At 45.2% G+C, this 111,524-nt stretch carries 132 protein-coding genes, 1 pseudogene and 2 riboswitches (2 of these 135 only partly in view); of the genes and pseudogenes, 29 read left to right on the top strand and 104 right to left on the bottom strand.

Translation table 11 applies throughout. The features are described from left to right. From purK to NSQ39_RS04010, 13 genes are all read right to left on the bottom strand, one after another. Positions 1-1,101, bottom strand: partial view of a 5-(carboxyamino)imidazole ribonucleotide synthase gene (purK, locus tag NSQ39_RS04070; RefSeq protein ID WP_175075870.1) — the 5' portion only. It extends 42 nt beyond the left edge of the window; the window shows 1,101 of its 1,143 coding nt (coding positions 1-1,101); it begins with the start codon at positions 1,099-1,101; its stop codon lies off the left edge, out of view. Then, positions 1,094-1,582 carry a 5-(carboxyamino)imidazole ribonucleotide mutase gene (gene purE / locus NSQ39_RS04065; RefSeq protein ID WP_046130449.1) on the bottom strand — a complete coding sequence of 163 codons (489 nt, stop codon included), beginning with the start codon at positions 1,580-1,582 and terminating at the stop codon, positions 1,094-1,096. The genes purK and purE overlap by 8 nt, the downstream gene beginning before the upstream one ends. Before the next feature lie 134 nt (positions 1,583-1,716). Next, a riboswitch (purine riboswitch) is annotated at positions 1,717-1,818 on the bottom strand. Positions 1,819-1,896: 78 nt separating this feature from the next. Then, complete coding sequence (locus NSQ39_RS04060; RefSeq protein WP_046130450.1) at positions 1,897-2,094, bottom strand: NETI motif-containing protein; 198 nt, start codon at positions 2,092-2,094, stop codon at positions 1,897-1,899. Beyond that, entirely contained in the window at positions 2,094-2,615 is a 522-nt protein-coding gene (locus NSQ39_RS04055; protein ID WP_099047095.1) for a DUF2179 domain-containing protein, read from the bottom strand. The genes NSQ39_RS04060 and NSQ39_RS04055 overlap by 1 nt, the downstream gene beginning before the upstream one ends. Before the next feature lie 252 nt (positions 2,616-2,867). Further along, positions 2,868-3,038 carry a hypothetical protein gene (locus NSQ39_RS04050; protein ID WP_164918136.1) on the bottom strand — a complete coding sequence of 57 codons (171 nt, stop codon included), beginning with the start codon at positions 3,036-3,038 and terminating at the stop codon, positions 2,868-2,870. Between the two features lie 121 nt (positions 3,039-3,159). After that, the gene (locus tag NSQ39_RS04045; protein WP_046130452.1) at positions 3,160-3,933 is read right to left on the bottom strand and encodes a hypothetical protein; all 774 of its coding nucleotides are present in this window, start codon (positions 3,931-3,933) and stop codon (positions 3,160-3,162) included. A gap of 221 nt (positions 3,934-4,154) precedes the next feature. Next, a complete protein-coding gene (locus NSQ39_RS04040; protein ID WP_046130453.1) occupies positions 4,155-5,480 on the bottom strand; it encodes an NCS2 family permease in 1,326 nt (441 codons plus the stop codon). 127 nt (positions 5,481-5,607) lie between these two features. Further along, positions 5,608-5,709: riboswitch (purine riboswitch) on the bottom strand. A 188-nt stretch (positions 5,710-5,897) separates the two neighbouring features. Beyond that, complete coding sequence (gene guaA, locus NSQ39_RS04035) at positions 5,898-7,439, bottom strand: glutamine-hydrolyzing GMP synthase (RefSeq protein WP_046130455.1); 1,542 nt, start codon at positions 7,437-7,439, stop codon at positions 5,898-5,900. Between the two features lie 188 nt (positions 7,440-7,627). Next, positions 7,628-9,850 carry a DUF4129 domain-containing transglutaminase family protein gene (locus NSQ39_RS04030; RefSeq protein ID WP_373688016.1) on the bottom strand — a complete coding sequence of 741 codons (2,223 nt, stop codon included), beginning with the start codon at positions 9,848-9,850 and terminating at the stop codon, positions 7,628-7,630. Between the two features lies 1 nt (position 9,851). Then, entirely contained in the window at positions 9,852-11,063 is a 1,212-nt protein-coding gene (locus tag NSQ39_RS04025) for a DUF58 domain-containing protein (protein WP_175075868.1), read from the bottom strand. 7 nt (positions 11,064-11,070) lie between these two features. Next, entirely contained in the window at positions 11,071-12,024 is a 954-nt protein-coding gene (locus NSQ39_RS04020) for an AAA family ATPase (RefSeq protein WP_175075867.1), read from the bottom strand. 133 nt (positions 12,025-12,157) lie between these two features. Beyond that, complete coding sequence (locus tag NSQ39_RS04015; RefSeq protein ID WP_175075866.1) at positions 12,158-13,036, bottom strand: cation diffusion facilitator family transporter; 879 nt, start codon at positions 13,034-13,036, stop codon at positions 12,158-12,160. Between the two features lie 311 nt (positions 13,037-13,347). Further along, positions 13,348-14,352 (bottom strand): acyltransferase family protein, encoded by a 1,005-nt coding sequence (locus NSQ39_RS04010; RefSeq protein ID WP_175075865.1) that lies wholly within the window; start codon positions 14,350-14,352, stop codon positions 13,348-13,350. A 256-nt stretch (positions 14,353-14,608) separates the two neighbouring features. On the opposite strand from NSQ39_RS04010, the gene NSQ39_RS04005 reads away from it, so the two are divergent. Together NSQ39_RS04005 and NSQ39_RS04000 are read left to right on the top strand one after the other, a co-directional pair. Then, on the top strand, positions 14,609-16,150 hold the full coding sequence (locus tag NSQ39_RS04005; protein ID WP_341014271.1) for a multicopper oxidase family protein: 1,542 nt from the start codon (positions 14,609-14,611) through the stop codon (positions 16,148-16,150). 115 nt (positions 16,151-16,265) lie between these two features. Beyond that, positions 16,266-17,135, top strand: a complete 870-nt coding sequence (locus NSQ39_RS04000) for an AraC family transcriptional regulator (RefSeq protein WP_175075910.1) — start codon at positions 16,266-16,268, stop codon at positions 17,133-17,135. Between the two features lie 42 nt (positions 17,136-17,177). Here the strand turns inward: NSQ39_RS04000 and NSQ39_RS03995 are convergent, their stop codons facing one another. Beyond that, positions 17,178-17,822: an SDR family oxidoreductase gene (locus NSQ39_RS03995; RefSeq protein ID WP_175075863.1), complete on the bottom strand. Its 645-nt coding sequence runs from the start codon at positions 17,820-17,822 to the stop codon at positions 17,178-17,180. A 118-nt stretch (positions 17,823-17,940) separates the two neighbouring features. Continuing rightward, positions 17,941-18,489 (bottom strand): signal peptidase I, encoded by a 549-nt coding sequence (gene lepB, locus NSQ39_RS03990; protein WP_175075862.1) that lies wholly within the window; start codon positions 18,487-18,489, stop codon positions 17,941-17,943. A gap of 267 nt (positions 18,490-18,756) precedes the next feature. Here lepB and NSQ39_RS03985 point away from each other — a divergent pair, with 267 nt between their 5' ends. Together NSQ39_RS03985 and NSQ39_RS03980 are read left to right on the top strand one after the other, a co-directional pair. Further along, complete coding sequence (locus tag NSQ39_RS03985; RefSeq protein ID WP_175075909.1) at positions 18,757-18,978, top strand: hypothetical protein; 222 nt, start codon at positions 18,757-18,759, stop codon at positions 18,976-18,978. Between the two features lie 113 nt (positions 18,979-19,091). Next, positions 19,092-19,394: a hypothetical protein gene (locus tag NSQ39_RS03980; protein ID WP_046130465.1), complete on the top strand. Its 303-nt coding sequence runs from the start codon at positions 19,092-19,094 to the stop codon at positions 19,392-19,394. Positions 19,395-19,600: 206 nt separating this feature from the next. Here the strand turns inward: NSQ39_RS03980 and NSQ39_RS03975 are convergent, their stop codons facing one another. Together NSQ39_RS03975 and NSQ39_RS03970 are read right to left on the bottom strand one after the other, a co-directional pair. Further along, entirely contained in the window at positions 19,601-20,623 is a 1,023-nt protein-coding gene (locus tag NSQ39_RS03975) for a TolB family protein (RefSeq protein WP_065894190.1), read from the bottom strand. Between the two features lie 58 nt (positions 20,624-20,681). Further along, positions 20,682-21,062, bottom strand: coding sequence for an RlpA-like double-psi beta-barrel domain-containing protein (locus NSQ39_RS03970; RefSeq protein ID WP_046130467.1), 381 nt, complete (start codon positions 21,060-21,062; stop codon positions 20,682-20,684). Between the two features lie 203 nt (positions 21,063-21,265). Here NSQ39_RS03970 and NSQ39_RS03965 point away from each other — a divergent pair, with 203 nt between their 5' ends. Together NSQ39_RS03965 and NSQ39_RS03960 are read left to right on the top strand one after the other, a co-directional pair. Continuing rightward, on the top strand, positions 21,266-21,658 hold the full coding sequence (locus NSQ39_RS03965; RefSeq protein WP_175075861.1) for a hypothetical protein: 393 nt from the start codon (positions 21,266-21,268) through the stop codon (positions 21,656-21,658). Next, positions 21,655-22,224: a hypothetical protein gene (locus NSQ39_RS03960; protein ID WP_175075860.1), complete on the top strand. Its 570-nt coding sequence runs from the start codon at positions 21,655-21,657 to the stop codon at positions 22,222-22,224. The genes NSQ39_RS03965 and NSQ39_RS03960 overlap by 4 nt, the downstream gene beginning before the upstream one ends. Positions 22,225-22,264: 40 nt before the next feature. Here the strand turns inward: NSQ39_RS03960 and NSQ39_RS03955 are convergent, their stop codons facing one another. From NSQ39_RS03955 to NSQ39_RS03885, 15 genes are all read right to left on the bottom strand, one after another. Then, positions 22,265-22,438 carry a hypothetical protein gene (locus NSQ39_RS03955; RefSeq protein ID WP_157759322.1) on the bottom strand — a complete coding sequence of 58 codons (174 nt, stop codon included), beginning with the start codon at positions 22,436-22,438 and terminating at the stop codon, positions 22,265-22,267. Further along, entirely contained in the window at positions 22,435-23,118 is a 684-nt protein-coding gene (pgmB, locus tag NSQ39_RS03950) for a beta-phosphoglucomutase (RefSeq protein WP_046130469.1), read from the bottom strand. The genes NSQ39_RS03955 and pgmB overlap by 4 nt, the downstream gene beginning before the upstream one ends. Next, positions 23,115-24,815 carry a glycoside hydrolase family 13 protein gene (locus NSQ39_RS03945; RefSeq protein WP_046130470.1) on the bottom strand — a complete coding sequence of 567 codons (1,701 nt, stop codon included), beginning with the start codon at positions 24,813-24,815 and terminating at the stop codon, positions 23,115-23,117. The genes pgmB and NSQ39_RS03945 overlap by 4 nt, the downstream gene beginning before the upstream one ends. Further along, positions 24,757-27,093: a glycoside hydrolase family 65 protein gene (locus NSQ39_RS03940; RefSeq protein WP_046130471.1), complete on the bottom strand. Its 2,337-nt coding sequence runs from the start codon at positions 27,091-27,093 to the stop codon at positions 24,757-24,759. The genes NSQ39_RS03945 and NSQ39_RS03940 overlap by 59 nt, the downstream gene beginning before the upstream one ends. After that, positions 27,071-27,931: a DUF1189 domain-containing protein gene (locus NSQ39_RS03935; protein ID WP_046130472.1), complete on the bottom strand. Its 861-nt coding sequence runs from the start codon at positions 27,929-27,931 to the stop codon at positions 27,071-27,073. The genes NSQ39_RS03940 and NSQ39_RS03935 overlap by 23 nt, the downstream gene beginning before the upstream one ends. Positions 27,932-27,935: 4 nt before the next feature. Next, a complete protein-coding gene (locus NSQ39_RS03930; protein WP_046130473.1) occupies positions 27,936-28,787 on the bottom strand; it encodes a sugar ABC transporter permease in 852 nt (283 codons plus the stop codon). Then, entirely contained in the window at positions 28,788-30,095 is a 1,308-nt protein-coding gene (locus tag NSQ39_RS03925; protein WP_175075859.1) for a carbohydrate ABC transporter permease, read from the bottom strand. It abuts the gene before it with no gap. A 42-nt stretch (positions 30,096-30,137) separates the two neighbouring features. Then, a complete protein-coding gene (locus tag NSQ39_RS03920; protein WP_175075858.1) occupies positions 30,138-31,391 on the bottom strand; it encodes an extracellular solute-binding protein in 1,254 nt (417 codons plus the stop codon). A 92-nt stretch (positions 31,392-31,483) separates the two neighbouring features. Beyond that, on the bottom strand, positions 31,484-33,259 hold the full coding sequence (locus NSQ39_RS03915; protein ID WP_046130476.1) for a glycoside hydrolase family 13 protein: 1,776 nt from the start codon (positions 33,257-33,259) through the stop codon (positions 31,484-31,486). 115 nt (positions 33,260-33,374) lie between these two features. Next, positions 33,375-34,325 (bottom strand): LacI family DNA-binding transcriptional regulator, encoded by a 951-nt coding sequence (locus NSQ39_RS03910; RefSeq protein ID WP_046130477.1) that lies wholly within the window; start codon positions 34,323-34,325, stop codon positions 33,375-33,377. Positions 34,326-34,458: 133 nt separating this feature from the next. Continuing rightward, a complete protein-coding gene (gene amyS, locus NSQ39_RS03905; RefSeq protein ID WP_099047018.1) occupies positions 34,459-35,988 on the bottom strand; it encodes an alpha-amylase in 1,530 nt (509 codons plus the stop codon). A 139-nt stretch (positions 35,989-36,127) separates the two neighbouring features. Next, positions 36,128-37,510: a polysaccharide deacetylase family protein gene (locus NSQ39_RS03900; RefSeq protein ID WP_046130479.1), complete on the bottom strand. Its 1,383-nt coding sequence runs from the start codon at positions 37,508-37,510 to the stop codon at positions 36,128-36,130. Positions 37,511-37,569: 59 nt separating this feature from the next. Further along, on the bottom strand, positions 37,570-38,247 hold the full coding sequence (locus tag NSQ39_RS03895) for a DUF3298 and DUF4163 domain-containing protein (RefSeq protein ID WP_341014261.1): 678 nt from the start codon (positions 38,245-38,247) through the stop codon (positions 37,570-37,572). Positions 38,248-38,440: 193 nt separating this feature from the next. Continuing rightward, positions 38,441-38,944 (bottom strand): DUF2269 family protein, encoded by a 504-nt coding sequence (locus NSQ39_RS03890; protein WP_175075857.1) that lies wholly within the window; start codon positions 38,942-38,944, stop codon positions 38,441-38,443. Between the two features lie 85 nt (positions 38,945-39,029). Next, the gene (locus NSQ39_RS03885; RefSeq protein ID WP_175075856.1) at positions 39,030-39,995 is read right to left on the bottom strand and encodes a helix-turn-helix transcriptional regulator; all 966 of its coding nucleotides are present in this window, start codon (positions 39,993-39,995) and stop codon (positions 39,030-39,032) included. Between the two features lie 92 nt (positions 39,996-40,087). Here NSQ39_RS03885 and NSQ39_RS03880 point away from each other — a divergent pair, with 92 nt between their 5' ends. Beyond that, positions 40,088-40,510, top strand: coding sequence for a VOC family protein (locus tag NSQ39_RS03880; protein WP_046130482.1), 423 nt, complete (start codon positions 40,088-40,090; stop codon positions 40,508-40,510). Positions 40,511-40,556: 46 nt separating this feature from the next. Here NSQ39_RS03880 and NSQ39_RS03875 read toward each other — a convergent pair whose 3' ends face one another. Beyond that, entirely contained in the window at positions 40,557-41,396 is an 840-nt protein-coding gene (locus tag NSQ39_RS03875; protein ID WP_046130483.1) for a helix-turn-helix transcriptional regulator, read from the bottom strand. A 107-nt stretch (positions 41,397-41,503) separates the two neighbouring features. Between NSQ39_RS03875 and fabF the strand changes: the two genes are divergently transcribed. Further along, the gene (gene fabF, locus NSQ39_RS03870; protein ID WP_175075855.1) at positions 41,504-42,739 is read left to right on the top strand and encodes a beta-ketoacyl-ACP synthase II; all 1,236 of its coding nucleotides are present in this window, start codon (positions 41,504-41,506) and stop codon (positions 42,737-42,739) included. Positions 42,740-42,772: 33 nt separating this feature from the next. On the opposite strand, the gene NSQ39_RS03865 is transcribed toward fabF, so the two are convergent. After that, on the bottom strand, positions 42,773-43,405 hold the full coding sequence (locus NSQ39_RS03865) for a homoserine/threonine efflux transporter (RefSeq protein ID WP_046132005.1): 633 nt from the start codon (positions 43,403-43,405) through the stop codon (positions 42,773-42,775). Positions 43,406-43,555: 150 nt separating this feature from the next. Between NSQ39_RS03865 and NSQ39_RS03860 the strand changes: the two genes are divergently transcribed. After that, on the top strand, positions 43,556-44,383 hold the full coding sequence (locus NSQ39_RS03860; RefSeq protein WP_175075854.1) for a TrmB family transcriptional regulator: 828 nt from the start codon (positions 43,556-43,558) through the stop codon (positions 44,381-44,383). Between the two features lie 30 nt (positions 44,384-44,413). Here NSQ39_RS03860 and NSQ39_RS03855 read toward each other — a convergent pair whose 3' ends face one another. After that, positions 44,414-45,463, bottom strand: coding sequence for an LLM class flavin-dependent oxidoreductase (locus tag NSQ39_RS03855; RefSeq protein WP_046132007.1), 1,050 nt, complete (start codon positions 45,461-45,463; stop codon positions 44,414-44,416). A gap of 489 nt (positions 45,464-45,952) precedes the next feature. Between NSQ39_RS03855 and NSQ39_RS03850 the strand changes: the two genes are divergently transcribed. Next, positions 45,953-47,221 carry an MFS transporter gene (locus NSQ39_RS03850; protein WP_175075853.1) on the top strand — a complete coding sequence of 423 codons (1,269 nt, stop codon included), beginning with the start codon at positions 45,953-45,955 and terminating at the stop codon, positions 47,219-47,221. A 34-nt stretch (positions 47,222-47,255) separates the two neighbouring features. On the opposite strand, the gene NSQ39_RS03845 is transcribed toward NSQ39_RS03850, so the two are convergent. Continuing rightward, positions 47,256-48,710: a carboxylesterase/lipase family protein gene (locus tag NSQ39_RS03845; protein ID WP_175075852.1), complete on the bottom strand. Its 1,455-nt coding sequence runs from the start codon at positions 48,708-48,710 to the stop codon at positions 47,256-47,258. 131 nt (positions 48,711-48,841) lie between these two features. On the opposite strand from NSQ39_RS03845, the gene NSQ39_RS03840 reads away from it, so the two are divergent. Together NSQ39_RS03840 and NSQ39_RS03835 are read left to right on the top strand one after the other, a co-directional pair. Then, positions 48,842-49,606 (top strand): SDR family oxidoreductase, encoded by a 765-nt coding sequence (locus NSQ39_RS03840; protein ID WP_046132010.1) that lies wholly within the window; start codon positions 48,842-48,844, stop codon positions 49,604-49,606. 89 nt (positions 49,607-49,695) lie between these two features. Continuing rightward, entirely contained in the window at positions 49,696-50,055 is a 360-nt protein-coding gene (locus tag NSQ39_RS03835) for a DUF488 domain-containing protein (protein WP_046132011.1), read from the top strand. Positions 50,056-50,437: 382 nt separating this feature from the next. Here NSQ39_RS03835 and ppsA read toward each other — a convergent pair whose 3' ends face one another. Together ppsA and NSQ39_RS03825 are read right to left on the bottom strand one after the other, a co-directional pair. After that, entirely contained in the window at positions 50,438-53,062 is a 2,625-nt protein-coding gene (ppsA, locus tag NSQ39_RS03830; protein ID WP_175075851.1) for a phosphoenolpyruvate synthase, read from the bottom strand. 14 nt (positions 53,063-53,076) lie between these two features. Continuing rightward, positions 53,077-53,688, bottom strand: a complete 612-nt coding sequence (locus tag NSQ39_RS03825; protein WP_046132013.1) for a TetR/AcrR family transcriptional regulator — start codon at positions 53,686-53,688, stop codon at positions 53,077-53,079. Positions 53,689-54,108: 420 nt separating this feature from the next. Here NSQ39_RS03825 and NSQ39_RS03820 point away from each other — a divergent pair, with 420 nt between their 5' ends. Further along, entirely contained in the window at positions 54,109-54,771 is a 663-nt protein-coding gene (locus NSQ39_RS03820) for a hypothetical protein (protein ID WP_046132014.1), read from the top strand. Positions 54,772-54,877: 106 nt separating this feature from the next. Here NSQ39_RS03820 and NSQ39_RS03815 read toward each other — a convergent pair whose 3' ends face one another. Together NSQ39_RS03815 and NSQ39_RS03810 are read right to left on the bottom strand one after the other, a co-directional pair. Further along, complete coding sequence (locus NSQ39_RS03815) at positions 54,878-55,330, bottom strand: YfmQ family protein (RefSeq protein WP_046132015.1); 453 nt, start codon at positions 55,328-55,330, stop codon at positions 54,878-54,880. A gap of 109 nt (positions 55,331-55,439) precedes the next feature. Further along, entirely contained in the window at positions 55,440-55,901 is a 462-nt protein-coding gene (locus NSQ39_RS03810; RefSeq protein WP_046132137.1) for a GNAT family N-acetyltransferase, read from the bottom strand. Positions 55,902-56,185: 284 nt separating this feature from the next. On the opposite strand from NSQ39_RS03810, the gene NSQ39_RS03805 reads away from it, so the two are divergent. The 4 genes from NSQ39_RS03805 (at position 56,186) to NSQ39_RS03790 (ending at position 60,079) form a co-directional block, all read left to right on the top strand. Then, complete coding sequence (locus NSQ39_RS03805) at positions 56,186-57,055, top strand: DUF1796 family putative cysteine peptidase (RefSeq protein WP_175075850.1); 870 nt, start codon at positions 56,186-56,188, stop codon at positions 57,053-57,055. A 463-nt stretch (positions 57,056-57,518) separates the two neighbouring features. Further along, positions 57,519-58,916: an amino acid permease gene (locus NSQ39_RS03800; protein ID WP_175075849.1), complete on the top strand. Its 1,398-nt coding sequence runs from the start codon at positions 57,519-57,521 to the stop codon at positions 58,914-58,916. Positions 58,917-58,971: 55 nt separating this feature from the next. Beyond that, positions 58,972-59,343: a VOC family protein gene (locus NSQ39_RS03795; RefSeq protein WP_175075848.1), complete on the top strand. Its 372-nt coding sequence runs from the start codon at positions 58,972-58,974 to the stop codon at positions 59,341-59,343. 52 nt (positions 59,344-59,395) lie between these two features. Then, positions 59,396-60,079 carry an SOS response-associated peptidase gene (locus tag NSQ39_RS03790; protein ID WP_175075847.1) on the top strand — a complete coding sequence of 228 codons (684 nt, stop codon included), beginning with the start codon at positions 59,396-59,398 and terminating at the stop codon, positions 60,077-60,079. Positions 60,080-60,100: 21 nt separating this feature from the next. On the opposite strand, the gene NSQ39_RS03785 is transcribed toward NSQ39_RS03790, so the two are convergent. From NSQ39_RS03785 to NSQ39_RS03755, 7 genes are all read right to left on the bottom strand, one after another. Then, on the bottom strand, positions 60,101-60,919 hold the full coding sequence (locus tag NSQ39_RS03785; RefSeq protein ID WP_175075908.1) for a DUF421 domain-containing protein: 819 nt from the start codon (positions 60,917-60,919) through the stop codon (positions 60,101-60,103). Between the two features lie 76 nt (positions 60,920-60,995). Next, complete coding sequence (locus NSQ39_RS03780) at positions 60,996-61,202, bottom strand: DUF1657 domain-containing protein (protein WP_175075846.1); 207 nt, start codon at positions 61,200-61,202, stop codon at positions 60,996-60,998. A 15-nt stretch (positions 61,203-61,217) separates the two neighbouring features. Then, positions 61,218-61,568, bottom strand: coding sequence for a stage V sporulation protein AE (gene spoVAE, locus NSQ39_RS03775; protein ID WP_048354818.1), 351 nt, complete (start codon positions 61,566-61,568; stop codon positions 61,218-61,220). Next, positions 61,569-62,582 (bottom strand): stage V sporulation protein AD, encoded by a 1,014-nt coding sequence (gene spoVAD, locus NSQ39_RS03770; protein WP_175075845.1) that lies wholly within the window; start codon positions 62,580-62,582, stop codon positions 61,569-61,571. Further along, positions 62,582-63,061 (bottom strand): stage V sporulation protein AC, encoded by a 480-nt coding sequence (spoVAC, locus tag NSQ39_RS03765; RefSeq protein ID WP_048405811.1) that lies wholly within the window; start codon positions 63,059-63,061, stop codon positions 62,582-62,584. The genes spoVAD and spoVAC overlap by 1 nt, the downstream gene beginning before the upstream one ends. A 15-nt stretch (positions 63,062-63,076) precedes the next feature. Further along, positions 63,077-63,652: a YhcN/YlaJ family sporulation lipoprotein gene (locus NSQ39_RS03760; RefSeq protein ID WP_336885340.1), complete on the bottom strand. Its 576-nt coding sequence runs from the start codon at positions 63,650-63,652 to the stop codon at positions 63,077-63,079. Further along, a complete protein-coding gene (locus tag NSQ39_RS03755) occupies positions 63,597-63,803 on the bottom strand; it encodes a DUF1657 domain-containing protein (RefSeq protein ID WP_175075843.1) in 207 nt (68 codons plus the stop codon). Before NSQ39_RS03755 ends, NSQ39_RS03760 begins: the two co-directional genes overlap by 56 nt. Before the next feature lie 388 nt (positions 63,804-64,191). Here NSQ39_RS03755 and NSQ39_RS03750 point away from each other — a divergent pair, with 388 nt between their 5' ends. Then, entirely contained in the window at positions 64,192-64,344 is a 153-nt protein-coding gene (locus tag NSQ39_RS03750; RefSeq protein ID WP_011198291.1) for a hypothetical protein, read from the top strand. Between the two features lie 163 nt (positions 64,345-64,507). Beyond that, complete coding sequence (locus NSQ39_RS03745; protein ID WP_011198293.1) at positions 64,508-64,867, top strand: DUF4064 domain-containing protein; 360 nt, start codon at positions 64,508-64,510, stop codon at positions 64,865-64,867. Between the two features lie 28 nt (positions 64,868-64,895). Here the strand turns inward: NSQ39_RS03745 and NSQ39_RS03740 are convergent, their stop codons facing one another. Then, positions 64,896-65,114, bottom strand: a complete 219-nt coding sequence (locus NSQ39_RS03740) for a LexA family protein (protein ID WP_145681711.1) — start codon at positions 65,112-65,114, stop codon at positions 64,896-64,898. 226 nt (positions 65,115-65,340) lie between these two features. Between NSQ39_RS03740 and NSQ39_RS03735 the strand changes: the two genes are divergently transcribed. After that, positions 65,341-65,910, top strand: a complete 570-nt coding sequence (locus tag NSQ39_RS03735) for a hypothetical protein (protein WP_046129176.1) — start codon at positions 65,341-65,343, stop codon at positions 65,908-65,910. Positions 65,911-66,155: 245 nt separating this feature from the next. On the opposite strand, the gene NSQ39_RS03730 is transcribed toward NSQ39_RS03735, so the two are convergent. The 25 genes and pseudogenes from NSQ39_RS03730 to NSQ39_RS03610 all read right to left on the bottom strand — a co-directional run bounded on the left by NSQ39_RS03730 (position 66,156) and on the right by NSQ39_RS03610 (position 88,861). Then, on the bottom strand, positions 66,156-67,238 hold the full coding sequence (locus NSQ39_RS03730; RefSeq protein WP_341014241.1) for a peptidoglycan recognition protein family protein: 1,083 nt from the start codon (positions 67,236-67,238) through the stop codon (positions 66,156-66,158). Positions 67,239-67,289: 51 nt separating this feature from the next. Beyond that, positions 67,290-67,553: a phage holin gene (locus NSQ39_RS03725; protein ID WP_048356294.1), complete on the bottom strand. Its 264-nt coding sequence runs from the start codon at positions 67,551-67,553 to the stop codon at positions 67,290-67,292. A 32-nt stretch (positions 67,554-67,585) separates the two neighbouring features. Further along, positions 67,586-67,789, bottom strand: a pseudogene (locus tag NSQ39_RS03720) (hemolysin XhlA family protein); the annotation flags it as partial. A gap of 62 nt (positions 67,790-67,851) precedes the next feature. After that, complete coding sequence (locus tag NSQ39_RS03715) at positions 67,852-68,034, bottom strand: XkdX family protein (protein WP_048356293.1); 183 nt, start codon at positions 68,032-68,034, stop codon at positions 67,852-67,854. Next, positions 68,031-68,333: a hypothetical protein gene (locus NSQ39_RS03710; RefSeq protein WP_145614344.1), complete on the bottom strand. Its 303-nt coding sequence runs from the start codon at positions 68,331-68,333 to the stop codon at positions 68,031-68,033. The genes NSQ39_RS03715 and NSQ39_RS03710 overlap by 4 nt, the downstream gene beginning before the upstream one ends. A 14-nt stretch (positions 68,334-68,347) precedes the next feature. After that, a complete protein-coding gene (locus tag NSQ39_RS03705) occupies positions 68,348-69,691 on the bottom strand; it encodes a phage baseplate upper protein (protein WP_341014234.1) in 1,344 nt (447 codons plus the stop codon). Positions 69,692-69,703: 12 nt separating this feature from the next. Further along, positions 69,704-72,271 carry a peptidase G2 autoproteolytic cleavage domain-containing protein gene (locus tag NSQ39_RS03700; RefSeq protein ID WP_341014232.1) on the bottom strand — a complete coding sequence of 856 codons (2,568 nt, stop codon included), beginning with the start codon at positions 72,269-72,271 and terminating at the stop codon, positions 69,704-69,706. Between the two features lie 20 nt (positions 72,272-72,291). Continuing rightward, positions 72,292-74,169, bottom strand: a complete 1,878-nt coding sequence (locus NSQ39_RS03695; protein WP_341016864.1) for a prophage endopeptidase tail family protein — start codon at positions 74,167-74,169, stop codon at positions 72,292-72,294. 22 nt (positions 74,170-74,191) lie between these two features. Further along, positions 74,192-75,019: a phage tail domain-containing protein gene (locus NSQ39_RS03690; protein WP_268365887.1), complete on the bottom strand. Its 828-nt coding sequence runs from the start codon at positions 75,017-75,019 to the stop codon at positions 74,192-74,194. Next, entirely contained in the window at positions 75,016-79,335 is a 4,320-nt protein-coding gene (locus tag NSQ39_RS03685; protein ID WP_341014229.1) for a phage tail tape measure protein, read from the bottom strand. The genes NSQ39_RS03690 and NSQ39_RS03685 overlap by 4 nt, the downstream gene beginning before the upstream one ends. 203 nt (positions 79,336-79,538) lie before the next feature. Further along, positions 79,539-79,901 (bottom strand): phage tail assembly chaperone G, encoded by a 363-nt coding sequence (gene gpG, locus NSQ39_RS03680; RefSeq protein ID WP_043054118.1) that lies wholly within the window; start codon positions 79,899-79,901, stop codon positions 79,539-79,541. Beyond that, the gene (locus NSQ39_RS03675; protein WP_341014227.1) at positions 79,901-80,539 is read right to left on the bottom strand and encodes a major tail protein; all 639 of its coding nucleotides are present in this window, start codon (positions 80,537-80,539) and stop codon (positions 79,901-79,903) included. Before NSQ39_RS03675 ends, gpG begins: the two co-directional genes overlap by 1 nt. Then, positions 80,536-80,919 (bottom strand): hypothetical protein, encoded by a 384-nt coding sequence (locus tag NSQ39_RS03670; protein ID WP_340033089.1) that lies wholly within the window; start codon positions 80,917-80,919, stop codon positions 80,536-80,538. The genes NSQ39_RS03675 and NSQ39_RS03670 overlap by 4 nt, the downstream gene beginning before the upstream one ends. Further along, positions 80,916-81,329, bottom strand: a complete 414-nt coding sequence (locus NSQ39_RS03665; RefSeq protein WP_052500255.1) for an HK97-gp10 family putative phage morphogenesis protein — start codon at positions 81,327-81,329, stop codon at positions 80,916-80,918. Before NSQ39_RS03665 ends, NSQ39_RS03670 begins: the two co-directional genes overlap by 4 nt. Further along, on the bottom strand, positions 81,307-81,663 hold the full coding sequence (locus NSQ39_RS03660; RefSeq protein WP_268365896.1) for a phage head closure protein: 357 nt from the start codon (positions 81,661-81,663) through the stop codon (positions 81,307-81,309). Before NSQ39_RS03660 ends, NSQ39_RS03665 begins: the two co-directional genes overlap by 23 nt. Then, on the bottom strand, positions 81,626-81,916 hold the full coding sequence (locus NSQ39_RS03655) for a head-tail connector protein (RefSeq protein ID WP_254416466.1): 291 nt from the start codon (positions 81,914-81,916) through the stop codon (positions 81,626-81,628). The genes NSQ39_RS03660 and NSQ39_RS03655 overlap by 38 nt, the downstream gene beginning before the upstream one ends. Beyond that, the gene (locus tag NSQ39_RS03650; protein WP_341014223.1) at positions 81,894-83,198 is read right to left on the bottom strand and encodes a phage major capsid protein; all 1,305 of its coding nucleotides are present in this window, start codon (positions 83,196-83,198) and stop codon (positions 81,894-81,896) included. The genes NSQ39_RS03655 and NSQ39_RS03650 overlap by 23 nt, the downstream gene beginning before the upstream one ends. After that, entirely contained in the window at positions 83,195-83,785 is a 591-nt protein-coding gene (locus tag NSQ39_RS03645; protein ID WP_216898704.1) for an HK97 family phage prohead protease, read from the bottom strand. Before NSQ39_RS03645 ends, NSQ39_RS03650 begins: the two co-directional genes overlap by 4 nt. Further along, a complete protein-coding gene (locus NSQ39_RS03640; RefSeq protein WP_175075423.1) occupies positions 83,778-84,956 on the bottom strand; it encodes a phage portal protein in 1,179 nt (392 codons plus the stop codon). The genes NSQ39_RS03645 and NSQ39_RS03640 overlap by 8 nt, the downstream gene beginning before the upstream one ends. Before the next feature lie 12 nt (positions 84,957-84,968). Further along, positions 84,969-86,723 carry a terminase large subunit gene (locus NSQ39_RS03635; RefSeq protein WP_309245900.1) on the bottom strand — a complete coding sequence of 585 codons (1,755 nt, stop codon included), beginning with the start codon at positions 86,721-86,723 and terminating at the stop codon, positions 84,969-84,971. Continuing rightward, positions 86,720-87,124 (bottom strand): P27 family phage terminase small subunit, encoded by a 405-nt coding sequence (locus NSQ39_RS03630; RefSeq protein ID WP_341016860.1) that lies wholly within the window; start codon positions 87,122-87,124, stop codon positions 86,720-86,722. Before NSQ39_RS03630 ends, NSQ39_RS03635 begins: the two co-directional genes overlap by 4 nt. 77 nt (positions 87,125-87,201) lie before the next feature. Then, complete coding sequence (locus NSQ39_RS03625; protein WP_341014219.1) at positions 87,202-87,423, bottom strand: HNH endonuclease; 222 nt, start codon at positions 87,421-87,423, stop codon at positions 87,202-87,204. 146 nt (positions 87,424-87,569) lie between these two features. After that, complete coding sequence (locus tag NSQ39_RS03620; protein WP_341014217.1) at positions 87,570-87,776, bottom strand: hypothetical protein; 207 nt, start codon at positions 87,774-87,776, stop codon at positions 87,570-87,572. Positions 87,777-88,085: 309 nt separating this feature from the next. Then, entirely contained in the window at positions 88,086-88,313 is a 228-nt protein-coding gene (locus NSQ39_RS03615) for a hypothetical protein (protein WP_341014215.1), read from the bottom strand. A 65-nt stretch (positions 88,314-88,378) separates the two neighbouring features. Further along, positions 88,379-88,861 (bottom strand): hypothetical protein, encoded by a 483-nt coding sequence (locus NSQ39_RS03610; protein WP_341014213.1) that lies wholly within the window; start codon positions 88,859-88,861, stop codon positions 88,379-88,381. 322 nt (positions 88,862-89,183) lie between these two features. On the opposite strand from NSQ39_RS03610, the gene NSQ39_RS03605 reads away from it, so the two are divergent. Both NSQ39_RS03605 and NSQ39_RS03600 read left to right on the top strand, forming a co-directional pair. Beyond that, positions 89,184-89,366 (top strand): type II toxin-antitoxin system HicA family toxin, encoded by a 183-nt coding sequence (locus tag NSQ39_RS03605; RefSeq protein WP_043054107.1) that lies wholly within the window; start codon positions 89,184-89,186, stop codon positions 89,364-89,366. Between the two features lie 48 nt (positions 89,367-89,414). Beyond that, the gene (locus NSQ39_RS03600; RefSeq protein WP_341014211.1) at positions 89,415-89,831 is read left to right on the top strand and encodes a type II toxin-antitoxin system HicB family antitoxin; all 417 of its coding nucleotides are present in this window, start codon (positions 89,415-89,417) and stop codon (positions 89,829-89,831) included. A 331-nt stretch (positions 89,832-90,162) separates the two neighbouring features. On the opposite strand, the gene NSQ39_RS03595 is transcribed toward NSQ39_RS03600, so the two are convergent. The 14 genes from NSQ39_RS03595 to NSQ39_RS03535 all read right to left on the bottom strand — a co-directional run bounded on the left by NSQ39_RS03595 (position 90,163) and on the right by NSQ39_RS03535 (position 95,405). After that, complete coding sequence (locus tag NSQ39_RS03595) at positions 90,163-90,705, bottom strand: site-specific integrase (protein WP_043054103.1); 543 nt, start codon at positions 90,703-90,705, stop codon at positions 90,163-90,165. Next, the gene (locus NSQ39_RS03590; RefSeq protein WP_043054102.1) at positions 90,705-91,145 is read right to left on the bottom strand and encodes an ArpU family phage packaging/lysis transcriptional regulator; all 441 of its coding nucleotides are present in this window, start codon (positions 91,143-91,145) and stop codon (positions 90,705-90,707) included. Before NSQ39_RS03590 ends, NSQ39_RS03595 begins: the two co-directional genes overlap by 1 nt. A gap of 16 nt (positions 91,146-91,161) precedes the next feature. Beyond that, positions 91,162-91,290: a hypothetical protein gene (locus NSQ39_RS03585; protein ID WP_257419530.1), complete on the bottom strand. Its 129-nt coding sequence runs from the start codon at positions 91,288-91,290 to the stop codon at positions 91,162-91,164. A gap of 154 nt (positions 91,291-91,444) precedes the next feature. After that, on the bottom strand, positions 91,445-91,636 hold the full coding sequence (locus NSQ39_RS03580) for a hypothetical protein (protein WP_257983778.1): 192 nt from the start codon (positions 91,634-91,636) through the stop codon (positions 91,445-91,447). 53 nt (positions 91,637-91,689) lie between these two features. After that, the gene (locus NSQ39_RS03575) at positions 91,690-91,845 is read right to left on the bottom strand and encodes a hypothetical protein (protein WP_180949359.1); all 156 of its coding nucleotides are present in this window, start codon (positions 91,843-91,845) and stop codon (positions 91,690-91,692) included. Continuing rightward, on the bottom strand, positions 91,842-92,075 hold the full coding sequence (locus tag NSQ39_RS03570) for a hypothetical protein (RefSeq protein WP_017474645.1): 234 nt from the start codon (positions 92,073-92,075) through the stop codon (positions 91,842-91,844). Before NSQ39_RS03570 ends, NSQ39_RS03575 begins: the two co-directional genes overlap by 4 nt. 35 nt (positions 92,076-92,110) lie before the next feature. Continuing rightward, positions 92,111-92,311 (bottom strand): XtrA/YqaO family protein, encoded by a 201-nt coding sequence (locus NSQ39_RS03565; protein ID WP_017474644.1) that lies wholly within the window; start codon positions 92,309-92,311, stop codon positions 92,111-92,113. 70 nt (positions 92,312-92,381) lie between these two features. Further along, positions 92,382-92,531, bottom strand: coding sequence for a BH0509 family protein (locus tag NSQ39_RS03560; RefSeq protein ID WP_017474694.1), 150 nt, complete (start codon positions 92,529-92,531; stop codon positions 92,382-92,384). A gap of 104 nt (positions 92,532-92,635) precedes the next feature. Next, complete coding sequence (locus NSQ39_RS03555) at positions 92,636-93,184, bottom strand: hypothetical protein (RefSeq protein ID WP_017474695.1); 549 nt, start codon at positions 93,182-93,184, stop codon at positions 92,636-92,638. After that, positions 93,181-93,339, bottom strand: a complete 159-nt coding sequence (locus NSQ39_RS23035; protein ID WP_017474696.1) for a DUF6906 family protein — start codon at positions 93,337-93,339, stop codon at positions 93,181-93,183. The genes NSQ39_RS03555 and NSQ39_RS23035 overlap by 4 nt, the downstream gene beginning before the upstream one ends. Next, on the bottom strand, positions 93,336-93,494 hold the full coding sequence (locus NSQ39_RS03550; RefSeq protein ID WP_017474697.1) for a hypothetical protein: 159 nt from the start codon (positions 93,492-93,494) through the stop codon (positions 93,336-93,338). Before NSQ39_RS03550 ends, NSQ39_RS23035 begins: the two co-directional genes overlap by 4 nt. Before the next feature lie 13 nt (positions 93,495-93,507). Beyond that, entirely contained in the window at positions 93,508-94,341 is an 834-nt protein-coding gene (locus NSQ39_RS03545) for an ATP-binding protein (protein ID WP_043054100.1), read from the bottom strand. After that, positions 94,325-95,182 carry a conserved phage C-terminal domain-containing protein gene (locus tag NSQ39_RS03540; protein ID WP_043054099.1) on the bottom strand — a complete coding sequence of 286 codons (858 nt, stop codon included), beginning with the start codon at positions 95,180-95,182 and terminating at the stop codon, positions 94,325-94,327. Before NSQ39_RS03540 ends, NSQ39_RS03545 begins: the two co-directional genes overlap by 17 nt. Further along, positions 95,175-95,405, bottom strand: coding sequence for a hypothetical protein (locus tag NSQ39_RS03535; RefSeq protein WP_301207874.1), 231 nt, complete (start codon positions 95,403-95,405; stop codon positions 95,175-95,177). Before NSQ39_RS03535 ends, NSQ39_RS03540 begins: the two co-directional genes overlap by 8 nt. 58 nt (positions 95,406-95,463) lie before the next feature. Between NSQ39_RS03535 and NSQ39_RS03530 the strand changes: the two genes are divergently transcribed. Then, a complete protein-coding gene (locus NSQ39_RS03530) occupies positions 95,464-96,093 on the top strand; it encodes a hypothetical protein (protein ID WP_268372340.1) in 630 nt (209 codons plus the stop codon). A 128-nt stretch (positions 96,094-96,221) separates the two neighbouring features. Here the strand turns inward: NSQ39_RS03530 and NSQ39_RS03525 are convergent, their stop codons facing one another. The 3 genes from NSQ39_RS03525 to NSQ39_RS03515 are packed head-to-tail and all read right to left on the bottom strand — an operon-like array spanning position 96,222 to position 97,442. Further along, positions 96,222-96,467: a hypothetical protein gene (locus tag NSQ39_RS03525; protein WP_301207873.1), complete on the bottom strand. Its 246-nt coding sequence runs from the start codon at positions 96,465-96,467 to the stop codon at positions 96,222-96,224. Beyond that, a complete protein-coding gene (locus NSQ39_RS03520) occupies positions 96,454-96,720 on the bottom strand; it encodes a hypothetical protein (protein ID WP_145653541.1) in 267 nt (88 codons plus the stop codon). Before NSQ39_RS03520 ends, NSQ39_RS03525 begins: the two co-directional genes overlap by 14 nt. Before the next feature lie 17 nt (positions 96,721-96,737). Next, a complete protein-coding gene (locus tag NSQ39_RS03515; RefSeq protein ID WP_326290315.1) occupies positions 96,738-97,442 on the bottom strand; it encodes a Rha family transcriptional regulator in 705 nt (234 codons plus the stop codon). A 73-nt stretch (positions 97,443-97,515) separates the two neighbouring features. Here NSQ39_RS03515 and NSQ39_RS03510 point away from each other — a divergent pair, with 73 nt between their 5' ends. Next, positions 97,516-97,863 carry a hypothetical protein gene (locus NSQ39_RS03510; protein ID WP_341014192.1) on the top strand — a complete coding sequence of 116 codons (348 nt, stop codon included), beginning with the start codon at positions 97,516-97,518 and terminating at the stop codon, positions 97,861-97,863. Here NSQ39_RS03510 and NSQ39_RS03505 read toward each other — a convergent pair. Genes NSQ39_RS03505 through NSQ39_RS03495 form a run of 3 tightly spaced genes read right to left on the bottom strand, consistent with a single transcriptional unit; the run spans position 97,856 to position 98,744 of the window. After that, positions 97,856-98,248 (bottom strand): hypothetical protein, encoded by a 393-nt coding sequence (locus tag NSQ39_RS03505; protein WP_341014188.1) that lies wholly within the window; start codon positions 98,246-98,248, stop codon positions 97,856-97,858. The genes NSQ39_RS03510 and NSQ39_RS03505 overlap by 8 nt on opposite strands. Before the next feature lie 22 nt (positions 98,249-98,270). Beyond that, on the bottom strand, positions 98,271-98,462 hold the full coding sequence (locus tag NSQ39_RS03500) for a helix-turn-helix domain-containing protein (RefSeq protein WP_326290319.1): 192 nt from the start codon (positions 98,460-98,462) through the stop codon (positions 98,271-98,273). 33 nt (positions 98,463-98,495) lie between these two features. Next, positions 98,496-98,744: a helix-turn-helix domain-containing protein gene (locus NSQ39_RS03495; protein WP_043054093.1), complete on the bottom strand. Its 249-nt coding sequence runs from the start codon at positions 98,742-98,744 to the stop codon at positions 98,496-98,498. 163 nt (positions 98,745-98,907) lie between these two features. On the opposite strand from NSQ39_RS03495, the gene NSQ39_RS03490 reads away from it, so the two are divergent. Then, positions 98,908-99,540, top strand: a complete 633-nt coding sequence (locus NSQ39_RS03490; RefSeq protein WP_043054092.1) for a LexA family protein — start codon at positions 98,908-98,910, stop codon at positions 99,538-99,540. A 13-nt stretch (positions 99,541-99,553) separates the two neighbouring features. Then, positions 99,554-100,771 carry a site-specific integrase gene (locus NSQ39_RS03485; RefSeq protein WP_043054091.1) on the top strand — a complete coding sequence of 406 codons (1,218 nt, stop codon included), beginning with the start codon at positions 99,554-99,556 and terminating at the stop codon, positions 100,769-100,771. 81 nt (positions 100,772-100,852) lie between these two features. Here the strand turns inward: NSQ39_RS03485 and groL are convergent, their stop codons facing one another. Next, positions 100,853-102,484 (bottom strand): chaperonin GroEL, encoded by a 1,632-nt coding sequence (groL, locus tag NSQ39_RS03480; protein WP_175075838.1) that lies wholly within the window; start codon positions 102,482-102,484, stop codon positions 100,853-100,855. 45 nt (positions 102,485-102,529) lie between these two features. Next, entirely contained in the window at positions 102,530-102,814 is a 285-nt protein-coding gene (groES, locus tag NSQ39_RS03475) for a co-chaperone GroES (protein ID WP_003179248.1), read from the bottom strand. A gap of 224 nt (positions 102,815-103,038) precedes the next feature. Here groES and NSQ39_RS03470 point away from each other — a divergent pair, with 224 nt between their 5' ends. Together NSQ39_RS03470 and NSQ39_RS03465 are read left to right on the top strand one after the other, a co-directional pair. Next, positions 103,039-103,773 (top strand): CPBP family intramembrane glutamic endopeptidase, encoded by a 735-nt coding sequence (locus tag NSQ39_RS03470; protein ID WP_175075837.1) that lies wholly within the window; start codon positions 103,039-103,041, stop codon positions 103,771-103,773. Then, complete coding sequence (locus NSQ39_RS03465; RefSeq protein WP_046132142.1) at positions 103,773-103,952, top strand: YdiK family protein; 180 nt, start codon at positions 103,773-103,775, stop codon at positions 103,950-103,952. The genes NSQ39_RS03470 and NSQ39_RS03465 overlap by 1 nt, the downstream gene beginning before the upstream one ends. Positions 103,953-103,988: 36 nt before the next feature. Here NSQ39_RS03465 and tatC read toward each other — a convergent pair whose 3' ends face one another. Genes tatC through moaC form a run of 4 tightly spaced genes read right to left on the bottom strand, consistent with a single transcriptional unit; the run spans position 103,989 to position 106,114 of the window. Then, on the bottom strand, positions 103,989-104,753 hold the full coding sequence (gene tatC / locus NSQ39_RS03460; RefSeq protein WP_099047017.1) for a twin-arginine translocase subunit TatC: 765 nt from the start codon (positions 104,751-104,753) through the stop codon (positions 103,989-103,991). A gap of 6 nt (positions 104,754-104,759) precedes the next feature. Further along, complete coding sequence (locus tag NSQ39_RS03455) at positions 104,760-104,936, bottom strand: twin-arginine translocase TatA/TatE family subunit (RefSeq protein WP_046132027.1); 177 nt, start codon at positions 104,934-104,936, stop codon at positions 104,760-104,762. A 21-nt stretch (positions 104,937-104,957) separates the two neighbouring features. Further along, positions 104,958-105,605: a redox-sensing transcriptional repressor Rex gene (locus NSQ39_RS03450; protein WP_046132028.1), complete on the bottom strand. Its 648-nt coding sequence runs from the start codon at positions 105,603-105,605 to the stop codon at positions 104,958-104,960. Then, positions 105,602-106,114, bottom strand: coding sequence for a cyclic pyranopterin monophosphate synthase MoaC (gene moaC, locus NSQ39_RS03445; protein ID WP_046132144.1), 513 nt, complete (start codon positions 106,112-106,114; stop codon positions 105,602-105,604). The genes NSQ39_RS03450 and moaC overlap by 4 nt, the downstream gene beginning before the upstream one ends. 152 nt (positions 106,115-106,266) lie before the next feature. Between moaC and NSQ39_RS03440 the strand changes: the two genes are divergently transcribed. Beyond that, on the top strand, positions 106,267-108,195 hold the full coding sequence (locus NSQ39_RS03440) for an ABC-F family ATP-binding cassette domain-containing protein (RefSeq protein WP_046132029.1): 1,929 nt from the start codon (positions 106,267-106,269) through the stop codon (positions 108,193-108,195). Positions 108,196-108,429: 234 nt separating this feature from the next. Here the strand turns inward: NSQ39_RS03440 and tsaD are convergent, their stop codons facing one another. The 5 genes in view from tsaD to thiL are tightly spaced (at most 11 nt apart) and all read right to left on the bottom strand, a layout consistent with a single transcriptional unit that may run on beyond the window. After that, entirely contained in the window at positions 108,430-109,455 is a 1,026-nt protein-coding gene (gene tsaD / locus NSQ39_RS03435) for a tRNA (adenosine(37)-N6)-threonylcarbamoyltransferase complex transferase subunit TsaD (RefSeq protein ID WP_046132030.1), read from the bottom strand. Beyond that, on the bottom strand, positions 109,445-109,903 hold the full coding sequence (gene rimI, locus NSQ39_RS03430) for a ribosomal protein S18-alanine N-acetyltransferase (protein ID WP_175075836.1): 459 nt from the start codon (positions 109,901-109,903) through the stop codon (positions 109,445-109,447). The genes tsaD and rimI overlap by 11 nt, the downstream gene beginning before the upstream one ends. Before the next feature lie 11 nt (positions 109,904-109,914). Next, positions 109,915-110,607 carry a tRNA (adenosine(37)-N6)-threonylcarbamoyltransferase complex dimerization subunit type 1 TsaB gene (tsaB, locus tag NSQ39_RS03425; protein WP_175075835.1) on the bottom strand — a complete coding sequence of 231 codons (693 nt, stop codon included), beginning with the start codon at positions 110,605-110,607 and terminating at the stop codon, positions 109,915-109,917. Next, entirely contained in the window at positions 110,588-111,064 is a 477-nt protein-coding gene (gene tsaE, locus NSQ39_RS03420; RefSeq protein ID WP_046132032.1) for a tRNA (adenosine(37)-N6)-threonylcarbamoyltransferase complex ATPase subunit type 1 TsaE, read from the bottom strand. Before tsaE ends, tsaB begins: the two co-directional genes overlap by 20 nt. Before the next feature lie 7 nt (positions 111,065-111,071). Beyond that, on the bottom strand, positions 111,072-111,524 hold the final stretch of the coding sequence (gene thiL / locus NSQ39_RS03415; protein WP_046132033.1) for a thiamine-phosphate kinase. Its footprint extends 531 nt past the window's final position; 453 of the gene's 984 nt are visible here — the last part of the coding sequence; the start codon falls outside the window, past its right edge; its stop codon occupies positions 111,072-111,074.

Genomic DNA, 111,524 nt, shown 5'->3' with positions numbered 1-111,524 from the left:
CATCTGCTGAATCCAATGCTGATCAGGTTTTCTCATAAATGTAATATGCCCCATTTTGCGGCCGGGTTTTACTTCATGTTTTCCGTAAATATAAAGCTTCGCTTCTTTCAGCAGCCCAGGCTCTTCCTGAACCATGTACACTTCATCGCCGAGAAGATTCACCATCATTCCTTCTTTGAGAAGGTCTGTTTTGCCGAGCGGCAATCCGCAGACGGCGCGGATATGCTGTTCAAACTGGCTTGTTTCGCAAAGATCAAGCGTGTAATGGCCCGAGTTATGAGGGCGCGGCGCAAGTTCATTGACGAGCAGCCCGCCGTCTTCCGTAAGAAATAGCTCAACAGCCAGCGTTCCGACGAGCTGAAGCTTTTCGGCGAGCCGGACGGCGAGGTCAGCCGCTTTTTCCTGAATCGCCTCATCGGCTCTTGCCGGAACAATGCTTTGAAACAAAATGTTGTGTTTATGAATATTTTCAGCAGCCGGGAACACTGCGGTTTCACCGTTCACCGATCTCGTCACGATGACGGACAGCTCCATTTTAAAATGCACCCAGCTTTCCAAAATGCACGTTCCATGCTCTAGGAGCGCTGCTGCTTCTCCGATTTGGGCTTTTTCCTTGATCACATACTGCCCTTTTCCGTCGTATCCGCCGCGGCACGTCTTCAGCACCGCCGGAAGCCCGAGCTCTGACGCAGCCGCTTCAAGCTCTGTGCGGTCATGAATGATTCTGTACAGCGCAACCCTGCAGCCGGCTGATTCGATCGCTTTTTTCTCCGTCTCCCTGTTTTGGGTCAACAGCAAAAGCTCGCTTCCCTGCGGCAGGTAAGCATTCTCTTTTAGCCAGTTAAAGGCGTGATAGTCGATGTTTTCAAATTCATAGGTGATGACATCGCTCGCTTCCGCCAGCTTTTCGATCGCTTCTTGATCATTGTAGGCCGCTGTGATTTCAAGGTCCGCCACCTGTCCGCACGGCGAGGAAGGAACGGGATCAACGACCGCTATGCGATAGCCCATTTGCTTTGCGGCGACAGCCATCATTTTGCCGAGCTGGCCGCCTCCGATGATACCGATTGTCGCACCGGGAAAAATCGTTTGTTTATCCAAGCTGATCACTGCTTTCCAACACGGTTTGTCTGATCGTTTCCCTTCGTTCGCTCAAAACGCGGGCTATTTTTTCATCAAACGCGGAAAGGATTTGCGCCGCCAGCAGTCCCGCATTGACGGCTCCCGCTTTTCCGATCGCCACGGTAGCCACCGGAACGCCGCCAGGCATTTGGACGATTGATAAAAGCGAGTCAAGTCCGTTCAGCGCTTTTGACTGCACCGGAACGCCGATGACGGGCAGCGTCGTTTTGGACGCGACCATTCCCGGCAGATGGGCAGCGCCCCCCGCTCCGGCAATGATCACTTTCAAGCCCCTTTCCCGCGCCGTTTCGGCATAATCAAACATGAGATCAGGCGTCCGATGAGCGGAAACAACCTTTTTCTCAAATGGAATCTTTAATTCTTCTAGTATGCCGCAAGCATGCTTCATCGTTTCCCAATCTGATGTGCTTCCCATAATAACACCTGCAAGAGGCTGCATTTGATTGTCCCACCTTTAGCTGTAATTCATCGCAAACAAAAAGCCCGGCTTTGTATTGCATGTTAGGAAGCAACACAAACCGGGCATGGCGCGTTAATCGTCAGTCGTCCGCTTCTCGCGATTTCCATGTCAGTTTATTGTCCACTTTCCTGCATAGTCCGATGATTTACGGTCATCGGGTAGAGACTTATGGGCCATATTCCCAAGATTATATGAGGTCGTGTTTTCATGTCATGTTTATCTTAACAACGGACTTCCATAATGTCAACGACATTATCGAACAATACTATTTTTTATTGTTTTAATGTTCGGTTTTAGGTCAATTTCCCTTCAAATATAATTTTCCTTCCGCACGGAACAACCTGAATCGTTCCATTTTCCTCCGTTTCTTTAAACACAGGCTCCTCCATCCGGCGCACCGGCGTATATCCTTCTTCCTGCATGCGGCTCAACACGGCGTCGATCGTTTCGCCTTCAGCCACTTCAAAGCGTTTTTTCTTCGGCTTTGTCATTACTCTTTAATTCTCCTTTTCTTAACGGCTTTCACCCAGAAGCCGCCGTGGATCGTTTTCGGTTCGTAGGAAACGATAAAGGCTTTTGAGTCAATCGATTTGATCGTCTCGTACAATTGCAGTTCATACCTTCTCGGCGTCAAAATCTGCATCGCCGTTCTGTCGCCTTCAAGTCCGCCGACGACCCAGTGGGTGACGCCGTACCCTTTTTCGCGGAGCTGTTTCGGAAGGTCCAAATCAAGCTCCTTCGTAATCGCGTTTACCATAATATATCCGAGTGCAAGCTTTTCTTCGATTTTCGTCCCTACGATAATTCCGATTCCAAATCCAATCGCATAGGCGATCACGTTTTGGATTTGATTTAAATTATCTAAAACCAGCCCAAGTCCGACGACGTAGACCAGCATTTCGATCGTACCGATAAAAGCGGCCAAATACCGCTGACCTTTCAATGTCAGTATCATTCGAAGGGTTAAAAATGTTACATATATAATATTGATAACCAGAATAATGCCAACCATACTCACAGCGTGGATAAATGCCGTGTGAAGCAACTCCAATCCCTCCTTTAGATGCAGAAGCAATCATATTCTACTAGAGAAATTCCGCATATACAATCCTGTAATGTCCTTGCTTCACCGCAAAATTTTTCGACAATCTGACATCGCGTTCCAATTATGATCAGTTTACCCTTTTTAGAGAAGTTTCAAAGCTTGTGAAACAACAAAAAAAAGGCGTTTTGCAAAACGCCCTGGCCTGTGCCGTTATCATGCTTACGGCCGCTTTTTTGTATGATGTTCCGTTACTGAACGATGCACCTTTTCAAGATCAGTCAGCGTATATGCCGATAAATCGTTTGTATTGTCTATCCGTCCTGACTTCACGATCTGTCTGATGAGCCATTTCTTTTTTTCATAAATGGCTTTGCGGAGAAAATTGGCCATTGATTACTCCCCCCGATCCGAACTGACATGTGTTTTTATATTATACTTATTATTCTTATGAGTCAACTCGGATTTTATGATCAAAAAAGCCGGTTCTACATGTGAACCGGCTAAAGGCCCGTTACACCGGAACGAGCGAAGACAGCAAATAGCCGACCATGAACTTCCATGTCGCTCCGGCATATACCAATTCGGCCAACAGGACGGCAAAGACGAAATACATTAAATCCGCCCGCGCCCTGCCGCTTTTTTCATAAATGGACTGAATCATGATAAACGTTCCGAATACCATTCCCAAAAACATCAGGATCGACAGGATCACCGTCATCGTCGTGATGTTTAAAATCGCACAAACCATCCACAGAGCGGCAGGGATGATAAAAGGAACCAACAGCGAGCCGTACTTGGCCGCAGTTTCGGCAAAAGACAGCTTATTCTTCAGCCAAAACCTCGACGCCGCCCAAATCGCCGCGATGTTCCAGAACATAAAGATCATGCAGTAAAGGAAAACGACGAGAAACACTTCCATGAATGAGACCGACACGCCAAATCCAAGCACCCTGCCGCGGCCGGACAATAGCTGATAAAAGTTTCCGAGCGAAAAGAAAACGGCTAACAGCGTCATCGAAATAACGGAATACTTAAAATAAGACCGGTCGTTTTCTTCGGCCGCCTGTACAGGGGACTTTAACACATCGAGCATAAAGCTGAAATAACGGACTAAAGCGGCATTTACGCTTCGCAAAACCGTTTTGACTTTCTTCTGCGGTGTTCCGTCTGTTTCCTTTGCCGCCCTCGCGTTGCGCGAGCTTCTGGACATTCTCGATGCCGGCTGATCTATCTCAGGTTCATGATCTTCATCACGACTTTTTTCTTTATATTGTTCATCAATCATATAAGCAACTCCTATTCTTTGCCCAAAGCTAACGCTACTGATTTCTTTTATAAATTACCTAAGCCTTGCAAAACAGTCAAGCAAAACCACTATTTTAAAACAGATTTGGCGGTCATTATATATAACGCTGAACGAACGCGAAAAGTTTTGCACGGTTCGCCTAATTTCGAGATATACACAAAAAAGCCGATAACCCGCAAGAGTTATCGGCCGCGAAAAGCTTAATGATTCAAGAAAATAAAGTAAAGAATAAAGATCACAAACAAACAGTACATAATCGGATGTACTTCTTTCGCTTTTCCTTTAAAAATCATAGTGATCGGATAAAAGATAAAGCCGATCGCAATCCCGGTCGCGATGCTGTACGTCAGTGGCATGCAGATCATCGTTAAAAACGCGGGAACGGCGATTTCAAACTTGGTCCAGTCGATTTTGCCGAGAGGAGCGACCATCAAAACGCCGACAACGATCAATGCAGGAGCCGTCACATTTGATGTCACGACGGTAAGCAGCGGAGAGAAAAACATCGCAAACAAAAACAGAATTCCTGTTACGACAGCCGCAAAACCGGATCTTGCGCCTGCGGCAACACCCGCGCTTGATTCAACATAAGAAGTCGTCGTTGATGTTCCGAGGACGGCGCCGACAACGATGGAAGACGAATCGGCAAACAGCGCCCTGCCGGCTCTCGGCAGTTTGTTTTCCTTCATTAATCCCGCCTGCGTCGCCACTGCTACCAGCGTACCGGCGGTGTCAAAAAATCCGACAAACAAAAACGTTAAAATGACGATCAGCATATTCAAAGAAAAAATATCGTGCAAATGAATGATGGCTTGTCCAAACGTCGGTTCAAGGCTTGGAATTTTGTCGACAATCTTTGTCGGCGCATCGATCAAGCCGGTCAATATACCGGCCACGGCCGTGATCAGCATTCCGAAGAAGACGGCTCCGTTCACCCGGAGCACCATCAAAATGACGGTGACGATTATTCCGAAGATCGTCAGCAGCACAGGACCGCTGTGGATGTTTCCGAGAGACACGAGCGTGCTCGGATTCGCCACGATAATTTTCGAACCTTGAAGACCGACAAATGTAATGAAAAGGCCGATGCCGGCGCCGACTGCCAGTTTAAGCTCCGGCGGAATGGCATTGATGATTTTTTCCCTCAAGCCTGTTAATGATAGACCGACAAAAATAAGTCCTGAAATGAATACGCCCGATAAAGCCGTCTGCCAGGAAATCCCCATGTTCAAGACGACGGTGAAAGCAAAAAACGCATTCAGTCCCATTCCGGGAGCAATGGCAATCGGATATTTCGCGATGAGGCCCATCAAAATACAGCCGACGGCAGAAGCGATCGCAGTCGCTGTAAAGACTGAACCTTGATCTATTCTTAAATCTTTCGGAAAATCAGTGACTGAAGCGAGAGAAAGGGTAAGCGGGTTGACAAACAGAATGTAAGCCATTGACAAAAAGGTTGTCAGTCCGCCGATGATTTCTCTCCGATAATTTGTATCCAATTCGTCAAACTGAAAGAAACGCTTCAAAATGGTAACTCCTCTCGATTTTCTGTCGTTTTTATTGTTTCATAAACCTTTGCTTTTAAACAAAAAACGCCCCAATGATATGGGACGCTTGACTACGGCATATTTCATACTGAATGTTTTAAAAAATCAAATCAATATATACCAGCGTAGTCAAGCTATTTACGGTAGCTTGGTAGAAACTTATGGGCCATATTCCCATGATTATACGACAAGTTCTTTTTCAATTACTATGCTATTGTAACAATATCTTACCGTAAACACAATACAAAAAAGCGAACATTATGCAAAATAACGTCCCGCTATGTTCGTTTACTGTATGTTCCAATTCGGCCTCCGCGTTCTCCGGAAAGCTATCGAAATAAAACATTATCCCAACAATAAAAAGCCCCAAATCCGTTAAGATCCGGGGCATCTTTATTATTCCCATTCAATTGTGGCAGGCGGCTTAGAGGTAATATCGTACACCACTCTGTTGATGTGCTTCACTTCGTTGACGATCCGCGTCGAAATCTTTTCGAGGACATCCCACGGGATTCTTGCCCAGTCTGATGTCATGCCGTCGATAGAAGTGACGGCGCGAATGCCGATTGTGTAATCATATGTTCTCGCGTCTCCCATGACTCCGACGCTGCGGATATCAGGAAGGACGGTGAAGTATTGCCAAATGTCGCGGTCAAGGCCGGCTTTGGCGATTTCTTCGCGCAGGATCGCGTCTGATTCACGGACGATCTCCAGCTTTTCTTCCGTTACTTCTCCTAACACGCGAATTCCAAGGCCCGGGCCGGGGAACGGCTGGCGCCAAACGATCTCATCAGGAATGCCGAGCTCTGTGCCGAGCGCGCGAACTTCGTCTTTAAACAGCGTATTCAGCGGTTCGATCAGCTCAAACTGCATGTCTTCCGGCAGTCCGCCGACATTGTGGTGAGACTTGATCGTCTGCGCAGTCGCCGTTCCGCTCTCGATAATGTCGGTGTAAAGCGTTCCTTGTGCAAGGAAATCGATTCCTTTCAGCTTGTCCGCTTCATCGTCAAACACGTAGATAAACTCATTGCCGATGATTTTCCGTTTTTGTTCAGGATCTGAAACACCTTTCAGCTTGTTGAGGAAGCGGTCTTTTGCATCGACTTTGATGACGTTCATGTTAAAGCCTTCGCTGAACGTCTTCATGACGCCTTCTGCTTCACCTTTGCGGAGCAGGCCGTGATCGACGAAAATACATGTCAGCTGATCGCCGATCGCTTTATGGATCAGCACTGCGACGACAGAGGAATCGACCCCGCCGCTAAGCGCGCATAACACTTGTTTGTCGCCGACTGTTTCACGGATTTTTTGCATTTCGATTTCGATGAAGTTCTCCATTGACCATTCTCCGGCACACTCGCAAACCTCGAAAACGAAGTTTTTCAGCAGATCGTTTCCGTATTCGGAGTGGCGGACTTCCGGGTGGAACTGAACGCCGTACCATTTTTTGTCTTTTTTGCTCATCGCGGAATTCGGGCAATGATGGCTCGTCGCATCAACGGTGAAGCCTTCCGGAACTTCAACAACTAAATCACCATGACTCATCCAGACGACCTGTTCTTTCGGAAGATCTTTAAACAGATCAGGCTCGCCTTTAATGTGAATGTCCGCTTTTCCGTACTCACGCTGACTTGCCGCTTCCACTCTGCCGCCGAGGTAATGGGTCATCAGCTGCATGCCATAGCAAATTCCAAGAACCGGGATGTCCAGGTCAAAGATCTTTTCGTCACAGCGGAAAGATGCTTCGTCATATACGCTGTTCGGACCCCCGGACAAAATAATTCCCTTCGGATTCATTTCCCTGATTTCCTCCGCCGTCAAAGTGTGCGGATGCAGCTCGCTGTATACACCAAACTCACGTATGCGCCGAGTGATCAGCTGGTTGTACTGACTTCCAAAATCCAATACAAGAATCATTTCATTTACTAACTTCGTCATGGTGTCACCTCTTTATCAAATTGTCTTTTGCACAGAAAAAATGGCGGCAGACATACAGCAGTCCTGCCCCCATTCGCGGGACTAAGGCCCGGCTTTGTTTAAACGGCAGACGCCGGGCCTGCCAGCAAGAATATATAAGGGTTTTTAATATTCACTTATTCTAACAATAGGAAAGATAGCGGTCAAGACTATCTCCTTTTAATTAAATTTTCCCATAACTCAACTGATTCATGCCAAAGCTCCCTCGCATTTTCTTTCCGATAGAGAGCCCGTTCATACATCAGCGTCAACCGGGTCATGTCATCGGTTTTGTAACGTTCATCAACCTTTTCCGCAAATTCGCGGAGCGTCTGGCCCGCTTCTTTTTTCATGCCTTTTCGCTTCAGCTGGCGGAGCAGTTCGTCATAAGCCTTGAAGAAAACGGCGTCATCCCGCCGTTTTTTCAGCCTGAAAGCAATGACCAGCGGCAGCCATTTGGCACGGGTAAAGTAAAATGACGCCCCGGCGGCAACGATGATAAGCAGCACCGCTCCACCGCTGAGCGCACCTGCGGCGTCCCAGCGTTCCACATCTGCGCTTTGACGGTCTTGTTTTTCATCAAGCGCCTGCTTCTGATCGTTTCTTTGCTTCTCTTCGGCAGTCTCCTCCGGCCGATCTCCGTAATGATTCTGTTCTTTTTCGGCCGCTTCATGAGAAGCATCGCCAGGCTGACTGCTTGACTGCTCGACTAATTGCTCCGGATTGATAAAACCTTTTGTCGGTTCAAATGTCACCCATCCCTGCCCTTTAAAGTAGACTTCGACCCAGGAATGGGCATTGTTGTTTGTCACTTCATAAACGTTATGATTCCGGTCCTGCGACGTTCCGGCATACTGTCCCGATGTATAGCCCTTCACCCAGCGGGCCGGTACACCGGCAGACCGCAAGAGCACGATCATGGCCGTTGAAAAGTTGTCGCAATACCCGATTTTCGTCTCAAATAAAAATTGATCGACGTAATCCTGATGATTTTTCGGAACGGCAACATCTTTCGTCTCATACGAAAACTCGGAAGACCCGAGATAATCTTCAATCGCTTTCGCTTTGTCATACACGTTGTCATGATCTTTCGTCAAATCATGGGCGAGCCGTTTGACACGCTCAGGAAGGGAGTCAGGGAGCTGCAAGTATTTTTGATGGTCTTTGCTCCATTCTCCTTCAGTATCCATGCTGATGCGCTGAAGTTTTTTCACGTCAAAAACAGGAGATTGGTAGGTCACTGTATAGCTTCCAAGGTTTTTCACGTCGGCTCCCATCTTGCCGACCGGAACGATCCGCTCCGTTCGGCTGTTCATCGCGAGCGGCACAAAATTGTCCAATAAGATGTCCGTCGTCCCGATCGGGTAAAGGACATGGTGATAGCGGTAAGCCGGATTGATGTCGACCTTGACTTTCCACGTTTGCGTTTTTACGCCGTCTTCATACCATGCATAATGAAGCTTCGTATCATCAAGGTTGATCGATGTTCCCGCTTTCTCATCTTCAGTCCAGCCTTTGCCGGTGTAATAGCTTTTCGTTTCGACTCTGAAATAGCTTCTTTCATTGCCCTGCCACGAAAACACCCGTGTATCGTCCTGCGTAAACGGTCCGCCCAATGATTCATCATTCGTTCCATAGCCGACTTTGGTTTTTCCCCCTGAAGAAAAATCGCCGTTTGCCGCCGTTTTGAGGAACGGAACCGGATCAGGCCAGACCGGATCGGCCTTCGGCGCAGCTATTGCAATGGCCGCGGCGACAGCCGTCATCAGCACGAGAGGGGCAAACCATTTGGCAAATAACGATGGAGAAGCTTTGAACTTCTCGCTTTCCTTCATCCGCTCCAAAAACAGCATTCCGAGCAGGAGAAAGCCGAACACAACGATCCGGATGATCGCATGCGACGCGTCAAACGGCGTAAACGTATCGATCACCGTAATATAAACGACGGTCATGATGAAAAAGAAGAAAATTCTCCGCTGATAAATCACCCAATAGTGCAGAAGGTAGACGAGCAGCCAAAGCAGGACGAAAAAGAGCAGCGTCCGAAACAAAGGCGACATATCCCGCCACATCCCCGAAAAGATGTACGACAGATTTCGATTGACATCGCCTGCCAGCATTCCGAGCCAGGAAGGTTGAAGCAATGATCCCTCGTAAAATATCCAATGAAGGGCAAACAGAATGAAACCGAGGCTGACCGGAAACCTGATAAACCAGGGAACTTTAAAAAATGTCATCAGAAAAACGACAGCGATAAACACGATAAAAAAGAAGGTATGCCCCGTATCGGTAAAATACTGCAGGGGGCGGAGCCACTCCCAAAGCAGCAAAAAGGTTAAAACGTAAAAAATCAGCTGACTGATCCGGCCGTTTTGTTCTTTGGACATCATCATCTCACCTCGCTTTCAAAAAAACATGCGAAAAGCGCTCTCCGCTAATGACGCTGACTTCGATTCCGCGCGCTTTTACATGCTCAATCGCCGCATTCTCTTCCGGTGAGACAGCGCCGCCTTTTTCTTTGATGAGAAATACGGCCGGCGCCTTGTCTTTCGATGCGTTTCCCAACACGTGCGATAACGCCGCTGTCATGCGGCCTGTCACGATATATTTCGCCGTCTTCCTCATATCGGGCAGCTGAAGCTCGCTCTCCAGCAGCTTGTGAAACGGATGGGGGGAATCGCAATCTGCCAGCGCCAAATGATAAAAGAGCTTTCTTAAATGATCTTCTCCGCCGCGGATCGGAAACAAGGATCGATCTTTCCCAATCGAAACAAGCCCTGCATAGGCCCCGTTTTGAAGAGCCGCGCGCAGAACCGAAGCCGTAAAGACAACGATGTCTTCAAAAGCAGGAGAAGGGGTACGATCCATGAAAACGCACAAATTCCGGCCCTTCACCTGTTCAAACTCCTTTGTCATCAGCCGGTTCCGTCTCGCCGACGTCTTCCAGTCCACCCACGAAAAGCGGTCCCCCGGCTGATATTCCCTCACGCTTGAAGCCAAATGGCTGTTTTGCCTCTGAAAGTCTGCGGCATGTCCGGCTTTATCGTCAAAGCTTCCAGTATTGGCATCGTACGCGATCTTTTGATACGAAGGCAGAACGAGAAATGAGGTTTCAAGCCGCACATATATTTCCTTTTCCAGAAGCCCCAGGGGATCGCCTGTACGGATTCTGACCGTGTTCAGACGATGATCGCCCCTCGGAACGGACGGGATCGTATAAGCCATTTTGATTTCTTTTTGAAACCAGGGAAAAAGAAACCTCACCGCTCCCTGCGCATGGCCGTTTTTTAAAAGAGAACCGGGAAGGCAGTCTTCAACGATCATAAACATAAGCGGAAACGGAAATTTTCTCTTTATCGTAATCACGGCTTCAAGCTGATCGCCGGCTTTAAACTGTCCGCGGCTGAGCGTTCGTTCGGCCTCGATTTTCTTCAGCGGGTAAGTTGCAAACAAGACGGCGTACAAAACGAAGGGAAGAAAAACGTAAAACAAAAACCAGCTGACAAATCCCCCTTGAAACATCGCATAGCAGAACGTCGATATAAAAAGAAGAAATAAAATAAACAGCTTCCACCAAAACCTGATATGACCGATACGCTCTCTCATGATCTGCTCATCGCCTTCCAACGGGAACCTTCGCTTTCGCCATGATCTCCTGAAGAACCGTCTCCGGCCGCTTCCCTTCAAATTTCGCCTCCGACCGCAATATCATTCTGTGCGGAAGCGTAAAAGGCGCAAGGTACTGGATATCATCCGGTATAACATAATCGCGGTTATACAGGAAAGCAAACGCCTGTGCAGCTTTCATCAGGGCGATCGAACCGCGGGGGCTGACGCCGAGATAGACGTCTGAATGATGTCTTGTTTGTTGTGTGATGTCAACAATATATTCTTTTATGGAAGCATCCACATAGACCGTTTCGGCCTCTTTTTGGAAGCCGGCCAGCTCATCCTTCGTGATCACCGGCTCAATCTCTTCAATCGGACGGCTTTTTTCCTGAAGGTCCAGCACCTGAATCTCTTCGGCGACCGTCGGATAGCCCATTCGAAGCTTGAATAGGAAGCGGTCAAGCTGGGCCTCAGGCAGCGGATACGTTCCTTCGTATTCCACCGGGTTTTGGGTAGCCATGACAAAAAAAGGCTTAGAAAGCGGCATCGTCACACCGTCGACGGTCACGCTCCCTTCCTCCATCGCTTCAAGCAGAGCCGACTGGGTTTTTGGCGACGTACGGTTGATTTCATCCGCCAACACGATCTCCCCCATAATCGGGCCTGAACGGTATTCAAATTCAAGGGTTTTCGGATTATATATGGAAACGCCTGTTACGTCTGATGGCAGTAAGTCCGGCGTAAACTGAATTCTCTTAAATTCGGCGCCCGTCGATTTCGCCAGCGTGCGAACCATCATCGTCTTCCCCACTCCGGGCACATCCTCCAAAAGCACATGGCCGTTGGCAAGAATGGCGGTCAGGCTCAATACGGCAATATCTTTCTTTCCTACCATTACGTTATCAATATTATCGGCTACTTTTCCCAAAACAGGGTGCAGCGTTTCTTCGTAAGCCATCCTTTTCCTCCTCATGCGTACGGATTCGAAATTGATTTAACTTTACGATAAACGATGTTTCGGCAGAAAACAACTAAATGGTTAAACTCTCTTTCTATGTAAATAAAAATAACCTTTTCCAAAATGGAAAAGGTTATTTTTCGCCGTCTCTGAACGGTTCTATATGAACATGGGAATGGATGATCGAGTGCTCCTCCTGCATTTTTCTTTCGATCTCATCGGCGATATCGTGGCTTTCCAAAATGTTCAGATCAGGCCTCACCTCTACGATGACTTCAACATGCACGGCGCTTCCCAAATATCTCGCCTTCACATCCTTGATCCTGCCGACGCCGGGAACTTTTTGAATCGTTTCTTTATATGTCGAAATATCCTTTATATCAAATCCGTCCGTCAAGGAATGAGCGGCTTCTTTAAATATGTCCCACGCGGTTTTGCAAATGATCAGCCCGATGATAAACGCCGCTAAAGTATCGACCCAGGCGAGGTTAAATTGCGACGCAAAAATACCGGTAAACGTTCCGATGCTGACGATGGCATCAGATCTATTATCTGCAGCTGCCGCATGCAGCGCCTGGCTGTTCACCCTTTCGGCGAGCCGTTTATTATAGGCGTACACCAAAAACATGACGGCCGCACTCCCGACCGCCGTCCATGCCGCTATCATATCAGGAGTCGTTTCCCGCGGATGCAAAAACGTCTCTCCCGAACTATACAGCACATCAAGCCCGACAACCATCATGATAAAAGAGGCGACGAGCGAAGCGATCGTCTCGGCTCTGAAGTGTCCGTACGGATGGTCTTCATCAGGCGGCTTTTGCGAAATCCTGAGACCGATCAGCACCGCTAAAGAGGCAATGATATCCGTCGTATTGTTAAGCCCGTCTGCCTTGAGGGCCTCGGAATGAAAGACGTATCCGATGATCAGCTTAACGGCCGACAGAACGAGGTAAGCGCAAATGCTGACCCACGCCCCGGTTTCTCCTTTTTTTAATTCGTCGTACCTTTCCATAAAAAGCTTCCTTTCCCATCCGTGTATTCGCTTTTTAATCATACAAAGCAAAACTTGAGTGAGTCTATAGAAACATGATTCACTTCTTGCAGAATTATAGACGCCATAGAACATTTTTTAACGGAGGAAACATATTTCAATTCGGCCAATCCCTGATAAAACCCGGCGCATCAAGGTTTTCCAAAAATTGCTTCCGCCCCTCGGAATAAAAGCAAAACGGCTTCCGCGTCTTTTCTGAATATTATTTCTTTTTTTCATAAAGGAGATAACGGCAAAAGCCTTGCAGCAAAATCTCCTGCAAAGCTTTTCATTCAGCATCTTCTTCTCCTTCCGAGCAAGACCGGGTACCTGTTCAAAATGAAAATGCACGGAACCATAATCACCAAGGTTGCAGCCGTATAAACGCCGCCCCACACGACAGAACCGTAGGTCTCATCAAGAGAAACATTCATAAGGTAATAAACGACGGCTTTTAACGCCCGGATCACCGGGTAGTGAAGGACAAGGATAACCAATGAATTTTTGCCGAGGAATTGAAGAGGCGCTGCATGCTGCAGCTTAAAGCTTGCAAAAATCACGCCGGCCGTCCCTAAAAATGACGTGATATAAAAGATCGCCATGTTCCCGTACTCATTCGCTCTCATATCCACCCTGACATTCTGGCTTTGAAGAAAGCCGACAGCAATAAACAGAATCACCGCGATCAGCAGTGCCTTGCGATCCTTGACGTTCCGCAAATCGCGTTTCAGAAAATAACCGGCAGTGTAGAAGGAAAGGGCGGTCAATGCCACTTCGATATTCCACGGAAGCTTGATTTCGAAATATTGATAATTGAAATAGCTTAGCAGGGCGCATAACACGACGATAAATACGAGATGCCGGGCCTTCAGCCAATTTCTCATTACGAAAAACAGCATTTCTACAACGAACAGACATGTTAAAAACCAGAGAGCCGGATTATGCGTCAGCATATAATCATCAGGCATGGAATAGAAAATCCCTTTAAATGGAACAAGCGGATCGACGTCCGAGCTGCCGCTGAACGTAAAATCCCTTTCGACGAAAAACCAAAACAAATAGGCAAGGGCGGAAAATATGAAGTAAGGCAGAAGGAGCGTCTTCACCTTTTTGTACAGGAACGAAAGAAAGGTCATATTCGCATCATGGTAGACAAGCCCTGACAAAAAGAAAAACAGCGGCATATGAAAAGAAAAAATGAAGGTCTTCAGCCAATCGGTCGTCGGCGTATGACCTAAAACGACCAAAATAATTCCCAGCCCTTTTGACACATCGATCCAATCTATGCTTTTCGGCACAAGCCAAACATCTCCTTTCAAGCCGCTTTCAGCTTACCCATAATGTAACACCGCCAAACGGGAAAACTCCACTTCCGCCCTCTTAAAAACCGCTTTCAATACGATATTTAATGGTTTTGAAACATCTTGTTCATTTCTTCGTAATACTCAGGCTCTTTTCGCCTGCGTCTATTTCTTTCCCCAGCAGGAACCTAAACACAGGTCCCGTCTTATAATATACTGACCTATTTATCAGAACATAGAGGACAGGTGAAACATGAAGCTTGAAAAATTTGTCGACCCGCTGCCCATTCCAAAAGTGATCAAACCTCATACAAAAAGCAAGACAAAAACCTATTATGAGGTAACGATGAAAGAGTTTTATCAAAAGCTTCACCGGGATCTTGAACCTACCAGGCTTTTCGGCTATAACGAAAGCTATCCGGGGCCTACGTTTGAAGTCAAAAAAAACGAAAAGGTCGCCGTCAAATGGATGAATAAACTGCCGCGCCACCACTTTCTCCCGATTGACCACACGATTCACCATGACGGGCATGAAGAACATGAAGTGAAAACGGTCGTCCATCTCCACGGCGGAAATACGCCGGCGGACAGCGACGGCTATCCGGAAGCCTGGTATACGAAGAATTTTAAAGAAACGGGGCCGTTTTTCGAAAGGGAGGTGTATGAATACCCCAATCATCAGGACGCTTGCGCTCTCTGGTATCATGACCACGCCATGGCGATTACGAGGCTGAATGTATATGCGGGCCTTGTCGGCTTATATTTTATCCGCGATAAGGAGGAACAGTCATTAAACATACCAAAAGGAGAATATGAGGTCCCCCTTTTGATCCAGGATAAGTCGCTTAATGAAGACGGTTCATTGTTTTACCCGCGGCAGCCTGAAAACGCGTCCCGCGACCTGCCGAATCCGTCGATCGTTCCCGGATTTTGCGGGGATACCATTTTAGTGAATGGCAAGGTGTGGCCGTATGCTGAAATCGAACCGCGAAAATACCGTTTCCGGATTTTGAACGCTTCAAATTCAAGAATATTTGAGCTGTATTTCGATTCAGACCATGCGATGTATCAAATCGGAACAGACGGAGGCCTTCTCCAGTGGCCGGTAAAAGTCCAGTCGCTTACGATCGCCCCGGCTGAAAGGTTCGACATCATCGTCGATTTTTCGGATGCCGAAGGACAAACGATCACATTGAAAAACCGGATCGGCTGCGGCGGAGAAGAAGCAGATCCGGAAACCGATGCCGATATCATGCAGTTCCGTGTGACAAAACCATTAAAACAAAAGGATACGAGCAAAATTCCAAGCATATTAAGAAAGCGGCCGTTTATCAAAAAACAAAAAATCGACGCCATCAGAAAATTGACATTGGGTGCGTCGCAGGATCAATACGGAAGGCCCGTCCTGCTCCTGAACAATACGCGATGGAGCGATCCCGTAACTGAGAAACCTAGGCGCGACAGCACCGAAATTTGGTCGATCGTCAACGCAGGAAGAGCGATTCATCCGATTCATTTGCACCTCATTCAATTTTTCATTCTCGACCACCGCCCGTTTGATACAGAGCGCTTTCAGCAAAACGGAGAACTGATTTTTACAGGCCCTGCCGTCGCTCCGGCTGCAAACGAAAGAGGCATGAAAGATATCGTAAAAGTTCCGCCTGGATCGGTCACGCGGATTCTCGCCACCTTCAGCCCGTACAGCGGCAGGTATGTATGGCATTGCCACATACTGGAGCATGAAGATTATGATATGATGCGGCCTCTTGAAGTCACTGATTTTCATACTCAATAACAAAAGCCTCCCGCAAAAGGAGGCTTTTTATTTTTCAAAAAGCACAAATGATCAAAAAATAGAGCCTTCAATCATGTACAATAAGGGCAAGAAAACTTTGAAAGGCTGCGATAAAGTGGACGATTACGAAAGAATTCAACATGCGGTTCGTTTTATGGAAGAAAACCTTCAAAACGAATTAAAGATCACCGACATTGCGTCGAAGGCATGTTTTTCGCCATTTCATTTCCAACGGCTTTTTCAAGCCATTTCCGGTTTTTCTGTACAAGAGTATATTCGCCGCAGAAGGCTGTCTGAAGCGGCCGGACTGCTGAAAGAAACCGACAGGTCCATTCTGGACATAGCCATTGATTTTCAATATGGCTCCCAGGAAGCTTTCAGCCGTGCATTTGCGAATTGTTTCGGGATCACCCCGGGCAAATACCGCAAGACAAGCATCGCCCTGAATGATCAGCGTGAAATCAATTTCCTCGATTTTAAGACAAGCATCAATGAAGACGAATCGATTCCCAGACCGAACATCATTCATCTCGACAGCATGCTGATTGTCGGTTATGAGTATCATACCGACCTAAACGGCGAAAAGCACTTTGCAGACATTCCGGGATTCTATCATGATTTCGGAGCCAATGAATATTATATGCAGATCCCCGGCAAAGCAGCGCCTGATATGTCATACGGCATATCGTGCAACTTTCTGGATGAGGGCGGATTTTCATTCGTCGTCGGAGAAGCGGTTCAGAAACCGCCCGAAACAATACCGGAATCGTTTGTTCATCTTGACATTCCCGGAGGAACATATGCCATGTTTGAGGTAAACGGCCGGACTGAGTTGGTTCAAAACACAAGAAGATACATCTATCGCACATGGCTTCCAAATGCGAATTACGAAAGAAGGGAAGGACCGGATTTTGAGGTGACGGACGTTCGCCGTTCCTGTTTTCCTGATGACATGAAAATGAAAATTTATATTCCTGTTTTCTAAATGCCGGGAACCCGTTCATCATGGATTCCCGGCATGGCCTGATCAGATCGCTTTTATCGCTTCAGCGATGGCCGTTTCTCCTGAAAGCAGATCAAACGACCGGCGGAATGTGCGCTCTTCGCTAAGCGCGGCGGCGGCTGTTGCGGCTACGTCTTCGCGCGGGATCGTTCCGCGCTCCAGGTTTTCCGCGGCTTTTATTTTTCCTGTGCCCGGTTCATTTAAAAGCCCTCCGGGACGGATGATCGTATACGTTAAGCTGCTTCTCTCCAGTATTTTATCCGCATAATGCTTTGCAACGTAATAAGGCTTGATCGCTTCATTCCAATTCTCCCGGTGATGGGCCTGCAAAGTGCTTATCATGATAAACCGTTGAATCCCCGCTTTTTCGGCGGCTTCAATCGTTTTTGCCGCACCGTCCAGATCGACGAGCAGCGTTTTATCAGCGCCCGTTTTACCGCCCGATCCGGCGGTAAAGACGATTGCATCACAGCCTTTTGCAGCCTCCTCAATGTCGTGGACAGTACCTTCTAAATTGGCAAGCGCTGTCTCGATCCCCGAACGCTCCAGCGTCTCCGCCTGCTCTTCGCTTCTGACCATCGCTCTCACCTGATGTTCGCTGCTTTCCTTTAACATGCCGGTCAAGTGTTTGCCTATCTGCCCATTTGCACCGACGATGAACACCTTCATTTGACCCCAGCTCCTTTCGACTCGGTTTTTTCTATTATTTCACTTTAGCAGACGACTCTTCAAACAGCCTGCTCACAAAAAAAGACCTCCCATATATGATGAGAAGTCTTTTCTTTCCTTATTCGATTCCGCCGATTTCATTGAATGGAAAATAGCGAAATTCAACTTTTCCGACGACAGACGATTTTGAAATAAATCCGAAATAACGGCTGTCTCTGCTGTTTTGGCGGTTATCTCCCATGACGAATAAACTGTCTTTCGGCACTTTTGATTCGCCCGTTAATTCTTTCAGCGTAAAATCGTCCGTTAACAGTTTACCGCCTGTCAGCTCCTTTTTGTTTTGCTTTAAGTACGGCTCATCATAGGCTTTTCCGTTAACATAAAGAACGTCATTTTTCATCTCGATCGAATCCCCAGGCAGGCCGATGACTCTTTTGACATAGTCTTCGTCAGCATCCGGGGCATGAAAGATGATTTTATCGAACCGGTTAATCTCGCTGATCTTACTGACCATGACCATATTTCCGTTTTGCAATGTCGGATACATGGAGTCTCCTAAAACGGTAGACGGGGTGAACAGAAAATAGCGGCAGGCAGCAACGATGGCCCCCGCAATAAGAAGCGTCCTGATCCATGAGATAATCTCTTTTTTTCTATTATTCTTCATTTTTACTCTCCTTTGTATCTGCAATATCAGTTTTTTTATCAGCGCGTTACGCGGGAACTTCCTCTCTTATATCATACCAGTCCCGCATCTTTCATGCTTTATATTTAAATTAGCGTTTCCGGTACGAAAATCCTGTTATTTCCTTTCATTCTTTTTGTAATTTTTTAAGGTGTTTACGAAGCATACAAAACCATTATAAATGCACAGGCAAACACATTGCCATTGTAATAAATTATCATAACCAATAAAAGGCGGGTGATTGTGAACATGTACGACTACGATGAGTACGACAATTATGATCCTTACAAACGCAGGCGGAACAACGGATGGAGGGCGCTTGATCCCCCGGAGAACCGTCCTTCCGATGATGGCAATGACAGTGACAGTCACAGCGACAGCGAAGACCGCGACCGCTTCAAATGCAGAAAAAGAAAGTGTTTTTCCGATGATGACGATGACCGCTTCAAATGCCGGAGAAAGAAGTGCTAAGAATGTTTGAATGAAGCCGATTGACACTGCATAATCGGCTTTTTCTTTTTGTCGTCCTTTGGAACAATCATCCAATCGGTGAATATTATGATGGTAAAGGAGATGAAACAGCCATGAGCGTCCCCAAAGATGTTCAGACCTCAATGCCCCATGATCATGATAGATCTTTGCACAACCTTTGCCGCAAGTATATGCATTACCATGTCGTGCTGAAATTAAAGGACGGGCGTTCGGTTCACGGCATCCTCGAAAGCGCCGGCCGGCGGGAGGCAACCGTTTACGTGCCTGAAAAAGTAACGGAAGAAAAGCAGCTTTACGGCGGGAACGGATTGCCGATGAGGTCGTACCGCAGGTTTAGAAGAGCGGTTTTCCCGTTTTCAATGATGACCTCTTTATACCCTTTCCCATACTATTAAGCTCCGGACTGTCCATATTCCGGGCAGCCCGCCGCCTCTGCCTCAAACTCTTTTTTTCCCCGAAGTTCAAGGGCTTTTATTCGTCCGTCTATAAAAAAATAAGGGACAAGCAGTCAGCCGGCGCCGGAAACGGACACACTTATACCTCCGCAAAAAATCAGCCGGCAAAGCTGTCTGGAACAGACGCTGCCGGCTGATGTCCGCCTTTAATTCAGAACGGTAAAACCATTGATGATTCCGTTTGATTGCTCCCATTCTTTGCTCACTTTTTTTGTATCCCTATCATAGGCGAAAATCGTTCGCACGTTTGCTTCGTTTCCCGCGTCATCTTTCAAAACCTTTGCTCCCTTTGCTTCAGCAAGGAAATAGATCGTTTTCCCGTCTTTTGAAAACTGCGGCTCGGCTGAGTCGATCAATGTGAAATCGCGCCCGTTTGCAATGATTGATTGGTATTTTTTCGTCTCGAGATCCAGCTCGCAGATCGCCGTTTTTTCGCCTTCCGCATCTGTCGCGGTAAAGACAATCGTCTTTCCGTCAGGCGAAATCGCAATGTCATTGATAAATTTCGCGATCGTTTTGATTTCCTTCTCGTGTTTCTCATCGGCTAAAGAAATGCGCATATTCGTCGGTTCCGGATCGATTCCCTTGCTGTTCGCCTCATCGGTTTTCTTATAGTCTTCCGACTCGGAATAATGCAGAAGGACAGATTTGCCGCTGTTTTGATCGTATTGATAGAAACTCACGGTCTCATCCTTGTCACTCAGCTTCGGATAGATCACGGTAAAGGACTTCGTTTTCAGATCAAAGGACGCAAGATGAAAATTTCGTTCTTCCGGCTGATTATAACGCATGAACAGCTTTGAGCCGTCTTTGGACAAGCTTAGCTCGTCGACGTACTCCTTACCGGAATACAGCGTCGTTTTTTTGCCTGTTTTCAACTCAAGCTTGATCAGGCGCTTGACGCCGCTTTCGTCCGTGTTCGTATAATACAGGATATTGTGTTTCCGGTCCAATGCGGACGCAGGATAGTCCGTCATTTTTTCCTTGTACAGCACTTTGTTATTTTTATAATAAGAGGTCATTAGCTTTTGGTCTGTCATCGATACGAGTAGGTCCGGACGATCAGACTGTGTTTGCTCCTTTTTCGGAGCCGAAAAATGGATGACTGCAAAAATACCGGCAGCCAGCACGATTGCCGCCGCTACAATGATCGTAATAATTTTTTTCATATTTTACTCTCCGCCAATATAAAGAAGCAAGAAAACCTGTTTTCTTGCTTCCGTTTGTTTATTTTTTGTATGTATAGTGTCCGGCAACTTTGCCTTTGCTTGTTGAATATCCTAAAGCTCTAAAGGCTTTTGGGCTTACATCCAAAACAGCGCCCGGAAGTCTGCCGACATCGTATTTATATACCGTGATGGCTTTCTTCGGTTTCGCTTTTGAATATGCTCTTATTTTCGTTCCTTTTCTCGGAACATCGAAGCCCATTTTTGTAGCACAATCCCAATGGCCCAGCCTTTTGCCGTCAGCGCCGATTTTTCCGACTCCATTATACCATGTAATATAGCCGCTGACTTTTTTTGTCTTAGCGCTCGCTTCACCGCCAAAATTGAATGCAACTAGTAAACTGGCCGCTAAAACAAAAAATGAAAAGAGTATTTTCTTCATAATAAAGATATCCTCCGTGAATGGGGTTTTTTTCTGACATTCAGATTATACCTTGTTTCAGAGACAAGCTCTTTTACAGTTTGATTACGTTTGAACGGCAAATATTACATATACTTTGCACTGAAAAGTCCGATATAAAAATTGACACTCATATGAGTTTTGATCGTATAAAAAGAGAAAAATAGATAGACAGGATGGTAAAAATGACAAAATCGAGAGTTATTTTATTCAGTTTGGTCATCTCAGTCGCTTCCCTTTTCATATCGGGATGCGACGACAGCAACGAGGAGCGTTCAAGGGAAGTAAACCAGGACAAGTCCATAAAAAAATACGACCTCGTCTGGTTTGACTATGTGAACGACAGCGAATCAGACAGCGCCCCGGAAATGAAAGTCTCCTATATGGAAAACGGCAAACAAAAAACGAAAACGTTTAAAAAATACGTTGAAAATGTTGAAGATATCGAGCAGCCGTATATGAAGATCCGCGATGATAAAGCATTCATCTACAGGCCGCCGTATATGAAGTACGACCAGGAGCCCCTTGAAGGCGTAGTGAAGGATAAGGTAGAACAAAAAAGCGGTGATGGTAAATGATGAAGTATTTCCGGCTGCTGACCGCGGGTCTCATGTTGGCCATGTTTTCAGGGGCCGATCAGGCGGAGGCCGCAAGCGGCAACAGCCCGTCAAAATCTTCGAGCACAGCGGCACACAGCTCCTCTTCAAAAAGCCGGGCGGGCTCTGTTCATAAAAGCGCCCGCACCTATATGAAACAAGCCGCAAGCAAGGGCTATCTGCTGAAAAGGTCGTCTAAAAACGGGGGGACAGCTCTCAGAAACAGCCTGCAAAAAACGCTGCCCGCAACTGCGCTGTATAAAGGAAGCATGAAGCACACGATCGATCAAAATCCCGCAGGGGCGGCTTTCTTCAATTATTACTTTCCGTATTGGATGGTTTCCCATTCAAAAGGGTTTTCCGCTGAACAAAAAAGCATGCTGCAAACTGTCGGGATAAGAGAGAAAGACATCATACAGCCAAGAGAAAAAAGGTACTGGCTCATCATAGTGGAAAACACGGCGGCGAAAAAGCCGTTCTCGTTTCGAAAAAGCAATATGACAGCGTGCACAAAGGAGATCGCATCAAAGTGGTTCATAAACGGCTGATCAGAAAATAGCAAAAAGCTGATGAACATCAGCTTTTTGCTTATTCATCAAATTCACCGTTTTCCGCCGTCAGCAAAACGGCGTCAACATCCGGCCGCCGTTTCAAACCGTAAAGGATGCCGATCGGCAAATTGTTGACCGCTTCATTCTCTAACAGCTTATGTTCAACCGTTTTTAAAAACTCTTCCGGAGAGCTGAATCTTTTCAGATTCACGCGCGATTAGCTCCTTTCTGTTGCTGGCGTTTCCACCCGCTATACAGCAAATGAAACGATAATTGCGACGTCCGGCTGACGATCAGATCAGCAGCGTGCATGGATCGTTCATCACCGACCCCGACCGCGAACATTCCCGCTGATTTGATCGCGGCGATCCCCGCTTCAGCATCTTCTATCGCCGCACATTCTGCCGGGGAGACGCCGAGAAGCCCAGCGGCTGTTAAAAAGATGTCGGGAGCGGGTTTTCCCTTTTCGATCGTATCCGGGTCCACGACGGCTTGAAAATCGCCGGAGATCCCCAAGCGTTTTAAAATGGCAGGGGCATTACGGCTGGAAGAAGCTAAAGCGATTTGGATATGTTCACCTTTCAGCTCGCTAAGAAGCTTCTCGATTCCCGGCAATAGGTCCCCCGGCGCAAGATTTTCGATCAGCTTTTGGTAATATTGATTTTTTTGGCGCATGAGAGCCTGCTTTTCCGCTGTCGAAAACGTAGACGCTGCACCGCCGCGTGTGAGGATGTTGTCAAGCGATTGCTGTCTGCCGATCCCTTTCAAACTTTCGTTAAAACTGCGGTCAAATGGAATATGCAGTTGTTCCGCTAAACGCTTCCAGGCGAGAAAATGATATTCCGCCGTATCCGTGATCACGCCGTCCAAATCGAATATGACGGCTTTCATGATCGCGTTTCCTTCGATGTAATGTACATAAAAGCCTCATAGGGCTGCAGGCACATATCGTGCATGCCGGCCAAGTCCCGCGAATAATTTGATAAAATCATTTTCCACGGCTCATCAAGGAGTTCCTTCGGCGCTTCAAACATTGCCTTTTCTTCCGACAAATTGACGGCGACCAACAGCTTTTCCCCTTCATATTCGCGAATATAGGAAAATATTTGCGGATCATCCTCAAGGATCAGCCGATAATCCCCATATACGATCACCTTGTGCTGTTTCCGCAGCCGAATGAGCTTTTGATAATAATAGAAAATCGAATCTTGGTCAGCCAACGACTCTTTCACATTGATCTCTTTATAGCGGGGGTTGACGGTCAGCCACGGCTCGCCGTCCGTGAATCCCGCATGCCTTTTGTCATCCCATTGCATCGGCGTTCTTGCATGATCCCTTCCTTTTTTCGCCGCGGCTTTTAAAAACCCTTCTTCTGACATCGTTTGATTTTCAACGACCAGTTCCTGATACGCGTTTTTTATTTCGAGATCATCATACATATCAAGCGAAAAATCGCCGTTGACCATGCCGATCTCTTCTCCCTGGTAGATAAACGGCGTACCTTTCATGCCGTGAAGGACCGTGGCAAAAGCTTTGGCGCACTGTTTTCGCAAGATGCCATCATTGCCCCAGCGGGAAATCACTCTGGGCTGATCATGATTTTCAAAATACAGGGTGTTCCAGCCGACATCCATTAACGCGGTCTGCCAGCGGGTCAGCGTCTTTTTTAATGCAATGGGATCAAACGGCTTGATCTGCCATTTTCCATTAGGCGAATGACTCTCTGTATCAATATCCATATGCTCAAAGGTAAAGATCATATTCAGCTCCTGCCTGTCAGCGTCCGTATACTTTTTCGCATCTTCAATATCAGAGCCGTTTGCTTCACCGACGGTCATACAGTCGTAACGGGACAGCACTTCACGATTCATCTCCTGAATAAACTCATGAAGGCGGGGGCCGTTTGAATGATAGCGGCCGACGATGTACCTGCTGCTGTCATTTGTTTCATAGCTGGGAAAATCGGTGTATTTGGATATCGAGCCGATCACATCCATCCGCCAGCCGTCGACGCCTTTATCCATCCAAAACCTCATGAGATCATACACTTCCCGGCGGACGTCTTCGTTTTCCCAATTTAGATCAGGCTGTTTTTTCGAAAAGTAGTGCAAATAATACTGGCCCGTCTGCTCATCGAACGTCCACGCCGATCCTGAGAAGATCGATCCCCAATTGTTGGGCTCTGAGCCGTCCGGTTTGGGATCTCTCCAAAAATAATAATCGCGGTACGGATTGTCCTTGGACTTGCGGCTTTCGGCAAACCAGGCATGCTCATCAGACGTATGATTGACGACGAGGTCCATGATGATTTTCATGCCGCGCTTATGCACTTCATCGATGAGCTGAAACATGTCTTCGTTCGTCCCGAACTTTTCGTATATGCGCCGGTAGTCGCGAATGTCATAGCCGTTGTCATCCTGCGGAGAATCAAACACCGGGCTCAGCCAGATCACATCCGCCCCCAGGGTTTTGATATAATCCAGCTTTTGAATGATTCCCTGCAAATCTCCGAATCCGTCTCCGTTTGAGTCATAGAAACTGCGCGGGTAAATTTGGTAAATGACAGCTTCCTTCCACCATTCTCTCATCAGGCGTCCTCCCTTCATATCGTCCGTTCAAAAGAATCGGCTTCTGATAAACCGTCATCTGCAGAGGGTCCCCTTTTAACAGGTCAAAAACGACGCGTTCTTCCGCTACTGCAACCCGGATCAGCCGGTTGCGGTAATTGATTTTAAACGAGTACCCGTTCCATTCTTCCGGCAAAAACGGGGCAAATGAGAGCGTCTCATTCGCTACGCGCATGCCGGCAAACCCTTGGACGATGACGAGCCAGCTTCCCGTCATCGATGTGATGTGAAGCCCTTCTTCTGTGTCATGATTGTAATTGTCAAGATCAAGGCGGGCTGTCCGTTTATAGAGTTCAAGCGCTTTTTTCTCCATTTGCAGTTCGGCTGCGAGCACTGCGTGAACAGAAGGGGAAAGGCTTGACTCATGGACGGTCATCGGTTCGTAAAACTCAAAGTTGCGCCGTTTTTCTTCCAATGTAAAGCGGTGATTCAAAAGGTACATTCCCTGAAGAACATCGGCCTGCTTAATAAAACTGGAGCGGAGAATTTTGTCCCATGACCAATGCTGATAAAGCGGCCGTTCATCCGGATTCAAATCATCCGCCGTCTGCAGCTCTTTATCCAAAAACGTATCATGCTGGACGAAAATGTTTAATTCTTCGCTGTACGGATAGTACATCCGCTCGATAATATCCTTCCATGTCTCGATTTCATCTTCCCGCACCTTTAGCTGTCTATGTTTTTCCGCCGGAAGGCCGGCCAGATTTTCAAGCGTATACTCAAGCGTCCAGGCTGCAATCAAATTGGTATACCAGTTGTTGTTGACATTGTTTTCGTATTCGTTCGGCCCTGTGACGCCGTGAATCATATATTTATTTTTTCGTTTCGAAAAATGGACGCGGTCGGCCCAAAATCTGCTTACTTCCACGAGAACGTTTATCCCGTATTCTTTCATATAGTCCTTGTCGCCCGTATAATTGATATAATTGTAGATTGCGTAGCAAATCGCGCCGTTGCGGTGAATTTCTTCAAAGGTGATCTCCCATTCGTTGTGGCATTCGTCGCCGATGAAGGTCACCATCGGGTAAAGAGCCCCTTTCATCCCCAATTTGGCGGCGTTTCGCTTGGCAGCCTCCAAATGGTGATAGCGGTACAGCAGCAGGTTTTTTGTCACCTCCGGATCGGCTGTGGCCAAATACATCGGGACGGCATATGCCTCGGTATCCCAATACGCGGCTCCTCCGTATTTTTCGCCGGTAAATCCTTTTGGCCCGATATTCAGCCGCGAATCATCCCCGTAGTATGTCGAGAATAATTGAAAGATGTTGTAGCGGATTCCTTGCTGGAGTTCATCATCTCCTTTAATTTCGATATCCGCTTTTTCCCACCTTTCCTTCCATTGATCGATATGCCTCCGCCTTGCTTCTTCATAGCCCCCGTCAACAATATCCGCCAAGAGCTCCCTGCCTTTTGACAAAAGCTCTGCTTCCGGAAAATCGCGGGAAGTCGTCACGGCGACGAATTTTGTTAAAGAAGCTTTCGTTCCCGGCTTCGTTTCATACCTATAGCGATTCTCCGCATACATGCCGGCCGTTTTACAGCTTTCGCTGACAAAGCCTTTTGTCACGTTTGCCATCGCGGCGGAAACGGTAAAACGCGGCGTGCCAAACGGATTGTCGATCGTTTTTGTTACCAAATGGCCGCGGTGGGAATCTGCCCCTTTCGCTGCTTCCTGCCAAAACCGTTCCTGGTAGTTGGCATCTTCATTTGCGACGTTTCCGTCAAGGTAAGGCACAAGCGTGATAACAGCTTCATCGGTCAGGCACTCTGCTTCATAATGAATCGCACAAAGCTCTTTTACGGCAAGGCTCAAGAACCGCTCAGACCCGATTTTGACAGTTTTATCCCGGATGCTGACGACCGCGCTTCTCCGCAGTATCCCTTCCTTCATATCGAGTTCTAATGCAAACGATTCGACCGGGTGTTGATAGAGATCGATTTTTTCCCCGTCTATATATACGTCTATGCCGATAAAATTCATCGCATTGATCACTTTCCCGAAATATTCCGGATAGCCGTTTTTCCACCATCCGACGCGCGTTTTGTCAGGAAACCACACCCCTGCAATATATGTGCCTTGATGGCTGTCTCCTGAATAACTTTCTTCAAAGTTCCCCCTGATTCCCATATAGCCGTTGGCGATAGATGTCAAGCTTTCCTGGAGCCGTTTATGTTCCTTTTGAAATGTGTTTGTCTTGATTTTCCATTCGTCAATCTCAAATAGCCGCTGAATTGCCATGGTTTCCTCCTGAGTGTAGATTTCGGGTTTTCCACAAGCGTCCGCATGCAAGCGAGATCATCAAGATGACGCCGCACGTATCGATCAACAGCACGGTGATAAAGTCAAAATGAATCAGGCCGGCTAAAGCTGCGGCAAATACCGGAATGGCTGAACAGCTCACAGCTAGAGCGGCTGCTTCTTTGAATGACGCAATACCGGTCATTTTTGATCGTTTTGTGATCCATAAACCCCCGGCAAGAATACCCGTTAATAACAACCGGCTTATCAAAATCGCCGAAAATGCCAGCAGCATGATCATCGGCTTATACTGGGCAAGCCACAATTCGCCGATCATATTCTCCAAATCGTACAGATTCATATCTTTCACATCCCTTTTGCCATAACGGACGGAAAACCCGGTGCCGTTTTGATCGCTGATGATCAGGCGATCAGGCTGGAAGATGATCGCGTTATCATAGCCTTTAATGTGAAGATGCCCGTTTTCACCGCTTGTCTTAAACCGATGCTTCAGATCGACCGCCAGCAATGTCCGTCCCTCCACCTCATAAAAGCCGGTTTCCCCTCCTGTCAGCTTTCCGCTTTTCAATTGATAGCCCTTTAACCGCTCGGCAAAGCGGTCATTGACATCTTGGATCACTGACGGCAAAAAAGACCTGACATTGAAGCGCTCGAGCTTCGCAAACGAAATGGCGAACGGCGCCATCAGGCAAGCCGTCAAAAAACTAAAGAGAAACAAGATATGCAGCCAGTTGAATGTCCTTCTGCAGCGGCAGGCGCCGGATGGAGATGCAGCTGCTTTAAGGAAGCGGATGATGAAGCGGTCATGTTTCTCCATGGATCTATCCTTTCGTTCCGCCGGTTGTCAAACCGGACACAAAGTTTTTTTGCAGAAAAAAGAACAAGACGCAGATCGGCAGTGCTGCAAGGATCGCTCCGGCTGCAAACAGGGCGACTTTTTGCTGCTGCGGGTTCGATATGAACGACTGCAAGCCGACGGCGATGGTCATTCTTTCCGGCGAACGAAGCAGAAACTTTGCCAGCAAATAGTCCCCGAACGGGCCCATAAACGCCCAGAGCGCCTGCACTGCAAGCATCGGTTTGACCAGCGGCAGGACAACCGAGGCGAAAATTCTGAGATGCCCTGCTCCGTCAATCCGTGCCGCTTCATCGATTTCTCTCGGTACGGTATCAAAATAGCCTTTCATCAGCCACGTGTTCATCGGAATCCCGCCGCCGATATAGATCGCTGTTAAAAACCAGTATTGATCAAGGGCACCTATCAGCATGGCGAGGACATAAAAAGCGGTCAGCGCCGCCATCGTCGGCACCATTTGAATGATCAAAAAGAAGACAAGGCTTTTTTTTCTGCCGGCAAACCGGTAGCGGCTGTAAGCATAGCCGGCAATCGTCACGACGGCTACCTGCAGCACCATGACCGACAGGGCGATGACAAGTGTGTTGCCGTACCAATGAAGATAAAGCGTTTCTTCAAACAGCCGCCTAAAATGATCTAAAGTCCAGGAGCCCGAAAAATCGAGCCGAAAAGCCGCGACATTTCCGACGCGAAATGCAGATGAGGCCGTGATCAGCAGCGGATAGATAATCACAACGCTTAAAAGGATCAAAAATAAATAGGTGAAGATTTTATTGAGAGTCATTGCACGCCGCGCGTTTTCAAACATCCCTTTCATCTACATCACCTCCTCATTGCCAAAGGCATTCGATTTCTTGAAAGCGATCAGGGAAACACCAATGACAATGAAAGAAATCAACAGCGTGACGGCAGCCGCGACCGAGTACTGCGGCGATGTGCCTGTCGTGAGCTTATAGATCCAGGAAATTAAAATATCGGTTGACCCCGCGCCCGCTCCCGCGCTGCCCGGACCTCCCTCATTGAATAAGTAGATGATCGAGAAATTATTGAAGTTAAAGGTATACTGGGTAATCATCACGGGCGCTGTCGCAAATAAAATCATCGGCAATGTAATATGCCGAAAGCGCTGAATAAAAGTCGCCCCGTCTATTTTTGCCGCTTCGTAAAGCTCGCCCGGAATCGCCTGAAGCACGCCCGTTACCATGACATAAATGTACGGAAACCCAAGCCATGTCTGAATCATAATGAGGGCCGTCTTCGTCCAAAACGGATCGGTCTTCCACGGGATCGCGGACAGCTCCACAAATGGCAGATGATTCAACAACGGTATCACCTGCGTGTTCATGGCTCCTGCGCTGTCGTTGAAGATGTTGGCAAAGCTCATAATCGTAATAAAAGCCGGAACCGCCCACGGCAGCAAGAAAATCATTCGAAAGGCCCGTTTGCCTTTAATAAAGTCCTGATTGACGATAAGCGCCGTCACGATGCCCAGAACGATTTGCAGCGTTGTCGCACAGATCGTCCATACGACCGTCCAGGTGAGTACATCGGCAAATGTCTCCCGGTAGGAGCCGAGAAAGAATATATTCAAGAAGTTTTTAAACCCCACCCAGTCAATGAGACTGCCGGGCGGAATATGATAAAAATCGTAGTTTGTAAAAGCGATAAACAGCGTCACCAAAACCGGGAATATAATGACAAATATCATCATGATGTAGGCCGGCAGCGTAAATAAATACGGAAACCCCTGATCCCACGCATTTTTGATCATATCCCCGGCCGTCCTGTTAATCTTCAGGCCCGCCGATTTCATCGCGGCGGTCTTCTGTGCATCGTATATCGCGAAGGCCCAAAACATCAAAAACATCAGCGTCACAATCAGTTGCAGCGTACCTTCTATCAGCAGAAACAGCGAGTGGTCTTCTCCTGGAGCGCTTCCCAAAGTGATCAAGCCGGCAAGCGCGCGAATGCCGAACACGCCTAATTCACAAGCAAACAATCCTGTGATGACGAAAAAAAGAATCCCTTTTGAAAATTGACGGTTCGCGATCTGCCCGGCCCCTGGAATGATCGATAAAAGCACCGCTTTTCGGCGCTGTTTTGCAAGTGTATGGTCTTTATTCATGTTTTCCCGCCCTCTTTTTCTTCCGGACGCTTACCCGCCGTTTTATTTCGTATACTTTTCCTTAATATTTTCTTTGATGACACCCGCAGCATCATCCGCTGATTGCTGTGCTGATTTTTTTCCTGACGCTGCATCAAAAATCAAACTTTCCGCGCCTGTCCATACTTCGGCCATTTCCGGAATATTCGGGGTCGGAGTTGCGGTCTCATATTGTTTAATGACGGCAGACGTCAGCTCATCCTTTTGCTTGTCCGCCTTTTTCCTTGCAGCCAAGTTGGCCGGAACTTCGTTTGTCTCCTTATAAAAATGGTAAGCATTTTGATCGTTTGCAGCATATTCAAGCCATTTTTTCGCGAGTTCGGGTTCTTTTGTGTATTTAGATGCCACCCAGCCTTTACCGCCGGCGAACGGGGCGTACTCTTTTCCATTGGGCAATGCCGGTATTTTGGCTGCCCCGTAGTTCAACCCGGCCTCCTTATAATTTGAAGCAGACCAAGGCCCTCCTATTACAGCCGCTGCTTTGCCGTCCATAAACGTTTGCTGAATAAAATCGTCGGCGCTTGAGTTGTCCTGCATGCCTTTCGGCCAATATTCCCTGAACCATTTCCCCGCATATTCCACCGCTTCTACGGCTCCTTTGCTGTTGAGCCCGATGTCTCCGGAATCTGTGCCGTCTTTGCCGAATACATAGCCGCCGTAGCCGGCCAGCAAACCGTATGACATGTAAAAATCGGTCCATTTTGCCAAAAAGGCTGTTGATTTTCCTTTTTCAGAGGAAAAAGAAAACCGCGGATCTTTTGCTAAATTCTCAAGGTCTTGAAACGTTTTCGGCGGGGCTTTCAGCAGATCTTTGTTGTAATATAAGACGAGTGTTTCGATGACTAGCGGCATCCCGTACACTTTGCCGTCAATGGTCACCTGCCGCATTTCTTTATCGCCGAAGCTTTTTGTATCAGACGGTTCGATGTCAAGCAGATGCCCCTGTTGGCCCAAGCCGCCGATGCGGTCGTATGCGGCAAGCATGACATCAGGCCCATTTCCTGCCGGACCGTCAAGAGGAAGCGCTCCCAACTGATCGAACATCGGTTTTTCCACGATTTTGATTGTTGCATTGTTTTCTTTTTCAAAATCCGCTTTGATGCTTTCGACGTAATCTTTATACGTTTCTTCAACAGACACGGTCAGCACTTTTTTTCCGTCAGACCCCGCCGCATCCTTCGAACCTGAACAAGCCGCAAGAGTAAAGACAAGAACTGACGCAAACAATAATGCCAAACCTTTTTTTACATGTGCCATCTTTTTTCCCCCTTCTATCAAGAATCTGTCATCATTGTAATCCTCGATAGAAAACGGTTACAACAGCTTTCGGATTGTTACCGGTAACAGAATTACACTGCGCCCAAAATAAAAAACTCCCCCGGATGAATGTCAATCACATCTGTATGTTGAAGCGGCTTTTCTGTCCAGGCATCGTATATTTTCTGATGCGCTTCGACATTATCCTGCAAACTGATGCTGCGGATATCGCTCCCTTGATGAAAGAAAAAAATAAGTTTTTTGTCGCCGTCAACCCGCGAAAAACTGATAAAGTCCCGCTGATCATCCAGCACGTTCCACTCGAGGCGCCCGTAAGTGAATAACGCATTCTCCCGTTTGCGCAATGCGATCAGCCGCTTCATAAACGCAAGCATTTCTTTGTTTTGCTTGTCTTCTTCCCACACCATGCACTTCCGGCATAATGGATCATGTCCGCCGTCAAGCCCGATTTCCGTCCCGTAATAGATGCACGGAGAACCTGTCTGGGCAAACATAAAGGCCAATAAAGACCGCACCTTTTTCTCATCATGGCGGCACCTGGTCAAAATCCGTCCTGTATCGTGGCTGTCAAGCAAATTAAACATCGCTTCATTGACCTGCTGCATCCCGTTCATCAAATGCGCGTTTATACGGTGTGCCATTTCCGATGGAAGAATCGCCCGGTCCGCAAAATACTGTATCATCGGCTCTGTAAACGGATAATTCATCACCGCATGAAATTCGTCTCCTCTAAGCCAAGGTTCGGCTGAATGCCAGATTTCCCCCAAAATATACACGTCCGGCTTTTCGGCAGATACGGCTTGCCTGAATCTCTTCCAAAAAGCGTGATCGACTTCATTTGCCACGTCTAAACGCCAGCCGTCAATGTCAAATTCGCGGATCCAGTACAGCGCAATATCAAGCAAATACGACTGAACATCCGGATTGGCGGTATTGAGCTTCGGCATGTCGGGCGTAAACGCAAACGTATCATAACGGCCTTCTTCGACGGGAAAAGAATGAATGTGGAACCAGTCTTTATAGCGTGATCGTTCGCCGTTTTTCACGACGTCCTGCCACTGCGGCGAAGCGCTGCCGATATGATTGAAAACGGCATCAAGCATGATTCTCATCCCCCGGCCGTGAAGCTCATCGACCAACGTACGGAAAAGCTCCGGATCGCCGAAATGCGGATCGATCGAATAGTAATCCAACGTGTCGTATTTATGGTTGGAAGGCGCGGAAAAGATCGGGGTCAAATAGATGCCGCTAACCCCCAGGTCCTCCAAATAATCGAGCTTGTCGATGATCCCCTGCAAATCCCCGCCGAAAAAATCGTGTACGTCCGGGTCCTTGCTTCCCCAGGGCAAAGCATTTTCCGGTGACAGGTCTTCTCTGCCGTTTGCAAAACGCTCCGGAAAAATTTGATACCAAATCGTTGATTTGACCCATTCGGGTGCTTGAAACGCATCAATTTCATGAACAAACGGAAATTTAAAATAATGGTGAATCGCCGCCAGCGTTTTTTCGTTATACGGACAGACGCCAGGGCTTCCGTAAAAAATATCCTCCTGACCGGCTCCCCTTAAAGCAAAAGCGTACTGCAGCCGCCTATGCGGCGGCGCCACTTCAATAAACCAATAATCATGCGCTTCTGTTACGGCGATTTTTTTCATCTGCTGCTCTTTTGACAGCCACCTGCCGGCCTTCGCATCCTCTTCTGCCGCGTACTCGTAAGGATCGCCCCAAATCAACCGGACTTCATCGGCATCGCCTTTTTTCGTGCGGATCTTGATATGCAGTGTCCTCCCGTCATAAGGATAGGCATAAGAGCTGAAAGGCTGATGATGTATTGCTGCATATTCCATTCGTTTTCCTCCTTTGCATTTCCGATTTATGCTGACCGGCCACACGTTGAAATTATCATGCCGTAATCAGAGGAACAATCTTTTTCATCCTGTTAACGGTAACAGAATCATGCTCTTACAGAGTCGATTCCCGCACGATCAGCTCAGGCTCAAAAAATCGATTTCCTTGAGGGGCTCCGCCTTCATTTATTTTTTTCAGCAGCGTTTTTGCACATGCTTCCCCCATTTCAACGACGGGCTGTCTGACCGTTGTCAAGCGGGGCGATGAAATGCGGTCGAGAAAAACGCCGTCATATCCGGTGACTGCCGTATCTTCGGGAATTCTCTTCCCCAGCGACTGTGCCGCACGGATGACGCCGAGTGCAATGCGGTCGGAAGCGCAGACAAACGCAGCCGGCCCCTCCAGAGATGCCAGCAGCTCTTTCGCCAGACATTCGCTTTTTTTTGAGCTGTTTTCCATTCGGAACACCCTTGCTTCTTTTGATCCTTCATTCATTGCCTGTAAGTATCCTTTTTCCCTTGATCGTTCAAAAGGCTCATCCAAATCAATCCCGAAAAAGACGACATTCCTGTTTCCGAGGCCCATGACGTGGCGGGTTGCCATATAAACGCCTTTTTCGTTGTTCACATCGATAAAATCATAGCCCATCTCGTTTTGCCCAAAAACGACAATCGGCTTTTCAAAAGCTTTGATCACGCCTTCAAAATCAACTTTTCTTAAACCCGTCGCAATAATCCCGTCGCATTGACCGATATTGAGAGATTTCCTTGTCACAAGCTGCAATGCATAATGATGGCGGTCCAGCTCCCGGCTGATCCCGGTCAGCAGGTTCATGTAATAAGGTTCTGTCGTATCCATTTCCTCAAGGATGAGAAGCTTCACAACCTGTGTTCTGTTTTGAACGAGCGCCCTTGCCGCATAGTTAGGAATATAGTTCAGCTCTTCCATCGCAGAGTGAACGAGCTTCTTCAGCTCATCCGTCACCGTCTCAGGATGATTGATCACCCGCGATACCGTCATTTTCGACACATTTGCTTTTTTTGCTACATCTGACAACGTTGCCATTTTTCATCCCGCCTCACATGCGCTTATTCAAACTGCCCGGAACTGAAGACAATTTGTTAAAATGTATTATATTACGTAATCAAAGCGAAGAAATAAAAAAGCAGATTTCCTAAAGGAAATCTGCTGCCTGACCTTATGGCCTCTGAACATAAATCGAAACCGAGCCGCCGTTCACATGAAACTGTCCCCAGCCGTCGGAATTAATGGTAACGGAATCCGACCTGTTCCCGGTGATGTCATACCACGTCTCTCCCGCATTTTGCCGGCCTGCATACATCCACTTTGATCCGCCCGGACCATCCGTGATTAAAGCCGCCAAACCTGATCGTCCGACCGATGGATCGCCTTCCCTCGTCCAGCCGACGATATCGTGATGATCGAAATAATCGTGCTGTTTTCCGTATGCATAGTGTTTACGCGCTTTTAATATCGGCTCTATTTTACCTTTGAGCGGGGGAATTTCCCGCGATGTCGAGCCTTTTGTCCCGTACACATCCCCATAGAAAACTTGCGGGTAGCCGGCTTCCCTTGTCAAAATGAACGCATAAGCGAGCGGCTTAAACCACGTTTGTACCGTAGACTCAAGCGATTGTCCCGGCTGTGTATCATGATTGTCAACGAATGTAACCGCTTTCAAAGGATGCTTGGAAACGACCGTTCCGTTCAGCAAATGCCTCATATCATAGCCGCCCCCTTGCGAAGATGCGGCATGAAAATGATAGTGGAGCGGCACATCAAAAACGGAGTGATTAAAGTTTGTTTTATTCAAGTAGTTTTCGAGTTCGCCAAGGTGATTTTGCCAATACTCGGCCACCGTGAACATTTCCTTTCCTGTTGATAGCCTGACAGCATCCACCCAATCGCGCAAAAACGAAAATTTAATATGTTTGACGGCATCAAGGCGAAACCCGTCCAACTGCAGCTCGTTTGCATACCAGGTTCCCCATCGTTTCATTTCCTTCGCAACATCGGGATGGTCATAGTCAACATCTGCATACATCAAATAATCGTAGTTCCCGTGTTCGCTCGACACTTCCCAATCCCAGGCTTTCCCTTGAAACTTATAGATGCGGTTCAGCTTTCTGGACTCATCCCAGTCGGCTCCGTCGAAATGGTGCGAGCGCCACTTAAAATCGCTGTAAGTGCTGCCGCGCCCGGGAAAATCGAATCGTGTCCACGCTTTGATTTGATGCTCTCCGGATGTTTCCTGATTCCGATTGTTCTGGTTCACTTCAACTGCGGTTACGTCCTCCGCTTGATCTGCACCCGCCTTGTGGTTAAGGACAACATCTCCATACACTTGGATGCTCTCGGAATGAAGCGAACCGATCGCTGACTGGAGCTCCGTTTTTGTCCCGTATTTCGTCCGCACCGTCCCTTTTTGATCAAACTCTCCCAGATCGTACAAATCGTACGGGCCGTATCCAACGTCAGATTGGCTAGTCCCCTTGTAGGCCGGAGGAATCCATACGGCCGTTATTCCGATGTCGGATAAATATCCCGCATCGCTTTGCAAGCGTTTCCAATGTTGTCCGTCATTAGGCAGATTCCATTCGAAATACTGCATCAGGGTGCCGTTCAGACTTGCCGCATCCGTTTTCGATGCAGGCAGCATAATGAAAAACAGCAGCACGCAGCATAATAGCTTGCGCTTGAAAACCATTTCCCTCTCCCCTTTCTTCATTGATCATTAATCATCATCATATAATAGATAGAATTTTTAGACAAATATCTTTTTTCCTATAAATCCCACTCGAAAAAAATACGGAGAAAGCATTCGATTGAACACTTTCTCCGCAGTCTTAATGCCCTCTTTGTTTTTGAATCTCTTCAAGCTGTGTTACCGTAACCAGTTTGTAGCCTTGCTTCGTTAACCGTTTAATAATCTCCTCGGCTGCGCTGGCGGATGTAGCGTAAATATCGTGCATCAAAATGACTTTTCCGTCCCCTGCACGGCTCATGACATGATTGACGATGTAATCTTTGTTTTTATATTTCCAGTCTTCCGGATCTACGTCCCATAAAGCGATTTTTAAATTCGTGAGCCCGCGGACGGAATCGTTTATGCCGCCGTATGGAGGCCTTAAGTGTGTCGGAAAATGGCCGCTGATTTTCTCAATGACGGTTTGCGTATCATTGATTTCCTTATATGCCCTTTCCTTGGAAAGCCTTGTGAGCAATGGATGGTCCCAGGAATGGTTGCCGACTTCATTTCCTTCCTTCAGCATCCTTTTGATCGTTTCCGGGTAATATTGGGCCCTGCTTCCCAAGACGAAGAAGGTCGCATGGCCGTCGTATTTTTGTAACGCGTCAAGGATTTTGTTTGTCGGAGCAGGGTTCGGGCCGTCGTCAAACGTCAACGCGATGACTTTGTCATCCGGATTGACGCGAATGTCTTCCTTCGGAATCGGAACGGCGCCTTTATCCTTCGGTTTTTCCTGCGATGTCTTATTTTTTGTCATGCTTTTATATTGATCTCGTAAAATATCCTTTAATTCGTCTTTTTCGATTTTCACGGACTGTTCCAAACCTGTCTGCCCTTTCTCAAAATAAAATTCGATCTCGTCTTCAAGAAGGGCGAAGCGGCTGAAATTCTTTTCTGACGGGCTTGTTCCTTCCCTTAACAGGTCGGCGTCCGCGTTAGGATTTTTGCGTTTTAATTGTTCATAAGAAATGTTTGCGATCCTGTACAGAAAATCGGAGTTTTTCACAAAAAGATCGTCCAGGTCAAGCATTTTTTTGCGCTTCAAATCGGCATTGAACGTTCTGATCGACGTCTTTCCCATGCCGCCGGTTTCTATGTATTCGGTTAAAACAACCGCAGCAGCCTGCTTTGAATAATAGGCAACCTTATACTTGATATTCAATTCAAACGGCCCGCTTTCTTTACGGGCGCGCGCTTGTTCATTTTCTTTTTTAAAACGGTTCAGTTCCCCGCTCACGTATTCTTTTAATCGATCATCGATTTCTTTTACATGAAAAACCGGATAATGGACAGCATATCGCTCTTGTTCGCTGTCGCTGACCAATGATTCGACCCCGATGCCGGATTGGCCGCGGCTCTTTTCTTGTTTTTTGGCCTCTGCATGGCCTGCCGCCTTATTGGAAGAGCACCCCGCCAACACTATGAAAATACTCATAAAGATTACAATATTAATCCATCGGTTCGATGGTTTGACAGACATCCTTGCTCACTCTCCTGCTACAGTTGGATTCGTTTATCCTGCCAAAAAAAGATGTCTGCCTAATATAAAAATGAAGAAGGAATCTTAATTTCCTGGTTTCCGGAAGAAGACGGCCCGATATCATACTGCTGAAATACAATGGAAATCCCGCTGTCCGTAAAATAAAACGCAGTATCTTGATCTAAACGGATATCGCTCTTTTTAAGGTCAGAATAAAATTGTTCCGAATGCTTGTTGATATAACTGAAAATGTAGTTTTTCGCTTTTTCGATTTTCGCCTGATTATTTAACACGTCCAGCAGCGTAATCCGCCTGTGTTCGTTTAAATCATAGTTATAGGATGTGGCGGTATACACCCCGTGCGCCCCGCCGGTATATTGATAGTCGTAGATGAAAAAGCTCAGCCTATCCCCGTCGTTGTAATTGACTTTATAGGACGTTTCATACGCGCTTTCCCCGCCGCTTTGATCCGCCTCTTTTTTCAGCATTTCATATTCTTTATAGGAGGCTTCCATGTGGCGCCCAATCGCATCATTGATCATTTTCAAATACTTGTCTTTTAAATCGCTGAATTTCGGATAGGACAAAGATTCTTTCCCCTTGTAAACCTCCGTATAGACAGACGCTTTTTTATTAGGGGAGGCATTGATAAGCGATGAGCTTTTATTGATCGTAAACAGCAATAAAGCCGTTAGGACTAAAAAACCTAATACCGCCATTGCTTTTTGTATCGACATATTTCAAGTTAAACCTCTTTCAATCTCATGATTTTTAACCTTTGTAACACAAATGTAATATTTATATCACATTTGTAATGATACTTAACTTTAAATCTCGCGTCAACCTTTTGAAACAAAAAAGACACTCTCAAAATCTTTGAGAATGTCTTTTTATCGGCGGATGGCGTCTTTTTTTCTAGGATTCATTCTTTTACAGCGCCGTTTTTTTCTTTTTCCACGGCTTTAATACGGAAATGCAAATGATAAAAACCGTTATTGCGATTTGGACAATCGCTGCATATTGTCTTAAAGTGTGATTGTGCATGAATACGGGACTGTTCAAAGCCGAAGCTTTCCCCGCCTCAAGCATTGCCATATTCGCTTCCATCAATTGATCGACAATAAAGATTCCGATGAACGTCTGGATGATGAAAAACACCCATTTTACCGCGATCCATCTATGCTTAAAAAATCCCCATTTTGTAAAGAGGCCGTATAGAAGTCCGATGAGCAAAGTGCCGACCGCTCCGATTCTGATGATATAGTCGCTAATGATTACGGTATGCCGGTAGAAGTCAAATGTTTCATGATACGCAGCCAAATTCACCGCAAAGTTCAATGCCAAAGAGCTCATGATGCCGCCGAAAAACAGGGCTGCTAAAAAGATATGAGCGATTTTCAGCCATTTCATCCCTGCCGGACCTAATGTCTTCAATCTATTCCTCTCCTTTAACAATCAGTCCTGTCAAGTGTAGCAAGGAATCCGCCGTTCAAACATGAGCCCGGGTCTTAAAGCAAGCTCAGCCCGAAGTTGTATTTTTTTCGTATTGATTTAACATGTCATTCAGCATATCCTTTGTCTTTTCGATTAATTCTGCGGGCTTTTCAATGACGGCTTCCCGGCCGTAAGAAATAAAATACTCGGAGAAGAAACCGAGGTCGCGCCGTGAGATATGCCCTTTCAGAACCCCGGAGCCGTCTTCTCTCCGGTGCAGCTCAATATGCGGCCATTTGACGGAGCCGTACCTCTCTGTACCTTTTTCCGTCAGCTTGACGCGGAGCTCGAGCATATCCCGGCGGGGAGCAAGAACTGAAAACCGGTTTTTCAAATCAACATCGGCCAGATCAATCGGCTCCGTCTTATCGTCACGTTCCGCAAAGCTGATGCGGTCGCATCTGAACATTCGATAATCATTTCTAAAAAAACAGTAAGCCGGACAATACCATTTTCCTTGATTTGCGTAGATGCCGATCGGCTGAATCTTTCTCTCTGTGGCTGCGCCGCCCGACTCATAGCTGATGGCGACGACTTCCTGCCGGACGGCCGCCTCCAGCAGCAATCGTAAAAACGGGATATCATCTTTTTGCTGATGGGCCGAGAAAAAATCAACGCGGTCCTTCATGCTGTCAATCGTTTCCCTAATGTCTCCGGCAAGGTTCAAGTAAAATTTTTTCTTGATTGATTCGTATTGGGCGTCAAACGGCAGAGATATATAATGCCTTAACGCATGAATAGCAAAAAAGATTGAGACCGCTTCATCCTCGCTGAACGCGATGGGAGGGAGAATTCTTTCGTTCAACACTTGGTAGCCGCCATGCGGCCCCGTCTCGGAATAAAGGGGAACACCCATCTCGCTCAGCTCCTGCAAATCCCTCAGTACGGTTCTTTTGGAAACCCCGAATTCCTGTGCCAACTCACCAACCGTAAACCGCTTCTTACGATTCACCATCAACATCATTTCATTCAATCTTTTCGCTTTTGACATGTATACCTCCAAAAAAATTATAACCATGACATAAGTTGTCACCATTATAATATACAATCGCTTTAGATCAACAGAAAAGGAGATGTTTCTTTATGTCATTACAGCTCACCCCGTACATCCTCATGGACGGAAAGGCCAAAAAAGCAATCGAATACTATCGAGAGGCTCTGGGCGCCGAGGTTGTATTTCAGCAGACGATAGGGGAAGGACCTGAGGATGAAGCAGCAAAATTTCAAGAACATGAATTAGACTTTGTTGCCCACGCCGTATTAAAAATCGGCGAAACAACCATTATGATCGCAGATATTATCCCGGAGCTGCCTTTTCAAAACGGAAACCAGCTCTCCATCTGCGTGACGGCGAGCGAGGTTTCCGAAGCTAAACGGCTCTATGAAAAACTCCGGGAACAAGGAAAAGTCGTGATTGAACTCGAAAAAACTTACTTCAGCCCGGCCTACGGCATGGTCATTGATCCGTTCGGCGTGACCTTTCAAATTTTTGCGGCGAGAACGTGATTCTTGTAAAGAGGCCTTTCTTAATAGAAGAAAGGCCTTATGCAAATCACTGCGATTCGACCAGGCGCTTCAGCTTGGCTTCAGTTTCCGTATTTTCGACAGGCGTATAGACGCTGCATCGCAAATCGGCATCCCCCTGCACCTGCAGCGATGTCAGGTTAAACAGCATTTTTCCGGCCCTGGCGTGGCGGAATTCAATCAATACTTCGGGCGCCGAGCTTACCTCGCTTTCATTCCACAATTTATGAAATTCCGGATAGGCTTGTTCCATCTCTTCTATGAACTGCGAGTACCAGTCATCAGCAACATATTGCCCGTAATACGTTCTGAAAATGGCGATAAATCCTCTCACAAAATGCTCCCAGTTTACCGCGAGACTCCTGAATTCCTTTCTTGAAAACAGTAGCCGTATAAGATTTCTCTCTTCTGGCGGAATTTGGTCAAAGTTTATAAACACATGGGCTGCTGCCTCGTTCCACCCGACAATGTGGCACCTTCTGTCAGATATGATCGTCGGACAATAGCGAAGCTCCTGCAGGATTTTGCTTAAAGCCGGGCTGATCTCTGTTTCGGTTGCAATCGGGGACGCCTGTTTCACCCCTTCTTCAAATGCAAGGGCATATAAATAATTCCGCTCATCCTTGTTTAGCTGCAAGGCATCTGAGACGGCATCCAATACCGCAGCGGACACTTTGATATCCCTGCCTTGTTCCAGCCACGTATACCATGTTGTGCTGACGCCTGCCAATTGGGCGACTTCTTCCCTTCTTAAGCCCGGCGTTCTTCTGCGGGTGCCTGTCGGCAGTCCGACCATTTGCGGATGAATTTTGGAACGCTGGGTTTTCAAAAACTCCGATAGCGCTTGAAGTCTTGTTTCAGGTTTCATGTGCGTCTCCTTTCTTATCATGGTACTCATTATACTATGATAATCTACAACTTGTAATAGGATACGAAACCGTTAAAATTGAGAATATATTCAAGGGGGGAATTGCTATGAAAAGAGTCGTCATTACCGGTATGGGAGTTATTTCTCCTCTGGGCAATGATGTCAATACGTTTTGGAACCGTTTAGTTAGCGGAGAATCCGGAATATCTTCAATCGATACACTGGATACTTCCCAGCTCAAAACAAAAATAGCGGGTATTGTCCGCGACTTTGACGCAGAAGGAAGATGGGGAAAGAAGGAAGCCAGACGATTGGACCGCTTTACCCAGTTTGCCTTGGCAGCCGCTGAACAAGCGCTGGAACAATCCCGATTGCAGCTTGATAAGACCAATCGTGAACGTTTAGGCGTATATGTCGGTTCAGGAATCGGCGGCATTCATACATTGATTGACCAGGTGAACGTAATGAATGAGCGGGGGCCGGGAAGAGTAAGCCCAAGCCTGGTGCCGATGATGATATCAAATGCAGCAGCGGCTCAAATCAGCATCAGATTGGGAGCGCTGGGCCCGTCGTTATCACCTGTAACCGCATGCTCCATCGGGAATACTTCGATTGGCGAAGCATTTCTTGCGATTAAAAACGGTGAAGCCGATATCATCTTTGCCGGAGGAAGCGAAGCTGCGATTACGGAATTGTCATTGGCCAGCTTCGGAAATGCCCATGCTTTGTCAACGAGAAACGATGAGCCTGCCCGGGCAAGCCGGCCATTTGATATTGACCGGGACGGCTTTGTAATGAGCGAAGGTGCAGGTATATTGGTATTGGAATCATTGGAAAGCGCCGTATTAAGGAATGCCCCTATTTTATGCGAAGTCATTGGCTATGGCGCGAGCTCGGATGCGCATCATATGGTGGCATCGCATCCTGAAGGAAAGGGAGCATATGCGGCGATGAATAATGCGCTTAGAAAAGCGAATATAGCAGCTGATGAGGTGGATGTGATTAGCGCTCACGCCACAAGCACGCAGGTTGGCGACCGTTCTGAGGTTTTGGCTATCAAAAAACTGTTTGGCGATCACGCCGGCAAAGTCCCGGTTACTGCCAATAAATCGATGCTTGGCCATATGCTCGGCGCAGCCGGCGGTGCAGAGGCCATCGCGTTGGCGGAAAGTTTGAGAAAAGGCATCATCCCGCCGACGATGAATGTGGACAATCCCGATCCGGAGTGCGACTTGGACATTGTACGGGAAGGCGCCCGCAAAGCCTCACTGAATGTCGGACTGTCAAACTCATTTGGGTTTGGCGGACACAATTCCGCAATCGTATTGAAGAAATATAAATAAAAAAGGAGTGAGTTCTGTTTCTCACTCCTTTTTTTAATTTAACCCGGTTTTGATGCCAAAGCCTACCAGCACCAACCCGGCTGTTCTTTGAAAGACCTTCTGAAACTTTGCGTTCCTCAGCCATTTTTTTGCGAAATCAATGAGATAAACAAGGATCAGAAACCAAAACACGGCCAGGAAAGTAAGGATTAACGCGAGCACAATCAATTGCTGATTCACGCTTTCCTTCAAATTGACAAATTGGGGCATGATCGTGATATAGACCAAAACGGTCTTTGGATTGAGAATATTGCTTAACAAGCCCTGTAAAAAAGAATCTTTATAGTGGCGCTTTGAGGAATGTTTAAGGTTCTCGTTTTGCACTTGAATGTCTTCCATCGAAACGGCGCTTTTGGAAAAGAAACTTTTTACGCCTAAATAAATTAAATAGGCGGCCCCCAAATATTTGATCGTACTGAAAAGAACCACAGACTTCGCAATGGCAACGGCTAAGCCAAGAATGGCAATCAGCGTCCAGAAGGAAAGTCCTGTCGCCAATCCGAGAACATTGCAGCGGCCCGCATTCGGACCGTACCGAAGCGTGTTTTTCACAACCAGCATCGTATCGGCTCCCGGTATGACGACCATCATGGCGGCAATCGCTATGTATGACACAAGGCTATCCATACGATGTTCTCCCTCCATACACGATATTTTTATAGTGACTACCTGAGTAACTACTTAAAAAGTGTATCAGTGCGCTTGAAAAAAATCAATACGTCCGGCTAAAATATGAGTTACAAAGGTAGCGACTATTCCTTGACGTGAGGAGGATCTATGAAAGATAACATTTTAGAAATATTAAAAAACCTGAATTTCACCGAATATGAATCAAAAGCATACCTCGCTTTATTAGAAGAATCTCCGCTGACAGGCTATGCAGTGGCAAAAAAATCCGGCGTCCCGCGCTCAAAAATATACGAAGTCCTGGAAAGCCTTGTGATTCGCGGGGATATTTTTGTGAGCTACGGCAACACGCCGCAGTACATTCCCGTACCTGCCAAAGAGCTCATTAAAAACCGCCGCTTAAAAGCGGAGGAGACGTTTGAACAGGCTGAAAAATATTTCGAGAAGTTCGAGCGTTCTGCAAACGACCGCGAAAATATTTGGAACATTACAGGACGAAGCGAAATCCTCGATAAAGTAAAGGCGTGCATTCTATCCGCCCAAAAAAGAATTCTTCTGGAAATTTGGAAAGAGGATTTTAAAGAAATTGAATCAGAACTGAAACAAGCCGCAGATAAAGGCGTCATCGTTACGATTATCGCCTACGGCGGCATTGAGGCAGATTTCGCGAACGTATACCTGCATGACAGGAGCCGCGAGATTACAGAAGAGTATGACGGCCGGTGGCTTGTATTCAGCGTAGACGATTCTGAAGTCGTAGCAGGCATCGTCTCGCAGGGGAAAGACAGCCGCGCCGCTTGGACGATGCACGTAGGCCTGGTGATGCCGATTACGGAAGTGATGATCCACGATCTGTACCTCATGGAAATCATGGCGAAGCATCGCGGCGTACTGGAGGAAAGCTTCGGGGAAAACCTCATCAATCTGCGCCGCAAATTTTCGATCCATCCCGATTTTAAAAAGCATTACATGAAATAAAGCGGCCCGCACAATATGCGGGCCTCGTACTTATTGCGCCGCTTCCCAGCGAGACACTTCCTCCCTGACGCGCGGCGCCGTTTCCTTTCCAAAAAGCTCAATCGCCTTCATGACTTCTTCATGCGGCATCGATCCAACCGGCACATGGAGCATAAACCTTGTGATCCCTACATGTTTCCGAAGATGAATGATTTTTTCAGCTACGGTCTCAGGATCCCCGACATAAAGCGCTCCTTCAAAGCTTCGTGCAGCATCAAAGCTTGAACGGGTATACGGCCCCCAGCCGCGCTCACGGGCGAGCGTATTCATCGCCTGCTGAGTCGAAGGGAAAAACTGTTCGGCAGCCGTCTCCGTATCCTCGGCAATAAATCCGTGTGAATGAGAGGCGACTTGGAGCTTTGAAGCGTCATGCCCCGCATGCTCGGCCGCTTTTTGATAAAGCTCAACAAGCGGAGCAAAGTGAAGCGGACTCCCTCCGATGATGGCAAGGACGAGCGGCAGGCCGAGCAGCCCCGCGCGAACGACGGATTCCTGGTTTCCCCCGCTCCCGATCCATACAGGCAGCGGGTCCTGGACAGGCCGCGGATATACCCCCAAATTTTGAATGGCCGGACGATGCTTGCCGCTCCACGTTACCCTCTCCGACTTTTGCAGCTTTAAGAGCAAATCAAGCTTCTCTTCAAACAGCTCATCATAATCATCTAAATCATAGCCGAACAGGGGGAACGATTCGATGAAAGATCCCCTGCCGGCCATGATTTCCGCCCGTCCGTTTGAAAGCCCGTCGAGCGTGGCAAAATCCTGGAAGACGCGTACGGGATCATCTGATGAAAGCACTGTAACCGCGCTTGTCAGCCTGATCCTCTTCGTCTCGCGGGCCGCCGCAGCCAACACGACAGCGGGAGAAGAAGCCGCATAATCTTCGCGGTGATGCTCTCCCACGCCGAATACATCCAGCCCGACCTGATCGGCAAGAACGATCTCCTCAACGACCTCGCGCAGCCGCTCTGCATGGCTTTTCACTTTTCCCGTCTTTATGTCCGGGGTTGTTTCTACAAAGGTGCTGATGCCTAGTTCCATTTTGTTTTTCCTCCATATTTTCTTTTCAGACCCGGGCCGTTTTATGTACTGCGGCACGTGCCGATTTAGTTCTTATTGTTGCTATGATCTTATCTTTAGGATACGGATGGCTAATTAATCATGCAATCAATACGCATGGCAGTAATCAATAAAACGTCCATCCCGCCGCTTTTCAGGATATTTTTAAAAAGCAAGTCAAGATGCTGATTCCTCCCATGGAAAAGTTCCATTTTTACTTAAAATATTGCTTTCCTGCTATTCTTTGTTTACAAGCCCAAAACAAACAAAAACAAAATAACACAAACAAAAATTCAAAATTTTATGTTGATTTATTTCCGTTTTAAGAATAAGGTTATGTTAGAAATAAAATTTGGGAGAGGGGGTGATCTGAATTGCAGGCGCGCTCATGCGCGGAAAAAAGTAAGCGTTTACAATATTCGTTTGTCTTCTGCCGCCTAAAAAGACAACAGCTTTGAAAGGGGAAGAAATATGGGAGGTAGAAAGAATGGCAGTTTAAAATCTACGATAACGGTTGCGATGTCCAATTATCTGGAAGCCGGGTCAATTGTCGCCGGGGCAGGCGGTCTGTCTTTATGGGTCGAATACCTGGGGTTGAACGACGCGAAGGTCGGGCTTCTCGGCGCCTTAAGCACAAATGGGTTTGGAGCTGCAATCGGCGCCTTGATCGGGGGTTATTTAGTCGATCGGTACGGACGCAAATTCGTATATAAATATAATCTCCTCGTCTATATGCTGGGGGTTTTATTGATTGCGGCATCGTTTAACTTTCCTATGCTGTTAACGGGCTACATCGTAACGGGGATTGCGGTGGGAGCGGCCATACCTGCGGCCTGGACGTATATCGCCGAGGAAGCTCCCGATCATGAGCGGGCCGCGCGCGTCGGCTGGGGGCAGTTCGCATGGTCAATCGGCCCCGCCGTCACCCTGCTATTGTCCGTTGCATTGGCGCCGCTCGGCTTATTGGGGAGCCGGCTGATTTTTGCCCAATTATTCGTCGTCGCAATCATAACGTGGATTTTGCAGCAGCAAATTCATGAATCTGCCATCTGGGAAGAACAAAAACAGAAGGACAAAGCGAAAGGAATGGATGAAAAGGCGTCTATTAAAGAGCTGTTTACGAATAAAGCAAACCTTCATGCAATGGTTCTGTTGATCGGTATTTATGCTTTCTGGAACCTTGTCGCCGGCACAATGGGCTATTTTATGCCTTATATTTATGAAACGGTCGGCGGCTTAACGGCTGCCCAGGCCAATTTGCTGCAAGCGTTTTTATGGATATTGACGGTAGCAGCCACATATGTTGTCTTTATTCGTTTAGGGGATAAAGCGAACAGAAAGCGATTGTTCGGCATCGGTGCAGCAATGGGGACGGCTGCATGGATCATTCTCACCTTCGGGAACATGAGAATGGCGGAGCTTTTATCGTTCGTCAGCCTCTGGGGAGTTGCCGCCGGCTTTGGCGCGCAGGCCTTTTACGGATTATGGGCGGCGGAGCTGTTTCATACGAAATACAGAGCGATGGCCCAAGGCTTTATGTTCTTTATCGTACGAATCGGCGTCGGCTTGATTTCATTAGTCGTTCCGGCTATGATCACCGCACTCGGCTTTAAAACGGCCGGAAGCGTGATGATCGTATTTCTCGCCATTCATATGATCATCGGCCTTCTCATGGCTCCGGAGACGCGCGGAAAATCTTTGGAGCAAATTCAACATGAACGGTATCAGCAAAGCGGATGATCGAGAACCTCCCTCACCGAGAGGGAGGTTGGCATCATGCCATCAACTTTTTTCTTTTCTCGGCATCGGGATCTTCTTCTATTGAAATGGATGTATTGAAAATAAGCGTTTTTCGCGTTTCTTCATTGTAGTTCGGCCAGTTTGCGGCTTCAGTACACGGACTTCCCGTATGTGCAAATGACAGCCATGTAGCTTGCATATGTTGCGAAAGCTGTTTTGTTTCTTCGCTTGCTTTCGTATTCGTGATCATTTCGAGGAAATCAATGTTGCCGAATACAAAAGGGATGTCCAATCCGTGTGCCGCTTTGTGGAACGGCGGATGATCGGAATGCCAGTCAAACCGGTACATCCATACAGGCGAATGCGCCGACTGCCCGGCGGCAAACAAAACGGCAGGACGCCAAAAAAAGATGTCTGTCATCATGTTGATTTGGCCTTCCAATGATTCCGGATACCATTCGGCAACAGATTTCGCCAATTCGTCGCCTACATGTTCTCTCAGAATCTCAACCTTTTTTTGCCCGGGCAATATCTCTGACTCCGGCGTGAAAAACAACACGCCTTCATCCCGGTTTGTCCCGATTAACAACTTGATGCCGTCCGCTGCTCCTTGTGCAACGGCTGATACAGGCTCCAGCGGCAGCGTCTTCCCGTCAACGACCGGCATAAACAGCAATTGAAAAATATTTTCTTCCATTACATCGCGAAGCTCATCCGTTGCGTCAAGAAGCTCTTTGGCAGTTACGTCATGAAGCCGTTCGGAATGGTCCGGATCGATGTTTAGTATGTTTAGAAACGCATCTGCCGCAAGGTTTGCTCTTTCCTTTGGAATGGTTTCGGAAGCACCGCTTTGCATGATCGCTTTTTGGAACAAGCCTTTTGCTCCCGGCATCGCCATGAGGGAAGCAATGCTCATCGCGCCGGCCGATTCCCCAAAAACGGTTACATTCTCGGGATTTCCTCCGAAGAAAGAAATGTTTTCCTTCACCCATTTCAGCGCGGCTATTTGGTCAAGGAGACCGAGATTATCGCTGTAGGATTCATTGACAGAAGAAAGGTGCAAAAATCCAAACGGACCGAGACGGTAATTGATCGTCACTACAATGACATCGCCATGAGATGCAAGGTGTGATCCGTCATACAACGGCTCGCTGCCTGCACCGAGATAAAACGCGCCGCCGTGAATCCATACCATCACCGGCCGGTTCCCGCCGGGCGAGTTTGGCGCAAACACATTTAAGTAAAGGCAGTCCTCAGACTTCTCCACCTTCTCCAGTGACTGGAACAATAAACCTTCGGGCTGGGGGCAGATGGGGCCGAATTCAGTTGCATCCCTGACGCCCTCCCATGGATCAACTTCCTGCGGGGCTTTAAATCTCCATTCACCGACAGGAGGCTTCGCATAAGGGATGCCCTTCCATATGCGGACACCGTTTTGTACGGTTCCTTTCAACGATCCATAACAGGTTTCCACTGTGATTTTTGACATTTCATTCCACTCCCTTCATGATTCAATAATAATGGAAGCGTTTCCCCCGTCTATGCCAAGACTTGCAGTCTGCGAATATTTCGATCATCATAGTATACAGGAGAAGCATTTAAAAGAAATGAGGGATTTGAATGGAACTGTCGGGAAATACAATACTGATCACAGGCGGAGCCTCAGGAATCGGACTCGCTTTTGCCGAACGCTTCGTTCGTGCCGGAAATACGGTCATTATATGCGGAAGACGCGAAAAGAAGCTTGAAGAAGCAAAGCGAAAATTTCCGGACATTATTACGCGTGTATGCGATGTAACGGTTGAGGCTGAACGCATTGCGCTGTTTGAATGGGTAACTGAACATCATCCCCAGGTCAACGTACTTGTGAATAACGCAGGAATCCAGCAGCGCTACCACATATTAAAAACCGATGCAAAAGACAACTGGGCCCGCTACAGTAAAGAAATCGCCGTCAATTTGGAGGCCCCGCTCCACCTTGCCATGCTGTTTGCTCCATATTTCGCCGGAAAGAAAACAGACGCCGCGATTATCAATGTCACGTCAGGGCTCGCCTTTACGCCGATGGCGATCGCGCCGATATACTCGTCGACAAAGGCCGCTCTTCACTCCTTTACGATGAGCTTAAGGCACCAGCTTTCCGAAACCGCCGTTCAGGTTATTGAAGTAGCTCCTCCGGCGGTCAATACGGATCTGGGCGGAGTCGGCCTGCACGACTTCGGAGCCCCGGTCGATGATTTTGCCGATGCCATTTTCAAAGGGCTGAAAGAAGGAAGGCTCGAAATCGGCTACGGCAGAGCCGAAAAAGCGCGGCAGATGTCGAGGGATGAAATTGATGAAAGTGTAGCGGAAATGTACAGCGCCCAAAAAAGCTCGATCGAATAAAAGCCAAAGGGCTTCCTCGGGCATCAGCGTGAGAAGCCCTTTATCATGCCGGTTGTTTCGGCTAAAGCCAATAAAAGGAGATGGAGCAAATGCCGATCGTTTTGCAGCGGATTTATAACGAACATCCCCGGTTGGAAGGCCGCAGAATTTTAATTGACCGCGTCTGGCCGCGCGGAATTTCCAAAGAAGATGCCCGTCTTGACGAATGGATGAAAGAAATCGCCCCAAGCCCTTCATTAAGAAAATGGTTTCAACATGATCCGGAGAAATTTGAACAGTTTAAAGAAGCCTATCAAGAAGAAATCAGACAGGACGATGAAAAACAGGCGAAGTTAAAGGAATTAAGAGACATGATGAAAAATGAGCGCGTTGTTTTGCTTTACGGCGCCAAGGACGAGCTCCACAACCATGCCGTCGTTCTTAAAGAATTGCTGGAATGTGATGACTGAAAAGAGAACCCTGCTTCTCCGGCTTAACAGAAACCGCATATATAGCAGCAGAAATAATGATCGGCTCCGCTTCTTATACACTCTCTGAAACACGGAGAGTTAAAAAGAGAAGAGGGGCCATAGGAGGTATATGGTGATCCTCCGGGAAAAGCGCCAGGATACGAGTAAGGATTATAATATTGCCGCGGATACGCCTGTAAAGGCTGGTAAACATACAACATTCTCCGCTCCTCATCTGTATTTTTTTCAATATTATACTTATCCTCCCCCTTATTGGGTGATTGTCTTCGCATAATTGGGCGGCGCCTAAATTGCCTGGGGAATAAAAAAACGCTCAGGTTTTTCGAAAAGAATCCTGAGCTGCAGTCGTTTCAACTTCAAATCATTCCAAAATTTTAACATACCCTTCAGAACCATTAATCCTGATCCTCTGGCCGTCTTTAATTTCTTTCGTCCCATGCTCAACCCCGACGACGGCCGGGAGCCCGTATTCCCGCGCGATGACAGCGCCGTGGGTCATGAGCCCGCCGACCTCAGTCACCAAGCCTTTTACAGATACAAACAACGGCGTCCAGCTCGGATCCGTAAACGCCGTTACGAGGATATCCCCCTCCTCTATATCGGCTTCCTCCATTTTTAACACGACCCGCGCCCTTCCTTCGATAACGCCTGCGGAAACCGGGATGCCCGCCAAGGCTCCTTCCGGAAGATGTCCGCTGTTGTATTCGCCGAAAATGACTTCCCCTTCGGATGTCATCAACCGCGGAGGCGTCAGTTTCTCATAGTGTTGGTATGCGGCCTTTCGCTCTTCAATGATCCGGTAATCGAGGCTCCCCGTTCGAACGGCGTTCCGGAATTCGTCAAAGGATAAATAATAGACATCCTCCTTCGCTTTGATGAGCTTCTTTTTCTCCAAAACGGCAGCTTCTTTCAGCAAAGCTTTTTTATAAATAAAGAAGCGTTTGATCAGTGCATACTTTGGATATTCGCGATAGCCGATGTAATTGCGCAAAACACTGATCATTTTCTTTGTTTTTTTCGCTTTTTGTCTGCCTCCTTTTAACTTTTCCAAACGGCTTAACAAGTCTTTCTCCTTTTGGTCGGCCTTGAGTTTTCCTTGTTCAAACTTGGCCGTTCGCGCCCCCGGCTCGAAATGTTTGATATTGCTTTCAATCAATGGAATGAGCGCGGACGGCCGTTCGCTCCACCGCGTTTTCGTAATGTCGATCTCACCCGTGCAGCGCATGCCGTATTGATCAAGAAACTCCCGGAAAGCTGCACTGGCGTCAGCTCCCCCCTCCAGCTTTTCGAGATCTTCAAAAAAGGCGGCATCGTTCGGGTGTTTCAAATAGTCAAGCACTTCAGGATATTGTCTGACCGCATCTGCTACATCAAGCAGCGCCAGCCCCATCTCTGACGTGATATTGTTCGGCACTGATTGCGAAAGCGCGTCGGCCGCGCTCTTTTCTCCGAGCCATTTCTCCATTTTTTTATTGATCCAATACGCCGCAAAAATCCCGACCATAATAACGGCCATGCTCTCTTTATCATGGAGAACGTTCTTGAGCTCTTTTTGATCCTCCAACAAGGCTTCAAACAGCTCATCTCCGGAGACATGCTGCAAGTTCCGCTCAGCGGTTTTTATGGACGCCTCGGCTTTGGAAATAAGCCGCTTGGCGATCCCTATGTCGTTTTTCCGGTACACCTTGACCATGTCAGCCGGCAGTGACCAGGAAAATCCTTCAGCGCCGAATTTGAACATCCGTTTGCCTTTTGGAAGTGATTTCACAAGCTCCTTTCTTTTGATTACATTTGTAAGCGCATTGTGCATCAGCGGATCGTTTTTGCCCAACGCAGCGAGGACGATTTTCCGTCCGGCTGCTGACGCCAAATCATGCGATAAATCGATAAACAGCCTCCCGCCGGCGTGGCTCAATTCGTATTCCGAAAGCATGCTGAAAAGCGATATCCCGAGCGGATTGATCGGTTCTGTCATCATCTGCTGGTGGCCTACCGACACATAGACGCGAAGTCGTCCGTCGCTTTTTTCCGGAATCGGAAACAATGTTGTAATCGGGCGGCTCTGCACGACATAAAACAGATCATCAGCAAGACACCATTCGATATCCTGCGGCGAGTCGAAATGGGTCTCGATCATTCTGCCGATGCTCTCAAGCTGCACGATCTGCTCATCAGCCAGCGCCTGTACGTTTTGCCGTTCGTCTTCAATCCCCCGTTCTTCCGTACCTCCGCCCTTCAGTGCATAAACCCCCGTTTTTTTGGCAGAAACCGTTTTGTCAGCGATCCTTCCTCCGCGAACCTTATAGTTGTCTGCGGTTACAAGTCCGGAAACAAGCGCCTCCCCCAAGCCGAAGCTTGCATCGATGGACAGCACGTTCCGGTTGGATGTGGCCGGATCAGCGGTAAATAAAATTCCTGACGCCTCAGGAAAAACCATCTGCTGGATGACGACGGATAATTGGACTTTGCGATGGTCAAAGCGGTGTTGGATCCGGTAAGTCACAGCCCGCTCTGTAAACAGGGATGCCCAGCATCTCGTGACATGCTGCAAAATCGCTTCTATCCCGATAATGTTCAAATAGCTGTCCTGCTGTCCCGCAAAAGAAGCATTCGGCAAATCCTCAGCCGTAGCGCTCGAACGGACGGCGTATGCTTCATTCTCCCCAAGATTTGAGTGACAGAGCCTGATTGCTTCTTCGATCTCTCGGTCGATCTTCACGTTTTCGATTTCATCGCGTATCTCCTGGCTGAGTTTTGCGATCTGCTCCTTATCTTTCAATTTTACTTGGCACAACCTGTCAAGCAGCTCGCTCATTTTCTCGTTTTGTCCGACCATCGATTGATAAGCGTCGGTCGTAACACAAAAGCCGGCGGGTACGCGGACGCCTTCGATCTTTGATAATTCCCCGAGATTCAAGCCCTTTTCCCCGACAAGAGGCAAATCCCCTTTATCAATCTCATGAAAGCCCAATACATACGTTTTCATAAGGCATCCCCCTTTTATCGTTCAATGCCAAAACGAATCATGTTCAAAAAGCGGTTTCTCTCATCAAGGAGCCGTCTGTTATAGTCCTCATCAAACTCGCGGTCTTCCGCTATTTCCGACAAAAATTTCCGCTCAAAATGTTCGTTAGCCAGCATAATCAATTCGAAGGCTTCCTCGCGATCCACCCCTTCCCTTAAAGGCACCTTTGCAAACAATTCTCTCCACAGCCGGTCTCTGATCGCAAATTGTTCCCCATACATTTCAGCAATTTCCTCCTTCAGCTCTGAAGGAGGCGTGCGAAACGTCTCCATTGTCAATTTATAAGCGTCCGGATGCTTCTTGAAAAACTCAATCTTCGCCAAGCTGGCCTTTTCTTTCGCTTCAAAAAAGTCGCCGCATTGTAACAGGTCATCGATTGACAGGTATGTTTTCACTTTATCAATACAGTAATCCAGCAAAGAGAGATACAAATCTTTCTTGCTTTTGAAATGATGAAAAATCAGCGCCTTTGAGACGCCGGCCGCTTCCGCAAGCATCCCCGTCGAAGTCTTTGAATAGCCGCGGCGGGCAAAAACCGCTAAACAGGCATCAAATATTTGCTCTTTATCATAAAGCTGTAAAGGCACATCACTCAGTCCTTTTCCATTAATCGGCCAATTGGTTAGTAAAAATTGCAACTCTTGCTGACCGGGCAGTCAACAAAATAATTTATTGAAAAAGCCTATTTCAATTATTGTTATAACCGACAAGAAATTTTTCATATTTATTCTTCCATTGCCGCTCAGTAAAAACCAAAAGGAAAACAACCGCTATAATCGCCGAAAAATCTGTTCATTCACATCTGATTTTTTTACAGGTATTTATGCTCAGTTGTTTTGAAAATTTCAAGAGAAAATATTAAATGAATCCTTCATCTTGTCGATATAGTAATTATGGAAAATTTGTAATGAAAAAGGGAGACGTCAGGACGATGATCCTTTTAGGCATTCGATTAGAAACAGCCTAAAGATTTATATAGATAAAAAGATGATTAAGGGGCTTAGAAAATGAAAAAATATTTTACTTTTTTTATCGCGTTACTAACCGTCTCAATGCTTTTAGCTGCTTGCGGCAATAGCGAAACATCAACATCTAAAACTCAAAAAAGCGCAGCCAAAACAGAAAGTAGCAGTGAAGATTCATTGAAAACAGATGGCCCTTTAGAAAAAATAGGGCAATGGAGTAAAGAGGACAACGGAACAAAAGTGACATTAAAAAAGATTGCAAAAGTGAACAAAACCTTCGACTTAGATCCGATAAAGATGAAAATTGATGAAGTTAAAGTTATTGAAAGATCCAATCTTCAAGAAAGCGGGAAGAATTTCTTGAAACAAAAAGGCATCAAAACCGACAAGTTTTTGACGATTCAAATATCATATAATACCGAAAACACATCGGATAAAAACGTTATGTTTAACGGCATAGACGCAATTACAACCAATACAAAAAAACAAATTGAAGTCTCCTCTGAGGATATGATTCAAAATCCGGATAAAAACGGTGTTGGTTCTTTCTACGGAAAAGTGGCAAAAGAAGGGTACATCGTGGTACCGTACCTTGATTCCGATGCTGATGATTTAAAATATATCAACATTAAACTAAAAGATGTATTTAACGATGATGAACCTATAAAGTACCACGATGGTACTACTGTAAAAGTCAATTTTTAAACCCGATTCTTCGGGTTTTTCTTTTTATATGCAGATTGATTAAAGAACACCTGACAGACAAAAGAAAAAAGCCTTTTTGTTTAAAAAGGCTTTAAAAAGTCCTGCTTTATCCAGACACGCTTGAAGGTTCCCCAGCCGCCCTCTTTTGAAGAATATCAGACTGCAGGCAGTACGCGACGACTTTCTTCTTGTATTGTTTGACGACATCGACGCGGTCATTGTAGGCAAATATCCACAGCCTTACATCTTTTTTGCCTTTTTTCGTGTCGATGACTACAGGCGTTCCGCTGTCCTTAGGATGTAAATATAAATGCTCGTCCCCCGGGTATATATAATACTTCTCCATAAATATAGCTTCGTTAAAATGCTGAATCACTTCTTTTTTATCTTGGCCCTCGAGGCGTTTTCCGCCGATCGTTACGTCGGCATTTTCGCCGCTTAGTTTTGAATGCACTTCAAATTTGGCGGAAATCCATTCGACGACGCCGGATGGAAGGCACGTCAATACTAGTTTAACAAGGCTCATGAGAATAAGCATCGTCACAAAAAGCCAAGTCATATTTCATCATCTCCATTATGTCTCATATCCTCTATATTATCATAAGAGAGCAGCCGTTTTTTTGTACATTATGTTACAATACCCTACAGGGGTGTCGTATGTGAAAAAATTAATGCTTAGAGAGAACAAAAAACTCCCTTTCCAAGCCCATTTCTTCCCAAAATGCCAAAGCTGATTCATTATCTGTGTCAACATAAACTTGAACAAATGAAACATCCTTCCGCTCAAGCCAATTCAGCAATTCAGCCGCAATTTTTCCGGCCATTTTCTGTCTTCGGTACTCCGGCGCCACATAGATTTCATCGATTTGGCCGTACAGCGTATTGCTGACTAAATCTTGCTTCAGCGAAGCAATGGCGTATCCAACGGCCTGGTGTTTTTCATTCGTCGCTGCGAATACCGCACCGTATTTGGATTGCATATATTGTTTGATTTGTTCTTGAACCGCTGTCTTCTCTTCCTCATTCAATTCACAACCCGCGGTTTCTGCTGCATTGTCGCTCCAAAGCTCCGCGATTTCTTTTATATATTCTTCTGCCCCATGGGTAAGCTCCACAATTCTTGCATCCATTGTCTCTTCTCCTTTTGTCCGTTGTTCCGATTCCTTATTCGACAAACGGACGGAAATTCCTGTCGGCTTTATCCGGGAAAAGGAGCACAGAGGCTCCTTTTGTTTATCGCTGACGATCAAATTTTTCTGTGACCATTTTCCGAAAATAAGAGACCAGCAGGTGTTTTAACTATTTTTCCTATTACGCTGAATGAATGTAGGTACGAGTCGTTGCTCAACTATCATATAAACATAGAATACTAGTATCAACCAGCAGGACATTTCACAAAAAGGAGCATTGATGTATGAATTTAAATCAAATCAAAGGAAACTATAATGCTATTTTCGGTTTGGGGCATCTTTGTTTAACAGGGCTTCAGCTGAGAAAAAATAATTTAAGGCCGTTTGCCGGTCCTTTAGATTGGGTCGGAACCCCTTATTTGTCAGACCTCACAAGGATGTTAAAAGATCGTTTCTCTCACTTTTTGGAGCCTCATAATCTCAGAGTAACAGGATACTCGACAGGAGTCGATACTCCTGACCGGTACATCTTAGTAAGAGATGATTATTACTGTGTCGACTCTGCCCACGATTTTAAAGCAGACAAAAACACAATGGAGGATCTCGTCACTTACCCGGAAGTAAAGGCCAAATTCAAAAGAAGGATTAACAGATTTCTAGACAAAATGGAGACAGCTGATCGAATCCTGTTTGTCAGAACGAGCGGAACGTTCAAAGAAGCCCAGGAGCTTGAAGCCGTATTATCAGATTTAGTCAAAAACGATTTCAGCGTTTTGCTAATCAATCATACTAAAGTAAATGGACTCGTCGAACAAAATTGGCCATTACAAAGAGTATGCGCGGTTGAACTTCCCGATAAAGAAATATGGGTAACCAATGACCACCTGTGGAGACAAATGTTTAACGGTATAAGATATGTTCCGTCTCAACCCTCGGTCGGTGCAGGTGCTAACATGAATGTGTTCCAGCAGGGGAACCTCAGCAGCGCGAACGCGTTTCAACAAGGAATCCCAAGCAATGTGAACACTTTCCAGCAAGGAAACCTGAGCAACGTGAACACTTTCCAGAAAGGAATCCCAAGCAATGTGAACACTTTCCAGCAAGGGAACCTGAGCAACGTGAACGCTTTCCAGAAAGGAAACCTGAACAAGTGAACGCTTTCCGGCAAGGAAACTTCCAGCAGCAAGAGCAGCCTTAAGCAAAGAATCCTAAAATCCTAAGCAAGTAAGATTCTATCAGGCAATTATCCTTTTTTGTTATATCAATTTACAAATTATGGGGTATTTTTTTTTTTTGAGTATGATTCTAGGCGTTATTCCTCCAACAAATTTGAAAAAATCAACCTCCTCTGTAATTTACGTTTACTATTAAATAAAAAAGCATTTTTATCAAGCTGGCAAGTTAGACCTAAAAGGTCCAATTTGCCGGCTTATTTTGTTTTGCGCCAGCGGCTATACTGAAGGAAAATGTGACAATTCAGCGGCAGTTTGCCGCTTTTATGCTTCAACCTTTTAAAGGGCAAAATTTTCTTGTTGATTATTTTCCTTTTCGACAATATAATACAAAGGTCGACATAAATAATTGTTTGAATATTTCGCTTATTATCAGGAGGAACTTATGGGTTCATTATTTAGAAAAAAATCGTTCGACAAATTAATGGAGCAAAGCGCAACGAAAAGCCTGGCCCGTTCTTTAAGCGCTTTTGATTTAGTCTTATTGGGAATCGGCTGTGTCATCGGGACCGGGATCTTCGTCATTACCGGAACGGTCGCCGCAACAACTGCAGGGCCCGCCCTTATTCTGTCGTTTATATTAGCGGCTATCGCTTGTGCGCTTGCAGCATTTTGCTACGCTGAATTTTCGTCTTCCATACCGGTATCAGGAAGTGTATATACGTATTCTTATGCAACGCTCGGAGAGTTTCTCGCCTTTTTGATCGGCTGGGATTTAATGCTTGAATACGTTATTGCGCTGTCTGCGGTTGCAACAGGCTGGTCTTCTTACTTTCAGTCTTTGCTTGCCGGATTCAACCTGCACATTCCCGCTGTATTGACTGCCGCTCCGGGAAGTGCATCAGGCGGCGTCTTCAACCTGCCGGCGGCTGCAATTATTCTGATCATTACGGCGATTGTCGGAAGAGGCGTAAAGGAAAGCACGCGATTTAACAATGTGATTGTTTTGCTGAAAATTGCCATTATTTTATTATTTATCATCGCCGGAGTCGGCTATGTCAAACCGGAGAACTGGTCGCCGTTTATGCCGTTCGGCATTCAGGGCGTCATTACGAGCGCTGCGACGGTTTTCTTTGCTTATATCGGATTTGACGCTGTCTCAAACGCATCAGAGGAAGTTAAAAATCCGCAAAAGGCGATGCCGATCGGAATCATCGGAGCGCTGGCGGTTTGTACGGTGCTTTACATCGCTGTTACATTCGTGCTGACGGGGATGGTGCCTTATACAAAACTGAATGTCGCCGATCCCGTGTCATTTGCGCTTAAGTATGTCAATCAGGACAGCCTTGCCGGAATTATTTCAGTCGGCGCCATTATCGGAATTACGACCGTTATGCTCGCCCTTCTGTACGCACAGGTTCGCTTAACGTTTTCAATGAGCAGGGACGGACTGCTGCCTAAAACATTTGCGAAAGTGCATCGAAAGTTCAAAACGCCGTTCCAAAACACATGGCTGACAGGTTTCATCGCAGCCGGAATTGCGGGTTTTATCGACCTGGGCACACTCGCTCACCTTGTCAACATGGGGACGCTTGCTGCATTCACGATCATTTCGATTGCCGTAATCGTACTTCGCAAAAAACACCCGAATATTAAAGCAGCTTTCAGGGTGCCGCTCGTTCCATTTGTACCGCTTCTCAGCGCCGGCCTATGCCTTTACTTGGCCCTCAGCCTGCCGCGCGTCACATGGACAGCGTTTGTCATTTGGATCGCAGTCGGTATCATCGTCTATTTTCTTTATTCGAAAAAACACAGCGAATTAAATAACGGACAAGAAACTTGACACAATGCTGTCAAGTTTCTTTTTGTATACTGTACATCAATAGGAGGCGATTGAATTGAAACTGTTGCAAATCAGGCTATTGGTGGACGATTTTCAGAAAACTGCCGCGTTTTACAAGGATATATTAGGGCTGTCCGTAAGCTTTTATGAGGAAGAAATGGAATATGCCCTTTTCAACAATGGGGAAACGAAAATTGAGCTTTTATCGCGAAAAGCGATGGCTGAAGTTACCTGCGGGGAAGGGGAATCTCAAGCAAAATTTCTCCTTCAATTTGAAGTCGAAGATGTCGATAAGGCTTATAACCGTTTCAAAGACAACGGCATCGAGTTTGTGACCGAACCGCACAATCGCAAGGAGTGGCGGGCGCGTATTGCCCATTTTCGGGACCCGGAAAAGAACCTGATCGAAATTTATCACATGCTTTGATTTCAGGATTCCATTATTATACAATAAACAAAAACCTTCGAAGGTGATTGAGATGTGCGGCAGATTCACACTGTTTTCTCATTATGAAACAATCATCGACCGTTTTGACATCGGTCAAACGATTCCGGAAGAAGAATACAGGCCCAGCTACAACATCGCTCCCTCCCAAGAAATCCTGGCCGTCATCAATGACGGTACGGTCCATCGGCTGGGCTATTTGCGCTGGGGGCTCATCCCGCCGTGGTCCAAAGATGAAAAAGTCGGCTATAAGATGATCAACGCCCGGGCTGAAACATTGTCCGAAAAACCGGCCTTCCGTAAGCCTCTTATGAGCAGAAGATGCATCATTCCGGCTGACGGCTTCTACGAATGGAAACGCATTGATTCAAAACGAAAACAGCCCATGAGGATCAAGCTGAAATCAGATGACCTTTTTTCGTTTGCAGGCCTGTGGGAAAGGTGGAGATCCCCCGGCGGCGAACCTGTTTATACATGCACCATTATTACGACAACACCAAACGCTTTCATGGCGGATATTCACGACCGGATGCCCGTTATTCTTACCCGTGATCATGAAAAGGAATGGCTGAACCCCCGTCAACAGGATGCTGAACGTTTAAAAAGACTGCTGCAACCCTACAGTTCAGATGAAATGGAAGCTTATGAAGTATCGCTATTGGTGAATTCGCCTCAAAATAATAGTGTGGATGTCATCAAGCAAAGCCCGTCCCATTAAAAGAGAAAATCCTTTTACCTGCTATTCATGTAAAACAGGCTCAAGCTTTTGGATCAAGTCTTTCAGTTTATTTGCGTTCTTGGCATACATCGCTTTTGCCGGCTTTGAGTCCGTCGCCAGAGCAAACAGTTCAAGGTCGGCTTGGCATTTTTTAATCGTTGCCAATAATAAAGGCTTTTCCTGAGGTGACGGAATTTGTAATTGGTCATCATACAGATCGACCGTCAACTGTCCGTTTGAATCAACTTGTCCGAGGTACACATTTTCTATTGTGACGCCCAGTTTTTCAAGTTCCTCCTGCAGCCAGCGCCTGTTCAATCCGGCAATCGACAGGGGCTCGTCCAAAATTTGTCCGTCTGTGATCACGGTCTGCGGCTCTTTTTCCGCCTGGTATGGAAGCTGAAGGTCCTTGACGGTAACCGGTCTGTGCTCCTTTTTCAAGAGCACGTTTAAATCGCCGGTTTGCTCCAGGATGGCGAACTCGACCTCCGCAATATTAAAAACATCCTTCTTTCTTAAAAGCTCCAGCAACTCGTCTGTCGAGTATTTTTCTTTTTTTAAATTGTCTTCCATCACCTTTCCGTTTTTAATGAAAACCGTTCCCGTTCCTTCAAAAAAGTCGCGGAATTTCTTGCTTTTTAATGAGATCAATTCGACCAGGAAAGGGACTGCCGAAAAAATGACGACAGCAATTAAGGCGTTGATGATGCTGTTCTCAAGACCCATAACGACCTCGGATGTAATGCCCCCGATCGTAATTCCCGCAATATATTCAAAAAACGAAAGCTCTGCCAGCTGCCGTTTCCCAAGCATCCTTGTGATAACAAACAGAGCGGACATAAAGATAAAAGAACGGATGACGACATCTAACCACTCAGGCACATGTGATCCCTCCAATCTGTACAAAAATTTTCAGTCAGAAGCCTTTATATTGATATTCCTCTCGTTCAAGCTCACCAACCCGTTTTTTCAAATCTTTGATCACTTCGTCTGTTTCCATCATTGTTTCATGAAAAAGGCGTTTCGTTTCTTCATCCTGCGATTTCAGCGCCAATGCCGACAGACCTGATTCAACGCTTTTGAGGCTGGCAAGGCATTGTTTGACCTGTGCTCCAACCGTCATTTTACAGGCACCTCCTTATCCTTTTGGTTTAAAAAGAAGCGCTCCAATCATTCCGAAGATGATCGCAGCCGAAATTCCGGAGCTCGTTACTTTAAACATGCCGGTGATGACGCCGATCAAACCGTATTGCTGCGCTTCTTCCATCGCCCCGTGGAACAGCTGATTTCCGAAGCTCACGATCGGAACGGTCGCTCCGGCTCCTGCAAAATCAATAAACGGCTCATACAGCCCGAACGCATCAAGCAAGGCTCCGATGACAACGAACGTACACAGCGTATGGGCCGGCGTCAGCTTAAACACATCGAACATGATTTGGCCGACGACACATATGAGACCTCCGACGACAAATGCCCAAAAAAAGATCACCTATCCTTCACCTCCGACCTCAATTGAAACAGCATGGGCAATACACGGAATCGTTTCTTTCTGCTGATATGACAGCGGCGATAACAGCGCTCCGGTGGCAACGACCAGCAGTCGTTTGATCTCGCCCTTTTTCATCCGGTTCAGCAAATGGCCGTATGTGACAACCGCTGAACACCCTGCGCCGCTTCCCCCGGCAAGAACGGGCTGCCCTTCCCTGTAAATCATCAATCCGCAATCCTGAAATTGTTTTTCCGTAATCGATGTTTCATGCTTTTTAAATAGATCCAGGGCGATTTCTCTGCCGATATGCCCGAGGTCTCCTGTCGCAATCACATCATAATAAGAAGGATCAACATCCCGTTCCTTTAAATGAGCTTCGATCGTATCGACCGCGGCAGGCGCCATCGCACTGCCCATGTTAAACGGATCAGTCAATCCCATATCGATCACTCTGCCGAGTGTCGCTGATGTAACAACAGGGCCGTCTCCTTGATCCCTTAACAGCGCCACCCCCGCTCCTGTCACAGTCCACTGTGAAGTAGGCGGTTTTTGCGAACCGTATTCCGTCGGGTAGCGGAACTGTTTCTCAACCGCCGCATTGTGACTCACAGCCCCTGTCAGCAAACAGTCCGCCCCCTTATGATTGACGATAAACGCCCCCAAAGCCAGGCCTTCCATCGATGTCGAGCAGGCTCCAAATAAGCCTAAATACGGCGCCCCGAGCGTTTTTGCCGCAAAACTTGTCGGCGTAATTTGATTAATCAAATCACCGCCGAGAAAAAACTGCACCCGCTCCTGCTGGATCTTCGCCTTTTGCACCGCCGCTTTGCAAGCATCCTCCAAAAGAACCTTCTGGGCTTTTTCAAAGGAATCTTCATTCAGCCAAATATCGTTGTGCAGCACATCAAAGTCTTCCGGGATTTTTCCGTTTCCCTCGAATGGCCCTCCCGACGTTCCGGTTGAAACAATCACCGGTTTGTTCTCAAACATCCAAGTACGGTGACCCGCAAGCATTACAATCCCCCCCATGTGATGAGGATTGTTTTAATCGTGGCGATCACAAATGCGGAGAACACGCCGAACAGAATGACAGATCCGGCCAACTTGAACATATTGCCGCCGACGCCTAACACATATCCTTCGGTCCGGTGCTCAATCGCCGCGGAAATGACGGCATTTCCAAACCCCGTCACGGGAACGGCCGAACCTGCGCCCCCGAACTGGGCAATCCGGTCATAAACCCCAAATCCCGTTAAGAGCATCGATATGAAAATCATCGTCGCAACCGTCGGATTGCCGGCAGTCAGCGTCGTGAAATTAAAATAATACATGTAAAATGTTTGAATCGCTTGCCCGATTAAACAAATGATTCCGCCCGTTATAAAAGCTTGTACGCAATTTTTCAAAACAGGCCGTTTGACTTCACGCTCTTTTGCGAATTGTTGATATTCCTGCATGACAGGCGTCAGATTTTTCTTTTTTTGATCCGCCATTTGACCCCACCCTCTCTAAGGCTTTTCCTTCATCAATTGTTTGATTTTGTTCAGCTTTTTGTTCAGTTTCTTGCTGCTCACGTTTTTGTGCTGAAGCTGCTTTTCTAATTTGTCCAATTCCCAAAAAATTTTTTGGTCAGTCGAGATTTCGATGCTGTAGCCCGGAAATTCTTTTTTTAACTGCTCTTTCGATTTTTTTTCGATGTCCTTCAGCCGGAATCGGTCCATATGTTCGACCTGCACGGCCAGAACAAGATCCTTCTTGCTGTTGGCTCCTCTGACCTCTGTAACCTCTTCTTTTTTTAATAACCGCTTTTTTGCTTGATTTGCAACCGATTGATCGGTCTTCCCATCTTTCGTACTTACATTACGCACCGCGCCCGATTGGCCCTCGGCGGCATTTTGATCTTGACAGCCAATGGTGACGGCACTGCTAAAAAGTAAAAAAACGCAGATAAGAAAGTAATGATTGAACCCCCTCACCAGCATCACCTTCCTTTCAGAGAAAAGGTTGGCGAAACCAACCTTTTCATGCTTACTGTTGTTTATATTGCGGTTCTTCCTGTTCGATTTGCTGAACGCGCGGCTCAAGCGATTGAACGATGGACTGGGTTTGTTGAGCAGCTTGTTGATAAAGCTTTTTGGCTTCTTTGTTATCGGTGCTGAGGTGAAAGGTTTCTAAGCTTGCCTGAGCACTTTTCAGACTGGCTATCGCCTGTTTGACCTGATTAATGACAGTCATGCCGTGCTTCCCTCCTTTTTTACAAATACTGTATCTAATTGTAGAATGAATTATTTTGCAAATTCTATCCAAGCCAATTTTTGCAAACGGAAATGTCGGGCTGGAAAACCCTGGAATGCAGGAAAAACCCCTTGATCTCTCAAGGGGTTTCGCGGTGCGGGCTTACATCATGCCGCCCATTTCTGTTATGGTTACCCTTTATTGCCTTGCTAACCCCTTCTACCCCTTATAGTACAAGAGGTTTCTGGTGTTCTCATTGCCCGTCTTTGCCCTATAAAAAACAAGTGAAAATAAGCGAAAATTTTACCCACTGTGGGCAAATAGTGGGCAATAAGATGAACAATATTTGCTATAATAAAACCACAAATACAAAAAGGGACGAGGAAAAATGAGTATCAACAAAATCAGATCAGCACTGTATAAGTCAGCTAAAATTTTAGGAGATGTTAACGCGGCGAAAAATGGAACGCTAGGGAAACGAATGGCCCGCCGAGCTGCAGGAAAAACAGCCGGCAAAATATTGGGCAAGCTGTTCAAGTAAAACTATGTAGAAAATCCCCCTCATTTGTTTTAAAATGTAAATGTTCATTATAAAACAATGAGGGCTTTTTTCACATGAAAGCTTGGACATGGAGGGGATATTTCTTAGAATGTATTGAGAATTTGTTGTTATTATTGAGATTAAAATTAAGGAGAGAATAAAGTTGAAACGAACAGCAGAGTTTACCTTATCATTAATTGCAACAATCTTTTTAACAATTGGTTGGTTTTTCACAGCTATTTTCACATTTTTTTATGGTTTTACACCAGCAGATGAAGCTGACATGGGATTTTTCTATTACTTATTAATTTATACTTATTTATCAATTCCACTTCTTGTGCTTATTTGGGTTGCAACATTTAAAGTCAAAGCAAACAGCAAAGGCTGGGGAATTTTCATTCTAATTATGGGTGTCCTTTATACCTTTTCTATTTACTTTGTGTCAGGCATTCTCTTGTTAATTGCCGGTATTATGATGGTCGCAAAACAAAATAATAATAGTAGTAATGTTATGTCTGCCTAAATTACATAAAAACAACAATGCCACCAATCTAAAAGGTGGCTTTTTCTTTACGTAATAAATGTAACGTTCGCGGCTTACCTTCTTCCCAATCAACAAGCCCCTTTTTACGCAACCGGTCAAGATGACCTTTTGTTGTACTTGAAGATTTTAAACCAACCCTTTCACCTATTTCCCTAACAGATGGCGGGAAACCTTTTTCTTTAGTTAGTTCGTCTATGGCTTCTAATATTTGTTCGGATTTTTTCATAGTATCCCCCTCCATTGGTTTGTTTTACCTATGACAATTATACCAAACGTTCGTTCTTTTTCCTACAGGAAGAGAACGTATTTTTGCATGCAGAGCATTATTGACCAGATTCAAGTTCCCGCTTTTAAAATGTATCTTTTTTACTATTTTTCAATATTCAGAGGCATCACCACTCATTTTATGGTAATCTATACAATACCAAATACATTATAAGGGAGAGAGAAAAGTGGAGACGATAGCTAAAAGAGTCTGTAAACCATTTATCCTATTGCTAACAGCTTTCTTATTAGTAACCTTTGCTGTACCTCAAATTTCACAGGCAAGCGAATTGCCGAATTCCCAGGTTAAAATCTATTCCGATTCTGGTGATTATTCAGAAAAGGAATTAGAGGAAATATTAAAGTTTTACTTCGAAGAAGTTGGGGAACTAACTAATGATGGTTATGTTATTAAAAACAAGGAATTGTTTGATCAAAAAGTGTTGGAGGGTGATCCCGCTGCCTTGAAACTAAAAGAGTTAATGGCGTCAGACTCTTCTTTTCAGAAGTCTAGTTTTCAGGTTGCTAGTGCAACTGCTTTTGGTAAATGTGTTGTAAACAAAATGATTGGTAGTTATGGAAATATAGCGCGTCAATTTTTAAATGGTGCTATCTTTACATATATCAAAACTAAGCAGTATGATTTAGCCGCAAGATTAATGTTCAAAACTTTGATTAAATCTGGGATGAAAGTTAATGCAGCGTCTCTTGCAATAGAGTTGGGATACTATGGATGGAAATGTCGAGGGAAGTGGTAAAAATGTCTCCATTAACAATAGTTGAAGTCATCTTAGCGTTAACCGTTTTAGGTTTATTTGCATGGACATTTAAAAGTAAAAAAAGTGCTGATGACGATGATGTGTATAGATATGCAAGGTACATGATTTATTTACTTGTAGCTGAAGTTGCGATATACGTCATATTCAGTTTCATTTAAAAAAACCCCCAAATGGGGGTTTTTATTGTGCATAAAAGAATTTTGAATATCGCCAAAAAATTTTCTTTACTTTAACAGAGCTTCAAGTTTCGCCTTCGTTTTAGGACCGTAAATTCCATCCGCAGACAGCCCGTGCATCATCTGGAATCGTTTGACCGCGTTTGCTGTCTTTGGCCCGTAATAACCATCTATACCGTTATTTTTGGCACCTTTGTCCGGATAATAATATACAGCTGCTAAAGCCTCTTGAATCTGCCGGACGGCCGTTCCCTTCATCAGTGGGCTTTTCACCTTATAGATACCAGACGGCAGCGTGTAGGATGATTTTTTGCCGCTTGATGATGATTTTTTCTTTTTCGCTTCAATGGCCGCGAGCGCCTTTTCGGTAGCCGGTCCATAAATGCCGTCTGCTGTAATCCCGGATTTCTTTTGAAGGGCTTTGACAGCTTGCACCGTTTCATCCCCGTAAGAACCATCCGCCCCGTATTTCGGCAATGAGAAGCCCGCAGCAATCAAACGTTTTTGCAGCGCCTTTACGCTTGATCCTGATGATCCTTTTTTAAGGATAGTCGTCCCTGTTGATTTGCTCGACTGGCTCGTGGGTGCCGTCGTGTTTGACACGGTTTTATTCCCAAGTAGGCTGTCGACTTTTTTCCGAAAAGCTGTGAGCTGGCTGGAATCGCTCACCCAAGGCGCCGGACAGTTTTTATTTGTCACATCGTAATGACGGACAATTTTGTTTGTAGAAAGTCCGTAACGCTTGCACAGATCGGCAACCAGTTCAGCAGCATTTTGAACGGTTTCGCTGTGAATCTTGCCGTTTTTTTCGACGCACATTTCAACACCGATTGCCGTCGTGTTGGCATTCGGCTTTAGGAAGCTCACATAGCAGCGGTTCCCGTCGTGTGCATGGTATGCGACTTCATTTTCAGGGATAATTTGCTGCGCTTCCTTGCGGTCTACAAAATAATGTGCTGAGGCGTAACGTTCGGCCGCGATACACGTTCCATTGAAGTAATTCCGCTCATTCAATGCAGAAGCGCCGGGTGTCGCCGTCCAGTGCATGACAATACCTTTGACTCCTGACAATTTCAGCCCCGGCCGGGTATACTTGTTAACCTTCACATAGTTTTTGACTACCTTAACCACTTGAATCACTCCTATTTTGTTTTAAATAAAAAAGGCTGCCGGCCGGCAACCTCATTTCGTTAATCCTTTTTGTTTTAGAACTTCTTTTTGCAGCTTTCCTTTGTTTGTGACATAGTTATGTTTCCACCAAGCGACGAGAGATGTGATGATAGTAAACACCGTTGATCCGGCCAAATACAAAGTGTCTGCCAGCGTGTTGACCTGGTCCTCGGTGACCGGAAGAGCAGCCTTCCCGAACATGATCAAAGTTTGGTTAATCAATGCAATAAAAAGAAGCACCGTGCGAACCACCGTGCCTTTGTCAAAGTTTTTCATAATGTGTTTTCCTCCTTATTTTTGAATAAAATTAATGTAGCGCCCGTAATGCTGCGCTTGATCCACGTGGTATTTTCCTCAATCTTGTTGAGCTTTTCATTGATGGACATAATCTGCTGATCGTGTCGGTCAGACGCCCTTTCCAGAGTGCTGACACGCTGTTCGAGCGTTTTTTGATCAGCTTTAAGCTCAGTGATCTCCTGCTTGAAGACGTCCAATTCATTTGTTTGCTGCATGTCCCTTAATCCTCCTGTTCTCACATCGTTTTCACCTCCTTTGAGGCAAAATAAAAACACCCTTATAGGGTGTGTGCCATGCCTAAGTCCACACTGACGGCGGGCTTATCATAACTCCGGCCTGTTATTTCTTCATATTCAGCCGGAGTGATCCAGTTAATTCTTACGTATTCCCGCATATCTTCATCTGTGTAACACCCCCAATCATAAAACTGTTTTATATCTGAGAAAGTTGGATACTTCATGAAGCCCCCCCGCCTTTCAGTGCTGAAACATCTGCCTGTAGTTTCGCTATTTGTAAAGAAAGTAAAGCATTTTGTTTTTTCAGCAGATCGGTAGGGTTCGGCTCCGGTGCAGGCGGCGTTACACTTTCTATATACTCTTTGCTTGCTGATTCTATCCACTTGTCTTTTTCCGGATCATACTTCGGAACGTATAATCCTTTTGGAATCGGGGTGATCGTGCTATTCGGCGGCAATTCTTCACCGGAAAAATCATCTTCGCCAACATATTGGTAATTTTCATCGTAAAAAAGAACGTGCATGCTTATCGCCTCCCCTACCATAACGGTATTGATTCATTAAACGACACCCTCGTTACCTTCGTTTCATCATTCGCTAACATGCCGTCATATCTTAAATCGCCGTCTGTCGTTAGCGCAAACCGGGCTGTTCCGTAAGAACCGATCGTAGGCACGACAAAATCGACTAGCTGGGTCGGCTTATTCGTAAACTTAGCGACAGATGTCCCGATAGTCGGCAATGTTCCAAAAGATCCGCGCAACCATAGAACGTTGTTGCTAACGGAAAATTTCAACGGATACACCGAATCCTGTTTAGCTCCGTTTATGAGCGTCACGTTATTCCAGGCCGGCGATAGGTCAGACGAAGTTAAAACACGACGCCACCCTTGCCATCCTAAATTTAGGTCTAAATAATTCGTAAACATGTTATTTTGCCAATCAACTGCTATAACGTAGCCAAACGTGCCTAACCCATTACTATCGGTTGAAGTCATATGAAAAACGCCTCGTGTAGAGTTAGTAGAAGCCGCGTTTATTGCCTTACCCGTGGAATAAAAAGTGCCGAACCGTCTCCCGCTTTGAATAATCTTCGTATAAAAATCGTCAGTGTCACCTATTGAGACGAGAACGCCTCCGACGTCATTCGTTATTTTAAATAACTGGCTTCCGTTCCACTTCGTTCGCTCGTCAGCCGTAATATGCCGTACATTATCCGCGACATGCGTATCGAAATCCGTCTTCGCCGCCTGCTTCACATTATCAACGTTAGCTAATCCGACCTGGGATTTCGTGACCTTATGCGGATTGTCTGTTTTAGCTGCGTGTTGGTCCGTATAAGCTTTCGCGTTGGTTTCCGCTGCATCCGCCTTCTCTTGGGCGCCGTTTTTTGTTTCGATGTTTTCGAATTCATCAAACTTCGCTTTTATTTCTTCGAGAGTTTGGCTAATTTGATCCCTAAACGATTCCACATCTTCGATGTAATATTCTGCGACCGGAACAATGTTCTGATCCTCAAGCGTTTTTGCAATGGAGAAAGTGAAAAAGACTGTCGCGAGCGCCTGGCCGTTTGTGTAATAAAGCTTGATTTCGGCCTTAACTTCACCGTAATGCTTGAGCTCTTCATCAGATAGAACATATTCTGCTTTCCCGTTTACCTTGTCCGTCAGCGTCAAGCTGCGTTTATAAAATGAGTCATTGGCATACAGAAGAACGATTTTAGCATCCACCGCCGACAAAGGCAGCGGAGCGCCGTCTTTTGTAAAAGAAAAGGACAGCTTTGCGCTGCCCGTGTCCTGGGTAAAAAATTGTATGTTTGTAGAAATGGGCGCCACTCTCCGCGCGTTAATATCAAATGATATTTCGCCTTCCTTATAGATCATCGCTGAACCTCCTTACATCTGTGGGTGTATGAAAATCTGGGCGAGACCGTATCCTTTTTGAAGAGAATAGGGCTGCTTAATACGCATCACGTAAAAGCCTGCGCCATCTTCTGATTTAGTTCCAATTCCGCCAACTGGTACGATCCGGTCCCCGGCCTGGACAGTCTCATCAATCCTTACGTATACCTGGCCGATCAACCCGACGACATGCCACTCATCCCGTTCCTCCCGTGGGATGTATTCAAGGTTAGGGTTATAGTTTGGATTTTCTTTTGGAATTTTGAGTTTCCGGCCGCTGTCATCGATAATCGTTTCATAGATCATGCCGCCAAACTCATTCCTAAGATACCGGTCATTCCAATAGAAAGCCGCACCGCCCATAACGACCCCGGCCGTCTCAGAAATAACACCGAGAACCCTGTCCCCTTTTTCGGCTTTCCTGATCTTGTCTCCGTCCAAGGTCACCAGATAACCAGATTCAATTTTGCGGCCGTCTTTGGACTCAAAATATTCCGCAAGGTCTTTGAAGTCGGACACGCTTTCCACACGGCCAACACCTTGGATATTTCCGTTTGTGGAGCCGATTTTCCATTTGATATTATCCTTCGAAGGTGAACCATTACCGTATCCACCACCTACCGAATAACTATCATCGTTAACAACTGCCTGGGAAGCCATCACCACTCTTGCAGGTCCGTCCCCTTTTGTGTGCGAGTTGTTGGACGCTATAATGGCTTGCCTTGATCCCTCTGTGGAGGAGCCGCCTGATACACCGCCCATGAAATTCCGCGGGCCTTTTGCAATGTTGTCACCTGTTGCCGCTATAATTGCACTTGTTGAATCTAATGGAGCCCCGGAAGTCGTCGCTCCTCGAAATCCTCCTTTAAAGTTCGTTGGTACAAACTTGTACTTGTTGCCTTTAATCATGGCAGCATAGGAGTAGCCAGACGCCTGAACATTATTAATGTTTGCCTGTGAATTGGGCGACGTAATCCCGTAGGTTCCGCCTTCTCCCTCCATAATTCCATTGGAGATATTCACGGAGTACACCCCGCCGCCGATCCCGATTCCCTGCTTAGCCGACTTATAAAATGCAAAATTGGACAGGTTGACATTATCCGTTTTTTGCGGGCCGCCATATAGACGAATATCAAACCCTGCTTTTTTGAATCCCCTGATCGTGATATTGTTCAAAGATATGTTACGGCTGCGATACTGCAAAGCAATCACTGGATTATCTTGATAATCATATAAAGGATCACCAATTGCTGTAAAATTGCTGATAGTTACATTTTTATAAGCCGAAACAACTAAGGCACGAGGCGACAGCCCTGCATACATATCATTAAATACAGGCTCAATGGCGGTACAATCCGTCAGGGTGACATCATAAGCCATTGTACTTTCCGGATCGGCCGCCAGATGATGCCCGATATGCCTTAAATCATAAGCACGCACATCACGGAAAGAAGTATGTCCGATAATATGAACATTTTGGGATGCTGGCCATTCCTTATGTGCTTTGACTTCTACACCCCGGATATTGCCGGATGTAAAGTTATTAATCAGCCAAACATGCTTTGACCCGTCATCAACTTCTATGCCATTTGAATTTGACTGTCCTTTTGGGTGAGCCGTACCGCGCTGATCAAAAGAGTAAGAATTTGAAATAAAAATGTATTCGCTATAGTGCGTGGTAATTCCGTCGTCCCCCGCCCCATAAGCTACACAGTTATCCAACCAAATATACCGGCATCCGTCTTTTGTATACTGTGTAGACGCCAGATGATCATATGTGGGCGCTGTTATATCAAATCCGTGTAAACCTGCGTTAATAGCCTCAACGTCTTTAACCCACCCAAATTTTACTTTGGCATATGTCAAACAACTTGAATGCTGTCCGCCGGTAGCCCCGACGCCGCCCTGCCTGTCCGGGTTCCAATCAAGGGACATACCTTGCACGAAAATATTTCGATTTCCGTTCTCATAATCGGCGTTTGTGATCACCCATTCGCTGGCCGGTGTATCCTCATGTAGCTGCAGAATCGTCACGCCTTTACCCTGGCCGATCAGATAGGTCCAGGATGGGAGCTTAACCCCTCGAACCACATAGGTCCCGGCGCTTAATTGAACCCTTACATGGCCGTCCCCCACTGCTTTTCTGAATGCCTCGGTACTGTCGGTTTCCCCGTCTGGTACGGCTCCGAAATCATCCACATGTACTTCCCTTTTTATTTTCTGTTCAAGCTTATTAAATTCTAAATCCAGCCGATCTTTCAATGTTTGGGCAATTTTCCCGTCAGTTGTCACCCTGGCGTCCACAACCTCTTTTACGTCTTTCCCGTCGTGATTCACAATCACATTAGCAAAACGCGCCGAAAGATTATCTAATCGGTTCGCAACTGTAAACCCGCCGTGATCGATCTGATCCGACTTGTGGGCTGTTGCTGCTTTCTTATGGGAATTTAAAGCCTTGATATTGCCGTTAATTGCCTCTTCCGTCAACCGTGCATTTTCGTCCAATTGTGAAAGAAGCTTTCCATTAGGAACAGGATTATGCTGTTTTTCTAAGTGAAACATAACTATCACCAACTTTCCTTTTAACTGTAGCCCACAATCAGAATCGTTATTTTTGAACCTTCCGGGGCGTTTACTGGATTCAATAGCTTCCCGTTTTGAAGAAGGGAAACTGTAAAGCTGTCCGTTTGACTTTCTTCATAATCAACAGAGGCAGAAACGTTGTTTTGTTTCATGACCGTTGAGCTTTCAGCTGTAACATACTTAATTTGAAAATCATCATCAGTTTCCAAAAGGAGGGCAGTAGAACTGACAGAAACATTCCCCGGACCACCCGTGACCGCCCACACTCCAGAATTAAAGGTCAGTGTATACGTAAAGTTTCCGGGGATTTTGCTTTGTGTTGCGTTCACTGCATTAAAAAGCTCCGCTTTGGCCGCCTGTATTTGGGCCAGTATTTGATTTTTTTGTTCGATCAGATACCTTTCTTGTTTTTTAATGCGGCGCCTGCTGTCCAGTTGAATATCAATCAGGTCTTTTCTAAAGTTGGAGAAAGTGACTTCTGGCTTTTCGGTGTCATCCAACGGATTATAGACCATACTCACCGCGCGCAGATCATCCTCAAATGTAATGCCGTTTTGAGGCGTATCCGCAATGACGTGGATGGTATCTCCTTTTGTGATCTTGTCTTCTATGCCTTTCAACTCAGGGACCTCAATTTCTTCAAAATCAATATCAACTGTGACCTCTGGAAACGGATTGACTTTTTGTTTCAAGAGAGATTTCATATCTTCCGCTTTTGTGATCGATTCGTCTCTTATGGTTTCTGCCCATGTTGGCTGCCCTTCAATTAAAAAATCCTTTTCATTCGGATGAACAAAAAGGACGGGAGGAAACACATATTTTTCGGCTTCATTTTTAAATTCTCTGTAAATCTCAAATATATTTCCGCGAAGCAAGTACATAACCGGCGCAGCACCTTTTGTGCCTTTTGTGTTTGGGTTTTTGCTGTCTTTGCTTTTAAAGGTCGCAACCACATCATGTTTTTTATGGTCAAGGCCTCTAACCACTTCAATGACTTCCTCTTTCGGATCATTGTCTTTATAGACTGAAATCGTCTTCGTTGTATCTTTATCAATGACAAATTCCCATTTACCGCCAAGCTTCGAAGTCAGAGTTTTAAACCTGAATCCTGTGCCTGTAAAAGAGAAAGTAAAAGCTGAACCAATTTTTGATGTTTTATCAGCTTTTAATGACTCATCATAAGTCCATGAACCAGTCTTTGATTCGTATCCGATTGATTCGTCACCCAACATGTCTTTTTCTTCTTTTTGTTTCCCATAGCCGCGCCCGCGTGTGGCCGTATTATCTTCGGATATTTGAATCTGTAGTCCTTGTATATTTGCCCTGGTATCAAGGGTTTTATTAATTCTACGGCCCATCTTTTTATACACGTAGATATGATGATTATCCACATCAAATTCAACCTTGTAATTAGAGGCGATAGAGTCCATCAGGTCAATGGAAAAAGAATCCCCGAAACTATCAGTTTTTACGGGCTTGATGTCTCTGGCATCAGCCATAATTTCAAAAGTGAAATTGCTGCCTTTCAGGGCGTGTTTTAGGGCTTTATCAAGAGAAATTCCCCCCGTTATCACATCATCCACGCGATTTTTTCCAAGCAAAAAGACGTAAATATGATTGGCCGAGATCGACTTTGATAGTAACTCTCCATCTTGGGAGATTTGAACATTACGAATGACATATTTTTGATTTTTAAAAACCCTCTCATCGATAACGATAAGATTACGGCCAGTCAACGCATTAAATGCCAATGGATCACTTAAACTATTTTCAAGAGTAAAATCCAGACTCTTTTTCCCGTCAACTCCATCCGTTACACGTGGGGCGGCGTCTACAATTTCATATTTTTGACCTGTAAACCGATCTTGAACATACATTTGATTCACCTGTTACCGCCCCCTACTTATAGTAAAATCGTGTAATGAAATAAAGGTCACTATAATCTGCATTTTCAATTGAAAATTCATTTTCTCCTGGCGCAAGTTCCGGGAACCGGCCGCGGGTAGAAATGACCTCACTTCCTTTGACGATATATTGTTTGACCACCGTCAAAAGATTCTTTTTTGAATGGCTCCCGGAAAGCGTTATGCTGTCCCCGGTTGTTTTATTTGTGATCTTAATGTCTTTTCCTTCAAAGTACATTTTCACTTTGTAATCATGCTCTATAGGCGAAAGGGTGACATCCCCAAAATTGTATACGCTGAAACGGTTCTTGTTTTTAAATTGAAAAGGCTGCTCGCTGAATCGGCCTATATTCATCCCTAGATTAAACCGTTCCCCCTGTAAGTTAACAGGAACGGTACTGTCATAAACAGATTCAGCCAATCCTTGAACAGCCGTAAATGTAACAGAAAAAGAGTTTGTCAGCTTCCCGTTATCCTGTGGAATAGAAAATACATCATCTGCTGTCACAAGCCATCGTTTATTTGGCTCATATGAGTGAATCACATGATACGGGTCTTGAGTGACAAGCAAGGCATATAAATTCGAACGATACAAATAGAATTGCTCTGCGTTGTGGGCTTCGACTGCAAATTCAGCCGCTATTTTTCTTTCTTTGTAACGTCCAGGACTGTTTTTCGATGGACTGAGCAGACCGTTTCTATTTTTCAAGGTAACGGTCTGACGTTCATAAACAGGAGATTCAGGAACGAATGAAAGGAGAGACACACCAGGCAGAATTTCGCTTATGGGGTTATCACCTATGATCAAATCCAAATCCCTCATGAAATCCCTCCAATCAATGAGCTTCTATCATTAAATTCTTTTGTACTGATAGCCGTTAAGACCTTGCCGACTTTCTTACCGTACATGATCACATCGCCCTCTTTTGCTGCAATTTCTCTTAAAAGAGCGTTTTGTTCTATTAGCAATGCAATTTGTTGATCCTGACGCTGTGTGATCGGCTCAATGGACGGCATTTGCGGAACGGTCTGCGCTGGGATGCCTAATTCTTGCCCGGCTCTGGCCCAAATCCCGATACTTCTTTCGCGATATTTCGGATCCGTCGTAATGATATGCTCGTCATACCCTCTTTCGTTCAAAGCCGCAAGTTTTGTGCCGCCTGCTCCCGGGGATACTCCGCCTGCAGCATATCCAACATATCCGCCGCCTCGGGCCATCGATTTTAAACCCGGATGATTTGATATATTTCCATATCGTGCCTTGATATAGTTAATGGCTGCGAGAATGTTGTCTATAGGGTTTAAGATGTTATTATGTCCCGGGAACTTATAGGCGTTGAATGTGGACGGGATGGTTTGCATTAACCCTTGTGAAGGATGCCCGGCTTTCGCGTTGGAATCCCATAGGTTGATAGCGTTCGGATTCCCGCCGCTCTCCTTCATGGCGATTGTAACAAGCCCAGGAATCCACGAAATAGGCACGCCCGCGATGCCGACCGCTTCCGTTACCCATTGGTTGACGGCTTTCGTCCCGCCAGTTCCTTTGAATGTTTCCTGGTCCGGCATAACCCCTTTCAGAAATTCGGTAGCCCCATTTTTTAAAATCTTCATTATGCCGGTTCCAAATGAGTCAATGCCTTTCCCTGATTTGTATGGGATCAGCCCATTAAACAATTTTTTGATTAATTTACCTGGGCCGTGGGTAAGCAAATCCATTGCAGCCGCGCTGACATCCCCGACTTTATCTACGACGCTTTTCCCAAAAGATACAGCCCCATTGACCATCTTTTTAGAGCCATCCACAGCCTTTTTGAAAAAGTCGCCGACCCCGCCGGCATAGCCAGGCATCTCCGTCATAGATGTTAGCTTTTTAGATTCATCATGAGGAAGGACAGAAGTTCCACGCGGGAGATCCCAAATTTGTGGGCCGCTCATACCGACAACATACGTACCGATTCCCGGCGAATGCGCCAGCTCCCAACCTTCCTCACCGACTAATGCCGCCCCACCAGGGTGAAAATTTGTTCCTTTTGCATATTTACCATTCAGCTTTTTACCTTTTTTGCTATTGTAGCCTTTTGGTGTCCATTCTGGAATGGTTGGGATATGCATAAATTCAAGAATCTTATTAATTCCACCGGTGACGGTATTGACAATGACTGCCTGATCAATAACATAATTATTCCATCTTGTGAGGACATCGCCTGTTTCTTTATCAACTTGATCAATATGCCCGCCTGCTTGTTTCTCTGCTTGCTTTACAACATTTTTGTGCATTTCCTCTGCTTTTTTAACAGAGCCGTCGCGCTGCCGTTTTGCCTCTTTGATCAACTTATCAGCTTGTTTCTTGCTGATAGAACCTGTCTCATCCCGTTCCCGGACAATTGCTTCCACAGTTTGATCATATTTTTTGTTCGCTTCTTTCACAGAACCATCACGGGCTTTGATACTGTTTTTGATTGTATCGGCAGCCTGCCGAGCCGTAATATTTTTCGACTCGCTTCTGAGCTTGCTCATAATAGCCTTCTGTTCTACCTCGCCTTTGCTCATGGTTTGAACAGCCGTGTTCATCATTTTCTTTTGAATGCTGTTGATTTGGGTACGTTCTTTTTGTGTAAGCTGACGTTTTTCTGCACTGGCCTTGTTTAATATTTCTTTGATCTGTTTCTGCCCTTTATCGACAGCCTGGGTTTCTTCATTTTGCTTCTTTTTTACGTTGTTTAAAATTGCATTTTGTTCCCTCTGACTCAAGCTTTTACTGGATGAAAGGAATTTACTAAGAGTCTGATAACTTTGGTTTCCTTTTGTCTCAATACTTGTTTTGATCTTGTTGCCCATCTGATCAAAATTTTGGACGATACTGTCTGCCGTTTTTTTAGAGACAGTTTCACCAGACCATTGCAGCTTGTTAAGCTGGACGGTTGCTTGATCATTTAATTTTTTATAGCCCAAAACAGCTTTTGTCGTGGATTCAGAAACTTTTTTCCCAAAGCTGTCCAGCGTCGGAATTTGTTCTTGTTTCATGTGGTTATACAGGTGATACCCGCCTTCTGCCAATAGGCTGATCCCGGTAATCGTAAGCCCGATTGGGCCACCTAATGCACTGAAACCAAGCCGGGCAATCCCAGCAATTCGCGACACACTTCCGAGACTTCTAACAAGGCCCAGTGCCTTTGCTCCAAACCCGGCAAATTTGCCAGTCGCTTGAGCTGCACCGCCGCCCAAAGTTTCGGCTGCCGCTGTTGCTGTTCGTGCGCCCCCGCGAAAATTAAAGAGTGATTTTGTCCCTTTAATAATCTCAGGCGCGAACATAGTTGCAATACTAAGGACGCCACCCCATTTGCCACCAAACAACGACAACGCTACACTTGCCGCTGATGAAGCTCCACGCATACCACGAAGACCGCGAGTATTACGAGATAATGCGGCGCCGCTTGCATTCATTTGTACGGCTGCCGCGGTGTTCGCGGCCGCTAATTGTGCCGTTGAACGTTGGGTCATAGCTGCCTCAGCTCTGTATCTTCCGAATGCTGCGGCACCCCTTCCCAGGGCACCAGTGACAGTGCTAATGCTTGATACAACTGCACCTAAAGCAATAACAACAGGAGGGAACGCCGCGGCAACCAATCCAGCGATAACGATTGTGTTCTGCATGGCCGGCGAAAGGCCTTGAAACCAATTCGTAAAGTCTTTGACTGTCTTTCCTGCCGCTTGCAAAGCTGGTTCGATCTTATCAAGTAAAATTTCACCGACTGGGAGTAAATTAGTCTGCAATAGTCTAAAATCTTTTGCCACACGATCCCCGAAGTTATCTTTTAAAGCCTTTCCTGCCTTGTCTGTGGCACCTTTAACATCACCAAGCATATCCTTGGTAGGATTCAATGCAGTTACCACTTTACCCCGCAAATCTTCCCATTGGGTACCGAATAAAGCGACACCGGCCTGATCTTTTTCCATTGGGTCTTTCATGGCTGCTAAGGCGGACACGGTTGCCATGAAGGCTTGTTCCCCTTCTTTTCCGCCTTTGGCGATGGCTGCCCCCATCTTGTCAGCATCCAGCCCGATAGCTTTAAAGCCTGCGGCAGTCGTTTTTGAACCGTCCTGAGCGCGGATATTAAATTCTTTGACCGCATCCCCAACCTTATCCATGTTCCAAGCGCCATTTTGCGCGCCTTGAATCATAATGTTAAACATGCCGTCAATGGAAAGCCCTGCTGATTTGAACTGGGGTGAGTATTCTGAGATCGTATCTAAAAGCTCGTTTGAATAATCGCCGCCTTTTTGTGCAGCAACAGTGATATAGTCAAAAGCTTTTCCACTATCAACAGCGAAGTTATCAATCAAGGCTTTGGCTGCTCTGGTGCTTTCAGGTATTTCAAACTCGAAAGTATCCCGGAGTACATAAGCCCGTTTTGTGGCCTGTTCAAGTTCTTCTCCCTTTAAGCCTTGAAGATTTTTTCTCACATCAATAACGCCTTGGTTGGCTTCTTCGAGTGATTCACCGAAGCCGCTAACCCACACATCTTTTGATATGTTGGCTACTTCCTGCGCCTCTTCTTTCGTCATGTTCAAGGAAGATGAGATTTTACCCTGGGCTTTTTGGAAATCTGCTGCGGATTTAAGAGCCAATCCTCCCAGCAACCCGATAGGAGCCGTAATCCCGGCGAACCCTACCTTACCTATCGTCTGTAGGCGTTCGCCTTGGGTTTGAAGGCGTTCCCCATACTCTTGCAAGCTTCTGCCTGCTCGGGTCCATGCAGAATTTTGGGTGTTAATTTCTAATGTCGTAGCCCTTAACTGCCGGCCGAGACGGTTATACATGGCCGTTTCATTGTTGATCCTTTGGGCCAGTTGTAAAGCAGCTTGTGAGTTTTCTCCTTTTTCACGCGCGAGCTCTTCATATTTTGCCCGCAACTGTTCGATTTTTGAACCTTGTAGCTGATGCAGTTTGGACAAACCTTCCTGTTTTTGACGCAGCTTGTCGGATGCGTCTCCAAGCTCTCCAAACTGCGATGCAGAAGCCTTCATTTCACTTCGAACCAACGCCATTTTTTCCGCCACGTTGTCCATTCCGGCTGAAAAACCGCCATCATCAAACCCTAAGCGATAAATCATATTTCCTAAGCTTTCCGTTGCCACAGTCTCACCTCCCACCTAAAATACATGATCTATCGGCACAGTTTTTGCCCGCTTGCGTTGCTCTTTCGGGTTCTTGAGTTTTTCCCGATGCTCAAGCAATTCAATAAAAAAAGGATAGTCGCTATTATCAATTTCATTTAGCGTCCATCCTCTTTCGTCCATCAATTGAATGTATATATCTTTGACGTTGTCTAATGCCTGATCTATTGTGACTCTTTCTGTACCTTTTCCAGCAGCTTTCCCAGATCAAAATCCTCTTTTTCTTTTTCGATTTCCTCACGGGTTGGGTAGCCGAGAACCCCGACCCCGATAATGTCATAAATCACATTCCGGTGATCGATCGTATTCAGACCGTCATTAATCTGCTTTCTTGTGAATTTTTTATCAAAAATTTCAACGATAAGGTTCAACTGTCTGTTTTCAACTTCCTCTGGTTCTGCCTCATCGCTTCTCGCGTACTTCTCAATTTCAAGTGCTTTACGCTTAAATTTAAAAGGGATAAATTCCTGCGTAAACGCTACATCTTCACCGTCAATTCGTAATGTAATTTCCAAAGGTTTAGACATTATGCTGCTCCCCCGCTTGTACTTGTTTTAGTTGTGGTTGTTGTTGAAGTTGAAGCCGTAACCGTTGAAGAACTATCAAGTTTAGAGACGTCAAATACTTCATCAAAGAATGTATCTCTGTATTCTTCATATCCTTCCACGCTGCTGTCACCGGTGATTTTGAAAACCTTGTCACTTCGTTGGACAAATGTGCCTTCAATTTCTTCTGTCTGGAAATCTGTTTTGTCTTCTTTGGTTTTCCAATCAGTACCCGGAATGCCAAAACGGCCTTTGGTTAACCATACATGGCGCACATTTCCGTCCTCTTTTGTTCCCGTAAACCCGAGGGCAACATATGGCGGAACAGCGTCTTGTCTCCATGCAATAACCCCTTTGACCATCTTTTGCCCTGTAATCTCCGCAAGAACGGCCTGAGGGATTTCAGAAGTCCCTATTTTCACTTTTGTTTCACCGGTATTTGAATTGACGATAATCGGCCCGTTATCTGCGTATAACGTGCTGTTTTCGTTGGATGTATCAACGTTTGCTGAAATAGCTGGCGCGAAATGCTGCACAGGTCCATATTGAATATTTCCTTTTTCGTCTTTGATGAGCTTGGCATATACTAAATTTTCAAGACCTACAATAACACTGCTCATTGATCTTCCTCCTTTAATTTCACAATTGTTCGATATAAAAAAGCTCTTCTAAAAGCAGAACGATCATCTTCATCAAAGGAAGAAACAGTGATACGTCTACAATTGAGAGCTTTCATTTTTTTATCCACCGCGGTTTGCAAAGGCCCTATGTTGTCGTCAGCCTTCACCCATAGGTTGATCTGTATATCAATTTCCGCTGATACGGCTTTATTGTCCTCATAGTCCTTATCAACGTTATCCATCTCCAGAACTAAAATGTGAGGATATTCACGAGATTCCTCTAAAGGGAAGTTTCCGGCATATATCCGGCCGTCAGTCATCTGAAATACGTCAGGATCATCTAAAAGGGCTTTTACGATGTACGGTTCATAATTAATCATGACCTTGCCCCTTTCCGCATTTCATTCATGACAGCCTGGTTGATTGCCACGCGTTTAAGCCGATAAGCCCGAACAGCAAACGGGTTTCCCCGTACGAACCGGCCGTTTTTTGCAACATAGCCATTATGGACAAACTTCGCCCGCCAAGCCGTTTCCTTTCCAGGGCCTATATCAAAGCTGATTGCGTTTGGAATTGGTCTGTCTTTCTTCGGCGTCTGCCGTACCTGAATATCGTCTTTGATGTGTTTGTGATCAATTTCTGATACAGGAACCTCCGCCCTCATGCCGTCTCTTAAAACGTTCCCGCCGGCTCGCAATGCTCTGACTTGACGTTTTTCAACATCTTGCCCAAACCTTTCAAGACGACGAAGAGCATCGTCAAAGCCATCAACTTGAACTGCTATTCTCATGATCCCACCCCACACATTGCAATGTCATAAGCTCCTGATTTTGCAAATCGGGAATGACCTCTTCAATCTTAAAAGGCTGACCCTTGTATACAACACGCATAGAGCCTGATTTAATCCCTTTTCTGTGTCGAATGCGAAACCATGCAGTATTTTCCTGATGGGCCGCAGATGCTTGGATAATGTAACGATCCCGCGGCTGCATGATTTCAGCCCAGGCTTTTATAAACGTTGTCCAAACGTATTCCGGTTTCATCGTTTCCGGATTGCGCCCTGGCACCCGCTTTTGAATCTGAATTTTATGTTTCAGGTCCCCCGGATTCACTGGCATTGTCATCACCACACATTTCCGCTTGAAGGATTAAAGGGGTCAAGGCATCCAGGGCAAGGCTCATACTTTTTTCCGTCACCCTAAATTCATAAAAGATGCCGGCCGCCAGAATAATCAAATGATCATCCTCACGCCCTGTTGCCCTTCTGATGTATTTTGTAGCCGACTGCAAATAAAAAGACAGCAAGGAATCTTCCTCACTGTCTTCAATCCTTAAATGCTCTTTTAAGCGATCATTAAGCCGATGCAGTTCCGCCATCAGTCGTCAACTCCAATTTAAATACTGTTGGTTCAAATGGTGAGTAGATTAATTGGCCGTCATTTAAGTGCCAAATTTTGAAGCCGACATGGTTTGTATCACTGTATTTTTCCAGAAGCTTGCTGACTTCTAAAGAATTAATGACATCTTGAATGTGGAATGAACTAAAATCACCAAAGTATAGGCGTGGTACATCCGGCGTGCTACCGTCCACATAATCAGTTACATCAACCGGATAGCCCAGAATCCTGTAACCGAAGGATCCTTCAATATAAGCCTCGCGCAACAACGGCTTTCCGTCTTTATCTTTTAACGTTTCAATAGCTGTAAGGGCAGCTCTATTCATCATCCAACGAGAATTTTTGAGTTTAGAAGTTGGAACTGAATTTTTCAATCGAACAAGCTTGTCATAAACCTCCATATTCCCCGGATTAAATGCAACAGCTTTTTGAATCAAGGAACCGGGATTATCTGTAGAGTTGAAGAAGAAATTTGCCTCTTCTTCTACATAGGATTTTTTCAGCTCTTCAATAACTGTTTGTTCAACAGGCATATCAGTCATAGCAAGCAATTTTTTGGTAATCAGCACTAGCGCATCAATTTCAGAAGGATTCAGGAATACTTCGTCAAAATTGATGTCGGTCTGTGGAATTGGATTGTCCAATGTTCTTTCAGTTTTAATCCGTTGGGCTTTTGCTTTCTTCACAAGAACCGGATAACCTTGTGTCCCTTTTGTCTGAACGCGAGTTCCGTATTTCCGTAACAGGTTTTCTTCCTGGGCATAGGTAATGATTTCTTTTGATAGAGATTCCGGAATTAAAACTTTCCCGTTGGTTGTCTCAACGCCCATCGCCCGCGCTTCGTTTTCGCTGATACGCCCGACAAGATAGTTTGCAAAGGCTTTGCGCTGCTCCCCTGCTTTTGCCTGTTTGCGGCTTTCAGAGGACAAAGATTTCATAATATTGCTGACAATAGCATCCCGTTTTTCTGTATCGAAAAACTGCTGGCCGCGCTGTTCTGTTTCATCTGATTCCCTTTCTTCTTCGCCTTCGTCGCCGTCTCTTTCTCCTTCTCCCTCGGCCGTGGAAGCATCACCACTTTCACCACTTTCTAGTTTTGTAAGCTCCGCTTTAATAGCTTCCAATTCTTCTGATAGTTCAGTGACTTCTTTTTCAAGCTTCTCAACGGAAGAAGCTTCCGTTTGATCGGATTCGAGATCAGCCCGGATTTCTTTCATACGTGCTTCAATTGCTGCTTTACGTCTCTCTAAATATTTCTTCATTTCATAGCCTCCTGAATTTTATTAATTAGTTGCTGCTTTTTTTGCCGCAGCTCATTTTTTTGTTTTGCCCTCTGATAAATGTCACCAGATCGGACTAGTGACGCTTCTGTATCCTCATAAGCAGGAAAGGCGACAACGCTAATTTCAAAGAGTTCTACCTCTTGAATCGTGCGTGTCGCCGGTGATGTATCATAATTCCATTCATCTTTTACTACGTTGAAGCCAAAAGAACATTGATTGATGTCGCCGCGCTCCATACTCCGGCGCAGATCATTTGCCCAAGAGGTACCTGGCGGCGTAACAGTAAATTTCAAACCCTTGTCATCTTCTTCGAGTTGGAGGGTGCCGCTGCGTGTCCGCCCAAGCACATAATCCCAATTGTGATTAAAAAGGGCACGAACATCGGCCTGCCTTGATAACGCTTTTTGAAAGGCTCCGGGCGCGATCACTTCGGTGAACATCCCGCCAATATCGGCCGGACTATTAAAAACAGCCCCATAACCGGTTATTTGTGGTGTCTCTTCCTGATCTGCAAGCTGCCGAATTTCCAGCCCCTTGATTTGAAAAGTCCGCTGCTCTTTATCCATCCTCATCACCACCTTTCAGGCTGCTTTTCAGAACATCTTCCAGCCTATCCAAGCCAACAAGGTCCTTACTGATATAAAGCTTGCTGGATTCTTTTGTGTTCAAACGTGGGAAACCGATCATTTCCCGTGCATCATCGGGAACGGCGATCGATGTCCGTACCAGATTGTAGGCAATCTCTGTTTTTGTTTTCATTCCAACGAAGTTTAAGAGATTGTGACGGAATTTCAGGCGCAGCCCACTATCTTTTCCGAAGAACAAAATGGTCAAATGCTCTTCGATGTTGCGAAAAATAGGCTGTAGACAGCTGGTATAAAGCTTCATCATGGCTTGTTCCATGTCTTTTTCTTCGAGCTTGTCCAGCAAGTCCTTATCCATCCCGAAAAACTTACCTAAATCTTTTTTGTAGATATTCAAATATTTGAGCGTCTTTTCATCATCCACAGGGGATTCAAGCGCTTCAATTTCATATCCTCGGCCTAAAGGAATCAATTTTGTTTTCCCTGAATCTTTAATCCCTTCAAGCTGGTCAAGTATCGCTTTTACGGTTTTGGTTTGATTCGTGTTGGTCGGGGAAAGGTGCGTCTCTAATTTAAGAAGGAACGCCATAAGCCCGCCTTTTTTATATTTTTCAGTCAGCGCCTTTTCAGCGTTCATGACGCCTTCCAGCGTTTCCTTTGCCAGCTCTAACAGGCCAACACCCTCCAAATGGCTCAAGCCTATATTTTTGATGTGCCTCACCATGTAGGACGGAACGACTTCACCGGACACAGTGATTTTCTCCGTTCCGGCGGCGGTCAGCTCGCTATAAGCGTTATTTAAAATGTGCAGCTGGCTTTGATCGTAGAAGACATACACGTCACCGCGGAGCAAATATACATTTGTCAGCAGTTTCTTAAATTCAAAACCGGTTAAATAATCATTGGGACAATTTAAAATCCGCAAAGCTTGAAGAGCCCGCGGGTCTTTTGAGTCTCTCCCCGTCGTTCCATCTTCCACAACAAAATCTGTCAATGCGACCTGATCGCTGATCAGCTTCATCAGATTGTATGTGTCACTGGATTTCAGGATATTATCGTCATTTACAAATGCACCATAATTAAAATATGAGTTTTGAAACCAATTGAAACTGCGTTTGCTGAACCGTCCCGCTAAATTACGGATAAACCCCACTCTCATCACCCCCTATCTGTACAATTCATTAAGCATTGCGTCATATTCGTCTTCATCGTAATCAACCAGCATCATCATAGTTTCTTTATGGGCATTCAAAAAAGCAACAAAGCCGTCTATTTTTGCTTTACTTTGCTTTTTGGAAGGCCGCTTCAAGCCTTGAAAGTTTTTATCCGCTACAACGTTTTCTGTGCAGTAGATAAAAAGGGGATTATCCGTCTTAATTCGTTCCTCATACATTAATACTTCTACGTCATCAAAAGGAGCGTTGAGGACGGTCGAATATTGCTTTGTCTCGACACAGGTCAATCCCTCGGCCTCAAGGGCTTCAACCACTTTTTGAGAAAGAGCCGGGTCATAATTGACCTGCTCAACATCATAAATTCGTGAGCATTCCACAATGAATTCGACGACCATATCATAGTCAATCGTTTTACCAGGGCATAACGTTAAAAAACCCCGCTCGGCCAAGTTCCGATACGGGATGTTCTCCATTTTTTCGCGTGCTTCCAGGTTATGATCCGGGATAAAATACATCTGTTTGACTTTCAACATAGATTTTCCGTTTTCATCATGGGTCGGGATATTAATAGACACGCATGTGAGGTCTGTGGTTCTGGATAAATCAAGGCCAATGACTGCCTGTTCGCCGGATAAATCGCCCAGGTCTTTGATCAGATTCCCTTCCTTGTCCTCGATCATTTTCTGGACAATATCTTTGTCAAAATACGTGCCGGTGCTGCGGACGAAAATATTCAGATACTTGGCCAAAAACTCATCCTTTCGCTCCGCGCTCATCTGAGCCGTTTTAAACTCACTTTCTAAAAAGTCGGGTTGGACACTGATTCCCCAGTTTGGGTTCACCTTTTTCCAGACTTTCCGATCATCCCATTTATCTCCCTTGTCGGGTTCGGTAATGTACGTGAAATAGGAAATGTCCTCTTCTTCCTCATTTTTGTTTTTCAATAGGCCTCGCGCATAATCATAGATTTGCAGGCCGACGGAAGTCGTGCCTTTTCCCGCTGTCGAAATGATGAACATTAACGGCTGCAACCGCGAACCCATACCGGATTTTAAAACATCGTACATGTCGGCATTATTTTGCGCGTGTACTTCATCCAGCAAAACGAAATGAGGGTTTTTACCATCAAGGCCCTGTGTATTTTTAGACAGAGGCAGGATGCTATTTTCAAACCGTGTACCGTTGATGGTGTACCGGTAAATGATAGCGTTAATGTGCCCCTTCGGACCTTTATAAATTTGAGTCCGAGTGTTAAGGTCTGGACTATTTTGAATGGTCGCCGCAATTTGTTTTGCTGCAATGTTCGCTTGTTCTGCATCGGTCGCCGCTGTAAAACATTCGGCGCCCTTTTCTCCGTCTGCGTACATTGCATATGTGGCAGCGCCGGCCGCTAAAACAGTTTTGCCGTTTTTCCGTGGAATCTGAATATAAACAGTCCGAACAGCCCGGACGGTCCTTCCCTTGTCATCCTTTTTATAAAAGCCGTATATGTTTGTGAAAATGAATTTTTGCCATAATTCCAATTCAATTGGTTCGCCGGCAAGCTCTCCTTTTGAATGTTTGCAGAAGGTTTCTATAAAATCCATGACTTTATTTGCCTCGTCGACATCCAGCCACACGTCTTTCCGCTTTTTCATTCTCTTGTAGCGCTCAACAACTTTTATAACCGATTTACAATGATCTTTTTTATTCTTCAATACCTGATCAGCATATAAATCAGCATAGTTCACACCCCGTTCTATCACCTGTCAGCACTCCACTTCGATTTAAAGGTTTGGAAACTGTCGGTATTAGAATTAGGCTGACCACCGACTTGTTTTTGAAGCTTCGGTGTAAGCCCCAGCTGTTCCAGCAGCTTGCTTTTTTTCGTGTTCCAATCAGCTACCTGTTGAGCAAGAGGGTGTTTCATTTCATTTACTGCGCCGGCTTTATTTTGATGCAGCCGCGTGGCCGGAAAACCTTCTTCCCGCCATTCTTCATACATTTGGGTATAGATCACATGAGCATCCAAATAGGTATTGATCAGAGGCGTAAGGGTTTCAGAATATGTCCCCGCCTCTTTCAGCCAGGCTAAAATTTTCCCTTCTTCATCAGCTCGTATTTTTTTCAATTTTCGAGTTCTGGCCGACCGCTGCTGTGGTGTCATTTCCTTCAAATTCCCTCACACCCCCCTTTAAAATTTCATTTTTGTATACACGTGACTCCCCCTGCCCTGTCCCCAAATCAAAAAAATTTTGAAAAAACAGATGGGGGGGATTGTTTTTCCTGATTTTCTATTTTGGCGTGGCATTTTGGACAAAGGAGAATCAAATTGTTTTCATCAAGCTTCAATTCTGGCTGCTTGGAAATCGGAATGACATGGTGAATGTGCGCGTTCTGTCCAAAAACAAAACGACCACACTCATTGCAAGTGCCGGCGTCACGTTGGTAAATGTACTCTCTCATGGCCTTCCAAGCATCAGATCGATAGAAAGACTTGTTTGCAGACTGAAACTTGTTTTGCTTTCGGCCTTTCTTCCTTGGCCTATGCTGATCACAATAATAGCTGCCTTCCTCTAAGAGAGTCCGGCAGCCGTCATGAATGCAATATCTCATTTGGTATCAGTCTTTTCATCCTTCTTTGTCCCTTTCGATTTTGTTGCCTTTGGCTTCGGATCTGCTTTGTCCTCTGACACTTCTGCTGCCGGTCCTTGCTCAAGCTTTGCGGCTTCCTCATGTGTTACAAAATGAGACTTCATTTCTCCTTTGTCCCACACCAATGAGCCGTGTGCTAACTTTTGAATGACTCGTTTGCTCATCACTGTTCCTCCTCAGTTACCATTTTTTGATTTTGATAGTTATTCCGTGCAAACAAAAAGCAAACCAGAATATAAACCACATTGTCATAAACGGATGTTCGTAAACTGCGTCCATGCTATTCCTCCTTCTTACGGTCAGTATTCATCGCCTTGCCCCCGCCATGAATCTCGATAGGGTTAGCGCCGGCCCCAGTCGTACTAGTCTGGGCTTACAGAACGGACGGCCAGCCAGTTGTATAAATCCAAGCTCATAGTCACGTTCCCTTCGTTGCTCTCGTAGGTATCTATAGCGTTGCTTACGTTCCCTACTCATACGCCTTCCCCTTGATCAGCAAACAACTCACGTATTTTCTGCTCAGCTTGAGAGAAGCTCATTTCCCGTTCCCCTGGAAAATGAAAGCTGCCTTCAACTTTGGGTCCAGACTTAAAACGAACGGTGGCTTTTATCAAAAACCCATAGGTTTGAAATACCATTATGCTCCCGCCACTAAATAGGGTTTCTCCTTTTCTCTCAATACTTTCTATAACGACTTCCATATGCAAGCCTCCTACATAAAAAAACGCCTTCCCGTTTGGGAAAGCGCCTGTTTTTATCATCTATGTTAATTTTCATTTCCAACTAATTCATTGTATTCTTCCAGCCACTCAGCAGGTATTTTCCTATTAACTTGTATATATCTCATCATTGCGTTGCTCAATTCTTCTGCCCTTTGTTCATCATGAATGAATCTAGGCTTCACCCCAATAGGTGGCTTTTCATATATTATCTGTTTAATATCTGCCACACATTCTTGGAAACTCTTTGTAATATTTTTTATTGCCTCTGTATAAACAGAAGGAGATTTAACAGTTATCGTTTTCTGAGTTGGATCATTGAGTTCAGTCGATTTTAGATGCACCTCAGCGTTATTTACATTTTTATGAAGACCAGCAGAATTCGCTTCAACATCAACCGAATCCACACTCACGCTCTCATCACAAACAAAAACCCCTCTTTCAATTGCTTTCCTTGCCTCCTCTCTGATTTTTTCTCGCTGTTCGTCTGATTTAATTAATCCATTATATTTAACGACTAAGATTTTCAATAGGAACACCCTCCAGTATATTCTTTCTAAACCGGACCCACACTTAGAGGCTTCCTTTGCCGACAATCGTTTTTTCTAAGATTCACTGGACCCGGTTTACAGAGAACATAAAACCAAGGGGTTTAAGACTGAACCCCCTGAAACGCTTGCTTTCATCCGGCTATCCGTGTGCACCCGAACGCCTTCCGTGGTCAGTAGCTACCCAAATAAAAAAGCACCCCGTAGGATGCTATTGAAATAAATAAAAAATAACAAAAGATACTTGATACGTATTTTTATACGTGTTATAATAAGTATGTCGAAAGGAGATGGTAACCATCAAATGAATTCAAGAGAGCTAATCAAGAAAATTGAGCAAGATGGTTGGTACCAAGTAAGGGTAAAAGGTAGTCATCATCAGTTTAAACATCCAACAAAACCCGGAACGGTTACCATCCCACATCCTAAGAAAGACTTTCCAAAGAAAACAGTAAAATCAATCCTTAAACAGGCGGGGCTTGAATAGCCCTGCTTGTAAAGGAACTATCATAAAAATATAAAGGGGTTATAGATTATGAAAAAAGATCGTTACATTTATCCAGCCCTTTTCGATTACGACAATGACGGAATCACAGTGACTTTTCCTGATCTGCCTGGCTGCATCACTTGTGGTGATACGGATGAAGAAGCTCTAACAATGGCTAAAGAAGCTATGGCACTCCATCTATATGGCCTTGAACAAGATGGTGATGAAATTCCTCAGCCGACATCTTCAAAAGATATCGAAACAGAAGATAGCCAAATCATCGTATTAATCGAAACATGGATGCCGCCTTTCCGTCATGAAATGGAGAATGCGGCAGTTAAGAAAACATTAACTATCCCGCGCTGGATGGACGACATTGCAAAAGAGCATAAAATTAATTATTCGCATCTTCTTCAAGATGCTATTAAAGAACATCTTGGTATTTACAAAAACCCTAGATCATAAGACAAAAGAGCAGCCAGCCGGTTGCTCTTTTTTAATTTCACTTTCGTTGTTTTTGACCTATTACCATATTAACCGATCTAAAACAAAACAGAGTGCCAACGTTGTGCCATAATTGTGCCAAAATCATTTTGCTGTCAATCGAATTTTTTTATTTATCCACATTATCCACGAATTAGCCATATCTTATATTGTGTCCAATTCACAGAAACGCGGAACCCTTTGCCCTGCATAGTTTGTAGCCATTTCCTTAAAATGAGTTGGACACTTTCTCATTATGGTTAGTTCATTAAAATAGACAGAAAAAACTCATCCGTTTTGAAGACAGATGAGCTTATAAGCTGAATGCATCCATTGTTTGATCCATTGTGTCTTGAGTAATCCCGATATATCGAAGAGTGACGTCAGGGCTGGAATGGTTAAATATCTCTTGAAGCAGAGCCACGTCTTTGAATTTTTTATAGTGCCAATAACCGAACGTTTTTCTCATGGTGTGGGTGCCGATCCCATCAAGTCCGACGTATTCCGCAGCCTCTTTCAATATGTTGTATGCTGTGCTTCTGCTGATCGGTTTATTTAGTCCTTCGCGGCTCTTAAATAAAAATTCCTGGTCATCTCTATCTTTAATATAGTCGGCCAAGGCCTTTTTTAGTGCCTTATTTATTTTAATCCGTTTCTGCTTGCCGGTTTTCTTCTCGCGTAAATCAATGTACATTCGTTTGGCGTCGCGGACTCTTAAACGAAGTAAATCAGATATACGCAAGCCTGAGTTTATGCCGGTGACGAAAAGCAGATAGTTTCTTTCACTCCGTTCTCTTAGGAATTTCTTTATATAATAAATCTGGTCCATATCCCGGATAGGCTGCACAAAATTCATTACGAAGCACTTCCCTTCACATACACTTCTTCTTTCAATGCAAAAGCCAGATTGTAAAAAGCACGCGATTTTATCCGGAAGTATGTGCGCGGGCTTAACCCGATTTCGTTATAAACCTCATAATCAAAACGGTGATCCTGTGACATATACCTCATGATGATGATCTGCCGTTCATTGGCCGGCAATCGATTCACAGCCTTTTGAATTTTTAAGAGAAAGGCATGTCGTTCCTGTTCCATTTCAATTCTTTTGATGGCCGTATCCTCGGTAGATGAATGAAACGCGTTTGTATTTGACGGTGGAACGATGTTAAAACCCGCTGTGATCTTCGGCAGCAGATCATCTGGCACTTGCAAGAGAACCACCCTGTAATTATCCAGTATGGCTTCAACCTTCTTTTTGGTTGCTTCTCTATCGATTTCGGGTAATTGAAATAACATTGATTAATTCCTCCTTTTATTTGCGCTTATAAGCGCCGCCTTTGCCTCGTTTAAGAATCTGCTTGTTTTGCCCCATAATCTCTCTCCAAAAGCGCTCAGAGCGCTCCTGCGTTTTTTCAGGGCGTTTTCTTTTGGTGGGTTTCATGTCTATTTCTCCTTTCGCTAGACCGCAGCCGGGACAAATAAAAAAACAGACACCAAACAAACAGCGTAAAAGCTGTAAGTTCAGTGTCCGCAGGTATTCCATTTAGGACATTATTCTATTTCCGTCCGCCAGGCGCCCATCGCGCCTACAAATTTTAATTTGCAAGCATCGGCAAGATCACAATAACAAAGAACAGTACGGCAACCCCAAGTATCGGCAGCAGAGAAGATTGTTTCTGAGCATAGGCCACGTTGCCCTTAATCGCCAGCCCTTCAGTTCGCTCTATGATCGATTTCACGTAATCCGGGTGAAGTTCGTACTTCTCAGCCAGCTCGTCAATGGTCATCATGTTATCCCGCTGAGCCTTGATTGTATGAAGTAATGAAGATTGTAAGAGTGTCATTCTTTCATCGCCTCTTCTATTTTTTTAAAATCATCCGAATCTATCGCAACATCTTGGATTCCACAGAAAGGGCAAAAAATTTCGGACGGACAATCAGCTTCCGCCGTCTTACATATGGCGCACGGGTTCAAAAAAACATTCGGGTCATTCATCCCTTCTCACCCCCCGTCTGTTCCCAATGGATGACAACATCGTTTGAATAAATCCGTAAGAAATCCCCTGAATCAAAGCGGACCTCAAAACCGCCATCGTTATGTAAAAAGGCATTCCGATTATCCACGATGTTTGTGACAGTCGCCATCTTTGTGAAGCCTGGCGGCTTATATTTTTGACCAAGCATATAAGTTTCAGAATTAAAGGTGATTGACTTCGCTTTAAACATTCCGTTCCTCCCCCGCAGGGGAAAGCCCCTGCAAATTAATTGAATTTGTGTGATGATTCAAGATTAATTCGGGAAAAAGCACCTTTAAACGTTTCGATGATCGTTCTGCCGTGTTCCGGGGCCTCTGCTTCATATGCCGTTCCGTTCAATCCATCTAAAACGATGACAGTGACCTTCCCGTCTTCAATTTTCCTTGATAATTCTTGATTGACGTCGATCTTTTTAGGACTGTTCACCAGCCGCACCCCCGTGTTAAAATAAAAGTGTTCAGGTTTTATTTCCGGGGCTTTTTATGCTCTGGTTTTTTTATGCAAACACATCATCTGTTTGCCTGAGCATAGCCAGATTATAAAGCTTTTCAATTTCCTCATCGCTCTTCTGTTTAAGCGATTCCTTTCCGTACCTTTCGATCAAATTGATCCATTCGATTTTTTCCATACGCTCTTGTTCTGTCATGCAGATTTCACCTCTTTAAAAGATTTTTCAAAGCGGCATTTTTGTAACGCTTTGGACAATGTTCAAACCTGATAATGACTAAAAGCTGCTGTAAGGATGCTTTTTCAAACGATAATTTTGAACCGTCTTTTATCTTGTTCTGATGCTTCCTCACCTAAAAGCCCCCCATTTCGCGGCTGAATTATTCCCTTGTTCCCCTGATCAATGACGAGGAATAATAATTCTTCTATTTCTCTTTTAAAGGATTTTGCTATTTTGATAATGGACTGACCCCGATCCCACAAATCTCTAAACCTATAAAGCTCCTGATCATACCAAATAAAATTATTTTCAAGGAACGGGATATAAACAGGACTTTCACAGAATAGCTGTCTTACTCCGTTCTTTTTCGTTTTCATCATTTGCGGACTAATCCATATTCTCGGATTCGCGCTTATACCGTAAGGCCTATGAGGGAGAATCCTTCTTTTTGCAAGGTCCACAATCAGAATCAAAAGCTCGTCCGGTTTTCTTCTCAGAAGATCGGCAGCGTCATATAACGATTTGCCGTCATACCAGTAATCTATCAATTTACAAAGCTGGACATATGACCATTCATAATTCAAGTTATCCAGAGCAATTTCTAAACGATCAGCGCGGGCAGTCTTTTTCACGCCCAACACTCCCGCACGGTACCGGTATGACGGTGAACAACTACTAATCTTTGTTCATGCTGCAGATTCTTTGATACCAGCCAATTCTCAGGGTTTAAACCGTTCTTTTTGATGATTTGCTTCTGCGCGCGTGTAGGTCGCTTACCATGTTTCATGCGTTCTCCCTCCGTACATTTGACCAATAGGCCAGCCAATTTTCTAGTTTTTGTTCAATTTCCTTTAATCCTTGCTTGAGTTCCTCCGGTGTTTTATCGGTTGCCACATGCCCCCACACGCCCGGCATGATCGTTTTCAAGTTAGTATCCTTCACTTATTTTCACCTCCTAAAAGGTTAGAGCCGGAGCTTTCCGCCCCTTTTTCTCTTTTTGTTTTTCTAAAAACTGAATCGCTTCAAGATGTGCTGTCAAACGGCTAACGGTTTTCTTGTCATAGAGTTTGGTTAAAGCCACACCTGAAAGATTGGTCGTGATGATCGTTACTTTTCCTTGACGGCCAGTAGAAACCCCATACCATACACGATGAATAAAATCATTTGCGGCTCTGTTTTCGTTGTCCGTGTCCCCTACTTCGGCGCCCAGGTCATCGATTACGAGATAATCAACCCTTGTCAGCAGCTCGATTGCAAAAGCCTCTGTCAACTTTTCGGAGTCATCTTTAAATGAGTTTTTAATTCGCCTCATGAGGGCATCACTGTTAACAAAGAGGGCTGACTTCGCGTACTCTTCGGAATCATTTTTGTTCAGTTCTTTAAGGGCGGCCATTGCAAGATGACTTTTTCCGGCGTTAGACTCTCCTGTCAAAAAGATGTTCATCACAGCGCCTGCCTTGATTCGGCTGACAAGCTCCATCATCCTGCGTTTATTCTGCTCGTCCTCTTGGTTGTAGCTGCGGAACGTTTCGAATGTTGCTTTTTTAAGAGTAGGGTCGGCAATTAGGGAGTAAGTCGATAAAATCTGCCGTTCCACCTGGCGGCGCCATATCTCGGCTTCACGCTCGATTTCCTTATTTCGCTGTTCTCTTTCACACATAGGACATTTTATTGAGCCGTCTCGCAGTTTCATCAGTTGAACCGGGTAAGGCTTCTCTTCTCCTCCAATGAGCCTTGTATGCTTGCGGCAATAGACAGGCTTTCCATTCTCATCAGTATGGAATGTCATCCTCCGTGATAACTCGGCCTTGACTCTTGCCGCCCGATCTTTGGTGAAGGTTTCTGTCATGAGGTCTACCTCCTTTTGGCTTTTGGTTAAGATAATTTTCAAATTTAGTGCCAAACAGCGTTTCAGGCCTTAGATACTTGTCCATATCAGAACCGCGCCATTCTTCCCATTTAACTAAAATGACATGTTTAAAGTCGTCAAATCGATTGCCTTCATTCCAGCGCGCCTTAATTAAAGACCTGGTTTTTGTTGTAGTATGACGGTACTTTGTTCCAGCGACTTTGTTTAAAAGGTCAATGATCAGTTTGTAAGGAATTTCATCTTTTTCAGAAGATGCGTCGTCGGGCTTGCCCGACAATATATTATTTTCTTTTTCTTTTTCTTTTTCTTTTTCTTTTTGGTCACTTGTCGTCGACGTATCGTTAACGTATCGTAAGAATAGTTGTTTTATAGATTCATTTGGAATGTGAGGATAAATCAATTGAATCAATGATCTGTCCTTGACTTGCCGCAGCTCCTTTTGAATGCAATCGAGCATCGGTTTACCCGCTTTTGTCAGGTTGTATTTCCCCCATTTGATAATTGCAATTTCGCGTGTCGTAGGATTAAATTCCACTAGTTTATGATGTTTTAAAAATCTTTCCATAAGGCTGTTAATTGATTCAATGGAATACCCTAAATCAAAAGCCATTTGTTTTTTTGTAATTGAATAAATGCCTATTTGAGATGTATTAGGGTTTGTAAGTAGGTAAAGATAAAAGTACCTATCTTCCGGTGTCATCTCTTCAAGAACTTTTGGGTCTTGCCAAAACTCAGTATGAACGTGACGATACTTAGCCATGTTGTTTACCTCCAATTACACGCCCTTCTGACTTGGTCAAAGGCCAAACTGATCTTTTCCCGTTCACGATCACAGAGCCGAGAGCATTGTTTTTGCATTCATTCTGAATGATGGAACCGCCCTGCTGCATTAACCCGTTCAAAGCCTGATTATGCGTATGGACAGATTCACTGATTACGACATGAATTTGGTTATGTAGCCATACATGGCCAACTAAAAACATGATTGCTCCTCCTTTTTTGGTATAATGTCCCTATCAAGATAATAGGAGGTGAAATATTATGGACATTAACATTACTATTTGGCTATCTATTGCTACTTGTTTAACAGCATCTGTTACATGTTTTATTACCTTCTTAAATTATTTAGCTAAGAGACCGAATTTAACATGTGAACAAATGTTTCCTCGCTCTGTAAAACTATTTAAACCCGATAGAGAAGACTTAAATATTCCAGATGTATATTGGCAAGATGATTACCGAATAGTTTTTGATGTAGTTATTGCCAATAAAAGTGAGACTCCAATCTCTATTGTTGAATTTACTTTGAACGACAAATTAATTTTTAATTCTTACAGTAGAACAGGTAAACAATATAAAATAACGACTGATACAGGTATAAAAGAAGAAAACGGTATGCAATTCGTATCAGCAACTTCTAAAATGACAGTGTACGATTTAGAGAACAAACTTTTAAATCCAATTATTGATATTCCTGCTCACTCCTCAGTACGAGGTTATATTTTGTTTCGAACAAATAATAAAGCAGATGTGAAAGCAAAGCGAAATATCTTAAGAATCAAAACCACTAAGAAGATTTTCAAATTCAATTTAGATACATTCGGATACTTAGAGAGTTGCCTTCCGCTGCCAGAAAAAGTTCTGAAGGCTCGAAACCAAAATTTTCAATAAAATCAGATGTTAACTCTTTAATGTACTCATCAATATCTTTTAGTCGTGTATCTTTTATGATCAGTTTTATACAAACTTGATTTTCAACCTCTGTTGCCGCAGGGGTTGACTTATTTTGTTTGTTCATTTCACAAGCTCCTTTCTAATGGGATGCTATTGATCTCTTGTTTAACAAGTTTTTTAGCATACTCGGCAATTACTTGTTCGGTCTTTGGCTTATATCTAAATTGATCTAAACAATGTAGTAAGTCTCCATATGTCTGACAAAATGATTTGAGTTGTTTAATGAGGTCTTTTGCTGTATTCTCCAAAGCTTCTTCATATTCAACTGATTTGATTTTTACTTTTTGCATTTCCAATCTATAAGGCTTCATTTTCTTTTCTCTCCTTTACGTTTTTAATCGCTTTCTGCACAGCTAGTCCGTTAAGAACATGCGTAAATTCAATTGCGTTCTTCTTTTCGCCGGTTAATTCGTTAAAAATCATCAGTAAAGCTGTGTTGGCCGCCGTGAAAAACTCGGTCAAATCCACGTCCGTTAACTCTTCTATAAAGTGCTCTGATTCTTCATTAAAGACTTCAAAAATTGCTCCTGAAAGTGCAACAGAATACATTTGATGCTTATCCATTGATTTTCTCTCTCCTTCTACGCTGATTGACTTCCATTAAAAATCGGTCTCCATCCTTCAATGAAGCTCATCGCTTCTTCAAAGTCTTTTTGCAGAATGTTCGGATAGGCATTGACTCTGTACGCATCTTTTAGGTTCTTCCATAATGCTGCATAAACTCTTCTGGTCGTTTCATAGAAAGTTTTGTCGACCTTATTTTCATTCCAGAGCTTATGCACACGTTTGTTCACTGCGTTCCTCATAGCTTGCTGCTGAGAGTAATCGAGCGTTAATTTTTTATCCAGATCATGCCGAAGTTGCTTTATGTCCTCTTTCATTTCTCCAACATCTTCGTTGAGCTGGATGGTTAGTTTCATATTGGCAATGATGCTCTCTTTTGCGTTCATCGCTTTTGGCTGCTGCTGGTTCTGGATGTATTCTTTCATCCTCTTAAATTCTTGAATGAATTTTATTTTGGTTTGAACAGCTTCTTTCGTGTTGTAACCGAACACAACCAGTGTGAATGCTTCTTCGGTTAGGTCGTATTTTGGTTTGAGACGGTTTAAAGAATCCTTATAAGAGTTGCGCTCAAAATTGAGCTCATTAAATTCTTCACCTGCATATTCCATTTGAGTTTCAATATCTCTCAATACATTTTTATGTTCCTTCCCAAACATCTCCGCAATGGTTAGGCTGTCTGTGACAGCGATATTTTCTTTAATGAAGACTAATTGATTTTCCATCTATGTGACCTCCTAAAAAGTTTTATTTTGCTCCCCTTCTGATAAAATATTTTTGAAGGGAGGTGAAATTAATTTGGAAGTATCTCTAACTAAAGATGCTGATGCTTTAATTTGTATTCTTTACAAAAAATATTGTCAGGACTTACAAGATGGTAGCCCTAAAGCACAAGCTAAATTGTTAGGAAGCTCAAAACAAATCTATGAAACACTGGTTCCTCAATGGTCTTTTGTTGATGTAGACGAGACTTGCAGAGAACTTAAACGTTCAAGACTTGTCGATTGCCTGTATACTGACAATGTGGTTAGTCAAGTTTGGTTTACAGATGCCGGAATTATTTATATGGAAAACAGATTCAAAAACGGTCTTAATGATGTATTAGACTACCTAAGTAAGATTAAAGGTTTAATTCCTTTTATCTAGGCACTTGCATACTCTCATACCCTGCTTTGATTTCTTCAAGCGGGGTATTTTTTATATAGTCCTCTGAAAAAAGATTCTCATGAAATGCTGAATAGAACTTCATCGGCTTTTCAAACGCTTTAATACCTGCTTTTTTCATCCATTCAAGTTTTTCTTGAGAAATACCATCTTTTGTTTCTCTTTCGGTAGAAGGTATCTGGCCGAAAATAACACTTTTATAAAGCTCTTCATCTGCAAGGTGCAGAGCTTTATTAATTTCAACATAACTTAAACCACTTTTAGAGCATTCCTTAATGACTGCCTTTAAAAGTTCAAGTGTTTCTTGTTTTAGTTCATTTTTTGTAATGTTCGAAGGCATTCCATCTGTTAATTGAATTCGTCTCACTCTATTAACCTCCTAAAAAATTTTAGTTTTTGGCTTCCATTTTTTTAATCCATTCCAAGTATGCTTCTCGACGTATCCGCCTGCTGTTACCACTTTTAAAACTTGGCAAATCACCAGAAGTGCAACGTTGATAAACAGTATTGGGATGCCATCCCATTAACTCTGCTACTTGCTTAACAGTAAGTATTGGCGGCAATTGATCAATTATTTGCATTGTATTCAAATCTCCTTTCATACGATTGTACCTTTAAACGGTAGTTAGCTGTAAATTTTTTTCTTCTTCATCATATGCCCCATCATTTACAATAGGTAATTTGATTATGTCCTCTGGCAAGTCATAAACTTCTGCGGCTTTCTTAAGTCGGTATCCAGGTATAGCGGTAATACCTTTCTCATAATTCCGAAGAGTTTTTGGTGTTATGCCAATCTCTTTAGCAGCTTGCGCTTGGCTTAGGCCTGCATTGACCCTAGCTGCAGCTAAAGTTATTTTAATCAACACTTTCAACTCCTTTCATTATTCTATGCTCTCAATATACTACCTTTAAAAGTTACTGTCAATACCTTTTAACATTATTTTTACCGAAAAAAAGTAGTTTGATCCTTTACATACTTACCGTTTTTAGGTACTATAATAAGGAAGAAAACAAGGAGGAATTAAAATGATTGATATTCAAAAACTAAAGGAAATCATGGCAAACAATTTAAAAAAACAATTAAAACGTAAGGGAATATCACAAACTATGATGGCTCGAGATTTAAATATTCCAGAGATGACCGTATCTAACTGGGTTAAAGGGAAAACATATCCCAGACCAGACAAAATTCAATTAATGGCTGATTATTTCGGAATTACTCGTACTCAATTGACAGAAGAAGCACCATCCAATCTTACTCCTTTAGCACCACAAACAGTTCCCGTTCCTGTACTCGGAACAATTGCATGCGGTGAACCGATATTAGCCGAAGAAAATGTAACTGAATATATATACGAGTCTCCCGATCAACTACCAAGTGGTAATCTATTTTATCTAAAGGCAAAAGGGACAAGCATGGAACCAACGATTCCTGACGGGTCATATGTATTAGTACGTGAACAACCGGAAGTAGAAAATGGGGCAATAGCTGCCGTGCTTGTTAACGGCGACACAGAAGCTACCCTGAAAAGAATTAAGCGTCAAGGAGATATGGTAATTTTGATGCCGGATAATCCGAATTACAGCCCTTTTATTATCACCCCGGACAACCCAGCCAGAGTCATCGGACAAGCGATACAATTCACACAAAAGTTGTAAAGGGTGATAAACAATGAAAGGATCATTTAGGCGTCGAGGCTGCAAGTGCAAAAAGAAACGGTGCACCTGTGGCGCAAAGTGGTACTATCGGTATGATATTGTTGATCCGACTACTGGTAAGCGTAAACAAAAGGAAGTTGGAGGTTTTAGAACAAAGGCAGAAGCCGAAGAGGAAGCTAAACGAATCCAATATGAGCTACTGCAAGGAACCTATATTGAAGAGAAAGAAATTACATTCGAAGAGTTCGCGAAAGAATGGCTGATCTGGTACGAAAACACTGGGAAGGTAAAGGTAAGTACGATAAGGGTTCGTAAGCACGAAATCAGTCGTTTGATGGACTATTTTCAGTATTTGAAGATGAAAGATATAACACGCAAGCAATATCAAGAGGCACTTAATGACTTAAAAGCAAGAGGATATGCAGAAAATACAATCGACGGTGCCCACCGAACCGGGAGAATGATCTTTAAACGTGCGATTGAACTTGAAGTGATCAAAACCGATCCGACCGAATATGCGATTGTCCCGAAAGTTCAAAAAACCGTTGAGGAATTAGAGCGAGAAAAAGAATTACCAAAATATTTAGAGAAAGAAGAACTTGCACATTTTCTCTCTATTATCCCGGATCATCAAATGGATATTCGTGACTATCCAATATTCTTTACGCTTGCCTATACAGGCATGAGAGCTGGAGAACTTTGTGCTCTAAAATGGAGCGACATCGACTTTGAAGAACAAACTATAAGCATTACAAAAACGTATTACAATCCACGCAATGCCATAAAAGAATACGAATTACTCACTCCAAAAACAAAAAAATCTAAACGCGTGATAGATGTTACGGAAGATGTCCTGATCGAGCTTGATAAGCTTAGAAAGGCTCAAAAAGAAGTGCAAATGAAATACCGTAAGACGTATCATAATGAAGGGTTTGTTTTTGCTCAATTGGATGAAGTAAATGCAGGGTATCCGGCTTATGTGAAGTTAATTGAAATACGTATGAAAAGATTGCTTAAAATTGCCAATTTAAATCCATCACTAACCCCACATTCATTAAGACACACTCATACCTCTCTGCTGGCTGAAGCAGGGGTTAGCCTGGAACAAATTATGGATCGTTTGGGACACACTGATGATGATACAACCAAAAATATCTATTTGCATATCACTAAGCCAAAAAAGAAAGAAGCTTCCCACAAGTTCAGCGAACTCATGAGAAGCTTACTTTAATCTGTCAACTGTGGGCAAAATGTGGGCAAAAACTCCACAAGAGATAGGGAAACCTTGATATAATAAGCTTTTAAAAGCCTATTACATCATGCCGCCCATTCCGCCCATTCCACCCATGTCAGGCATGCCGCCGCCTTTGTTTTCTTCAGGCTTGTCGGCAACGACTGCTTCAGTAGTCAGGAACATTGCCGCTACTGATGCAGCGTTTTGCAGAGCTGAGCGTGTAACTTTTGTAGGGTCTACGATACCTTTTTCGATCATGTTGACCCATTCGCCTGTTGCAGCGTTGTAGCCGATTCCGACTTTTTCGCCTTTCAGGCGTTCAACGATGACAGATCCTTCAAGGCCGGCATTGTGCGCGATTTGACGGATTGGCTCTTCAAGAGCGCGAAGAACGATGTTCACACCAGTCAATTCGTCGCCTTCTGCGTTGATTTCAGCTACTTTATTGTATACGTTGACAAGAGCTGTACCTCCGCCAGATACAATTCCTTCTTCTACCGCAGCACGAGTAGAGTTGAGGGCGTCTTCGATGCGAAGTTTGCGTTCTTTCAGTTCTGTCTCAGTCGCAGCGCCGACTTTGATGACAGCTACGCCGCCTGCAAGTTTCGCAAGGCGCTCTTGTAATTTTTCTTTATCGAATTCAGAAGTTGTTTCTTCAACTTGAGCGCGGATTTGGTTGACACGAGCCGCGATTTGCTCTGTATCTCCGGCGCCTTCAACGATCGTCGTGTTTTCTTTCGTAACGACGACTTTAGAAGCGCGTCCCAATTGGCCGATTTGAGCTGATTTAAGGTCAAGACCTAAATCTTCTGTGATCACTTCAGCACCTGTCAGGATAGAGATGTCTTCAAGCATCGCTTTGCGGCGGTCGCCGAATCCAGGAGCTTTAACAGCCACTGCATTGAATGTTCCGCGGAGCTTGTTGACAACAAGCGTTGCAAGAGCTTCGCCTTCAACGTCTTCAGCGATGAGAAGCAATGGTTTGCCTTGCTGAACGACTTGCTCAAGAACCGGAAGGATTTCTTGAATGTTTGTGATTTTTTTGTCAGTGACCAGGATGTACGGGTTCTCAAGAACCGCTTCCATCTTATCGGAGTCAGTCACCATGTAAGGAGACGCATAGCCGCGGTCGAACTGCATACCTTCAACAACTTCAAGTTCAGTTGTGAATCCTTTGGATTCTTCAATTGTGATGACACCGTCGTTGCCAACGCGTTCCATCGCTTCAGCGATCAGGCTTCCGACTTCTTCGTCAGCAGCAGAGATGGCAGCAACTTGTGCGATAGACTCTTTGCCTTCGATCGGTTTAGAGATTTCTTTCAGGTTTTCAATCGCTACTGCAACAGCCTGCTCGATTCCTTTACGGACGCCCACGGGATTAGCTCCGGCTGTTACGTTTTTAAGGCCTTCGCGGATCATCGCTTGAGCAAGAACAGTCGCCGTTGTCGTACCGTCACCGGCAACATCGTTCGTTTTGCTGGCCACTTCAGCAACAAGCTTTGCACCCATGTTTTCGAACGCATCTTCAAGCTCGATTTCTTTCGCGATGGTTACACCGTCGTTTGTGATAAGCGGAGAACCGAATTTTTTCTCAAGAACGACGTTGCGTCCTTTAGGTCCCAACGTTACCTTTACAGCATCCGCCAATGCATCTACACCGCGCAGCATGGAACGGCGGGCTTCTTCGCTAAACTTAATATCTTTTGCCATGTGATTCGAACCTCCTCAGGATTATATAAAGATTTTATTTAAGACTTAGCCGATAACAGCTAAAATGTCGCTTTCACGCAGGATTAAGTAGTCAGTACCTTCATATTTCACTTCAGTACCGGCATATTTTGAGAAGATGATGCGGTCGCCTGTTTTTACTTCTAATGCCACGCGTTCTCCGCTCTCTAATACACGGCCTGAACCGGCAGCAACTACTTTACCCTCTTGGGGTTTTTCTTTTGCGGAGTCAGGAAGTACGATTCCGCTAGCAGTTTTTTCTTCAGACTCAACGAGCTCAATGACAACGCGATCACCTAATGGCTTTAACAATGAAACAACCTCCTCAATATTTTCATATGTAATTTTAGCACTCGCACTCATTGAGTGCTAACACAATTCTTATAATAAAGAATCTCCCTGGCAATTTCAAGTGATAAGTCTAAAAATTTTTGCGCTTGCAAGTTTCCGTTTCCCTTTCCCATCCGATAATTTAATAAGAGTGTGTTACAATAAATGTAGTCTGCTTTAGATTCTAGAAAAGGAGTACATACGGCTTGAGAAAACAATACTGGTTTATTATTTTGACATACGTCCTCATGCAATTGTCGTCCATCGTCGGCGTGCCTCTGCTTTACCTGCTCGGCGTAGGAAAAGGACAGACTCCCGTTCAAGCAAAGCTGACGCTGACAAGCGTATGGTCAGTCATTGCCTTTTTGCTCTGTCTCGTCATCGTGCTGCTGATTTTAAGGACAGTGCCGAAAACAACGCTTCGAAACAGGCCGAAAGCATCGATTGGGGCATCGGTAGCCTGGGCGGTCGGCGGCGTTTTTCTCGCGCTTTTTGCTCAGTCAATTGCTGCCATGATTGAAATGACGCTATTCGGGGCCAATCCCGAGTCGGAAAATACGCAAATGATCATGAAATTGATTCAGGCATTGCCGCTCATGGTCATCGTCTCTTCTGTGTTCGGCCCCATTCTGGAAGAAATCATTTTCAGAAAGATCATTTTCGGAGCTATATATGAAAAAACGAATTTCTTTATCGCTGCTCTGTTCAGCTCCGTCCTTTTCTCGGTTGTCCACATAGATTTCTCACACTTTTTAATCTATGCGGCAATGGGCTTCACATTCGCTTTTTTGTACGTCAGGACAAACCGGATTATCGTGCCGATCTTTGCCCATGTCGCCATGAATACGTTTGTCGTGATCATGCAGACGTTTCAGGGCCAGATTCAGGACTATTTGGAACGGGTTGAAAAAGTGCAGCTGATTATCGGAGGATTTTTATGATGAGAAGCCCGGTGTTTTGGGGCGTGATGTATTTTTTGACGGGCGTGCTGTTTACGTATCTGGCAGCGACCTCTCCGGGGAATATGTGGTCGTTCTACACCATTCTCCTGATGCTGTTCGCCGCCTATAACATCAGCATTTCCTTCAAAATGTTCGCCCTTTCAAAGCGGAAAAAATAAAGAAAAAGAGCCATTCTCTCAAAAAGAGATGGCCCTTTATTTTAAAAATGCCTGATTGGCTTCCTGAATGACGGCTTTCTGCGCTTTCCTGTAGGAAATTCTCGAAATGATGATGCTGATTTCATACAGGATCAAAAGAGGCGCTGCCACCATAAAATCGGACAACATATCAGGAGGCGTGATGAACGCCGCGATGACGAACAAAAAGAAGTATGCATACTTCCTGATCTTAGCCAACATCATGGGCGTCACCAAACCGAGCCTTGTAATGAACATAATGATCACAGGCATCTGAAACAATAAGCCGAAAGGAAGCGTCAGCTGTATTAAAAACTGAAAATACTCATAAATCCCGATGACTTGATTCACCTTAAGATCATCGGAAAGATTCGTCATAAATTCAACGACAAACGGAAATAAAATAAAATAAGAAAAAGCAATGCCGCCTAAAAAAAGTATGATCGATACAGGAATATAGCTTAGCGTCACTTTGCGTTCTTTTTCATACAGCCCCGGGCTGATAAAAGCCCACAGCTGGTACAAGACAAGCGGCGAGGTCATCACAGCGCCGATAATGACAGCGAACTGCATGTATACCAAGAGCGGATCGGTCAGTTTAAACGCGTTCAGCGTCAGCAGTTTCGCTTCATCGGTCTGCTGCAAATAAAGAATGATCGGCTTAGCCAAAAAGAAGCCCGCCATGACAAAAACGGCAAAAAAGAAGGCAATGAACACGAGCCGTCTTCGCAGTTCAATAATATGTTCCAGAAGCGACATTTCTCTTCCCTTCATCAATGTCATCCCATCCTACTGATCTTCTTTCTTTTTTTCGCTTTCGTCGTCTGCCAGACCTCTTGTTGCGTTTTTAAACTCCCTTAGCGTCTTGCCTGCTGCCTTTCCCAGTTCAGGAAGTTTTTGCGGACCGAAAATCAGAATCGCCAAGATAACGATTAAAATAAAGCTTCCAGGACCGATTGTCGGCATGTAAAAGCCTCCCCCTTTCCGTCATTTTTCTTCTGTCATTGAATAATGCTTCAGAAAATATACCAATGACTGAAGTTCAACCGCTAAATCTATATGATGAATTCGAATGTGTTCCGGCACATTCAAACGGGCCGGCGTAAAATTGAGAATGCCTTTAATACCGAGCGCAACAAGCCTGTCCGTAATAGGTTGGGCGGCCTGGGCCGGGACCGTCAAAATCGCGACGGGAATATCGTTTGTCAAATGCTTTTCAAGGTCATTTAAATCGTAAACGGGAACGCCTCCGACTTCTTTTCCGATTTTGCTTTCATTGATATCGAAAGCCATTGAGATTTTCGTATTGTTGTTTTTAATGAAGTTGTAATGGAGAAAGGCTGTCCCTAAATTTCCTACGCCGATAAGCGTTACGTTTGTCATTTCATCCTGGTCGAGCGTCTTTCTGAAAAAGGACAGCAAATAATTCACATTATAGCCGTAGCCTTTTTTGCCGAGTGCACCGAAATATGAAAAGTCCCTCCGAATCGTGGCAGAATCGACTTTTACGGCATCGCTCAATTCAGCGGATGAAACACGCTGCTTTCCGGATGCATGAAGGTTTTTTAAAAAACGATAGTATAGCGGCAGCCGCTTAGCTGTCGCTTGCGGAATTTTTGAATGATCCAAGTTCATAAACGATCCTCCATGTTTACATCAGCTTTTTCCCTTTTATAGTCACCGCTTTTCCCGCCTGTTTTTTCAGCGAGATAGGTCGGTCCTATCACCATTCCCTTATCCGCAGCCTTGCACATGTCATAGACGGTCAGCGCACATACGGAAACTGACGTTAACGCTTCCATTTCCACACCTGTGCTCCCTTTTGTCTTGACGGTTGACTGAATATGCAGGATGCTGTTCTGGTCTTTTTCTTCCCATCGAAAGGCGATGTCGACTCCCTTCAGAGCGATCGGATGGCACATCGGGATGATGTCGGACGTTTGTTTTGCCGCCATGATTCCTGCCACCTGAGCCACAGCCAGCACATCGCCTTTCCCCATCTCCTGGTTTTTGATTTTTTCATGCACGTCTCTTTTCATAGACACGCTTGAGAAAGCTACAGCAGTTCGCACTGAAGCTTCCTTTTCGCTTATATCAACCATCTTGGCTCTGCCTTGTTCGTTAAAATGCGTAAATTGGTTCATCATTATAAAACTCTCCTTACTAAAGATCATACACTATTTTTTTCAATCTGTCTTTTCCTTTTGGTTAAAATCTTCCAGACTCCGCTTAATTGTTTGCTGACTGCTATCTGATAGGCTACACTAAAAATAGCAAACAAGAGGTGAAATAAATCATGATGATTTTACAAGTCAATCAGCTCTCAAAATCGTTTGGAGCCGATTCCATTTTAACGAATATAAAGCTGGAAGTCAGATCCCGGGACCGGATTGCGATCGTCGGGCGCAACGGAGCCGGAAAATCGACTTTTTTGAAAATTATCGCCGGCAGGCTTTCTTATGAAAAAGGGGACATCATCAAGCCGAAGGATTTAACAATCGGCTACCTTGATCAGCATTCGGGACTCGATTCAAAGCTTTCAATAAAAGAAGAATTGCTGACTGTATTCGATCATCTGAAAGCGATGGAAAAAGAGATGCGCTCAGTCGAAGAGCAGATGGCGCATGCTGCACCCGACAAGCTTGAATCGTTAATGAAAACGTACGACAGACTGCAGCAGGAATTTAAAGATAAGGGCGGCTACCAATATGAAGCCGACGTCAGATCCGTGATCCATGGTCTCGGATTTGCCGGATACGGCGACACCGCGCGCGTCCAGGATTTAAGCGGAGGACAAAAAACGAGGCTCGCTCTCGGAAAAATGCTACTGGCCAAACCTGACCTGCTCATTCTCGATGAACCGACGAACCACCTTGACATCGATACGCTTACCTGGCTTGAGCAATATTTGCAAAACTACAGCGGAGCGATACTCATCGTCTCCCATGACAGGTACTTTCTTGATAAGGTTGTCACCCAGGTGTACGAAATATCCCGCTCCAGGAGCAAAAAATACATCGGAAACTACAGCGATTATCTGAAATTAAAAGCTGAACAGCTTGAAAAAGAAATGAAACTGTATGAAAAGCAGCAGGATGAAATCGCCAAACTCCAGGACTTCGTCGACCGAAACCTGGCGAGGGCTTCAACGACAAAACGCGCACAAAGCAGGCGCAAACAGCTTGAACGGATGGACGTCATGGATAAACCGCTCGGCGACGAAAAATCGGCCTCCTTCCGTTTTGACATTGCCCGGCAAAGCGGAAACGACGTCCTGCGCGTTCAGGATTTGACGGTCAGCTACCAAGATCAGCCTCCGCTCCTCCGCTCGCTCTATTTTCAAATTTCGCGCGGTGAAAGCGTGGCCCTTGTCGGCCCTAACGGAGTAGGCAAATCAACCCTTTTAAAAACGCTGATTCAAAAGCTTAAACCCCTTACAGGCACGATATCAACCGGTTCACACGTCTCGATCGGCTATTACGACCAGGAGCAGGCTGAACTCCATTCGTCCAAGCGCGTGCTTGACGAGCTTTGGGACGACTACCCCGAGATGAATGAGAAAGATATCAGAACATGCCTCGGGAATTTCCTGTTTTCCGGAGACGATGTCTTAAAGCCTGTTCACGCCCTGAGCGGCGGCGAAAAAGCACGGCTCGCGCTCGCGAAGCTGATGCTTCAAAAAGCCAATTTTCTCATTCTTGACGAGCCGACAAACCATCTTGACTTGGACAGCAAAGAAATATTGGAAAATGCTTTGATCGATTATCCGGGAACGATTTTGTTCGTGTCCCATGACCGCTATTTTATCAACCGCATTGCAACAAAAGTATTCGAGCTTTCACCTGAGAAAGTGGAAGAATATTTAGGAGACTACGATTATTATACGGAAAAAAAGGCCCAGCAGCTTGAGCTTAAAGCACTGGAAAAGCAAAATACAGACGAGCAAAGCAAACCTGATGCAGATAAGGCCAAAACAAAGCGGAGCTATGAAGAAGAAAAGGAATGGAAGAGAAAAGAGCGGCAGCGGCAGCGCCGCATAGACGAAATCGAAACGCGCATCACGGCCATCGAAGAAACAATTGAACAAAATGAGGAGCTGCTCTGCGAACCCGACGTCTTTCAAGACCACGAAAAGGTTCAGGAGATCAACTCCGAAAACGAGCGCCTGAATAACGAACTTGAGCACTTATTATCCGAATGGGAAGCACTTTCTACAGAAGAATAAAGATCAAAGCCGCTTCAATCGATGAAGCGGCTTTTTTATCCACAAAACAAACCCTTTGTTTACAAGAAAGAAAGCGATTTACCCACAATATCCACAAAAAACATAATATTTATTCACATTATTAACAAGTAAAAAAACTTCTATATAACAGGTTTTTTAATATTATTAACATGCCTGTGGATATATGTTAACAAGCTGTTAATAACTAAAAAAACCTCACGGTGTGTGAGGTTTTTAGTAAGATGTCAGCTCCAAGCCGGGCTGGCCATTCATATCATATTTTCCCCTGATTCCTTTTTCGAAAGCGACGGTTCCTGCCGCTGCAATCATAGCCGCATTATCTGTGCAAAGCGAAAGCGGCGGAATGAGCAGCTCGATGTCCGGATATGCGGAAAATGTCTCTTCAAGGGCCGTTCTAAGCCCCTTGTTTGCCGCAACTCCTCCGGCAAGCATAACCTGTTTGACTCCGTAAGCCTTGGCAGCCCGCTTCGTTTTCGTTACGAGCACGTCGATGACGCTTTCCTGGAAACTTGCGGACAAGTCCTCCGGCGATATCGTTTCCCCTTTTTGCGAGGCATTGTGAAGCGTGTTGATCACCGCTGATTTAAGGCCGCTGAAGCTGAAGTTATATGAGCCCTCTTCAAGCCAGGCCCGCGGCAATGGTACGTTGGCTTCGCCTTTTTGCGCGAGCTTATCAATATGAGGCCCTCCCGGATAAGGCAGTCCCATCGTTCTGGCTACTTTATCGTATGCTTCTCCTGCCGCATCATCGAGCGTTTCGCCGATCACTTCAAATGAACCGTGTTCCTTCATATACACAAGCTCCGTGTGCCCGCCTGAGACGACTAAAGCAAGCGCCGGAAAGCGAAGCTCTTGGACAAGCCGGTTGGCATAAATATGGCCTGCAATATGGTGAACGCCGACAAGCGGAATCTTGCGGGCAAAACTCAGTGCTTTCGCTGCGTTTACGCCGATCAGCAATGCGCCGACAAGCCCGGGGCCTTCAGTTACCGCAATTGCATCAATATCGTCAAAAGACATGCCTGACTGTGAAAAAGCTTCCTCAAGCACGATCGTCATCTGCTCTACGTGGTGTCTTGACGCAATTTCCGGAACGACCCCTCCAAAACGTTTGTGGCTTTCAATTTGCGACGCTACAACGTTTGTTATAATGTCTTTACCGTTTTTTACGATGGCGGCAGCGGTTTCATCACAGCTTGTCTCAATTCCCAATACATACAAATCTTTTTTATGATTCATTCAGTCTCACCCACATTAATAAAGCATCTTCTCCGTTATCAGTATAATAATTTTTGCGAATTCCCCCCGGCTGAAAACCGAGTTTTCGATATAAGCTTTGGGCGATATGGTTCGACACCCTCACCTCTAAAGAAAGCTGAGCTGCTTTTTTCATCAGGCACAGTTTCATGGCGGCTTTTAAAATCTCTTCTCCGTAACGGCGCCCGCGATATTCAGGCAAAACGGCAATGTTCGTAATCTGCGCATCATCCAGCACAATCCAGATCCCGCAGTATCCGATGATTTGCTCTTCTACTTCGAGGACGAGATAATGAGCATACATATTGTGATGGAGCTCATGATAGAACGATTCTTTTTTCCAAGGGGACGAAAAAGAGCGTTTTTCGATTTCATACACTTGATCGACATCATTTGATTTCATGTCACGTATGACCATTTGAGTATTCATGGCTCCACCCGCTATTTTTGTTTTTCCAGCCATTTGGCTTCCGCTTCTGCCAAACGGATATAGTTTGGCACAAGGCCGTGCGTTGGCTCCGGCTCTTTCCGCTCCCCGATCAAGGCCAATTCGGAAGGGCGGGGGAGGTGAAGGGAAGCGCCTCCGATCACCGCCTGCTTACCGAGCATCTTTTCGATCATATCTTTATGAATATCTGTATCATTTCCTAAAAACAGCACTTGCTGCTCAATGTCTTTCAGCTTTTTCAGCCAATCTTCAAGCAGAATATTTTGATCGCCTTCCAGGGTCTCCAGCCTGTTATTGTCGTCATAGCGGTACAATCCTGTATAAACCTGTCCACGCCTTGCATCAAACAACGGACAGATGACGCCCGAGAAAAAACGGCCGTTGGCGGCTAACACTTCCAGGCTCGAAACTGATGCCGCGGGAATGTTCAACGACCAGGCCAGCGTTTTGGCTATCGTGACGCCGATGCGCACTCCGGTATAAGATCCAGGCCCTTTCGCAACTGCGATTTTGCTCAGATCAGAAGGCTCCAGGCCGCACTCCTGAAGCAATTCATCAATCGCAGGCATCGCCCGGACGGAATGATTTTTTTTCAGGTGTGATATGTGCTCGGCAATTACCTTTCCGTCCCGGACTAACGCAACGCCAAGCGTCAGGTTAGATGTATCAATTGCTAGTGTCGTCATGTTCGCTTATCTCCCTGCAAAGTTTTTCGTACCGATTGCCTTTTGGCGTCAAAGTGAGCTTCCGCTCATCTCCGCCGAGTCTTTTGATGACAACCTCGAGGCGTTCTTCGGGAAGCTGCTCTTCGATCAAATGGGCCCATTCGACAAGGCAGACCCCTTCCCCTTCAAAATATTCATCCAAACCGAGGTCTTCTGTTTCATCTTCCATTCTGTAAACGTCCATATGAAACAGCGGAAGAGCACCTTCCCGGTATTCCTTTATGATCGTAAAGGTCGGACTGTTGACAACCCGCTGAATCCCGAGGCCTTCAGCAAAGCCTTTTGTAAAAGTCGTTTTTCCGGCTCCGAGATCGCCCTCCAATGTAATGACATCCCCTGGCTGAACAAAGCGCGCCGTAAGCTTAGCGATGCTCTTTGTCTCTTCGGGTTCCGTCGTTTTCCATTCCAATGTTTTCAACTTTATGTCACCTGTCTTGTCTAAAATGATTATAGCCTTTTTTCTCAAGGAGAATGCGGTCTTGCCCTCGATAATAGAACACGTTTGCCTCCCCGGATCTGCTGACTGCGCCGATTTTGTAAACGGGCACTCCACAGCTTGTGCATTCCCGGTCAAATCGCTCCCATTGATCGCTTGAAATCGTACCGACAAGCTCAAAATCCTCGCCGCCGAACAAGACCCACTCTTCCCATTCTGAACGCAGCTTATGTAAATCCGAAGATCTTGGTATCAAATCTTGATAGATGTCTATGGAAACACGGCTTGCTTCAGCAATTTCATTCAATTCGCTCGCAAGTCCGTCACTGATATCGTTAAGCGCAACGCTTTGATAACGGGAACAGATCAAACCGGCTTTGACACGTGGCACAGGTCTTTTGTGCCGCTCAATAAAATGCTCAATGAGACGCTCATCCTCTGC

Origin of the sequence: Bacillus sp. FSL W8-0848, from assembly GCF_038007805.1 — a bacterium.
Taxonomy (GTDB): Bacteria; Bacillota; Bacilli; order Bacillales; family Bacillaceae; genus Bacillus; species Bacillus glycinifermentans.
This window is presented reverse-complemented; position numbering and strand designations above follow the sequence as displayed.

Bases quoted from the DNA above. Each gene is read 5' to 3' on its own strand.
- NSQ39_RS03545 (WP_043054100.1), bottom strand. From the start codon at position 94,341: ATGACATTCCATACTGATGAGAATGGAAAGCCTGTCTATTGCCGCAAG.
- NSQ39_RS03600 (WP_341014211.1), top strand. From the start codon at position 89,415: ATGAAAAAAGATCGTTACATTTATCCAGCCCTTTTCGATTACGACAAT.
- guaA (WP_046130455.1), bottom strand. From the start codon at position 7,439: ATGACGAAGTTAGTAAATGAAATGATTCTTGTATTGGATTTTGGAAGT.
- NSQ39_RS03810 (WP_046132137.1), bottom strand. From the start codon at position 55,901: ATGGATGCAAGAATTGTGGAGCTTACCCATGGGGCAGAAGAATATATA.
- NSQ39_RS03590 (WP_043054102.1), bottom strand. From the start codon at position 91,145: ATGTTATTTCAATTACCCGAAATCGATAGAGAAGCAACCAAAAAGAAG.
- NSQ39_RS03755 (WP_175075843.1), bottom strand. From the start codon at position 63,803: ATGACTGTCATTAATCAGGTCAAACAGGCGATAGCCAGTCTGAAAAGT.
- NSQ39_RS03940 (WP_046130471.1), bottom strand. From the start codon at position 27,093: ATGGCAATTCAGCGGCTATTTGAGATTGACGAATGGAAAATCAAGACA.
- NSQ39_RS03440 (WP_046132029.1), top strand. From the start codon at position 106,267: ATGATGATTTTACAAGTCAATCAGCTCTCAAAATCGTTTGGAGCCGAT.
- NSQ39_RS03450 (WP_046132028.1), bottom strand. From the start codon at position 105,605: ATGAACTTGGATCATTCAAAAATTCCGCAAGCGACAGCTAAGCGGCTG.
- NSQ39_RS03960 (WP_175075860.1), top strand. From the start codon at position 21,655: ATGATGAAGTATTTCCGGCTGCTGACCGCGGGTCTCATGTTGGCCATG.
- NSQ39_RS03705 (WP_341014234.1), bottom strand. From the start codon at position 69,691: ATGATCTATAAGGAAGGCGAAATATCATTTGATATTAACGCGCGGAGA.
- NSQ39_RS03710 (WP_145614344.1), bottom strand. From the start codon at position 68,333: ATGCACGTTCTTTTTTACGATGAAAATTACCAATATGTTGGCGAAGAT.
- spoVAC (WP_048405811.1), bottom strand. From the start codon at position 63,061: ATGGCGGATCAAAAAAAGAAAAATCTGACGCCTGTCATGCAGGAATAT.
- NSQ39_RS03965 (WP_175075861.1), top strand. From the start codon at position 21,266: ATGACAAAATCGAGAGTTATTTTATTCAGTTTGGTCATCTCAGTCGCT.
- NSQ39_RS03715 (WP_048356293.1), bottom strand. From the start codon at position 68,034: ATGAAGTATCCAACTTTCTCAGATATAAAACAGTTTTATGATTGGGGG.
- NSQ39_RS03520 (WP_145653541.1), bottom strand. From the start codon at position 96,720: ATGGATAAGCATCAAATGTATTCTGTTGCACTTTCAGGAGCAATTTTT.
- NSQ39_RS03850 (WP_175075853.1), top strand. From the start codon at position 45,953: ATGGGAGGTAGAAAGAATGGCAGTTTAAAATCTACGATAACGGTTGCG.
- NSQ39_RS03985 (WP_175075909.1), top strand. From the start codon at position 18,757: ATGTACGACTACGATGAGTACGACAATTATGATCCTTACAAACGCAGG.
- gpG (WP_043054118.1), bottom strand. From the start codon at position 79,901: ATGTCTAAACCTTTGGAAATTACATTACGAATTGACGGTGAAGATGTA.
- NSQ39_RS03585 (WP_257419530.1), bottom strand. From the start codon at position 91,290: ATGAAACCCACCAAAAGAAAACGCCCTGAAAAAACGCAGGAGCGCTCT.
- NSQ39_RS03970 (WP_046130467.1), bottom strand. From the start codon at position 21,062: ATGAAGAAAATACTCTTTTCATTTTTTGTTTTAGCGGCCAGTTTACTA.
- NSQ39_RS03880 (WP_046130482.1), top strand. From the start codon at position 40,088: ATGTCATTACAGCTCACCCCGTACATCCTCATGGACGGAAAGGCCAAA.
- NSQ39_RS03560 (WP_017474694.1), bottom strand. From the start codon at position 92,531: ATGACAGAACAAGAGCGTATGGAAAAAATCGAATGGATCAATTTGATC.
- NSQ39_RS03615 (WP_341014215.1), bottom strand. From the start codon at position 88,313: ATGGAAGTCGTTATAGAAAGTATTGAGAGAAAAGGAGAAACCCTATTT.
- NSQ39_RS03605 (WP_043054107.1), top strand. From the start codon at position 89,184: ATGAATTCAAGAGAGCTAATCAAGAAAATTGAGCAAGATGGTTGGTAC.
- moaC (WP_046132144.1), bottom strand. From the start codon at position 106,114: ATGAACCAATTTACGCATTTTAACGAACAAGGCAGAGCCAAGATGGTT.
- NSQ39_RS03645 (WP_216898704.1), bottom strand. From the start codon at position 83,785: ATGGATAAAGAGCAGCGGACTTTTCAAATCAAGGGGCTGGAAATTCGG.
- NSQ39_RS03485 (WP_043054091.1), top strand. From the start codon at position 99,554: ATGAAAGGATCATTTAGGCGTCGAGGCTGCAAGTGCAAAAAGAAACGG.
- NSQ39_RS03915 (WP_046130476.1), bottom strand. From the start codon at position 33,259: ATGGAATATGCAGCAATACATCATCAGCCTTTCAGCTCTTATGCCTAT.
- NSQ39_RS03930 (WP_046130473.1), bottom strand. From the start codon at position 28,787: ATGAAAGGGATGTTTGAAAACGCGCGGCGTGCAATGACTCTCAATAAA.
- NSQ39_RS04020 (WP_175075867.1), bottom strand. From the start codon at position 12,024: ATGGCTTACGAAGAAACGCTGCACCCTGTTTTGGGAAAAGTAGCCGAT.
- NSQ39_RS03840 (WP_046132010.1), top strand. From the start codon at position 48,842: ATGGAACTGTCGGGAAATACAATACTGATCACAGGCGGAGCCTCAGGA.
- NSQ39_RS03925 (WP_175075859.1), bottom strand. From the start codon at position 30,095: ATGAATAAAGACCATACACTTGCAAAACAGCGCCGAAAAGCGGTGCTT.
- NSQ39_RS03535 (WP_301207874.1), bottom strand. From the start codon at position 95,405: ATGTTTTTAGTTGGCCATGTATGGCTACATAACCAAATTCATGTCGTA.
- NSQ39_RS04055 (WP_099047095.1), bottom strand. From the start codon at position 2,615: ATGGTTGGCATTATTCTGGTTATCAATATTATATATGTAACATTTTTA.
- NSQ39_RS03500 (WP_326290319.1), bottom strand. From the start codon at position 98,462: ATGCAAATAATTGATCAATTGCCGCCAATACTTACTGTTAAGCAAGTA.
- NSQ39_RS03900 (WP_046130479.1), bottom strand. From the start codon at position 37,510: ATGTCTGTCAAACCATCGAACCGATGGATTAATATTGTAATCTTTATG.
- NSQ39_RS03725 (WP_048356294.1), bottom strand. From the start codon at position 67,553: ATGAAAAACTTTGACAAAGGCACGGTGGTTCGCACGGTGCTTCTTTTT.
- NSQ39_RS03675 (WP_341014227.1), bottom strand. From the start codon at position 80,539: ATGAGCAGTGTTATTGTAGGTCTTGAAAATTTAGTATATGCCAAGCTC.
- NSQ39_RS03530 (WP_268372340.1), top strand. From the start codon at position 95,464: ATGGACATTAACATTACTATTTGGCTATCTATTGCTACTTGTTTAACA.
- ppsA (WP_175075851.1), bottom strand. From the start codon at position 53,062: ATGAAAACGTATGTATTGGGCTTTCATGAGATTGATAAAGGGGATTTG.
- pgmB (WP_046130469.1), bottom strand. From the start codon at position 23,118: ATGAAAGCCGTCATATTCGATTTGGACGGCGTGATCACGGATACGGCG.
- NSQ39_RS03935 (WP_046130472.1), bottom strand. From the start codon at position 27,931: ATGGAGAAACATGACCGCTTCATCATCCGCTTCCTTAAAGCAGCTGCA.
- NSQ39_RS03980 (WP_046130465.1), top strand. From the start codon at position 19,092: ATGAGCGTCCCCAAAGATGTTCAGACCTCAATGCCCCATGATCATGAT.
- fabF (WP_175075855.1), top strand. From the start codon at position 41,504: ATGAAAAGAGTCGTCATTACCGGTATGGGAGTTATTTCTCCTCTGGGC.
- NSQ39_RS03660 (WP_268365896.1), bottom strand. From the start codon at position 81,663: ATGACAATGCCAGTGAATCCGGGGGACCTGAAACATAAAATTCAGATT.
- NSQ39_RS03920 (WP_175075858.1), bottom strand. From the start codon at position 31,391: ATGGCACATGTAAAAAAAGGTTTGGCATTATTGTTTGCGTCAGTTCTT.
- rimI (WP_175075836.1), bottom strand. From the start codon at position 109,903: ATGAATACTCAAATGGTCATACGTGACATGAAATCAAATGATGTCGAT.
- NSQ39_RS03790 (WP_175075847.1), top strand. From the start codon at position 59,396: ATGTGCGGCAGATTCACACTGTTTTCTCATTATGAAACAATCATCGAC.
- NSQ39_RS03750 (WP_011198291.1), top strand. From the start codon at position 64,192: ATGAGTATCAACAAAATCAGATCAGCACTGTATAAGTCAGCTAAAATT.
- NSQ39_RS04050 (WP_164918136.1), bottom strand. From the start codon at position 3,038: ATGGCCAATTTTCTCCGCAAAGCCATTTATGAAAAAAAGAAATGGCTC.
- amyS (WP_099047018.1), bottom strand. From the start codon at position 35,988: ATGGTTTTCAAGCGCAAGCTATTATGCTGCGTGCTGCTGTTTTTCATT.
- NSQ39_RS03815 (WP_046132015.1), bottom strand. From the start codon at position 55,330: ATGACTTGGCTTTTTGTGACGATGCTTATTCTCATGAGCCTTGTTAAA.
- NSQ39_RS04060 (WP_046130450.1), bottom strand. From the start codon at position 2,094: ATGACAAAGCCGAAGAAAAAACGCTTTGAAGTGGCTGAAGGCGAAACG.
- NSQ39_RS04015 (WP_175075866.1), bottom strand. From the start codon at position 13,036: ATGGAAAGGTACGACGAATTAAAAAAAGGAGAAACCGGGGCGTGGGTC.
- groL (WP_175075838.1), bottom strand. From the start codon at position 102,484: ATGGCAAAAGATATTAAGTTTAGCGAAGAAGCCCGCCGTTCCATGCTG.
- NSQ39_RS03465 (WP_046132142.1), top strand. From the start codon at position 103,773: ATGAGAAGCCCGGTGTTTTGGGGCGTGATGTATTTTTTGACGGGCGTG.
- NSQ39_RS03540 (WP_043054099.1), bottom strand. From the start codon at position 95,182: ATGGCTAAGTATCGTCACGTTCATACTGAGTTTTGGCAAGACCCAAAA.
- NSQ39_RS03670 (WP_340033089.1), bottom strand. From the start codon at position 80,919: ATGATTAATTATGAACCGTACATCGTAAAAGCCCTTTTAGATGATCCT.
- tsaD (WP_046132030.1), bottom strand. From the start codon at position 109,455: ATGAATCATAAAAAAGATTTGTATGTATTGGGAATTGAGACAAGCTGT.
- NSQ39_RS04025 (WP_175075868.1), bottom strand. From the start codon at position 11,063: ATGAGAGAGCGTATCGGTCATATCAGGTTTTGGTGGAAGCTGTTTATT.
- NSQ39_RS03690 (WP_268365887.1), bottom strand. From the start codon at position 75,019: ATGAGGGATTTGGATTTGATCATAGGTGATAACCCCATAAGCGAAATT.
- lepB (WP_175075862.1), bottom strand. From the start codon at position 18,489: ATGAAGAATAATAGAAAAAAAGAGATTATCTCATGGATCAGGACGCTT.
- tatC (WP_099047017.1), bottom strand. From the start codon at position 104,753: ATGACATTGATGAAGGGAAGAGAAATGTCGCTTCTGGAACATATTATT.
- NSQ39_RS03570 (WP_017474645.1), bottom strand. From the start codon at position 92,075: ATGTTTAAAGCGAAGTCAATCACCTTTAATTCTGAAACTTATATGCTT.
- NSQ39_RS03625 (WP_341014219.1), bottom strand. From the start codon at position 87,423: ATGAGAGAGTACATTTACCAACGTGACGCCGGCACTTGCAATGAGTGT.
- NSQ39_RS03975 (WP_065894190.1), bottom strand. From the start codon at position 20,623: ATGAAAAAAATTATTACGATCATTGTAGCGGCGGCAATCGTGCTGGCT.
- NSQ39_RS03995 (WP_175075863.1), bottom strand. From the start codon at position 17,822: ATGAAGGTGTTCATCGTCGGTGCAAATGGGCAGATAGGCAAACACTTG.
- NSQ39_RS03855 (WP_046132007.1), bottom strand. From the start codon at position 45,463: ATGGAACTAGGCATCAGCACCTTTGTAGAAACAACCCCGGACATAAAG.
- purE (WP_046130449.1), bottom strand. From the start codon at position 1,582: ATGCAGCCTCTTGCAGGTGTTATTATGGGAAGCACATCAGATTGGGAA.
- NSQ39_RS03860 (WP_175075854.1), top strand. From the start codon at position 43,556: ATGAAAGATAACATTTTAGAAATATTAAAAAACCTGAATTTCACCGAA.
- NSQ39_RS03800 (WP_175075849.1), top strand. From the start codon at position 57,519: ATGGGTTCATTATTTAGAAAAAAATCGTTCGACAAATTAATGGAGCAA.
- NSQ39_RS03695 (WP_341016864.1), bottom strand. From the start codon at position 74,169: ATGTATGTTCAAGATCGGTTTACAGGTCAAAAATATGAAATTGTAGAC.
- NSQ39_RS03865 (WP_046132005.1), bottom strand. From the start codon at position 43,405: ATGGATAGCCTTGTGTCATACATAGCGATTGCCGCCATGATGGTCGTC.
- tsaB (WP_175075835.1), bottom strand. From the start codon at position 110,607: ATGACGACACTAGCAATTGATACATCTAACCTGACGCTTGGCGTTGCG.
- NSQ39_RS03780 (WP_175075846.1), bottom strand. From the start codon at position 61,202: ATGACGGTTGGAGCACAGGTCAAACAATGCCTTGCCAGCCTCAAAAGC.
- NSQ39_RS03700 (WP_341014232.1), bottom strand. From the start codon at position 72,271: ATGTTTCACTTAGAAAAACAGCATAATCCTGTTCCTAATGGAAAGCTT.
- NSQ39_RS03580 (WP_257983778.1), bottom strand. From the start codon at position 91,636: ATGACCATTGACGAGCTGGCTGAGAAGTACGAACTTCACCCGGATTAC.
- NSQ39_RS03875 (WP_046130483.1), bottom strand. From the start codon at position 41,396: ATGAAACCTGAAACAAGACTTCAAGCGCTATCGGAGTTTTTGAAAACC.
- NSQ39_RS03945 (WP_046130470.1), bottom strand. From the start codon at position 24,815: ATGAGAGAATGGTGGAAGGAAGCTGTCATTTACCAAATTTACCCGCGC.
- NSQ39_RS03665 (WP_052500255.1), bottom strand. From the start codon at position 81,329: ATGAGAATAGCAGTTCAAGTTGATGGCTTTGACGATGCTCTTCGTCGT.
- NSQ39_RS04045 (WP_046130452.1), bottom strand. From the start codon at position 3,933: ATGATTGATGAACAATATAAAGAAAAAAGTCGTGATGAAGATCATGAA.
- NSQ39_RS04005 (WP_341014271.1), top strand. From the start codon at position 14,609: ATGAAGCTTGAAAAATTTGTCGACCCGCTGCCCATTCCAAAAGTGATC.
- NSQ39_RS03650 (WP_341014223.1), bottom strand. From the start codon at position 83,198: ATGAAGAAATATTTAGAGAGACGTAAAGCAGCAATTGAAGCACGTATG.
- NSQ39_RS03620 (WP_341014217.1), bottom strand. From the start codon at position 87,776: ATGAGCAAACGAGTCATTCAAAAGTTAGCACACGGCTCATTGGTGTGG.
- NSQ39_RS03515 (WP_326290315.1), bottom strand. From the start codon at position 97,442: ATGGAAAATCAATTAGTCTTCATTAAAGAAAATATCGCTGTCACAGAC.
- NSQ39_RS03885 (WP_175075856.1), bottom strand. From the start codon at position 39,995: ATGTCAAAAGCGAAAAGATTGAATGAAATGATGTTGATGGTGAATCGT.
- NSQ39_RS03655 (WP_254416466.1), bottom strand. From the start codon at position 81,916: ATGGCGGAACTGCATCGGCTTAATGATCGCTTAAAAGAGCATTTAAGG.
- NSQ39_RS03455 (WP_046132027.1), bottom strand. From the start codon at position 104,936: ATGCCGACAATCGGTCCTGGAAGCTTTATTTTAATCGTTATCTTGGCG.
- NSQ39_RS03910 (WP_046130477.1), bottom strand. From the start codon at position 34,325: ATGGCAACGTTGTCAGATGTAGCAAAAAAAGCAAATGTGTCGAAAATG.
- NSQ39_RS03835 (WP_046132011.1), top strand. From the start codon at position 49,696: ATGCCGATCGTTTTGCAGCGGATTTATAACGAACATCCCCGGTTGGAA.
- NSQ39_RS03740 (WP_145681711.1), bottom strand. From the start codon at position 65,114: ATGAAAAAATCCGAACAAATATTAGAAGCCATAGACGAACTAACTAAA.
- NSQ39_RS04030 (WP_373688016.1), bottom strand. From the start codon at position 9,850: ATGATGATGTCCAAAGAACAAAACGGCCGGATCAGTCAGCTGATTTTT.
- NSQ39_RS03490 (WP_043054092.1), top strand. From the start codon at position 98,908: ATGATTGATATTCAAAAACTAAAGGAAATCATGGCAAACAATTTAAAA.
- NSQ39_RS23035 (WP_017474696.1), bottom strand. From the start codon at position 93,339: ATGAAACATGGTAAGCGACCTACACGCGCGCAGAAGCAAATCATCAAA.
- NSQ39_RS03575 (WP_180949359.1), bottom strand. From the start codon at position 91,845: ATGAATGACCCGAATGTTTTTTTGAACCCGTGCGCCATATGTAAGACG.
- NSQ39_RS03525 (WP_301207873.1), bottom strand. From the start codon at position 96,467: ATGAAGCCTTATAGATTGGAAATGCAAAAAGTAAAAATCAAATCAGTT.
- NSQ39_RS03895 (WP_341014261.1), bottom strand. From the start codon at position 38,247: ATGTCGATACAAAAAGCAATGGCGGTATTAGGTTTTTTAGTCCTAACG.
- NSQ39_RS03845 (WP_175075852.1), bottom strand. From the start codon at position 48,710: ATGTCAAAAATCACAGTGGAAACCTGTTATGGATCGTTGAAAGGAACC.
- NSQ39_RS03805 (WP_175075850.1), top strand. From the start codon at position 56,186: ATGAATTTAAATCAAATCAAAGGAAACTATAATGCTATTTTCGGTTTG.
- spoVAD (WP_175075845.1), bottom strand. From the start codon at position 62,582: ATGCTTGCGGGTCACCGTACTTGGATGTTTGAGAACAAACCGGTGATT.
- NSQ39_RS03595 (WP_043054103.1), bottom strand. From the start codon at position 90,705: ATGAATTTTGTGCAGCCTATCCGGGATATGGACCAGATTTATTATATA.
- NSQ39_RS03820 (WP_046132014.1), top strand. From the start codon at position 54,109: ATGAAAAAATATTTTACTTTTTTTATCGCGTTACTAACCGTCTCAATG.
- NSQ39_RS03630 (WP_341016860.1), bottom strand. From the start codon at position 87,124: ATGACACCACAGCAGCGGTCGGCCAGAACTCGAAAATTGAAAAAAATA.
- NSQ39_RS03785 (WP_175075908.1), bottom strand. From the start codon at position 60,919: ATGTCCGCTCTGTTTGTTATCACAAGGATGCTTGGGAAACGGCAGCTG.